The following is a 113,883-nucleotide window of genomic DNA, read 5'->3' on the forward strand; positions in this document are numbered from 1 at the left end:
GCGCGCTCAGTACTGTTCCGGCGATGGTGGCGCCGCTGCCCAGCACGCTGACCGCGGCCCGCACCCGGTTCACGTCGGGGTCGTGGTACGCCTTGTAGGCGGTGATACCCATATTGCTGAGCGCCTCGACCCCGGCCAGATAGGGCGCCGCCTGTTGCAGCCGCTTCGCCGTCTCGCCCTGGGCGTAGAGCCCGGCGACCTGGGTGGCGAAGGGGAGGGCCTTCGTCGCGAACGAAACGATCGGTTCCGCGTGCGCCACGGCCCAGTTCTTCGTGGCCGTGGTGTACTGCCAGATCTTTCCGGACACGCCCTGCGCCAGGAAGGACGGGGGCCTGCCGACGCCCTCCTGGTAGTAGATGCCCTGCTCATGTCGGGGGTGCGGGCGCTCGGGGAGCTCAGGCATGTCGTGCGGGGCGCTGACCGGGACGGGAACAGGGACGTGATCGCTGCCCGCGCTGACGACGGGGACGCCGACGAAGGGCATCTCGTGGACGCTGCCGACCGATGTGGTCGAACCTTCATCGTCGGAACCCGAGACGTTCCCCGTCTCCAGGTCGGATCGTCGTTGTTGGGGTGGCATCCGAGATTTCCTTCCGTGTGCCGGGAGTCGCTCTACGCGCAGCACAACGGACGCACGGTCCCCTCGGTTCAGGAGACGCGCGGGAAGCGGGCCTGGAGCGTCCAGATCGCCGGGTTCTCGGCGAGGTCCTCGTGCAGGTCCGTGAGGTCCGCGAGCAGGTCGTGCAGGAAGTCTCGGGCCTCGCGGCGCAGCTCGGTGTGGGAGAAGGTCAACGGCTCCTCGTCGCCCGGCATCCAGTCGGCCTCGATGTCCACCCAGCCGAAGCGGCGCTCGAAGAGCATGCGGTCGGTGGACTCGGTGAAGTCCAGTTCCGCCCGCTGCGGGCGGGAGGCCCTGCTGCCGAGCGGGTCGCGGTCGAGCTGCTCCACGATGTCGCACAGCGCCCACGCGAAGTCGAGCACCGGCACCCAGCCCCAGCCTGTGGACACCTCACGGTCCTTCTTGGTGTCGGCGAGATAGACATCGCCGCAGAACAGGTCGTGCCGCAGCGCGTGGACGTCCGCTCGGCGATAGTCGGTCTGCGGCGGGTCGGGGAAGCGGTTGGAGAGGGCGTAGCCGATGTCGAGCACGTAGGTGATGGTGTCACGCCGGGGGTGCGGCTTCCCGCCCGGCGGTTTCCGGCCGATCCGGGGGCCTTCGGCCGATGGGTGCCGACTCGCCCCGCGGGTGGGGGAGGCGCGGCCTAGGATCGCGGATGTGCCCCGATCTTCCCGCACCGTCCCCTTTGCTCTGGCCGTCGCGCTCGTCGTCGGCCTCACCGCCTGCGGCGGGGACGACGTGCACGGCAAGCCCGGCGCCGCCGGGGTCGGCGACCCGTACTTCCCGAAGATGGGCAACGGCGGGTACGACGTCACGCACTACGGCCTGACCCTCGCCTACGACCCCCGGGACAAGCGGCTGACAGGGACGGCAGTGATCACCGCGCGGGCCCTGGAGGACCTCAGCGCCTTCCGTCTCGACCTGCTGGGGCTGCACGTCTCGGACGTCACCGTCGAGGGCCGGAGCGCCGGCTGGAGCCGGGCGGGCCAGGAGCTGACCGTGCGCCCGCACGACGACCTCGACAAGGGGAGGACGTTCCGTACGACGGTCCGCTACTCCGGCACCCCCGAGACGATCACCGACCCGGACCGTTCCAAGGAGGGCTGGCTGCGCACGGCCGACGGCGCCCTCGCCCTCGGGGAACCCACGGGGTCGATGGCCTGGTTCCCCGGGAACCACCACCCCTCCGACAAAGCGTCCTACGACGTCGGGATCACCGTCCCCGAGGGGCTCCAGGCCGTCTCCAACGGCGAGCTGAGGAGCGAGGCGACCGCGAAGGGCCGTACGACGTACTCCTGGCACACGGCCGAACCGATGGCGAGCTATCTGGCGACGCTCGCGATCGGCAGATACGACATCACCCGCTCCAGGACGAAGAACGGGCTGCCCGTCTACGTGGCGGTGGACCCGACCCAGGCGAAGGCGAGCAGGAAGGTCCTCGGCGGGATTCCCGGAATCATGGACTGGGAGGAGGCGGCCTTCGGCCCGTACCCCTTCTCCTCCACCGGGGCGATCGTGGACCGCCCCGACGACGCGGGCTACGCCCTGGAGACCCAGAACCGCCCCGTCTTCCCCGGCGCCCCCGACACCAGGACCCTGGTCCACGAACTGGCCCACCAGTGGTTCGGCGACTCGGTCACCCCGAAGTCCTGGCGGGACATGTGGCTCAACGAGGGGTTCGCCACCTACGCGGAGTGGCTGTGGCAGGAGGACCACGGCGGTGATTCGGCCGACGAGATCTTCAACTCCCTCTACAAGGGCGACTATTACGAACCGGTCGACAGCGCGGAGATCTGGGCCTTCCCGCCCGCCGACCCGCCCGGCGCCGCGCAGATCTCCGACCCGCCCGTCTACTACCGCGGCGCGATGGTCCTGCACAAGATCCGCCGGCTGGTGGGCGACGACACCTTCCACCGCATCGTCCGCGGCTGGGCGGCCACCCGCCGCCACGCGAACGCGGACACGGCCGACTTCACCGCGTACGTCGAAAAGGCCGCGCCGGACAAGGACTTCAGCGGGATCTGGAAGGACTGGCTGTACGGAAAGGGCAAGCCGGCCCACCCGTGAGCCGCCGGGTGCCGCGAACCCGTACGGCCTCATGGGAGGAGCCCCCGGCCGAAGCGTGTCCGGGGGCTCCTTCCACAGCGCGCGCTCAGGGTCAGACGCTGACGCCGAAGTCCTGCGCGATGCCCGCCAGGCCCGAGGCGTAGCCCTGGCCGACCGCGCGGAACTTCCACTCCGCGCCGTTGCGGTAGAGCTCGCCGAAGACCATGGCGGTCTCGGTGGCCGCGTCCTCGGAGAGGTCGTAGCGGGCGATCTCGGCGCCGCCGGCCTGGTTCACGATGCGGATGTAGGCGTTGCGGACCTGCCCGAAGTTCTGCGAGCGGTTCTCCGCGTCGTAGATGGAGACCGGGAAGACGATCTTCTCGACGTCGGCGGGAAGGCCCGCAAGGTTGACGTTGATCGCCTCGTCGTCGCCGGCACCCTCACCCGTCGTGTTGTCGCCGGTGTGGACGATGGTCTGGTCGGGGGTCTGCTTGTTGTTGAAGAAGACGAAGTGGGAGTCCGAATAGACCTTGCCCTGGGGGTTGACCGCGATGGCCGAGGCGTCGAGGTCGAAGTCGGTGCCCGTGGTGGTGCGGACATCCCAGCCGAGGCCCACGGTGACGGCGGTCAGGCCCGGAGCCTCCTTGGTGAGCGAGACGTTGCCACCCTTGGACAGGCTTACAGCCATTGTTGGGAGTCCCTTCCCTCGTGAAGTACGGGCTTCGTACTGGAGACGAAGCTACCGTCACCCCTATGAACGCCAAGGGGGGTACCCGAGGTTCCGTCTGTCTTTACCTTTTTTACCCAGAACTCCCTCTTCACTCCGAGAGACGCCGAAAACCGGGTGACGCGGACCGGCCGGGCACGGGACCATGAACACATGTCCGGTCCTTATGTCATCCGCGGCTCCGTCTCCCTGCCCGAGGCCGAGCTCATCTGGCGTTTCTCGCGCTCCGGCGGGCCGGGCGGGCAGCACGTCAACACCAGCGACACGCAGGTGGAGCTCCGCTTCGACCTGGCGAACACCGAGGCGCTGCCGCCGGTGTGGAAGGACCGCGCCCTCGTGAAGCTGGAGGGGCGGCTCGTCGACGGGGTCATCAGCGTCCGTTCCTCCGAGCACCGCTCCCAGTGGCGCAACCGCGAGACGGCGGCCGTACGCCTCGCCGCGCTGCTCGCCGAGGCGACCGCCCCGCCGCCCAAGCCGCGCCGCGCCACCCGCATCCCCCGCGGCATCAACGAACGCCGTCTGCGCGAGAAGAAGCAGCGCTCCGACACCAAGCGCGGCCGCACGGGCCGCGACTGGGGCTAGGTCCCAGCCCGGCTCAGCCCTGCCCGCCCCGGTTGTCACATCCTCGCCGCGTGGTCCGTCACCTTCGTGACGGCTCGCGACAAGGAGTGGTGACCAGCGATGAGCGACAGCGCCCACGAGGACTCTGCGAAGGACACGCGGACGGCGGACGGCGGAAAGGCGCGCGCGGAGGACGACCTCGACTTCCTCGCCACCCGGTTCGAAGGCCACCGGGGCCGTCTGCGGGCCGTCGCCTACCGCATGCTCGGTTCTCTCGCCGAGGCCGACGACGCCGTGCAGGAGGCGTGGCTCAGGCTGAGCCGCGCCGACGCGAACGGGGTCGGCAATCTCGGGGGATGGCTGACGACCGTGGTGGGGCGGGTCTGCCTGGACATGTTGCGATCGCGCAGGACCCGGCGGGAGGAGCCGCTGGAGCCGGCGTCGGAGTGGCAGGGGGTGCGGATGCCCGATCCGGTGCTCAGTCCGCTCAGCGGGGTCGACCCGGAACAGCAGGCTCTGCTGGCCGACTCGGTCGGCCTCGCCCTGCTCGTCGTGCTGGAGACGCTGACGCCCGCCGAGCGGCTCTCCTTCGTTCTGCACGACCTGTTCGCCGTGCCGTTCGAGGAGATCGCGACCGTCCTGGGCCGGACGCCCGCCGCGTCCCGTCAGCTCGCCAGCCGGGCCCGCCGCCGGGTGCAGGGCGGGGCGCCGGTCTCGGACGCCGATCCGGCCCGGCAGCGGGAGGTCGTCGAGGCGTTCCTCGCGGCGGCCCGCGAAGGCGACATCGAGGGACTCGTCGCCGTCCTGGACCCGGATGTCGTGGCCCGCTCGGAGCGGGGTGTCTCGGCCGGCGCCGTCGCGGTGGCCTCCAACGCGAGCAGCTTCGCGACCCTCGCCCACATCGCACGGCCCGCCCTCGTGAACGGCGTCGCGGGCCTCGTGGTGGTCACCGGGGGGCGCCCTGCGGGTGTTCTCGCCTTCACGGTCGTACACGGCAGGATCGCGGTGATCGACATCGTCAACGACCCGGAGCGGCTGGCGCGCCTCGACGTCACCGTCCTGGACCGCTGACGCCGTCGGCCCGTCCCCGCCGACCCGTCCCCGTCCCGCCGACCCGCCCCCGTCCTGCCGGCCGGACCGGTCGTCGGGAGGTCGTACGTGCGCCGCCGGGGGGCTTCGGTCCCGTTGCCGTGCGGGGGTCTCAGCCCAGTTGCCGGTAGCGGCCCTTGAAGTACGCCAGGGGGCCGCCGTCGGCGCTCGGCACATGGGCGGTCAGGACGCGGCCGATGACGAGCGTGTGGTCGCCCGCGGGAATCCGCTGCTCGGTTTGGCACTCCAGGGTGGCGAGGGCGCCGCCCATCAGGAGCGCCCCGGTCGTCTCGCCGCGGACGTACGGGAGGTCCTCGAAGAGGAGCCGGTCGCTGATGCGGCCCTTCATGGCGAAGCGGCCCGCGATGTGGCGCTGGCTCTCGGAGAGCACGGAGACGCCCCACAGGGGCTGTTCGTCGAGCAGGTCGTCCATCCGGGAGCCCTCGCGCAGGCTGACCAGGACGAGCGGCGGGTCCAGGGAGACGGACATGAACGCGGTCGCGGTCATGCCGACGTCGTCACCGCCCGGTCCGTCCGCGGCCAGTGCGGGCTCGTGCGCGGTCACCAGGACCACACCCGCGGCCAGCCGGGTCATGGCGTCGCGGAACTCGTCGTTGCTCACCCCCTCAGCATGCACGGAGGGGATGAGGGGGGTGGCAGGGGAGGTCGTGAGCACGCTGAAACGCTAGTCTCCGCTCCGCGGGTGGCGCATCGGACCTGGGCCCGAACCGGGACCTAGGTCGGAGGGCGGAGGAGGGCCGGGAACGCGCGGGTTGCGGAGCCGGCGGAGGGTGGGGCGGGGCGGACGGAAGTGGCGGTGGGGACGGCCGTACTCTCATCCGTACTCATTCGACGGGCTCAAGCGTGCACAGGTTCTGCACAGTCGCCCCATAATGCGTTTGGTAAACGCACAGTGAAATGCAGAAACTCCACTCAATTGCTCATCTTCCGCTGTGACTTGAGTCACAGGAGCCATATTTTGTTGACCCTGTGTACCGAGTGGGGAGCGCGCTGTGATTCAGTGGCGGGGGCGTTACGCAGGAAGCTACCAAGCAGTACGGCGTGAAGCGCTTCCAGGGGAAGCGCCGAGAGGTCAGCACGGAACCGAAGAGCACCCAGTACGCCGAGTGAACCCTGGAGTTGCTGCGAGGTCTCGAGGGGAGGGCGAATGGAGACCGAGTCGGAGCCCTACGTCCGTCTTGCGACCCTGCGGCAACTGCATCAGGTGATGGCGGACATGAACACCGCCCGCAGCCTGGCCGACACGCTGCAGACCGTCGCCGACGGCGTGGTCACCGGGCTCGGCTACGAGCTGGCGTGCGTGAACCTCGTACGCCCCGACGGCGATCTCGTCGTCGCCGCTCTCGCCGGGAACTCCGCCGCCGAAGCCCTCATCACCGGCCGCGTGGGCTCCCGTACCTCCTGGGACCGCCGGCTGACCATGGGCGAGGCCTGGGGCGACCTCCGGTTCATACCGCACACCGAGGGCTGGGTCCTCGACGAGGACGACGTGCCCCAGTGGTACACGGACGGTCCCGCGCCCCGCTTCGAGGACGAGTGGCACCCCTCCGACCGCCTCTTCGCGCCGATGTACACCGCGAGCCCCTCCACGGGCGGCAGCAGCCACGGCGAGCTGATCGGCGTGCTGTCCGTGGACCGGCCGCGCAACGGCCGCAGGCCGGGCGCCTGGGGCCGCGAAGCGCTCCAGATGTACGCCTTCCAGGCCGCCATCGCCATCAGCAACGCACGTCTACGCGCGAATATGCAGCGCGCGCTGGTCCGCCTCGAACGCGAGCAGCAGGCTCTGCGCGCCAGCGAGGAGTCCTTCCGGCAGGCCTTCGAGTACGCCCCGTCCGGCATGGCGATCGCGGAGATGGGCGGCGACCAGCACGGCCGCATCCTGCGCACCAACGACGCCCTGTGCCGGCTGCTCGGCCGGCCCGCCTCGGCGATGCGCCGCTACTCCTTCTCCGACCTCGTGCACCCCGAGGACATCGGCACCCTGCTGCGGACCTCCGCCGAGGGCGGCCGGGCCGAGCTGCGGCTCGGGCGGCGCGACGGCACGTACGTCTGGGTCCATCTGCGCAACTCCGTCGTCGCGGACGCCGCCGACGGCCCCCGCTTCCTGCTCACCCACGTCGAGGACATAGAGGACCGCAAGCGCCGGGAGCTCCAGCTCGCGCACCGCGCCTCGCACGACGCGCTCACCGGCCTGCCCAACTCCGCCGAGCTGCGCTCCCGACTCGGCGCCCGCCTCTGCCGGCGGCCGCAGTCCCTGCCGCCCGGCGCGGTTGCCTCGCTGGACGCGGCGTACGGGCACGGGGAGTTCGCGGAGCCTGCGTCCGGCGCGTACGACGAGAACGGCCACCCCGCCTACGACGGGAACGGGCACGGCTTCGACTTCCGCGCGGGTGCCGAGGCGTTCGAAGCCTTCGACCACCATGTGCACACCATCGCGCCGGAGGGTGAGACCGACGACGGGGCCAAGGGGCTCGCGGTGCTCTTCTGCGACCTCGACGGCTTCAAGTCGATCAACGACCGGTTCGGGCACAACGCGGGTGACGAGGTTCTCATCGAGGTCGCCCGGCGCCTCACCCACGGGGTCCGGGACGGCGACACGGTGGCCCGGCTCGGCGGTGACGAGTTCGTGGTCCTGGCCGACGGTCTCGGCCGGGCGGACGCCCAGGACCTGGCCGTGCGCCTGCGTAACGCGATCATCCCGCCCATCAGGGTGGACGGGCGGGCCGTCCGCGTGGGCGCGAGTTTCGGCATCGGCTGGGCACACTGCGGGATGACGGCGGACGAGGTGTTGAAATCCGCTGACGAACGGATGTACGTCGAGAAACGTTCTCGTCCCAAACAACACAGGCGTGCGGGATAAGACGCAGGTCAGTGGGGCGATGCGGTGAAGGCCCCCCGTTTGGCCCAGCGAGACCGGGTAGGCTCGCCATTCATTCGTGTACCGCATCAGTACCGCACCCGCTGAGGAGACCAAGGGATGACGCCCGGCAACAACGGCGCGAGCACGCCCGAGGACGACGACCCGTTCGGCTATCTGTACGCCGACGGGCAGGCCAACGGAGCCACGCCGCCCTCTGGAGGCGGCGGCTACGGCTACCCGGGCTCGGTCAACCGGGTGCGGGCGGTCGGCGAGCGCAAGTACGGCCAGCAGACCGCTCAGGGCACCTACGGCCAGCAGACCGCCCCCACCGCCCCCTACGGCCAGGTGCCGCAGCAGGGCGGCTACGGCCAGCCGAACGCCCACTACGGGGCCCCCGAGACCGCTCCCGGCGGCGCGCAGACGGCGCGGACGCCGATGCCCGGCCACGGTGACGGCGGTGGCCGCGGCCGCGGCCCCAACACCAAGGGCCTCCTCATCGGCGCGGTCGCCGTGGTCGCCGCCGTCGTGATCGGCATCGCCGTCGCCATGACGGGCGGCGGGGACGACAACAAGGGTGGCGACCAGGCGGGCACGACCCCGTCGGCCGCCCAGAGCGCGTCCCCGAGCGTGACGACGACGAAGGCGCCCGGCGCCGCCGTGGCGCTCCCCAAGACCGACGCGAAGACGCTGAACCTCAGCCCCGGCGTGACGACGGCGACCGACGTCAAGGGCGCCAAGGCGGACGGCGGGGTCTACGTCACCGGGTTCAACAACGTCGGCGCGTCCATCACCTGGAACGTGAGCGGTATCGACAAGGCCGGCAAGTACACGCTGGACGTCAACTACGGCGTGCCCGGCAAGGACGGCAACGCCACGCTCACCGTGAACGGCAAGGTCCAGGACCGCCCGCTCAACCTGAAGAACTTCGCCAACGCCCCGGAGGGCGACTACGCGAAGGGGTGGACGAACACCTGGGCGGACATCACTCTCAACAAGGGCACCAACACCATTCAGATCTCCTGCGCGCAGGGCAACCAGTGCGACGCGAACTTCGACCAGCTCTGGCTTGAAGCGGGCTGGAAGTAGGCGGACCGGTAGCAGTCGGACCGGCAGTAGTCGGCCGAGGGGCGCCAGGACAGCGAGGCTGTCGTGGCGCCCCTCGGCCGTTCGACGGGACGGGCGATCCGGTCCGGGAACGTGTCCCGGGGCCGGGTCACGCCGCCGTCGCGTCCCCTGTCACCGCGATCTCGGCCAGCAGGTTCTCGTAGGTCGCGTGGTCGAACTCGCCCGCCGCGGGCGAAAGCACCGTCGCCGTGGACAGGGCGGCGGCGCGGGCCAGTCGGTCCGGCCACGGCAGGTGTTCCACCAGGCCGGACAGCAGGCCCGCCACGGCGGAGTCGCCCGCGCCGGTGGGATTGCCGGACACACGGCGGGGTGGCGCGGCACGCCAGCAGCCCTCCGCGTTGACCATGAGGAGGCCCTGGGCGCCCAGGGAGGCCACGACCGTATGGGCGCCGCGCCGCCGGGCGTTCCGGGTGGCCTGGAGTGGTTCGTGGGAGCCGGTGAGTTCGGCGAGTTCGTCGGCGTTCGGCTTGACGATGTCGGGGCGGGCGGCGACTCCCCGGCGCAGCGGCTCGCCGCTGGTGTCCAGCAGTACCGGGACGGCCAAGGTGCGCGCGGTGCGGACGAGTTGGGCGTAGGCGCCGACCGGGACGCCCGGGGGCAGGCTGCCGCACAGGGCCACCGCCGAGGCGGAGCGCAGCAGATGCTCGTACCTCTCCTGGAAGGCCGACCACTCGGCGGGGGTTATCGCCGGTCCCGGTTCGTTGAGCTGGGTCGTGTCACCGGTCGCGGTGTCGACCACGGCTATGGTGCGGCGCGTCGATCCCTCCACCGGGACGAGCGCGTCCACCACCCCGGCCGTCGCGGCCAGTTGGTCGCGCACCGTGCGGCCGGTCGCGCCGCCCGTGAATCCGGTGACCGTCACCTCGTGGCCGAGCGCGGCGAGCACCCGCCCCACGTTCAGGCCCTTGCCGCCCGGCCGTTCGGTCACCTCGGTCACCCGGTGCGAGCTGTGCGGCCGCAGTGCCCGCACGCGATAGGTGATGTCGAGAGCGGTGTTCAGTGTGACCGTGAGGATCACCTGGGCCGACCTCCCCCGAAGAGATGCGTGACGTGGACGCCTGTCGGGCGCCCGCCGGTGGTTCCGGAGGCTCGATCATGCCAAACACAACGGCGGTCGGCCCAGTCCCCCCGGGCCAACCGCCGTAAGCAACAAAGGTATGAATCACCCCAGTTGGGGTTCTACCACCCATTCCCCGCCGCGCATCACGCCCTTGAGCGCGAAGTCGGCGTCGAGAACGACGAGGTCCGCGTCCTTGCCCGGCTCCAGGGAGCCCACCCGGTCGTATCTGCCCAGCAGGCGGGCCGGGTTGGCGGAGAGGGCCGCCACCACGTCCTCGACCGGCAGTCTGTCGACCGTGACGGCGCGCTGGAAGGCGCGGTCGAGGGTGAGGGTGGAGCCCGCGATCGAGCCGCCCTCCACCAGGCGGGCGACGCCGTCCGAGACCTCGACCTCCAGCGGGCCGAGCATGTAGCGGCCGTCGCCGAAGCCCGCCGCGTCCATCGCGTCGGTGATGAACGCGACCCGGCCGGGGCCCGCGTGGTGGAACGCCAGCTCCAGCGAGGCGGGGTGCAGATGGGTGCCGTCGTTGATCAGCTCGACGGTGATCCGCTCGTCCTCCAGGAGGGCGGCGATGGGGCCCGGCGCGCGGTGCCCGAGCGCCGGCATCGCGTTGAACAGGTGCGTCGCCACGGTCGCGCCCGCGTCGATGGCCGCCTTCGTCTGCTCGTACGTCGCGTCGGTGTGCCCGATCGCCGCGATCACCCCGTGTTCGGCGAGCAGCCGTACGGAGTCGAGTCCGCCCGGCAGTTCGGGGGCGAGCGTGACCATGCTGGCCCGGCCGCGCGCCGCGTCGATCAGCTTGCGGACATCGGCCGGGTCCGGGTCGCGCAGCAGTTCCTCGGAGTGCGCGCCCTTGCGGCACGGCGAGATGAACGGGCCCTCGAAGTGGATGCCCGCGAGGTCGCCCTGTTCGGCCAGTTCGGAGAGCATCCCGGCGCGCTCGGCGAGGCCGTGCATGTCGCCGGTGACGGTCGAGGCGACGAGGGTCGTGGTGCCGTGCAGCCGGTGGGTGTGGATGCCCCGCAGGACGTCCTCGACCGTTCCCGAGGTGAAGGAGGCGCCGCCGCCGCCGTGGTTGTGGATGTCGACGAAGCCGGGCACCACCCAGTGGCCGGACAGGTCGGTCACGGACGCGTCCGCGGGGGCTCCCCCGGCGACTCCGTCAGGTTTCGTCGAGGGGGCACCCCCGTCGGCGATCCGCGCGCCGTCGATGATCACGCGGCCGTCGTGCACGATCCCGGTGGGCAGTACCACCCGGGCGCCGGCGAGAACCTTGCTAGGGGCCATCGGGTGGTTACCTCCGGGGAGTCGTGGGAGTGGTGTTCAGGAGGTCCCGGGCGAGGAGCCCGGCACCGAGGCATCCGGCGGTGTCCCCGAGGGCGGCGGGGACGATCGACGGCAGTTTCTGGAAGGTGACGCGTCGTTCGACCGCGGCCCGCAGCGGTGTGAACAAGGTTTCCCCCGCCTCGGCGAGCCCGCCACCGATGATCAGGGTGCGCGGGTCCAGCAGGGTGAGCGCGGTGACCAGGCCGTCGGCGAGCGCGTCGACGGCCTCCTGCCAGACGGCCACCGCCCTCGGGTCGCCGGACTCGACGGCCTTGGCGCAGTCCGCCGCGTCCGCCTCCGGATCGCCGGACGCCTCGGCCCAGGCCTGGCTGACGGCCGCCGCGGAGGCGAACCGTTCGAGACAGCCGCGCTGCCCGCACGGACACGGGGCCCCACCCGGCCGTACGACGATGTGGCCGATCTCGCCCGCGAAGCCGTGGGCGCCCTCCTCGACGCCGCCGTCGATGCCGATGGCACCCGCGATGCCGGTGCCGAGCGGGACGAAGAGGAAGCGGTCGGCTCCCTGCCCGGCGCCGATCCGGCCCTCCGCGAGCCCGCCGGTGCGTACGTCGTGCCCGAGCGCGACGGGCAGGCCGCCGAGCCGTTCGCCGAGCAGCCGGCGCAGCGGGACATCGCGCCAGCCGAGGTTGGCGGCGTAGACCGCGATGCCGTTCCTGGCGTCGACGATGCCGGGGACGGCGACACCGGCGGCCAGGGCGCTCTCGCCGAAGTGCTCCTCGCCGTAGGCGCGCAGTTCGGCGGCGAAGTCGAGGATGTCTTCGACGACGGCGTCGGGGCCGCGCTCACGGCCGGTCGCCCGGCGGGCCTGGTACAGCAGCGCGGGGTGTCCGGGGGTCCGCGGCGGCGGCACGTCGGGGCGGCCCGCGGAAGGCTCGCTGTCCACCCCGACGAGGGCGGCCTTCATCCCGGTGCCGCCCACATCGAGGGCGATGACATGTCTCACGGGGGACAGTGTCGCCCTTTACCCCCAGAGAGGTCTAGTCCACTCGCGTGGTGTTGGTCTTATATCCGCATTCCGAGACGGTTGCGGCGGACGCGGGCCCGGTCGGCCCGGCCGCTGTTCCGGTGCCCGTCCCCGTCGCCTGTCGGTGCCGGGGACTACCGTGCTGTCCATGGAAGAGCTGCCCGCGCGCGAACGGAGCATCCTCGCGCTGGAGCGCCGCGGTTTCCCCGGCCCCGGTGCCAAGGAGCGCGCCATCCGCGAACAGCTTGGCCTCGCCCCGGTCCGCTACTACCAGTTGCTCAACGCGCTGCTGAACGACCCGAGGGCCCTGGCGCACGACCCCGTCACGGTGAACAGGCTGCGCCGGGTGCGGGAGGCCCGCCGGGAGGAGCGGTGAGACCGCGCGGCTCAAGCAGGATCCAGCCCCTCCGGCGTTCGAGGAACGGGGTCCGGGGTGGAGCCCCCGATACGGGCCGGGCAGGGGTGGAGCCCCGGGTACGGGTCGGGCAGGGGCGGTGGGGGCGAGAGAAGGTCTTGGTGGGGTGGGATCCAGGCATTCCGGGGGGAGGGGCGCTTGGTCAGGTGTGAGTCGGGGGTGCGTCCGGCGTCACCCGGATAGGGTCGCCCCATGGGCAGCCATCCCGAATCCAAGGACTTCTCGCCGGCCCCGGTGACCCCCGCCGGGCGCGACGCTCTGGAAGCGATCCTCACCCGCCCCACCCGGACGGTCGTCGCGCTCGACTTCGACGGCACCCTCGCCCCCATCGTCCCCGACCCCGACCGGGCCCGCGCGCACCCCGACGCGGTCCCCGCGCTCTCCGCGCTGGCCCCCAAGGTCGCCTCCGTGGCCGTGGTCACCGGCCGTCCGGCCGGTGTGGCCGTGCGCCACGGCGGCTTCGCGGGCGTCCCCGGACTGGAGCACCTCGTCGTCCTCGGCCACTACGGCGCCGAGCGCTGGGACGCGGTGAGCGGCACGGTCACCGCCCCCGCCCCGCACCCCGGGGTGGCCGCCGTCCGTGCCGAACTGCCGGGTTTCCTCGACCGGATCGGCGCCTGGCAGGGCACCTGGATCGAGGAGAAGGGCCGCGCGGTCGCCGTGCACACGCGCCGCGCGGAGGACCCCCAGGCCGCCTTCGAGGCGCTCCGGGAGCCGCTGGCCGAACTGGCCGGCCGGCACGGCCTGATCGTCGAGCCGGGCCGCATGGTCCTGGAGCTGCGCCCGCCGGGCATGGACAAGGGCGTCGCCCTCATGGAGTACGTCCGGGAGGTCGGCGCCGAAGCCGTCCTCTACGCCGGTGACGACCTGGGCGACCTGCCCGCCTTCGCCGCCGTCGAGAAGCTCCGCTCCGACGGGGTCCCCGGACTCCTGGTGTGCAGCGGCAGCTCCGAGGTCGGCGAGCTCGCCGACCGGGCCGACCTGGTGGTGGACGGGCCCGCCGGGGTCGTCCGCCTGCTCGCGGCGCTGGCGGCCCACCTCGGCTGACCCGCCCGCTCGCCGCCCGAGCGGGCGGGTGGGCCGCAAGCCGGTTTCGCCCCTCCGCCCCTACCCGTCCCGCCCCTGGGGGCTCCGCCCCCGGACCCCCGCTCCCCAAACGCCGGAGGGGCTGAAACTTCCCAGGCCGGGGCTGAAAAACGCAGCCGCAGCCGGGATCCGGCCGGAAGGGCTGGACCGTGCTCAGGTCTCCAGTGCCTGGAGCTGGTCCAGGAACCACTGGGCCGGGGGGAGTGCGGTGGCCGCGGCGGCCAGCCGCTTGGTGCGTTCGGCGCGTTCGCCCGGCTGCATGGTCAGGGCCTCGTGCAGCGCCCGCGCGGTACCGATCACGTCGTACGGGTTCACGGAGATCGCGTCCTCGCCCAGTTCCTCGTACGCCCCGGCCTCCCGCGAGAGCACCAGCACGCAGCCCTCGTCGGAGACGACCGGGACCTCCTTGGCGACGAGGTTCATGCCGTCCCTGATGGGGTTGACGAGGGCGACGTCGGCCAGCCGGTACGCGGCCAGCGAGCGCGCGAAGTCGTCCTTGACGTGCAGTACCACCGGGGTCCAACCGGGCGTCCCGTACCGGGAGTTGATCTCGTCGGCGACGCGCTGCACCTCGGCCGTGTAGTCCCGGTACACCGCGAGGTCCTGCCGCGAGGGGTAGGCGAACGCCACGTGGACGACCCGCTCGCGCCACTCCGGGTGCTCTTCGAGGAGCTGCCGGTACGCCAGCATTCCGCGCACGATGTTCTTGGACAGCTCGGTGCGGTCGACGCGTACGACGGTCCTGCGGCCCTCGCCGATCTCCTCGCGCAGCGCGGCCATCCGTTCCTCGACGTCCGCCCGGTGCGAGCGCTCGCGCAGGAACTCGGCGTCCGCGCCGAGGCCGTGCACGCCCACGAGGGTCCGGCGGGGCGGGCCGCCGTCCAGGTGCTCGACCGCCCGCGGCGCGTCCGAGGGCGGGGTCACGCGGTAGCGCTCGGGGTCGATCTCGCCCGCGCAGCGCATGAAGGCCGCCGCCCACCGCCAGGTCAGGAACGCCACCCGGTCGGCGCCGAGCATGCCGTCCAGCAGCTCCGCGCGGATGTCGTCGGGCAGCATCCGGAAGTAGTCCTCGGGCGCCCACGGGGTGTGGGAGAAGTGCCCGATGCGCAGGTCGGGGCGCAGCTCGCGGAGCATCCCGGGCACCAGGCACAGGTGGTAGTCCTGGACCAGCACCGAGGCGCCCTCGGCGGCCTCCTCGGCCAGCGCTTCGGCGAAGGCGCGGTTGTAGGTCCGGTAGGACGCCCACTGGCGCCGGAACTCCGCGTCGAAGACCGGCTCCAGCGGGGTCTGGTACAGCATGTGGTGGACGAACCACAGCACGGAGTTGGCGATGCCGTTGTACGCGTCGGCGTGCACCCCGGCGTCGATCGCCAGCATCCGTACGCCGTCCTCGCCGACTCCGCGCGCGACGGCCTCCCGGTCGCCGTCGCCGAGGGCCGAGCAGACCCATAGGGCGCCCGCGTCGGGCCCGATCGCCGAGAGTCCCGAGACGAGGCCGCCGCCGCCGCGCCGGGCGTGCAGCGAGCCGTCCTCCCGTACCTCGTAGGTGATCGGGCCGCGGTTGGACGCGACCAGAATCCGGTGGGCACCGTGCGTTGAAGCCATGCCTCGAAACCTAGCCCCGTGTCGAAACGCTCAAACGTTCACTTCGGCCGTATGCGGCCGCGGTCGGTCGGCCCTGCCTACGCGGCCCTGCGCCGCTGGTACTCGGAGATTTCGGTCATCGGCGGCCTTTCCTCCGTGTCCACCGAGTACGTACGCGGCTGGAAACCGTCCCGGCCGCGCTCGAACTGGGTGAGGGCCGGGCGGATCAGGTGGCCGCGGGCCAGCCGGAGCTGGGCGGTGCGGTAGATCGCGGCGGCCATCCGGCCCAGTGCCTGGCCGTCCTGGTGGCGGTGTTTGCGCACCCCGACGTCGACCTGCGCGAGGGCGTCCAGGCCCACCAGGTGCAGGGCGTCGACGAGCATGCCCAGTTCGACGCCGTAGCCGACCGGGAACGGGAGCTGTTCGAGCAGCGAGCGGCGGGCCGCGTACTCGCCGCCGAGCGGCTGGACGAAGCCCGCGAGCTGCGGCCAGTGCATGTTCAGCAGGGGGCGGGCCATCAGCTCGGTGACCCGGCCGCCCTGTCCGCCGGTGCCGGCCATCGGGCGGTCGTACATGGCCTTGACGAGGTCGACGCCGGGATCGGTGAGCAGCGGGCCCACGATCCCGGAGACGAAGTCGGACGAGAACTCCTTGAGGTCCGCGTCGATGAAGCAGACGATGTCCCCGCTCGTCACGAGCAGCGACCGCCACAGCACCTCGCCCTTGCCGGGCACGGCGGGGATCCGCGGGAGGATGTCGTCGCGGTGGACGACTCTCGCGCCCGCGGCGGCGGCGACCGCGGAGGTACGGTCCGTGGAGCCCGAGTCGACGACGACGATCTCGTCGACGAGGGGCACCTGCTGCATCAGGTCGTGGCGGATGATCGCGACGATCTCGCCGACCGTCTCCTCCTCGTTGAGCGCGGGCAGCACGACACTGACCGTCGACCCGGTGACGCGTTTGGCGGCCATGAGCCTGTGGAGCGGGCGGTCGGTCACGGACCAGGAGCGTGTGCTCAGCCAGCTTTCGACTTCCTTCAGCACCGTCTGCGGCTCCTCACTGTCTGATCACACGCTCTCATCGGCGTGCCCGCTGCGGCCAGCGGCAGATCGATTGCCGTCGTCTCGCGGTTCGGACGACTATCTCAACTGTCCTGGCCTTCGGTTACAGTCTTGAACAACGCGGATGACCATCGCATGTCCTGGATCATCGGCATGTATCGCGTTCAACAGTTCAACAATCAAATACCGCTCATCCAGAGGGGCAGAGGGATACGGCCCGATGAAGCCCCGGCAACCCTCCAGCCGGTCTCGTACCGATCGATGTCGATCGCGTCGCGAGGCTCCCGGCTCGGGAAGGTGCCAAATCCGTCTCACGGCGAAGTGCGTCGTGAGGAAGATGAGGAAAGGGCCTCGCCTCCATGGCTGCGCAGACAGTTGCAAGTACCACGAACTCCGCCGAAGCGGTGGACCTCGGCCCGGCCGCGGCGCTTTCCTGCCGCGAGTGCGGACACCGCGTCCCGCTCGGCCCGGTCTTCGCCTGCGAGGAGTGTTTCGGCCCGCTGGAGATCGCCTACGACTTCTCGGCCTACGAGACCGAGGAGCTCCGCAAGCGCATCGAAGCGGGACCCGCGAACATCTGGCGCTACGCGCCCCTCCTGCCCGTCCCCGCGGACGTGGCCGACAAGCCGAACATCAACCCCGGCTGGACCAAGCTCGTCCAGGCCGACAACCTGGCCCGCGAGCTCGGTGTGGACGCCGGAAAGCTCTTCGTCAAGGACGACTCCGGCAACCCGACGCACTCCTTCAAGGACCGCGTCGTCGCCCAGGCCATCGAAGCCGCCCGCGCCTTCGGCTTCACCACCCTCTCCTGCTCCTCCACCGGCAACCTCGCCGGCGCCGTGGGCGCCGCGGCGGCCCGCGCCGGCTTCCGGTCCTGCGTGTTCATCCCGCACGACCTGGAGCAGGGCAAGGTCGTCATGGCCGCGGTCTACGGCGGCGAGCTCGTCGGCATCCAGGGCAACTACGACGACGTGAACCGCTTCTGCTCCGAGCTGATCGGCGACCCGGCCGGCGAGGGCTGGGGCTTCGTCAACGTCAACCTGCGGCCGTACTACGCCGAGGGCTCCAAGACGCTGGCGTACGAGATCTGCGAGCAGCTCGGCTGGAAGCTGCCCGACCAGCTCGTCGTGCCGATCGCCTCCGGCTCCCAGCTCACGAAGATCGACAAGGGGCTCCAGGAGCTGATCAAGCTCGGACTCGTCGAGGACAAGGCGTACAAGATCTTCGGTGCCCAGGCCGAGGGCTGCTCCCCGGTCTCCGTCGCCTACAAGGCCGGTCACGACGTCGTACGGCCGCAGAAGCCGGACACCATCGCCAAGTCGCTCGCCATCGGCAACCCCGCGGACGGGCCGTACGTGCTCGACATCGCGCGGCGCACCGGCGGCGCCGTGGAGGACGTGAACGACGAGCAGATCGTCGACGCGATCAAGCTGCTCGCGCGCACCGAGGGCATCTTCGCGGAGACGGCGGGCGGTGTGACCGTCGGCGTCACCCGCAAGCTGATCGAGAACGGCCTCCTCGACCCGACCCTCACCACGGTCGTGCTGAACACCGGCGACGGCCTCAAGACCCTGGACGCGGTGGCCTCGGACACCGGACTGACCGCGACCATCCGCCCGAACCTCGACTCCTTCCGAGAGGCTGGCCTCGCATCATGAGCGTCAACGTCCGCATCCCCACCATCCTGCGCACCTACACCGGTGGTGCCGCCGAGGTGACGGCCGAGGGCACGACCCTCGCCGAGGTCATCAGCGACCTGGAGAAGAACCACACGGGCATCGCCGCGCGCGTTCTGGACGACCAGGGCAAGCTGCGCCGCTTCGTCAACGTGTACGTCAACGACGACGACGTCCGGTTCGAGCAGGGCCTCCAGACGGCGACCCCGGACGGTGTCGGTGTCTCGATCATTCCGGCCGTCGCCGGAGGCTGATCGTTACCCTCGGTAATGCCGAACACGCAGAGTTCATCGAATTGCCCCCTCCGTGAGAGAAACGGAGGGGGCAATTCTGCATGGTTGAGCGCGCTACAGTTGGGGAAGCGACTTCGCTTTCGATGTTGGTTTCATGCCGGACGCATATGAGTACCCGTTCGGCGGCCGACAAGAAGTAGCCAAACTGCCTCGCCCTTTTGGGCTTTTTATGGCATTTACGGGGCCCGACTTGCCCTGAATCCTCGCGCATTCTCCGCATATCGTTGATCGGCCATGCCCAGAATTCTCGTCCGATTGACCTGTTGCAGACGGCAGTTGGACAGATACATTCAGCCGCGGTCGACGCGTTCCGGCGCACACCCCCAACCGTTTGGGGGGTGAGGTCTGACCCGGATCCGCGAAGTGTGGATCTGTGCAAGGGCCAGTAATAGGGGAGTTAGGCATGGCTCAGGGCACCGTCAAGTGGTTCAACGCGGAGAAGGGGTACGGCTTCATCGCGGTCGACGGTGGTGCGGACGTCTTCGTGCACTACAGCGCGATTCAGATGGACGGCTACCGCACCCTTGAAGAGGGTCAGCGAGTGGAGTTCGAAATCTCGCAGGGCCAGAAGGGTCCGCAGGCGGACATGGTCAAACTCGCCGTCTAGTCCGGGCGCGAACGGCCACCGACGCAACTCACGCCGAGGGGCCCGCATCCCACCAGGGATGCGGGCCCCTCGTGCGTCCTCGGCGGCCTTCGGCCGCCCTCCGCCTGCTCCCGCGCGCGCCCGCGCGCACGGGAGCGCCCCCTCTGTGGAGGCTGGGCCCGACGCCCGTTTTCAGGAGAGGCGCTTGCACTCGCAGGGGTCGAGTGCTAATCATTGGCGTTAGCACTCTCCCAGTGAGAGTGACAGAACTTGGATCGGGCCAGTGAGGCCCGCGGGCCTGTGGGGCAAGGAACCACAAGGCTTGCAGGCCGTCCGTCGCGGGCGCGGGCACGATCCGGAGAAATCCACCCCGTCCGGGAGGACCACTTCACATGGCCAAGATCATCGCGTTCAACGAGGAGGCACGGCGCGGTCTCGAGCGCGGGATGAACCAGCTCGCTGACGCCGTCAAGGTCACCCTCGGCCCCAAGGGCCGTAACGTCGTCCTCGAGAAGAAGTGGGGCGCCCCCACGATCACCAACGATGGTGTTTCCATCGCCAAGGAGATCGAGCTCGAGGACCCGTACGAGAAGATCGGCGCCGAGCTGGTCAAGGAAGTCGCCAAGAAGACGGACGACGTCGCCGGCGACGGTACGACCACGGCGACCGTGCTGGCCCAGGCGCTCGTGCGCGAGGGTCTGCGCAACGTCGCCGCCGGCGCCAACCCGATGGCCCTCAAGCGCGGTATCGAGAAGGCCGTCGAGGCCGTCTCCGGTGCCCTCCTTGAGCAGGCCAAGGATGTCGAGACCAAGGAGCAGATCGCTTCCACGGCCTCCATCTCCGCCGCCGACACCCAGATCGGCGAGCTCATCGCCGAGGCGATGGACAAGGTCGGCAAGGAAGGCGTCATCACCGTCGAGGAGTCCCAGACCTTCGGTCTGGAGCTGGAGCTCACCGAGGGTATGCGCTTCGACAAGGGCTACATCTCGGCGTACTTCGCCACCGACATGGAGCGTATGGAGGCCGTCCTCGACGACCCGTACATCCTGATCGCGAACTCCAAGATCGCGAACGTCAAGGACCTGCTCCCGCTCCTGGAGAAGGTCATGCAGGGCGGCAAGCCGCTGCTGATCATCGCCGAGGACGTCGAGGGCGAGGCCCTGTCGACCCTGGTCGTCAACAAGATCCGTGGCACCTTCAAGTCCGTCGCCGTCAAGGCCCCGGGCTTCGGTGACCGCCGCAAGGCCATGCTCGGCGACATCGCCATCCTCACGGGCGGCGAGGTCATCTCCGAGGAGGTCGGCCTCAAGCTGGAGAACGCGGGTCTGGACCTGCTGGGCCGTGCCCGCAAGGTCGTCATCACCAAGGACGAGACCACGATCGTCGACGGCTCCGGCTCTGCCGACCAGGTCGCCGGCCGGGTCAACCAGATCCGTGCCGAGATCGAGAACTCCGACTCGGACTACGACCGCGAGAAGCTCCAGGAGCGTCTGGCGAAGCTGGCCGGCGGCGTGGCCGTCATCAAGGCCGGTGCCGCCACCGAGGTCGAGCTCAAGGAGCGCAAGCACCGCATCGAGGACGCCGTTCGCAACGCGAAGGCGGCCGTCGAGGAGGGCATCGTCGCCGGTGGTGGCGTGGCTCTGCTCCAGGCTTCCTCGGTCTTCGAGAAGCTTGAGCTCACGGGTGACGAGGCGACCGGTGCCAACGCCGTCCGTCTCGCCCTGGAGGCCCCGCTCAAGCAGATCGCCGTCAACGGTGGTCTCGAGGGTGGCGTCATCGTCGAGAAGGTGCGCAACCTGCCCGTCGGCCACGGCCTGAACGCCGCGACCGGTGAGTACGTCGACATGATCGCCGAAGGCATCATCGACCCGGCGAAGGTGACCCGCTCTGCTCTGCAGAACGCCGCCTCCATCGCCGCGCTGTTCCTGACCACCGAGGCCGTCATCGCCGACAAGCCGGAGAAGGCCTCCGCGGCCGCTCCGGGCGGCATGCCGGGCGGTGACATGGACTTCTGATCGACCTCTGGTTGATCTGCGTCCTTACCGAGGGCGGCACTCCTTGCTACGGCGGGGGGTGCCGCCCTCGGGCGTTTCCGCGCCCCTCGCGGCCCGCACCCCTCCCCAGGAGCGTGGCCCGGATCACAGCGGCATTTCCCGACGCGGCGGAATGCCCTGCCCGGTGCGGCGGTTGACGCTGAAGAGCAGTCGATGCATGTGCACATACCGCATGGAATCTCCTGCCTCGCCGACCACTCGACGTCATACCGACCACCTCGCCGAGGAGCCCCCACGTGACCGCTGACGCCGCGTCCCGCGCAGCCGAGATCCTTTCCCGTCCCGTCTCGATCAACGGCCTGACCGTCCCGAACCGGATCGCCATGGCGCCGATGACCCGGATGTTCTCGCCGGGCGGTGTGCCGGGGGAGGACGTGGTCGGCTACTACTCCCGCCGCGCCGCCGCGGGCGTGGGCCTCATCGTGACCGAGGGCACCTACGTCGGCCACGACTCGGCCGGACAGAGCGACGCGGTGCCGCGCTTCCACGGGGAGGACCAGCTCGCCGGGTGGACGAACGTCGCCGACGCCGTGCACGCGGCGGGCGGCACGATCGTCCCGCAGCTCTGGCACATCGGCATGGTCCGCAAGGCGGGCGAGCCGCCCTTCGCGGACGCCCCGCCCGTCGGCCCCTCCGGCCTCTACAAGGAGGGCGCCGAGGTCAGCGGCAAGAGCATGACCCAGCAGGACCTCGACGACGTCATCGAGGCGTTCGCCAAGGCCGCCGCGGACGCCGAGCGCATCGGCTTCGACGGTGTCGAACTGCACGGCGCCCACGGCTACCTGCTCGACCAGTTCCACTGGGCGGGCACCAACCGGCGCGAGGACGCCTACGGCGGCGACCCGGTGGCCCGTACGAAGTTCTCGGCGGAGATCGTCGCCGCGGTGCGCGCCGCGGTCTCGCCCGAGTTCCCGGTCCTCTTCCGCTACTCGCAGTGGAAGCAGCAGGCCTACGACGCCCGGCTCGCGGAGACCCCGGAGGAGCTGGAGGCGATCCTCGCCCCGCTCGCCGCGGCCGGTGTGGACTCCTTCCACGCCTCCACGCGCCGCTACTGGGTGCCCGAGTTCGACGGTTCCGACCTCAACCTCGCCGGCTGGACGAAGAAGCTGACGGGCAAGCCCACCATCACCGTCGGCTCGGTCGGCCTGGACGGCGACTTCATCAAGGCCTTCGCGGGCGAGGGCTCCCCGGTCAAGGGCATCGACGACCTCCTCGACCGCATGGAGCGCGACGAGTTCGACCTCGTGGCCGTCGGCCGCGCGCTGCTCCAGGACCCCCAGTGGGCCGCGAAGGTCCTCGCCGGCCGCTTCGACGAGCTGGCGCCGTACGACGCGGCGGCGCTGGGTTCGCTCAGCTGACCCGAGCTGACTCGCTGACCTGCTGTCCCGGAGGGGCGGCGCCCGCTGCGACGCGGGCGCCGTCCCTTTTTGGTCAGCCGTTCAGCCGGTGGCGCCGAGATGCCCGACGAAGGTGCCCCAGGCGGCGGCCCCGAAGGTGATCACCGGCCCGAGCGGATTCTTGGAGTCCCGCACGGGGACGAGGGCCGGGTGACCGTCGGCGACTTCGAGGCAGTCGCCGCCGTCACCGGCGCTGTACGTCGACTTGCGCCAGCGAGCGACCTCCAGGCAGTTGCCGCCGTCCCCACCGCTGTAGCTGGACTTGAACCAAGCTGCGGCGCTCAGATCGTGCTCATGGGCGTTGTTCTCCATGCTCGTAATCCTCCGCCACGCACTCGATCAGAGCCAGGGAATCATGCGGGGAAAGTGCCGACGCCTGAAGGAGGTTGAACGTGAGGATGTGGCGGGTGACCGTGGCGGGGTCGTCCAGCAGCTTTCCCATGTTCGGCGCATCCACGAAGGACAACGCGGGCGCGTCATCGAACTCCATGAGCTTCAGAGACCCGTGCATCGACGCGTGAGCTCCCGCGTCGAACGGCAGTACCTGCATGATGATTCGGTGCGCCCTGGTCAGGCCCGCCACGTGTCGGAGAGCCTCCGCCATCACGGCGCGGCCTCCGACCGCTCGCCGTAGAACGGCCTCATCGGCAACCACCCACAACAGCGGGGTTGTTGGATCGTCGATGAGACGCGCACGCTCCAAGCGGGCGGCCACCAGCGCGGCGATCTCGGCGTCGGGTGCTGTCGGCGCGTACGCGCGGAACACCGCTTCCGCGTACCCCTCGGTCTGCAACAGCCCCGGGATCAGCAGCGTCGAGTACTCCCTGATCGCCGTAGCTATCGCCTCCGCCTCCGCCGCCTCGGCGAAGTGGTCCGGGTATCTCGACTTGGCGAGGGCGGCGCAGTTGCGGGTGAAGAACCCGTTCGTCCCCAGGATCTCGTCTATCTGGACGGCGTACTCAAGCTGCAACCGTCTTGTCCCCGACTCCAGTTGGCCGATGAACGAACCGCTGACGAAGAGCGGTTCGCCCAGTTCGGCCTGGCTGAGGCCGGCGTTCTCGCGGGCGTGCCGCAGCTCGGCGCCGATCATGGCGCGGGGCGAGGAGGACGGATCGAGGTCCTTGGGTCCGGGCAGGGCAACTCCCTGTCACACAAGAGGGATTGTTGGAGCGCCGACTCTTCCCAGGCTAGAGGGGGTATGGCCACGCTGGGTGGTGAATGGGAACACTCAGCGTGGAAGGTGCGGTGCGATGGAGATGACGTCGAGTAGGCGCGTGCGGCCGACGGAGGAGATCGTCGAGGAGCTGCGGGCGGCGCTGACCGGGGTCGGCGTGGTGCTGCCGTCGCTGCGGGTCGATCCCGTGACCGGCGCGAGCGACGAGCCCTTCGCCCTCGTCGCGCTCGGCCGCTGCAACGTGGGCACCGCCCAGAAGCTGACCGCCGTGCTGCGCGCGTGCGGCACCGGCGAGGGCGGCGGTGCTGAGGCGTGAGTGAGGAGTACGCCGTCGACGTTCGGGACGGGCGGCTCGGGCAGGTGATGGGGCGCGAGGGCGGCCTCGTACAGCTGAGGCCGCTCGGCGGCGGGCGCGAGTGGGACTGCCCCGAGGACGCCCTCGGGGAGGCGCCGCCGGGGGAGGTGCTGCGGGCGCGGGTGCGACGGCTCAACGCGGAGGCGCGCCTGCCGTGACCCCGCGCCCGGGAAGGGGGCGGAACCGCTCGCCTACAGATTCCCCATCGGCTCGATGTCCACCTTCACCGGCGTGCCCCAGATGCGGAGCACCTCGTAGTCGGTGAACTCGTGGACGAGGCGGTAGGCCATGCCGGGGCGGGGGGTCCGGCGCTCGGCGGCGAGGTAGCGCTCGGCTTCCTGGCGGTCGCGCCGGGGGGTGCCGCAGAGGTGCCACTCCTGGCCGGTCCAGACTTCCGGGAGCCAGCGCTGCTGGGGCTGGGGGCGGTCGCCGCGGACTCCGTAGCGCGTCATCGTGCGGTCGGGCAGCTCGTCCGGGGAGGGCGCCCGGCCGTGCGCGTACGCGTCGTTGACCTCGGTGCGGCGGGCGGTGCGGCGGCGGGTCTCGCAGAGCAGGCAGCGGTCCGGGGCGCTCTCGTCCACCGGGCCGTTCGGATGCTCGTTGCAGCGGGTGGTCGGCGCCGCCGTCGTCACCGTCTCGTCGAGCAGGTCCAGTGCCCGCTTCAGGTCCGCCTTGACCTCGTGCAGCTTGGCGTCGGGGGTGTCGCTGTTCAGGGCGTCACCGTGCTCCCCGAGCAGCCGCAGGGCGCGGCCGAGGGCGGTCAGCTGTGCGTGGTTCATGGACCCAGCCTCGCACGCGCCACCGACAGTGCGGCCGGGACAGGTCCTGGACGTGTCCTAGACGGCCGCCTGTTCCGCCGCTTGTTCGGTCCGGCGGGCCGGTGTCAGGCCGCCGAGGCCGAGGAAATAGGTGGCCGCGAACCCGACGACGTACCCGGTGAGCAGACCGCCCGCGTAGATCGCCGCGGTCAGGGCGAGGCCCCGGTTGCCGGACAGCAGCGGGAACAGGGCCAGGCCCGAGGGGCCGATGGCCGTCGAGCCGACCCGGTCGCCCAGCATCGAGAAGAAGCCGATGAAGGCGCCGCCCGCCGCTCCGCCCGCGCAGGCGGTGACGAAGGGGCGGCCGAGGGGGAGGGAGACGCCGTAGATCAGGGGTTCGCCGACGCCCAGGAGGCCGGCCGGGAGCGCCGATCTGATCGTCGTACGCAGCGAGGTGTCGTGGCGCAGCCGGACGTACACCGCGAGGGCGGCGCCGACCTGGCCCGCGCCCGCCATGGCCAGGACGGGCAGCAGGACGGTGTAGCCCTGCTGCTCGATGAGCGTGGTGTGGATGGGGATGAGGGCCTGGTGCAGCCCCAGCATCACCAGGGGGAGGAACAGGGCGCCGAGGACCAGCCCGGCGAAGGCGCCCGTGGTGGAGAGCAGCCAGGCGGCGGCCGTGCCGATGGCGGAGGAGAGCGCCCCGGCCGTGTACATCAGCGCGTACAGCGTCACCAGGCCGGTCAGGAGCACGGTCAGGGTGGGCGTGACCAGGACGTCCAGGGTGGGCGGGACCCAGCGGCGGCACCACTTCTCCACGTACGTCCCGAGGAGCGCCGCGGCGAGGGCGCCGAGGACACCGCCCTGGCCCGGGGCGAGCGTCACGCCGAGGACCGTCACCTTGGCGACCCCCGCGTACACGATCACCGAGGCCACCGCGCCGCCCAGGATGGGGGTGCCGCCGAACTCCTTGGCCGTGTTGTAGCCGACGAAGACGGCGATGAGCGCCATGAATCCGGCGGCGATCGCGGTCAGGGCGGGGGTGAGGCCCGGCAGCACGCCGAGGTTGACCAGCAGGCCGTTGAGGCCGGCGATCACCCCGCAGCCGATCAGCGCGGGGATCAGCGGCACGAAGATGTCCGCGATCCGCCGCAGCAGCAGTTTGAGGGGGGTGGCGTTGCGGCGGGTCCGGGCGGCCCTCAGTTCGGCGCCGCGCAGGGCGAGCAGGTCCGCCGTGCTCGTTCCGGCGTCGTGCGGGGCGAGCCGGCCGGCGGTGGCCGTCACTTCGGTGCCGTGCAGGGCGCCCGGGTTCGCCGCGGCCGTCAGCAGCGCCTCGAACTCCGGCGTCACCCGGGCGACCGTGCCGGGGCCCAGGACGATCTGGCAGGTGCCGCCGTCCGCGACCAGGCCGAGGACGGCGGGCAGGGCCCGCAGGCCCTCCTCGTCCACCAGGTTCCGGTCCCGCAGGCCGAGCCGGAGCCGGGTCATGCAGTGGGCGACGGTGAGGACGTTCGCGGGGCCGCCCACGAGGGGGAGGATCGCCGCTGCTGTGGTGGAGTCCGGTGTGCGCACTCCCCGAGCGTGCTGGTCAGCCGGACGACTTCGCCAGCGCGGCGCGCAGATGGCCCTCGGACTCCTCCAGAAGGCGGGCGGCGGTGGGCCCGTCGACACCCCCGACGATGGTCAGGATGGCGTTCTTCACCTCGCCGTCCGTGGCGGCGAGCGCGTGCTCGATCTCCTCGTCGGAGGCGCCGGTCGCGAGCGCGACGATCCGGCGGGAGCGGGCCCGCAGCTTCTCGTTCGAGGCGCGTACGTCGACCATCAGGTTCCCGTACGTCTTGCCGAGCCGGATCATCGTGATCGTCGAGAGCATGTTCAGGACGAGCTTCTGCGCGGTGCCGGACTTCAGGCGGGTGGAGCCGGTGAGCAGCTCGGGGCCGACGACGATCTCGATGCCGTGGTCGGCGGCGGACGCGAGCGCGCTGTGCTCGTTGCAGGACAGGCCGACCGTGAGCGCGCCCTGCTTCCTGGCGTGTTCGACCGCGCCCACGGCGTACGGGGTGCGGCCCGAGGCGGAGACACCCACCACCGTGTCGTCGGCCGTCACGGCGAGGGCGTCCAGGTCGGCCGCCGCCAGTTCCCGGGAGTCCTCGGCGCCCTCGATGGAGGTGACCATGGCGGTCGGGCCGCCCGCGATGACGCCCACGACCCGGGAGGGATCGGTGTTGAACGTGGGCGGGCACTCGGAGGCGTCCAGGACTCCGAGGCGGCCCGCGGTGCCGGCGCCCGCGTAGATGAGGCGCCCGCCGCGGGCCATGCGCTCCGCGATGGCGTCGATCGCGGCGGCGATGAGCGGGAGCCGCGCGGCGACGGCCGTCGGCACCGTCGCGTCCTCCCCGTTCATGAGCCGCGCGATCTCCAGCGTGGGCAACCGGTCGATCTCGGACAGTTCCGGGCGGAACGCCTCGGTGGTCAGCGTCTCCAGCTCTGCTCGGAGATCGCCGTGGTCGGACATGGAGGTCATGGGAGGAGCGGCTCTTTCCGGTGAGGTGTCGTACCGCGCCCCGGGGGCGGGGCGCGGGCCGGGACGACGTGCGGCATCGCCACGCGGGCGCGATCGGCCGCCCGCGGGCCGCAGTCCTCCCGCTGGTTCAGGTCCCCGGTCCGTGCGCGAGGCCGGTCTGCCCGCGCGCGGCGCGGGTCTGCTCGCGCGGTGCGGCTACCGTCCGCCGCGCGGGGAGTGGCGGTGCGCCAGGGCCTCGTACGAGGCGGACAGCGCGGGCGCCGCCGTCTCGTAGGTGCGCTGGGCGACCCCCACGAACAGACAGTCCACCACCAGGAGCTGGCTCGTGCGCGACGACATGGCGGCCGGGCGCAGCTCGCTCTCGCGGGCGGTGGACGTGGTGAGGATGTGGTCGGCGTACTGCGCGACCGGGCCGTTCGGACGGCCGGTGATCGCGACCGTCGTCGCCCCGTGCTCGAAGGCGACCCGGAGCGGCTCGATGACGTCGCCGGTCGAGCCGGAGTGCGTGATGGCTATCGCCACGTCCTTGGCGCGCAGTTGCACCGCGTTGGTCACCGCGAGGTGCGGGTCGCTGTGCGCGTGGACCATGAGCCCGATCCGCATGAGCTTCTGCAGCAGATCCTGGGCGACGAGCCCGGACGCGCCGACTCCGTAGATGTCGACGCGGCGGGCGGTGGCTATGGCGGCGACGGCTTGGCCGAGCTGGACCGTGTCGAGCGCGGCGGCGGTGTCGGCGAGGGTCTGCTGCTCGTCGTACGCGAGTTTCGCCACGACGTCCGCTATCGGGTCGTCGACGGCGATGTCGGCGGTGACGGCGGGGGCCCGGCCCGACTGCTGCTGGGCGGCGAGCCCGGCGAGCGCGAGGCGCAGGTCCCGGTATCCGGGATAGCCGAGGAGGCGGGCCGTGCGCACGACCGTGGCCTCGCTGGTGCCGGTGAGCTCGGCGAGTCCGGTGACCGTGAGGGCCGCGCAGCCGGCCGGATCACCGGCGACGGCCTCGGCGACCCGCTGCATGGAGCGCGTCATCGAGGGCGCGAGGGTGCGCACCTTGGCCGCGAGGGCGGCGGGGGCGGGCGGTGCCTCACCCGCGAAAATTTCCTTCACGTCATGGGTCACACCATGAAAGATATTTTCCTTTGGGGCATACGGTCAAGGGTGCGCACAATAGGGGCATGGACCCCTCCGGCAACCCCCTCAGCCCCCTGGAGCAGGCGTTGCACGCGGCGCGCGCCCGTGTACTCGCCGACCTGATCGCGGGCCGGGTCGCCGAGGCGGACGTCGTCTCCCTGGTCGAGGACTCGGTCGTGCAGCGCCGCTGGTGGGTCGAGCAGTGGCCGGAGGGCGCCGGATTCGTCGCCGGGCTCGTCGCCCAGGACGTCCAGGACGCGCTGCTGGAGCGGTACGGGCGGTGGCCGCTGTGCCCGGTGTGCGCCAACGGCGACCCGCACGCCCTCGAAGTCGAGCCCGAGTTGGGGCCCGACCCGCACTGGGTGTGCCACCAGGCGGGCGTGAAGGTGTCCCCGGTGGGCTCCCTCGCCTCGGCGACCGGCGGAAACCCGCCCTCGTGACCGTCTACATCGATCCGCCCACCTGGCCGGGCCACGGCCGCGTGTGGTCCCACCTGATCAGCGATGTCTCGTACGACGAACTCCACGTCTTCGCCGAGGAGTTGGGCGCACCGCCACGCGCCTTCGAGCGCGACCACTACGACATCCCCTCGCACCGCTACGCCGACGCGGTCGCGGCGGGGGCGGTGGAGGTCAGCAGTCGCGAGGTCGTACGACTGCTGCACGGGGCGGGACTGCGCCGCCGCAAGCGGGCGGCCTGACGGGCGGGACGCCCTCGTGCGGGGCCCGGCCCTCGCGGAGCCCTCACCGGACCGCCGCGCCCGCCCGCGCCCCCGTGCCCGTACCCGGCGGACCGGCGCGCCCGTACCCGCACCCGGCCGTCGGGCGACCCGTACCCGACCGGCCCGCCCGCACCCGTACCCGGCCGTACCCGTACCCGGCCGACCGGTCCGCCCGCACCCGACCGGCCGCCCGGCCGTACCCGACCGGCCGCCCGGCCGTACCCGCCCGGCCGACCGGCCGACCCCCGCCGGCTCAGCTCTCGCGGGAGTACAGCCGCAACGACCCTTCCAGGTCGTGCAGTTCGCGGGTCGCCTTCTCCAAGTCCTCGCTCACGCGGGTGTACCCGGCGCGGGCGATCACCCGCTGGGAGGGGGCGTTCTCCCGGTCGATGGCGGCGAACAGGAGCTTCACGTCGTCGCGGGCGAGGGCGTGCTCGGACAGCGCGCGCAGGGCCTCGGTCGCGTAGCCCTGTCCGCGGGCGTTCTCCGCGAGGTCGTAGCCGACCTCGGCGCGCCCCTCCTCGTCGGGCACACCGTGGAAGCCGATCCCGCCGACCGCCAGCCCGTCCGCACGCCGTACGACCACGAACATGCCCCACTCCGGCCGGTGCTCTCCCTTGCCGTACGCGCTGACGATCATCCCCGCGGCGTCCCGGGTGCCATCGAACGGGCCGCCGTCGATCCACTCGAAGCCGCCGGTGCCGCCCGCGCGCAGATCGGCGGCCGCGGCCGGGGTGACCCCCTGGAGGGTGAGCCGCTCGGCCCCGATCACCAGGTTGTTGCTCCAGCGCCAGTCGGAGACCGGCTCCCGGCCCGGCAGTTCACCGCGCCCGGTGGCCCACAGGAGGGTGCTCCACGGCGCGTCGGGCTCGGGCCGCACCTGCGGGAAGATCCGGGTGAGGACCCAGGTGCACAGTTCGTCCGGCGGGCTGTACGGCAGGCCGAGTCCCTCGGCGATGTCGTGCGTGTGCAGCAGCACCTCGGCGACCCCCATCGCGGCGAAGCCCTCGCGGTTCGCGCTGCGGAACGGGTACGGATGGAAGGCCCGCACCTCACGCGGTGTCGTCCGGACCGCGGCGGCGAGCAGTCCGCCGGTCGCCTCGATCACGTCGACGACCCCGGCATTGCCGGTGCCCTCGTCCAGCGCGATGTCGAACGGCACGTACGCCTCGGTGGCCCGGCCGGCCAACTGCCCCGCGTACGCGATGAGATCACTCGCGATGTGCTCGGCGGTCCGCCGGCAGTTCCACTCCAGCCGTCCCGCCCGTACGCCGTCCCAGTCGCGTCCGGCCGCCGGCCTGAGCAGCGCGGCACAGCTCGCGACGGCTTCTTCCACCCGGTCCCCACCCATGTCTGCCATGCGGCCGAGAATAGGACGGATCACGCTTCGGAACGTACGGGATTGTTCGCCGAGCCCGCCGAGCCCGCCGAGCCCGCCGTGTCCGCCCTGCCCGCGACCCGTGAGCCCGGCGTACGGCGGTTCGGCCGCAGGGACACGAGGGCCAGGCAGACGGCGGCCGTGTTCAGGGCCGCGCCCGCCCAGGCGGTGGCCGGGTACCCGAGCCCCGCGTCGATGACGGCGCCGCCGATCCAGGGACCGGCGGCGTTGCCCAGGTTGAAGGCGGCGGTGGTGGTGGCGGCGGCCAACGTCGGGGCCGCCGCCGCGACATGGAACATCCGGGCGTTCAGGGCCGGGGCGGTGCTGAAGCAGGCGATCCCGAGGAGGAAGGAGAGCAGGACGGCCGCGACGGCGTACCGCCCGAGGAGGGCGAACGCGACGAGCACGACGGTGTCCGCCACCATGCCGCTGATCAGCACCCCGAACAGGTGCGCGTCGGAGAACCGGCCGCCGACCGCCGCCCCGATGAGCGCGCCCGCGCCGAACAGCGCCAGCACGGTCGGGACCCACCCCTTGTCGAGGTGGGCGACATCGGTGAGCAGCGGCGCGAGATAGCTGAAGGCGCAGAAGACACCGGCCGCGGTGAGGGCGATCGTGCCGACGGACAGCCAGACCCGCCGGTCGCGGTAGACGAGCAGTTCCCGGCCGAGCCGTGGGCGCTCGGCGGGGGGCGGAATGGGCGGGACGAGGGTCACGATGCCGACGAGCGCGACGGCGGAGGCGGCCCCGACGGCCCAGAAGGCGGAGCGCCAGCCGAGCCCCTCGCCGAGGAAGGCGCCCGCCGGCACGCCCAGGATGTTCGCGATCGAGAGCCCGCCGATCATCACGGCCAGCGCCCGCGCCCGCGAGGTCACCGGCACCATCGCGACGGCCACGGAGGCACCGACCGCCCAGAAGCCCGCGCAGGCCAGGGCGCTGACGACACGGGACACGAAGAGCACGGCGTACCCGGGGGCGAGGGCGCCGGCCACCTGGCCGAGCCCGAAGACCGCGATCAGGGCGACGAGGGTGGTCCGCCTGGGCAGCCGGAGCGTGGCCACCGCGAGCAGCGGCGCACCGACGACCATGCCGATCGCGAACGCCGAGATCAGCAGGCCCGCCCGCGGGATGCTCACGCCCATGTCGTCCGCGATGGGCGGCAGCAGCCCGGACAGCATGAACTCGCTGGTGCCGAGGGCGAAGACGGAGAGGGCGAGGATGTAGACGGACAGGGGCATACGGGGGCGGGCACCGGCGGGTGCGGGTATGTCCGGCTTCAGGGGGCCGCGGCTCGGGGGCATGCGTCCTTGGTACGCGGTCCGGCGCCCGCCGTCGAACCTGTTTCCCGGATCGCGGACCGGCGGCCGCGAGTCGCGGGGGTCCGGCGTGGTGCCGGCCGGGCGGATCTCACGTCCGGGTCAGCGCCGCCAGTTCGTCCCGCATGTTCCGGCGCGCCGGTTCCGCCCACACGCGCTCCCCGTACGGCGTCCTGAACAGGCGTGGCAGGTCCAGGAGTTGACGCATTACGGCCGCCCGGCCCACGCGGAACGCGTCGTCGGGGACGAAGGCGTACTCCTCGCGGACGGCGGCGGTGTAGGCGGCGTACCCGGCCGGGGGCGAGGCCAGGATGGCCAGGTCGGCGTCGCACAGGACGGCGCCGTCGGTGTCGCCGTCGGCCGGGTCGTGGGAGACGGTGAGCCGGACGAGCCGGGCGACCTCGGCCGTGCGGTCGGCGCCGACGCCCAGCTCGGCCAGCGCGCGTTCGGCGAGCCTGGCCGAGCGCTCCTCGTTCTCCGAGCGGTCCGGGAGATACACGGCGTCGTGGAACCAGGCCGCCAGCCGCACGGCGGCCGGGTCCTCGGCGTGCTCCCCGTGGGCCTCCAGCACGTCGATGCGGTCGAGGACCGCGAGGAGGTGATCGGTGGTGTGGTACCTGCGCCGGGGTTCCGCCCAGCGGTCCAGGAGGTTCGCCGCGTAGGGGTCCGGCGAGGGTCCGGACCCGCCGCTCCGGGCGGCCAGGACGGTGTCCGCCCAGCGCTTGGCCAGCTCCGCGTGGGCCGGGTGACGGGTGCTCTCTGCTGCCATGGGGCCATTGTCCCCGTAGCCCGTAGCCCGTAGCCCGTAGCCCATGGAGCGGTAGCTGCCGCAGTCGGCTCAGGGACGCCGGGGGTGTGGCTGTGCGCTGTCGTCCGGGCCGGGGCGGGTCCGTGAGCGGAAGGTGCGGCGGTACGCGTCCGGAGGCACGCCGACCGTGCGGTTGAAGTGTCGGCGCAGTGTCGTGGCGGTACCCATGCCGGTGGCCGCCGCGATCGTGTCGACCCCGGCGTCGGTGGTCTCCAGCAACTCCTGTGCGTGGCGTATCCGTTGGGTCAGCAGCCACTGAAGCGGGGTAGTGCCGGTCACCGACCTGAAGTGGCGGCCCAGGTTGCGCGAGCTCATCCGCGCCCGGCGGGCCAGGTCCTCGACGGTCAGCGGACGGTCCAGCCGCTCGATCACCCAGGGGAACAGCTCGGCGAGCGGGTGGTGGTCCGGAGCGGGCACCGGGGTGGTGACGAACTGGGCCTGGCCGCCGTCCCGATGGGGTGGCACGACCAGGTGGCGGGCGACGGTGTTGGCGACCGCCGAACCGTGGTCGAGACGGACGAGGTGCAGACACAGGTCCATGGCGGCGGCCTTGCCCGCGGAGGTGAGCACGCCGCCGTTGTCCACGTAGAGGACGTCCGGGTCCACCGTCACCCGGGGATGCCGGGCGGCCAGCTCCCGGGTGTGCGCCCAGTGCGTGGTCGCGCGCCTCCCGTCCAGCAGCCCGGCGGCGGCCAGGACGAACGCGCCGGTGCAGAGGGAGGCCACGCGTGCGCCCGCCTCGTGCGCGGCGCGCACCGCGTCGACCAGGTCGGCGGGCGGCTCCTGGTCGATGTCGGTCCAGCCCGGGACGATCACCGTGTCGGCGCGCGGGAGTTCGTCCAGGCCGTGGTCGGGCTCCAGCAGGAAACGGCCGGCCCGCACGGCCTTCGGCCCGCACAGCGCCAGGTCGTACCAGGGGCCCGTCACGGCGGCCGGGGCGGACCCGAAGACCTCGCAGGCCAGGGCCAGTTCGAAGGGCAGCATCCCGTCCGTGACGGCCAGCGCGACAGAGTTCATGTCCGTAATTGTACGGGGCATGGCGTTCCGGACACTCGTGCGGGAAACCTGCCCTCGACAGGATGTCCGGGACGGATCAAGGCAGTTCACGGTGAGCACGGGGGAGAACCCATGGAGTCGGGTCAGACGGTGACGGTGTTCGGCGCGTACGGACACACCGGGCGGTTCGTGGTGGCGGAGCTGCTGGAGCGCGGGTTCGTCCCGGTCCTCTCCGGCCGCGACGCCGAGAAGCTGAAGGAGTCGGCGGCCTCGCACCCCGGACTCGACATCCGCCCGGCGTCGGTCGGCGATCCGGCCTCGCTCGATCACGCGCTGGCCGGCGCGGCGGCCGTGATCAACTGCGCCGGGCCCTTCGCCGTGACGGCGGCCCCGGTGATCGAGGCGGCCCTGCGCGCCGGAATCCCGTACGTGGACGTGGCGGCCGAGATCGAGGCCAACCTCGACACGTTCGCGCACTTCACGGAGCGCGCCCGCGCCGCGGGAACGGTGGTCGTCCCCGCCATGGCCTTCTACGGCGGCTTCGGCGACCTGCTGGCCACGGCCGCGATGGGCGAGTGGACGTCGGCCGACGAAGTGCACATCGCGTACGGGCTGAGCGGCTGGCACCCCACCGCCGGGACGCGAGCCGCGGGCACGGTCTCCCGGGAGCGGCGCGGCGGCCGGCGCGTCCGTTACACCGGAGGGCGGTTGGAGTACCGCGAGGACGCGCCGCCGACCCTGGAGTGGCCGTTCCCCGAACCGATGGGTCCGCGGGCCGTCATCGGGGAGTTCTCGATGGCCGACGTGGTCACCGTGCCCAGCCATCTCGCCGTTCCCGAGGTGCGCACGTACATGACCGTCGAGGCGGCCACGGAGCTGTCGGCCCCGGACACCCCGGCTCCGCGCGCGGTCGACGAGCTCGGGCGATCCGCGCAGACCTTCGTCGTCGATGTCGTCGTACGTTCCGCGGGCGTCGAACGCCGGGCCGTGGCCAGGGGCCGGGACATCTACGCCGTCACCGCGCCGCTGGTGGTGGAAGCGGTCGGCCGCATCCTCACGGGACGCACCGGGACGGTCGGCGTCGCCTCCGCCGGGGAGATCTTCGACGCCCCCGACTTCCTCCGCGCGCTGTCCGGGCACATCTCCTTCGAACTGCGCCGTTGACGGGCTCATCCCTCGCGCCGGGCGGCCCGGTCTCCGTCACGCGGCCCGATCCGAACGGCGGCCCCTTAGCGTGGAGTCATGATTCCTGGAGACGCACACGATGTACGGGACCCGGAACTGCCCGGTCTGCTCCTGCGCACCGAACGCGACGCGCTGATCCCGCTGCTGCGGGCCAGGCCCGCGGGCGACTTCGCGCGTCCGACGGCCGGGTGTCCGGCGTGGACGGTGCGGGACGTGCTGGCGCACTGCTCGGCCGTGCTGACGCGGGTCGTGGAGAGCCGGTTCGAACCCGGGGTGTTCTCGCCGGAGGCCAACGACCGCGACATCGCCGAGCGCGGTGACTGGCCGACGGAACGGGTCGTCGACGAGCTGGAGCGCGGGATGACCGAGGCGGGGCCGGCGATCGCGAAAGCCGGCGGTGTCCTCGACGCGGTCGCGCTCGGCGAGTGGGTCCACGCCGGTGACGTGCGCGAGGCGTTCGGGGAACCCGGGGCCTACGGTGGCCCGGGCCTCCCGCACGCGCTCACGCTCCTGGTCCGTGTCAGCCGCGAGCGGGACCATGTGCCGCTGCACGCGGACCTCGACGACCTCGACGACCCCCTGCGCCTGGGCGGCGTCCCCGGCGACCGGCCCCCGGCCCGCTACATCGGCGGCGCCGAGACCCTCGTACGGCTCTGCTCGGGGCGGCCCGTCGCCAAGACGTCGGCGTACGAACTGGTCGGGGCGCGGGAGGAGGAGCTGAATCTGTTCGGATGACCGGGAGGCCGCGTCCGTGCCGGTGAGCCGGGAGAGCCGCATCCGTCCAGGTGGCCGGAAGGGCCGGATCCACCGGAGCGACGAGCCGGATCCGCTGGACCGAACGGGCCGATTCCGCCGGACCGAACGGGCCGAATCCGCCCGAGCGGACGGGGCGACGGGAGGGGCCGCGGGGGAAATCCCTCGACGGCCCCTCCACTCGTCGTGATCTTCTCGCGCCCCCGCTCCCGCGCGCGTACTCTTGGATTGGACTAGACCTATAGCGGCCCAAGGGAAGAGGTCCGATGAGCGAGCGGAAGAGCGCAGTCCTGGAGGTGATCGCCCTCGACGTGGAGGACGCGGTCGCCGCCCAGGCCGGCGGTGCGGACCGGCTGGAGCTGGTCACCGACATGGCGGCCGACGGGCTGACCCCGTCGGTGGAGACCTTCGCCGGGATCCGTGCCTCCGTCGACATCGCACTGCGCGTGATGCTGCGCCTGTCGGACGGGTTCGCGGCGGGCGGCACGCGGGGCGTCGACGAGCTCGTGCGGGTCGCCGGTGACATGCGGGACGCGGGCGCGGACGAGTTCGTGCTCGGCTTCCTCGACGAGCAGGGCGGCCCCGACCTGGCCGCCGTCGAGCGGATCGTCGACGGACTGGGCGGCTGCCGCTGGACGTTCCACCGCGCGATCGACCGCGCCGACGACCGTGACGCCCTGCGCAAGCAGCTCGCGGACCTGCCCGGCCTCGACGCCTATCTGACCGCGGGGTCCCCGGCGGGCGTCGACGACGGGCTCTCCGTCCTCGCCGCCGAGTCCGCCCGCCGCGGCGAACCGGGATACGAGCCGCGGATCATGGTCGGCGGCGGCCTGCGCCTCGACCATGTGCCGGGGCTGCGCGCCGCGGGCCTCGACGCCTTCCACATCGGCGGTGCCGCGCGTCCGGGCGGCTGGTCGGGACCGGTCTCGGCGGAGGCGGTACGGGAGTGGCGGACCGCCCTCGACGCGTAGGGCGCCGTCCCGCCGTCGGGCTCTTCGCGACCGGTCCGGCAGGTCACGGATCCATCTCCGCCAGGTAGTTGTTGTGCTGTGAGAGCCGCTGGGCGATCGCCGCCCGGTCTCGTGCGTGCATATTGAGTCCTGCCCCGATCGGCCGGGGCATGACAATCACACGGATGTGCGGGCCGGCGCGAGAGGCACCGCAGCACAGCAGCATCAGGGGGACAAGGCTCCATGCCATCCATACGCAGCCGCACGCTCGCGGCAGCCGCGGCCGTGATCGCGGCCGTCATGATCACCACGACGGCCTGTGACAGCAAGAAGGACGACGACGGGGCCACCGCCCGGCCTTCGTCGTCCACCCGGGCCGGCAAGGGCGTCGACACCGGCCAGGACGACGGCTCCACCTCCGTCGGCGGCTACAAGCTGCCCGCCGGCCTTCCCACCGACCTCAGCGGCGCCGCCCTGGACAAGTGGAAGAACGGCGGGTGGAAGGACTACAGCGACTGGGCGTCCAAGGCGCAGGACTACGCCAACCCGTACATCAAGGACTTCTGGACGCCGGAGAAGATGGCCGAGGCCAAGGCGGACATCCCGGTCGCCCGGGCGGGCAGCACCAGTTCGGGCTCGGGCAGCGGTGCCACCTCCTACCTGCCCGACGGCAGGGTGAAGAAGCAGACCGCCGCCAAGGTCAAGGGCACCTACCACCACTACGCTCCGCCGGTCGGTAAGCTGTTCTTCTCCTCGCCCGAGGGCAACATGGTCTGCTCGGCCGCCGTCGTCACCGACCCGGCGCACCCCGGCAGGTCCAACCTGGTGTGGACCGCGGGCCACTGCGTGCACGCCGGCAAGGGCGGCGGCTGGTACCGCAACATCGCCTTCGTCCCCTCGTTCAACAACAGCGCGAACCTGAGCAACCGCCAGATCACCGACCCGCGCGCCAAGGCCGTCTCCCCGTACGGAATCTGGTGGGCCGACTGGGCCACCACCTCGTCCCAGTGGATGAAGGGCGGCTCGCACCAGGGCAACGCGGCCTCCGGATACGACTACGCGGTGCTGCACGTGAAGCCCGAGCGCGGCGGCAAGTCCCTTCAGGAACAGCTCGGTTCGGCCCTTCCGGTGTGGTTCGGAGCCCCGGCGGCCAACAAGGTGACGAGCATGAAGGTCCGCGGCTACCCGGCCGAGGCGCCCTATGACGGCTCGAAGATGTACGACTGCCACGGCGCCACCAAGCGCTTCGTGCTCGCGAAGAACGTCCCCGCCCAGTTCATGATCGGCTGCACCATGAACGGCGGTGCCTCCGGCGGCCCCTGGTTCATGAGCCACAACGGCCGGACGTACCTGGTCTCCAACAACTCCCTGAGCGACCGCAAGACGTTCATCACCGGGCCGCGCCTCGGCGAGAACGCCAAGCAGGTCTACCTGGCGACGAGCGGGAAGTTCAAGTAGGGCCTCGCGGCACACGGTGGAAGGCCCCCGGCGTACGTGCCGGGGGCCTTCGGCGTCCGTGGCGAGGGCGCGGGCCGGGGCGGGGCCCCCGCTCGGCAGGTCAGCCCAGTTCGGCCGGGAGCGGCGCCGCGTGCGTCACGATCAGCCCCGAGACCGCCCGGGTGAGGGCCACGTACAGGCGGCGCAGGCCGGTGCGTTCGTCCGGTTCGCCGTCGACGACGGCCCGCGGCTCGTCCAGGACCACGTAGTCGTACTCCAGGCCCTTGGCGAGCGAGGCCGGGACCAGGGTCAGCCGGGTCTCGGCCGTCGTCTCCTCGCCCGGACCGAGATACGTCCGTCCGGCCGCCGTCAGCGCCTCGGCGAGCACCGGGATACGGGCGTCCGCGGCGATCAGCCCGACCGATCCCTCGTGGCCGAGCAACTCCTCCACCGCGCCCACGACTTCGGCGTCCGCCGTGCTCGCGCGCACCTCGAAGAAGCCCGGGTTCTCGCGCACCGACGCGACCGGTGCCAGACCGGGCGCGATGTGCGGCAGCAGCCGGGACGCGTAGCTGATGACGTCCGTGGGGACACGGAAACCGGCCGTCAGCTCCTCGACGACGGCGTCCCCCTTGCCCAGATGACCGAGGGCCTCCTCCCAGCTCCGGGTCGCCCACGGGGTCGTCCCCTGCGCCAGGTCCCCGAGCACGGTCGCCGATCCCGTCGTGCAGCGCCGCCCCACCGCGCGGTACTGCATCGGCGACAGGTCCTGCGCCTCGTCGAGCACCACGTGTCCGAGCGAGTGCGTGCGCTGGACCAGGTCGGTGGCCTCGTCGATCAGCACGGCATCGGCGGCCGACCACTTCGCGCTCTTCACGCTGCGCACCGGCTTCGCCCAGAGGATCTCCTTCTGCTCGGCCTCGTCCAGCAGCCCCTGTGCGTGCGCGGCGAGGAACTCCGCGTCGCTCAGCAGCCGCAGCACGAGCTTGGCGGGGTCGACCGGCGGCCAGATCGCCTTCACGGCGGCCTTCACCGCGGCGTTGCGGGCGACGGCGTCCTGCACCCGGTCGTCCGGCGCCTCCCCGGAGCGCTCCATCTGGACCAGCACGGCATGCGCGATCCGCTGCGGAAGGGCCTGGTGGGCCGCGCCGTACCGGATGTCCCGGTCGAGCAGCTCCTTGACGATCTCCTCCAGTTCGTACGCCGGGACGCGCCAGCGCCGTGATCCCCTGACCACCACCACGGGCTCGGTCGGGATGCCCACGTGCGAGCGGACGGCCCGGCGCAGCACCTGGGCCATCCGGGCGTCGCCCTTGATCACGGCGGCCGGGGCGTCGTCGCTGCCGCGCACCTCGACATGCGCGACCAGATCGTCGACGGTCGCCTGCTTGACCTCCAGCTCACCCAGTGCGGGCAGGACCTGCTCGATGTAGTGCAGGAAGGACTTGTTCGGCCCGATCACCAGGGTGCCGGTGCGGGCGAGCCGCTCCCGGTGCGCGTACAGCAGGTACGCGACCCGGTGCAGGCCGACGGCGGTCTTCCCGGTGCCGGGACCGCCCTGCACACAGACCGAGCCGGACAGCCCGGACCGTACGATCTCGTCCTGCTCCGGCTGGATGGTCGCCACGATGTCGCGCATCGGGCCGACACGCGGGCGCTCGATCTCCTGCTGGAGCAGCTTGCTGGTGGTCGCGGTCTCGGCCGGGTCGGAGAGGTGCTCGTCCTCGTAGGCCGTGAGGTCGCCGCCGGTGTAGCCGAAGCGGCGGCGCAGCCCGACGTCCATCGGGTCCTTCTTCGAGGCCCGGTAGAACGGCTGGGACACCGGAGCGCGCCAGTCGATGACCATCGGGTCGCCGCCGGCGTCGTGCACATGGCGGCGCCCGATGTAGAACCGTTCGCCCTCGGCGCCCTCGGCCAGGTCGGAGCCCGGGGCGTGCAGATAGTCGAGGCGTCCGAAGAACAGCGGGGTGTGGCTGAGGTCGGCGAGGGCCTTGATGCGCTCGGCGATCTGCCGGTGCAGTACTTCGGCGTTCACCCAGTTCGCGGTGACATCGCGGATGTCGAGGTTCTCCGCGTCCTCGCGCATCGCGCGGAGCGCCGAACGGGACTCGGAGAGGTGGGCGCGCTCGCGGGCGAGGGGATCGTCGGACTCGGACGGGGTGCCGAACGGTTCGTCGGACAGGGCGGACACGGGGAATTGCCTCCGGGGAAATCTGCTGCGGGAGTGCTTCGAGATGCTTCGGGAGGGACGCAGATCGTGAATCGCTGCGGATTTCGTAGGGAATCCGTCAAGAATCCGTGCGGAATCCGTTGTGATTCCAGGTGCCGTCCGGTTTCCGGCCGGGCGGCGGCACTCCGTGAAGGGAGGCGGGCAAGACCGAGGATTCTAGGCGAGGGATGGATGCCGGGGCCAATGGTTTTCCCGGTACCTGACCGGCCTGTCAGGGTCGGGGCCCGGGAACCCTAGGGGCCGGTGTCCGTCGTGAGGCGTACGACGGGTGGCCCGGAGCCGTACCAGGGGCGTGCCGAGGTTCGGTCCGAAGACCGACGCCATTCGGCGTATCGGTGCGCACCATGGAGATATGAGTGCAGCCACTTTCACCCAAGGACCTGCCCATCCCGGGCCTGTCGCGCGGGGCGCGACGGCCGTCACCAGCGTTCACCAGCGTCACCGCCTCGGCAACGCCGTGCGCGCGGTCAAGGTGTTCGCACGAGCGGCCCTCGGGGTCGTCCTGCTCGGCGAATACGGCGAAGAGGCGGGCGTCCACCGCCGCTGACACGTACGCCCGCACGCGGCTCCGGGTCCGGCGCTCCGGGAACACGCGGCCCCGGGGACACGCGGCCCCGGGCCCGGCGCCCCGGGACACGTGCCCCAGGCGCCCGCACCGCGCGCCGACGTTCTCCGGGCCCCTCGGGCGGCCCGGCCCGCCGCTGGGCCGTACCCGCCGTACCGGTGGCCCTTCCCGCGGGTTTCGGGTCGCGTGCTGGTCGGCCGCGGGCCCGGGGCCCCGCGTCGGCGCCCCGCCCGTCCGGCGCCGACGCGGGGCGGGGCGGAGGACGTGTGGGACGGAGCCCCCAGCCGAGGGGGCGGGTTCCCGCGAACGCGGGCGGCCGTGTCGCCGCCTTCCGGCGGTGGACCGTCCGGGCGCGGCGGGCGTATGCCGAGAGCGCGCAGACGGGGTCCGCGCCGCGGGCTCACCGTCGCGGCGTGCCGCGGCGGGGTCTGTGGGCCGGCCACCCGCCCGGGGGCTACTCCTTGTCGGTCAGGAGGTCGTCGGCGTCCATGATCCGGTAGGCGTAGCCCTGTTCCGCGAGGAAGCGCTGGCGGTGGGCGGCGAAGTCCTGGTCGATGGTGTCGCGGGCGACCACGGAGTAGAAGTGAGCCTGGTGGCCGTCGGCCTTCGGGCGCAGGACGCGGCCCAGGCGCTGGGCCTCCTCCTGGCGGGAGCCGAACGTGCCCGAGACCTGGATGGCCACCGTGGCCTCCGGCAGGTCGATGGAGAAGTTCGCGACCTTCGACACGACGAGGACGCTGATCTCACCCTGCCGGAAGGCGTCGAACAGCTTCTCCCGCTGCGCGTTGCTGGTCTCCCCCTTGATGACGGGCGCGTTCAGATGCTCGCCCAGCTCGTCGAGCTGGTCGATGTACTGGCCGATCACCAGGATCTGCTGCCCCGCGAACTTCCGGACCAGCGCCTCGGTCACCTTCCGCTTGGTCGCCGTCGTCGCGCAGAAGCGGTACTTCTCCTCGGCCTCGGCGGTGGCGTACGCGAGCCGCTCGGAGTCGGTGAGGTTCACCCGCACCTCGACACAGTCGGCCGGGGCGATGTAGCCCTGCGCCTCGATCTCCTTCCAGGGCGCGTCGAACCGCTTGGGCCCGATGAGGGAGAAGACGTCCGACTCGCGGCCGTCCTCCCGTACGAGCGTCGCGGTCAGCCCCAGCCGGCGCCGGGCCTGGAGGTCGGCGGTGAACTTGAAGACGGGGGCGGGCAGCAGGTGGACCTCGTCGTAGAGGATGAGGCCCCAGTCGCGGGAGTCGAAGAGTTCGAGGTGCGGGTAGACGCCCTTCCGCCGGGTCGTCAGCACCTGGTAGGTGGCGATGGTGACCGGGCGGATCTCCTTGCGCGTTCCGCTGTACTCGCCGATCTCCTCCTCGGTCAGCGAGGTCCGCTTCACCAGCTCGTGCTTCCACTGCCGGGCCGAGACGGTGTTGGTGACGAGGATGAGCGTGGTCGCCTTGGCCTGCGCCATGGCACCGGCCCCGACGAGCGTCTTGCCCGCGCCGCAGGGCAGCACGACCACACCGGAACCGCCGTGCCAGAAGTTCTCCACGGCCTGCCGCTGGTAGGGCCGCAGCGCCCAGCCGTCCTCGTCCAGCTCGATGGCGTGCGCCTCGCCGTCGACGTACCCGGCGAGGTCCTCGGCCGGCCAGCCCAGCTTCAGCAGGGTCTGCTTGATCTGGCCGCGCTCCGAGGGGTGCACGGCGACCGTGTCGGGGTCGATCCGGTTGCCGACGAGCGGGGCGACGCGCTTGGAGCGCAGCACCTCTTCGAGGACGGGCCGGTCGGTGGTGGTGAGCACGAGTCCGTGGGCCGGATGCTTGCTCAGCGTGAGCCGGCCGTAGCGGTCCATCGTCTCGGCGATGTCCACGAGCAGCGCGTGCGGGACGGGATAGCGGCTGAACTCCACCAGCGCGTCCACGACCTGCTCGGCGTCGTGCCCGGCGGCCCGCGCGTTCCACAGGCCGAGCGGCGTCACCCGGTAGGTGTGGATGTGCTCGGGCGCCCGCTCCAGCTCGGCGAAGGGGGCGATGACCCGGCGGCAGGCGTCGGCCCGCTCATGATCGACTTCGAGCAGAAGCGTTTTGTCGGACTGGACGATGAGCGGTCCGTTCACACGCGTCCCTTTCTGCGTGGCGGCACCCGGCGCGGATGCTCGGCCAAACGTCCAGTGTGCCCTACCGGCGGCTGATCACGGCTGGTCGTCGGCCAGCTCCGCGACCCCGGTGACCCGGTGCAGGGGGTAGGTGCGGACCTCGTCCGCCGTGTGGTCGTACGCCGTGACGAAGCCGCCCTCGACCCGGATGGGCGCGATCACGCGCTGACTGGCGGCACCCTCGGCGTTCACATATCCGATCCACACCGCCTCGCCCGTCATGACGGCGGCCTGCATGGTCGCGAGGGTCTCGGCGGAACTGGTGCGGGGCAGCCCGCCGTCGCCGGGGCGGCCGGCGGCCGGGTCGTCCTTGCGCGGGGCGGTGGAGGCGAGGTCCCCGGCCCGGATCGCGCGGACCGCGGCGCCGAGGAGGGTGGCGTCGGGGACCGGCGGACCGTCCGGGACGGGCTCCGGGGCGGTGCGCGGCGGGGTGCGGTGGGCGTGTGCCCGGCTGATCAGGACGTCCCCCTGCGCCGACTCGGCGGCGGGCGCGAAGCCCATCGACCGCAGGCCGGCGAGCAGCGTCGCCGGGTCGGTTCCCGAGACCAGCACCGTGGGCGCGATCCGCCGTACCCCGAACTCCTGCGAACGCTTGTCGGCGAGGATCTCGTTGAGCACCGCCTCGTCGTCGCAGCGGACGTACGCCGACGCCGCCCCGATCCGCAGATGACCGTGCCGCCGCGCCATGTCGTCGATCAGGTAGGCCAGCGGCTGCGGGACCGGCGTACGGGAGTGGGCGGCGAGGAAGGCGTGCAGGTCGGACGCCGAACGGCCCGCGTCGAGCGCCCGGCGCACCGAGCCCGGGGTGAAGCGGTAGACCGTGGCCCCGCCCTTGGACTCGACGTCCGCGAGCACCCCGAGGGTGTCGGCCAGCGGGCGTTCCAGGGGACCGGGCGCGACCGCCGTCAGGTCCGCCTGGAGCAGGACGTGGTCGAGCGGCTCGGGCAGCAGCGGGGAGAGGAGCTCGGCGGCGCGGGCCGCCGCCGCGGTCCGCTCGGCGGGGGAGTGCGGCACGGGGACGGTCACGGGGTGGTGCCGCCGGTGGGCGGGGAGCTTGTCGCCGGGGCCGGACGGCTCGGCCGCCGGGCCGCCCGCCGTCGCCGGCAGCCCCAGCAGCGCCCGCCCCTGCGCGGACAGCGCGCCCCGGCCGGTCACCCCGAGCAGTTCGGCCTCGGACAGCGTCCAGCGGGCCAGCCGGGCGCGCAGGTCGTCCGGCGCCGGGCGGGTGCCGCGCGAGGGGCGTTCCCAGTACAGCCGGGCGAGGAGGGAGTCCGTGTCGGGCACGGCGCCCTCGGGCAGCTCGGCGAGGAGGGCGAGCACGCGGTGGCGGACCTCGGGCGCCGGGGAACGGTCGAGGCCGGGGCCGAGCGCCGAGAGCGTACGGTCCTTCGCGTCCCGGCCGCCCACCAGACCCGCCGTGCGGGTCGCCGCGAGCCACGCCGAGGCGAGCCGCGCCCAGCGCTGCGCGGCGGGCAGCTCCAGCCACGCGTCGTAGGCGGGCGTGGCCGCGTACCGTTCCTCCGTCTCGCCGTCCGACGCCACCAGGCCCGCCGCGTGGGCGAGTTCCACCCAGAACGCGGCGACCGGCTCGGAGACGTCGAGCGCCACCGCCGTCCGCTTCAGGTCCCGCACGCTCAGTCCGCCCGCGCGCAGCACCGCGGGACCGCCCTCGTGCCAGTCCTTCAGCAGCTCCTCGACGGTCGCCAGCGTCGTGTACGCCTGGCCGGCCGCGGCGCCGTCCACAGCCTGTGGACGGCGGGTCGCCGAGACCTCGACCGGGGGCGCCGCCGGTTCCGTCACCCGGTGCGCGCGGCCCGCCCGCAGATGCAGGGCGACCTCCCGGGGCAGTACGACCGTTCCGGGCGCCGTCGGCAGCAGCAGCCCCCGCCCGATCAGCCAGCGCAGATGCGCCGCCGGTTCGGCCGTCACCTGACCGTACGGCGGCCCCCACACCAGCCGGGACAGCACTTCCACCGCTTCGGCGGGCGCCTCGTCGAGCAGCGCCGACATCCGGTTCCGGTCGCCGAACAGGGCGCTCAGCGCCGTCACCGCCGACACGGCGTCGTGGGTCGACGACAGCCCCGCCGTGGCCACGATCTCCTGGATGCGCCCCGGTGACATGCCCGCCGTGGCCTCGCCGACCGTCGGCCCGAGCCCCGTCGGGGACGGGTGCTGCGGCCCCGGCGCGAGCAGCTCGCGCGCCGTCCGTACGAGCCGCAGGCGGTCGTCGCCGCCCCAGAGCAGGGCCTGATCGCGGAGCGTCCCGAGGGCGTGCGGGAAGGCCGCGGTGACCGCGGGGTCGGCGTCGTCGCCCGCCAGCAGCCCGAGCAGTTCGTCGTACGTCGCCGGTTCCCGGGCCACGGCCAGCGCCTCCGCCGTCTGGAGCGTGAAGCGGTCCAGACGCTCCAGGGCGCGCACGACCGACGCTCGCGTGCCCGCCCGGGTGGCCAGCTGGGTGAGATCCGTGGGGACGGGGGTGATCAGGTCCGGCCGGGACCGCAGAAGGGCGGACAGCGAGGCGTCGTCCCGCGCGCGGAGGGCTTCCGCCAGGGACCGCGGGGCGGTCGTCTCGGGGCTCATCCTGTCCACGGTAGCGGGTGGCGCGCTCCCCGGGCCCGGCCCCCGGCCCCCGGGAGCGTTCAGCGGTCGGGCGGCAGGGGCCGCCGACGGGGGTCGTACGGCTGCCCGAGCCCCGGGCGGGGCGCTCCCGCGCACCGGAAAACCGGTACCTTCGTCACCGCGGGGTATCCAACGCACCGGCCCCGGAGGGGACTTCGTGGGGATCGAGAGCGACCAGCTTGTCTTCGACTATCTGAGCCGGGTCGGCGACCTGGCCCAGCAGCGGCAGTTGCCGTCGGCGACCCGGATGCGCCTGGTGTCGGAGCTGCGGGGCGAGATCGACCGCCGCCGCGCCAGGACCACCGTCGACAGCCCCGCCGCCGTCCGCCGCATCCTCGACCGGCTCGGCACCCCCGACGCGATCGTCACGGCGGCAGGACAGGCCGAGAACGGCAGCGGCGGCACCGGAACCGGCGCGCGGACCTGGGCCGCCGTGCCCGCCCAGCGCGCCGCCGCCGAGCCCGAGGAGCGCCCCAAGGGGCTGCGGCGGGTCGTCCCCCGTCCGCGCCCGGCCCAGGAGTCGTCCGCCGGGGCCGACGCGCCGTCCCCGCCCCACCTCGCGAGCGCGGACGAACTGGGCGACAGCGCGACCCGGCCGGACTGGTGGCGCAGGAACGACAGCCCCTTCGGGCTCGGCGACAGCGTGCCGGGGTTCGTCGGCGGCGTGGAGATCCCCGAACTGCTCAAGCCGCCCCCGGGGGACAAGGACCGCGAGGCCCCGGACCCGGCCGACCCGGCCGGCGGGACGGCCGCACCGGGCACCGGGGGCGAGCCGGCCGCCGAGGCCGCCGCCCCGCGCCGCCGACGCCTCCCGCGGCTCAGCGGCTACACCAACCCCCTGCTCCTGCTCGCCGCCGCCCTCCTCGTCGCCGGCGCCGTCCTCGGCAACTGGGTCGCGCTCGGCCTCGGCTGGCTGATCGCCTACGGTTCGCGCCGACTGACCGCCGCCGAGTCGAAGTGGGCCGTCCTCGTCCTGCCGGGCCTGTCCGCCACGGCCGGCATCGTCTGGCTCTGGGGCCGGGCGAACGGCCGCTGGGGCGCCCCCGTCGCCGAAGGCCACATGAGCGACGCGATGACCCAGACCTGGCCGTTCGTCGTCCGCGGCGCGGCGCTCGCCTCGGCCCTGTACCTGGTCTGGCGCTCCCAGCGCGGCCGCTGACGCCCGCCGCGACCGGTGGCGCCCGTCGCTCGCGACGGCCTGGACCGGCCTCGGGGAAAATGCCTGGACGGTACATCCGGTGACCTGGGCACAATGGCGGATATGACTTCCCCCGCGCTGACCGTCGGCTTCGACCTGGACATGACCCTGATCGACTCCCGCCCCGGGATCCACGCCTGCTACGAGGCGATCTCCGCGAGGACGGGGACGTACATCGACTCGGACCTCGTGGTCACCCGGCTCGGTCCGCCGCTGGAGGACGAACTCGCCAACTGGTTCCCGGCCGAGGAGATCCAGGCGATGGCCGACCTCTACCGCGGCATGTATCCCACGTACGCGATCACCGGAACGCTCGCGATGCCCGGCGCGCGCGAGGCCGTCGCGGCGGTGCGTGCGGCGGGCGGGCGCTCGGTCGTCGTCACCGCGAAGTGGGAGCCGAACGCCCGGCTGCACCTGGACCACCTGGACATCGACGCGGACGAACTCGTCGGCAACCTCTGGGCCGAGCAGAAGGCGGTGGCGCTGCGCGAGCACGGCGCGAGCGTCTACGTCGGCGACCACACCGGCGACGTACGCGGCGCGCACACGGCGAGCGCGTACGCCGTGGCCGTGGCGACCGGGCCGTGCGACGCCGAGGAACTGCGCGCGGCGGGCGCGGATGTCGTCCTCGGCGATCTCACGGAGTTCCCGGCGTGGCTGGAGAACTACCGCTGAGGGCACGGCAGCGGAGGGCACGGCGGAGCCGCACCGCACCGGACCGCTGAGGACCGCTGCCGGTGTCGCCGCTGAGGACCTCCGCCGGAGGACCGCCGCCGGAGGAGAAGGCTCCGCGGCCCCCGTCAGGAACGCGCGGCGCGGGCCCGGCGGCGGCCCTGTGCGGCGGACTGGAGCACGCCGGCCGCGGCCAGCAGGAATCCGACGCCCATGAGCATGCTCAGGCCGAACATGTAGAACGGAAAAGGTTTCGTACCGAGGAACAGCGGTGCCACGGTGACCAGTGTGGCCAACGCTCCGACGAAGAAGACGATGGCACCGGCACGGATCAGCCGGTCACCGGCTTCGAGGGAATTCGCTTGGGTTTTGTCACGCACCCGACCAGGGTAGTTCCCTGCGCGAAGGAACAATCCAGCGACGTCTTGTCACCAGCCAACAGACCATTAGCCTTGGTAGCGGCGGGTCGGCTGACCCGCTGTAGTGCTATCCAGAGGCGTTCTACGGGCAGTTGCCCCTGCAACCGGCCGAGCGGTTCCCCGAGAAGTTCCCGACGAGTACGAGGACGAGGACAGACGTGCCCACCGGCAAAGTCAAGTGGTTCAATTCCGAGAAGGGCTTCGGCTTTCTCTCCCGTGACGACGGCGGCGACGTCTTCGTCCATTCCTCGGTCCTGCCCGCCGGAGTCGACGCCCTCAAGCCCGGCCAGCGCGTCGAGTTCGGTGTCGTCGCCGGTCAGCGCGGCGATCAGGCGCTCTCGGTGACCCTTCTGGAGCCGGCCCCCTCGGTCGCGGCGGCCCAGCGCCGCAAGCCGGACGAACTGGCCTCCATCGTCCAGGACCTGACGACCCTCCTGGAGAACATCACGCCTTCCCTGGAGAAGGGCCGCTACCCCGACAAGGCCTCCGGCAAGAAGATCGCGGGCCTGCTGCGCGCGGTCGCCGACCAGCTCGACGTATGACCGCCCGTCAGCTCTCCCGGGCCGGTGGCCCGGGAGAACGCTGAGCCCGCCGGAGAACTCAGGGGAAGTCCAGCGCGTCCGGGCCGAGGGGCGGCACCAGGCCCTCGGCCGCCGCGCGCGTGAGCAGCCCGCGGACCGCCGCGTACCCGTCCTCGCCCAGGTCGGCCGTGAACTCGTTGACGTACAGGCCGATGTGCTGGTCCGCGACGCCCGGGTCCATCTCCTGGGAGTGCTCCAGGACGTAGCCGCGGGAGGCCTCCGGGTCGTCCCAGGCGGCACGGACCGAGGCGCGGGCGGCGTCGGCGAGCGCCCGGAGCCGCTCCGCGCCCAGCGACCGCCGCGCGATGATCGCGCCCAGCGGGATCGGCAGCCCCGTGGTCCGCTCCCAGTGCTCGCCCAGGTCGGCGAGCTTGTGCAGCCCGTAGTTCTGGTACGTGAAACGCGCCTCGTGGATGACGAGCCCCGCGTCGACCTTCCCGTCCCGCACGGCCGGCATGATCTCGTGGAACGGCATCACCACGATCTCGCCGACCCCGCCCGGAACGGTTTCCGCCGCCCACAGCCGGAACAGCAGATACGCCGTCGACCTCTCGCTCGGCACGGCGACGGTACGGCCCGTCAGTCCCCCGGGCCCTCGGCCCGGCTCCAGCGGGGCGGTGCCCCCGGCGCCCGCCTCCCTCGTCAGCACGAGCGGACCGCAGCCCCGCCCCAGCGCGCCGCCGCACGGCAGCAGCGCGTAGCTGTCGAGGACGTACGGCAGCACGGCGTACGACACCTTCAGCACGTCGAACTCGCCGCGCTCGGCCATGCCGTTGGTGATGTCGATGTCCGCGAAGGTCACGTCCAGTGCCGGCGCGCCGGGAACCCGGCCGTGCGCCCAGGCGTCGAAGACGAAGGTGTCGTTGGGGCAGGGCGAATAGGCGATCCGCAGGGCTTCGGCGGACTCAGTGGGTGCGCTCATAAGGGTTCCAACTCTCCAGGACGGGCCCCAGCTTCCCGAAGGCCTCGGTGAGGGCCGCGAGGGCTTCGCCGATGCGCCACGCGGCGCGGTCACGCGGGCCGACGGGATTGGACACGGCGCGGATCTCCAGCACCGGCACCCCGTGCGCGCCGGCCGCCTCGGCCGCCCCGAACCCCTCCATCGCCTCGGCGAGGGCCCGCGGGTGCCGGGCGCGCAGTTCGGCGGCGCGCGTGGCGCTGCCGGTCACGGTCGACACCGTCAGCACCGTTCCGACGCGTCCACCGGTGGCGGCCGCGGCCGCTCGTACGAGTGATTCCGGTGGCCGGTGGCTGACGGTCCCGAAGCCGAGCTCGGTGACCGGGAGGAATCCTTCCGGCGCCTCCGCGCCCAGATCCGCCACGACGATGTCGTCGGCGATCACGATCGATCCCACCGGCGCGCCGGGCTGGAATCCGCCGGCGATGCCCGCGCAGACGACGAGGGCGTAGGGCGTGCCGTCGAGGGCGGCGGCGGTCAGCGCGGCGGAGACGGAGGCGGCGGCGCGGGCGGGGCCGACACCGGCGGCGAGCAGATCGCGCCCACCGGTCCGGTGGAGCGTCGCCCCCGGGAGCCGTATCTCGTGCGCCAGGCCGGACGACGCCGCGGCCACCGCTTCCCTCTCCGCGGAGACGGCGGTGGCCACGAGCACCTTCGGCCCGGCGGCGGCGATCAGTTGTCCGAGTCCTTCTTGAACTTGAACGACCACAGGCCCTTGACCGTCTTGTCACCCTCCTTGACGGAGATGACGTTCGACGTGGCGTTGGCGCCGTACTGCTGGTTGAAGAACACGCTGCCCGGGATGGTCAGGTACGTCTTCTTGGTGCTCTCGGGCAGGAGCTGCTGCCCGTTCAGCAGGATCGTCCAGCCGTTGTCGGCGATCTTCGGGTCCACGCCGAACCGCACGGTCGCGTCGGGGTCGACGTCGATGGACTTGATGTCCTTGGACCGCAGGCAGCTCGTCAGGTCCGCGGTCTTCAGGACGTTGCCGTCGTTGTAGCAGTCGGCCTCGGAGCTCACCGACTTCGTGCCCACCGTGACGGTGGCCATCGGTGTCGGCTTGTCACAGGCGGACAGGGCGAGGAGTCCGGCGGAAACGGCGCCGACCGTGGCGACGGCGCGGCGACGGCGCGCAGCGCGTTGTCCATTAGCGGCTCTGCCGCGGGGCAGGGAGGTCATGGCCGAAGGTTATCGGGCGCGCCCACCCGTGCCCCCACGTGGGGTGCGGCGTGCCGTGTGTGGCCCCCGCGCGGCTCAGGACACCCGCTGCCGGTCCGATCCGCCGCGCCGTGCCACGGAGAGCAGTCCCCGCACGGTCGTCAGCCAGCCGACGGCGACGATCCCGGCGGCCACGGAGAGGCCGAGCGAGCCGTTGAGCGGCATCGCGATGCCGATGGCTCCGCCGAGGACCCAGGCCATCTGGAGCAGTGTCTCGGAGCGGGCGAAGGCCGAACTCCTGACGAGTTCGGGGACGTCGCGCTGGATCAGCGCGTCCAGGGACAGTTTGGCGAGGGCCTGCCCGAACCCGGCGACCGCGGCGAGGCACGCAACGAACACGGTGCCGAAGAAGAGCGCCGCCGCGATCGCGACGCCCAGCACGAACGCCACCACCGTCACGATGATGATCTCCGGGGCGCGCTGCTTCAGCCAGGCTCCGACGGCCGTGCCGAGCGCGTTGCCCACGCCCGCGGAGACGACCACCAGGCCGAGCGAGACCGCCGCGCTCTTGCCGCTGAGCGGGTGCTCGCGCAGCAGGAAGGCGAGGAAGAAGATCAGGAAGCCGGACAGGCAGCGCAGCGAGGCGTTGGCGCCGAGCGCGTGGGTGACGGCCGTCCCCACGGTCCGCAGCCCGGGGCGCGGGGGTTTCTTCAGGTGCGGGCCGTGCAGATGCTCCTCGTCGGCGGCGAGCAGCGCCTTGTCCTCGCCCTTGGCCGAGTCGACCTTGGGCGGCAGCGAGAACGACAGGAACGTACCCGCGATGAAGATCGTGAAGGCGCCGTAGAGCGGATAGCGGGCCCCCAGCGACTGGAGCACGGCGGCGATCGGCCCGGCCACACCGGTGGCCAGAAGTCCGCCGAGAGTGACCCGGGAGTTCGCCTTGACCAGGGAGAACGTGGGCGGCAGGAGCCGGGGCACCACGGCACTGCGCACCACGCCGTAGGCCTTGGAGGCGACGAGCACGCCGAGCGCGGCGGGATACAGCTCGAAGGTTCCGCTGACCACGGCCCCCGCCAGCATCAGCGCGAGCATCGCCCGTACGAGCATGGAGCCCGCCATCGCGGCCCGCCGGCCGTGCGGCAGACGGTCGAGCAGCGGGCCGATCACCGGGGCCAGGAGGGCGAAGGGCGCCATCGTGATGCCCAGGTAGAGCGCGACCCGGCCGCGGGCCTCGTCGGTCGGCACGGAGAAGAACACGGTCGACGCCAGCGCCACCGTGATCATGACATCGCCCGCGCCGTTCACCGCGTGCAGTTCGATCAGTTTCCCGAGGCCCGACTCGCCCGCTCCGTGCGCGTGGGTCGCCTTGCGGATACCGCGCGCTGTCCGGGTCACCGGGAAGTGCAGGGCACGTCCCACCGCACGGACGGCCCCGGTCACCCGGCCCGATCCGCCACTCCGGCTGCTCCCCTTGGCGCCACCGAGACCGGTTGCTCCCTGGGGCGACCTTGCGGATGCCACTCCGTCATAGTGCCCCGACTTCGGCGTGCGTAGTGCGGTTACCGCGCGTACGGGGGCCGAGTGGGGGCGCGCGGATCACTTTTTCGGCGGGCGGGGCGGGTGGTGTGTGTGGGAAAGTTCTGGCGTGGAGCGCCCGGCGATATCGCCGCGGAGCGGCAAAGATCCCGGCGCGGAGCACCGAAGACGCCCGCCGGTGTGGGCCCAGGGGTCAGGAGAAGGTAGCGTGCGTAACGCGCCTGCGGCGATTGTTCTCGGCCGCGCGCCTCTCGGCCATCCCGCAGAATGGATGGCGTAGGTGCGCCCGAGTGCGATCGGGCGCGGACGTCGACGCGGCCCAATGGTCCGCTCCGTCCGCACCCCCGCCGGAGGAATGGCGCACCCGTGAGACGGCGTAGGAGAGAAGCGATACCTGTGAGCGCAGCGACAACGCGAAGCCGCACCCCGGACCGTCTGTGCGCCGAGGCGGTCGACCTCGCCCGCGCGGCCGCCGAGGAAGCCGCCCATCCGGGCGTCGTCGGTGAGCATCTCGGACTGGTCTCCGAGGGGGACCGCGTTGTCACGCACTACTTCGAGTGCAAGGAACCGGGCTACCGCGGCTGGCGCTGGGCGTCGACCGTGGCCCGCGCCTCCCGCGCGAAGAACGTCACGCTCGACGAGACGGTGCTGCTGCCCGGCACGGACGCGCTGCTGGCCCCGGAGTGGGTGCCGTGGAGCGAGCGGCTCCGCCCCGGTGACATGGGCCCCGGGGACCTGCTGCCCACCGACGCCGAGGATCTCCGGCTGGAGCCGGGCTACTCCGGCGAGGACGAGCCCGCGCCGAACTCCGCGGTCTCGGAGGACATGGCCGAGCTGGTGGAGTCGGAGGACGCGGAGGTGACCGCGGGGACACCCGCGAACCTGCCGATGGTCCCGCGCCGGGGCTCGATCGCTGCCGTGGCCGAGGAATTGGGGCTGCGCCGGGCCCGGGTGCTCTCCCGGTACGGGCTGCATGTCGCGGCCGACCGCTGGGAGGAGTCGTACGGACCCAAGACGGTGATGGCGCAGGCCGCGCCCGCGTCGTGCGTCAGCTGCGGCTTCCTGAACCGCATCGGAGGCTCGCTCGGACAAGCGTTCGGTGTCTGCGCGAACGAGTTCTCGCCGGCGGACGGGCGTGTGGTGTCGCTCGCGTACGGGTGCGGTGGGCACTCCGAGGCGGCGGTCATGCCGAAGCCGCCGCGGCCGCCGCTTCCGGTGATCGACGAGACCCAGGTGGACCCGTTCCCGCTGCGTCCGTCTCCCGACTCGGGCTCGGTACCCGTGACCGCCGACGAGTCCACGGCCGAACTCGGCCACTCGTAGCCCCCGAGGCGGAGGCCGTCCCCGCCCGACGGCCTCCCCACCCTGGGGCCCATTCCTCCCCGGGGCCACCCGCGTAACCCCACCTCACCACGCCTCGGCACAGCCAGAGCCGCAGCCGCAGCCAGAGCCAGAGCCACAGCCACAGCTTCTTTCGCCCCCTCCGCCCCTACCCGACCCGAACCCGGGGCTCCGCCCCGGACCCCGCTCCTCAAACGCCGGAGGGGCTGGATTTTCCCGCCCGTGAGGCCGGCGGGGCTGGATTTTCTCGCCTGTGAGGGCGCGTGCACCCAAGTTGCTGGGCACCCGCAGCCGGGAGTGCGCGGGACTGGAGGACTGGATCCTGTACCCGCGGTCGGGAGCGCGCGGGAGGGGCCGTGTCGGTACATCAGATGCCCGCAGGCCGGACGGATCAGAACGTACGCGCACCTCGAATCGCCGGTGGGATCCGTTCGGATGCGGGCGGATGTACCGGCGCGGCCCCGACCCACCCACCCAGGACCCCGCCCGGAGCCGGGCCGAGCGCGCGGTACCTTCATGCCGCGACCCGGCGCAGCATTCGCGGTCGCGCCAGGCGAGAGGGAGAGTGAACCCGTGAGTAAGTTCGTGCGGCCGGCTGCCGAGGGTGCGGACCCGTTCGGTACGGCGCGCCTGCGTCGCGGCGTACTGGACGCCTGGGCGACCAGCCCGGCCAGGTTCCGCGAGGACGCCAACGCCGAAGAGGACCTGGTCCTCGGCGGCTACCGAGACCGGCTCGTCGTGGAACTCGCCCAGAACGCCGCCGACGCGTCGGCCCGCGCCGGCACCCCGGGCCGGCTCCGCCTCACCCTGCGCGACGGCGTCCTGGTGGCCGCCAACACCGGCGCCCCCCTCGACGCGGCCGGGGTCGAGTCGCTCTCCACCCTCCGCGCCTCCGCGAAGCGGGACGCGCACGACACCGCCGTGGGCCGTTTCGGCGTCGGCTTCGCCGCCGTCCTCGCCGTCACGGACGAGCCCGCCGTCGTCGGGCGGCATGGCGGAGTCCGCTGGGCGCTCGCCGAGGCCCGCGGCCTCGCCGCCGGCACCGCCGGGGACAGTCCCGGCCTCGGTGACGAGATCCGCCGCCGGGACGGCCATGTACCGCTGCTGCGGCTGCCGTTCGCGGCCGAGGGCACCGCCCCGGACCCGTACGACACCGCCGTGATCCTGCCGCTGCGCGACACCGCCGCCGAGGACCTCGCCGAACGCCTGCTGCGGAACATCGACGACGCCCTGCTCCTCGCCCTGCCCGGCCTGGAGGAAGTGGTCGTCGAGATCGGCGACGGGGAGATCCGCACCCTGCGCCGCGCCACCGCCGAGCAGGGGGCCGTCATCGACGACTCCCGCGACGGCACGACCCGCTACCGCACCGTAGAACGGCACGGCCCCCTCGACCCGGCCCTGCTCGCCGACCGCCCCGTCGAGGAGCGGCTGCGCCCGCACTGGTCGGTGACCTGGGCCGTCCCGGTCGACTCCGAGGGAGCCCCGGCCCGCCCACGGACCAGCCCCGTCGTGCACGCGCCGACGCCGAGCGACGAAGCCCTCGGCGTGCCCGCGCTGCTCATCGCCTCCCTCCCGCTGGACACCACCCGGCGGCACGCGGCCCCCGGCCCGCTGACCGACTTCCTGGTGGAGCGCGCGGCGGACGCCTACGCCGAACTCCTCGCCGACTGGCACCCGGTGGACACCGGGATCATCGACCTGGTGCCCGGCCCGCTCGGCAAGGGCGAGCTGGACGGCGCGCTGCGCCAGGCGATCCTGGACCGGCTGCCGCGCACCGCGTTCCTGCCGCCCGCGGCCCCGCCCGCCCGGATGCCGGCCGCCGACACCCCTGACGACTGGCCCGGGAGCAGCGCGGCGGAGAACCCCACCGTCCTGCGGCCGCGCGACGCCGAGGTGGTGGAGGGCGCGGGCGCCGAGACCGTCCGGGTGCTCGCCGAGGTGCTGCCCAGCCTGCTGCCCGCCGGTCTGGAACGGCGGGTGGAACTGCGCACGCTGGGCGTCGCCCGGGTTCCGCTCACCGAAGCCGTGGACCGGCTGGCCGGCCTGGAGAAGGACCCGGAGTGGTGGTACCGGCTGTACGACAGCCTCGCGGGGGTCGACCCGGACCGGTTGTCCGGGCTGCCGGTGCCGCTGGCGGACGGCCGGACGACGATCGGGCCGCGCCAGATCCTGCTGCCCACCGCCGAGGGGTCCCTGGTGGCCCCCGACACGCTCGCCCGGCTCGGCCTCAAGGTCGCGCACCCGGACGCCGCCCACCCGCTCCTGGAGAAGCTGGGCGCTCTCCCGGCCTCGCCCCGCGCGGTGCTCACCACCCCGCAGGTGCGGGCCGCCGTGGCCGCCTCGCTCGACGACGACGGCGGGGCGTGGGACGAGGACACCCCGGACGCGGAGGAACTGGCCGACACGGTTCTCGCGCTGGTCCGCGACGCCGCCCTCGAACCCGGCGACGAGCCCTGGCTCGGCGCCCTCGCCCTGCCGGACGACGAGGGGGAGCTGGTGCCCGCCGGTGAACTCGTGCTGCCCGGCAGCCCGTTCGCCCAGGTCATGCGCGAGGACGAACTCGCCTTCGTCGAATCCGAGTTGGCCGACCGCTGGGGTGAGCAGCCGCTCGCCGCCTGTGGCGTCCTCGCGGGCTTCGCCCTGGTGCGCGCCACCGACGTCGTCCTCGATCCGGACGAACTGGAGCCGCGTGACGGGGACTTCGCCGAGCCCGACGACGCGGGTCTGCTGGACGCGGTGGACGTGTGGTGCGAGGACGTGCTCGACCGGCTGCCCGACTCGCCGGTGCCGCCCGTCGCCACCGAGATCGTCGCCGTACGGGATCTGGACCTGGTGGACGACGACCGGTGGCCGCAGGCCCTCGCCCTGCTCGCCCAGCCGCCGCTGCGGGACGCGATCACCCAGCAGGTGCGCGTCCTGCTGCCGGACGGCACGCACGAGATCGTCCGGCCGTACACGGCCTGGTGGCTGCGCGGACATCCGGTGCTCGACGGGCGCCGGCCCGCCGGTCTGCGGGCCGCCGGCGGCGATCCGCTGCTCCGCGGCCTGTACGACGAGGTCGACGCGACCGGCTTCGACGACGAACAGGTGCTGCGGGCGCTCGGGGTCCGTACGTCCGTTGCCGCCCTGCTCGACGAGCCCGGTGGCGCGGCCGAACTGCTCGACCGCATGGCCGACCCGGACCGCGAGGTGTCCGGCGCCCAACTGCACGCCCTCTACAGCGCGTTGGCCGACCTGGACCCTGAACGGGTGACGCTTCCGGACGAGCTGCGGGCCGTCGTGGACGGCGAGGTGCGGGTCGTGGACGCCGCCGACGCGGTGGTCGTGGACTCACCGGACCTGCTCGCCTTCACCGACGGGGTGCCGCTGCTCCCGGTGCGGCCCGCGCGGGCCGCCGAGCTGGCCGAGCTGTTCCAGGTACGGCGGCTCAGCGAGTCCGTCACCGGAGAGGTCACCTCGGAGGGCGCCGAGCACGACGTACCGGAGTCCGTACGGGTCCTGCTGGGCCCCGGGACCCCCTCCTCGTACGTCGAGCACGAGGAGCTGGTGGTCGACGGCACCGAACTCGACTGGCGCCGCACCCGGGACGGGGTGCTGCACGCCTCCACCGTGGAGGGCGTCGCCGCCGGACTCGCCTGGTCGGCGGGCCAGTGGCCCCGCCGCTTCGAGGTCGCGGCACTCCTGGAGGACCCGTCCCGCACGGAGGAACTGGCGCGCGACCGCTGGTTCGACTGAGGCCGGGGCCGGGTCCCGGGGTCGTACACCCAGAGGGAGTGCGACCCCGCGGGCCGAGATGCGTTGTGACCTTGGTCATATGCGCGTAGAAGATTCCTCTCTCGTACAACCATTCGCTCCCGTCACGGATCTGAGCTCGCGAGTCAACAGACTCCACGATCATTTGGCCCCGTACGTGACCCGCGAGCCGTGAGACGAGGAACGCCCGGGGCCCTCTCTCCGTCTGGGGAATACATGCGCATGCGTGCCACCCTCGGTGCTGTCGTCGGCGCCCTGGCCCTCTCCGCTCTCGTCGCGCCCGCCGCGCAGGCCGACGAGGTCCACGGGGACACCACGATCTCGAACGTCGTGGTGAACGGCGGCAGCGCGGTCGTCGTCGGTACGACCGCGAAGAAGACCATCACGGTCAGCTTCACCGCCAAGGACAACTCGGGCGTCAAATGGGCGCAGGCGATCCTGTACCACGGTGCGAACATCGACTCCGCCGACAGCGGTGCCGTCGCCAACAGCAGCGACGGCCGCGCCACCTGCACCGTGGTCAACGCCACGACGTCGACCTGCAAGTCGACCTTCGACATGGACCCGAACGCCAACCTGATCGACGCGGTGGCCGGCGGCTGGAAGGTCTGGGCGCTCGCCCAGGGCAAGGACGCCGACTACGTGCAGAAGGACAACGCCAAGACCTTCTCGGTCGAGCGCCTGTCGAAGCTGACGGTCAACGCCTCGCCGGAGCCGGTCAAGAAGGGCAAGACCGTCACGGTCACCGGCAAGCTCTCCCGTGCCAACTGGGACGACAACGCGTACCACGGCTACACCGCCCAGTCGGTGAAGCTGCAGTTCCGCAAGAAGACCAGCAGCACCTACACCACGATCAAGACGATCAAGTCGGACAGCTCCGGCAACCTGAAGACGACCACGACGGCCACCGTCGACGGTTACTTCCGTTACAGCTTCGCGGGCACCTCGACCACCCCGGCCGTCAACGCCTCGGGTGACTACGTCGACGTCCAGTAGTCCACGGTTCGGTCTCGATCGATCCCCGGCCCTCCTCAGGGCCGGGGATTTTTCGTCCGCTCCCGCCGGGCCGGGGCCACGAGCACCCGGGGCCGTTCACACCCGTCGGCCTCGGCGTTGTTAAGAGTGGAACAAGATTTCATCTCCCGTACAACCATTCGTGCATCCGGGTGATCTTCTCTTCCGAGTCAACAGACTCCATCATCACGCGGGCCCCGCGCGAAGACGAGCCGTAAGGAACGACCACCCCCGGGGCCCCTTTCTCCATTTGGGGATCGCATGCGCATACGTGCCACTGTGGCCGCCGTCTCCGGCGCCCTGGCTCTCTCCGCCTTCGTCGTGCCGGGCGCCCACGCCGCCGGCTCCGCGGGCTCCTCCTCGTACCGCGCCGACGTCGCCAAGGTGCAGGAAGCCGCCCGCGCCGCCTCCGGCAAGACCGCGTTCACCGGCTCCACCGGCGCCGTCACCGGCGATCCGTACGCCCTGAACGTCACCTTCTCCAACATCAAGGTCAACGGCGGCAAGGCCATCCCCGTCGGCATCAGCAACCACGTGGCCGTCCCGGTCACCTACACGCTGACGCACGCGGCCGACGTCGACATCACCGCCGGCGACTTCCTGAACGGCCCCTACCTCTACAAGGGCTCGTACGACGCGCCGGTCAACGAGCTCTTCGGTGACGCCCCGGGGACCTGCACCGCCACCTCGGCGACCGTCGCCTCCTGCGAGGGCGACATCGACATCTACCCGGCCGAGGGCGAGCTGATCAACTCGGACGCGGGTGCCTGGAAGGCCGCGGGCCTGGCCATCGCGTGGAACGGCCAGGACCCGGACGACCCGAACCTGGACCTGAGCAAGGTCGGCGTCGCGGACCAGGGCGGCTTCACCTCCCCCAACGTCGAGCGCTACTCCAAGCTGACGGTCAACGCCGCGCCGGAGCCGGTCAAGAAGGGCAAGACCGTCACGGTCACCGGCAAGCTCTCCCGCGCCAACTGGGAGGACAACGCCTACCACGGCTACACCGTCCAGCCCGTGAGCCTGCAGTTCCGCAAGAAGACCAGCAGCACCTACACCACGATCAAGACGATCAAGTCGGACAGCACCGGCAACCTGAAGACGACCACGACGGCCACCGTCGACGGTTACTTCCGCTACAGCTTCGCGGGCACCTCGACCACCCCGGCCGTCAACGCCACGGGTGACTACGTCGACGTGCAGTAACCCGAACATGCAGTAGCCCCCGCGTAGGAGGGCTGTTCCGCGTCCCCGGGAGGGGACCTGGAACAGTCCCTACGCGGGAACGCGGCGGTCCACCCACCTCCACAGGAACTCCAGGACGGCCGCCGCCACCACCGAGATCAGCACCGCGACCCACGGCATCGTCGCGCCGACCAGTTTCAGCGCGAAGAAGTGCTGCAGCTTCGGCACCACGAGCACCAGCACGAACGCCCCGCCCATCGAGGCGACGAGGCAGATCCGCCACCAGGTGTACGGCCGGGCGATGATCGCGAGCACCCACATCGAGACCAGGAAAAGCGTCAGCGTCGCGGCGCTGGTCTCCGCCTCCAGCGAGCCGTCCCCCGTGTAGTAGTGGCGTGCGATCAGGTACATCACGAAGGTGGCCACACCCGCGACGACCCCGCCCGGGATCGAGTACCGCATCACCCGCCGCACGAAGTGGGGCTGGGCGCGCTCCTTGTTGGGGGCGAGGGCGAGGAAGAACGCCGGAATGCCGATCGTCAGGGTGGACAGCAGGGTCAAGTGCCGTGGCAGGAAGGGGTATTCGACCTGCCAGCACACGACCAGGACGGCCAGCAGCACCGAGTAGACCGTCTTCACCAGGAAGAGCGTCGCGACCCGGGTGATGTTCCCGATGACCCGGCGGCCCTCCCCGACCACCGAGGGCAGCGTCGAGAAGCTGTTGTTGAGCAGCACGATCTGGGCCACCGCGCGGGTCGCCTCGGACCCCGAGCCCATGCTCACCCCGATGTCGGCGTCCTTCAGGGCCAGCACGTCGTTCACGCCGTCGCCCGTCATCGCCACCGTGTGCCCGCGCGACTGCAGGGCGGCGACCATGTCCCGCTTCTGCTGCGGGGTGACCCGCCCGAAGACCGTGCCCTTCTCCAGGGACTCCGCCATCTCCTGCGGCCCGTCCGGCAGCCGGCGCGCGTCCATGACCTCGCCGGTGAGCCCGAGCTTGCCGGCCACCGCGCCCACCGACACCGCGTTGTCGCCGGAGATGACCTTCGCCTTGACGTCCTGGTCGGCGAAGTAGCGCAGGGTGTCGGCCGCGTCGGGGCGCAGCCGCTGCTCCAGTACGACCAGCGCGGCGGGCCGCGCCGCCTCGGCGACGCCGGGGTCGTCGAGGTCCTTGGTGGTCCGCGCGAGGAGCAGTACGCGCAGGCCCTCCTCGTTCAGCCGCTCGGTCTCGGCGAGTGCCGCGTCCCCGGCGGGCAGCAGCACGTCGGGAGCGCCGAGCAGCCAGGTGCTCGACTCGCCGTTGCCCTCGCTGAAGCCGGCGCCGCTGTACTTGCGGGCGGAGGAGAAGGGCAGCGACTGGGTGCAGCGCCACTCCTCGCTGTCCGGGTAGGCGGCGATGATCGCCTGGAGGGAGGCGTTCGGCCGTGGATCGGACTCGCCGAGCGCGCCGAGGACCCTGCGCAGATACGGCTCGTCGGCGCCCTCCAGCGGCCGCAGTTCGGTGACGTCCATGCCGCCCTCGGTGAGGGTGCCGGTCTTGTCGAGGCAGACGGTGTCGATGCGGGCGAGGCCCTCGATGGCGGGGAGTTCCTGCACGAGGCACTGTTTTCGGCCAAGTCGGATGACCCCGATCGCGAAGGCGACGGAAGTGAGCAGGACCAGGCCCTCGGGGACCATCGGGACGATCCCGCCGACGGTCCGCGCGACGGAGTCCTTGAAGCCGTGCTGCTTCACGACGAGCTGGCTGATGACCAGGCCGATGGCGGTGGGGATCATCATCCACGTCACGTACTTGAGGATCGTGGAGATACCGCTGCGCAGCTCGGAGTGGACCAGCGTGAACCGGGAGGCCTCCTCCGCGAGCTGGGCCGCGTACGCCTCCCGGCCCACCTTGGTCGCCGTGAAGGCGCCGCTGCCCGCGACCACGAAGCTGCCGGACATCACGGGGTCGCCGGCGTGCTTGACCACCGGGTCGGCCTCACCGGTGAGCAGCGACTCGTCGATCTCCAGCCCGTCGGCCTCCGCGCAGGTGCCGTCGACGGCGACCTTGTCGCCCGGCCCGATCTCGATGAGGTCCCCGAGCACGATCTGCGACGTACTGATCTCGGCGGCGACCCCGTCCCTGCGGACGGTCGGTTTCACCTCGCCGACGACCGCGAGCGAGTCCAGCGTCTTCTTCGCCCGCCACTCCTGGATGATGCCGATGCCGGTGTTGGCGATGATCACGTAGCCGAACAGGCTGTCCTGGAACGGCGCCACGAACAGCATGATCAGCCAGAGCACGCCGATGATCGCGTTGAACCGGGTGAAGACGTTCGCCCGGACGATCTCGCCCACGGAGCGGCTGCTGCGCACCGGGACGTCGTTCACCTCTCCGCGCGCGACCCGCTCGGCCACTTCGGCGGCCGACAACCCCTCGGCCCGCCGGGAGGCGGGTATGGGCACGGGGTGCACGGGATCGAGTTCGGCTCCCGCGTCGATGTGGGTCATGCATTCGACGGTACGTGCGGATATGCGGCTTCACCCGCCGAGTACGCGAAAGTTCCGACCTGCGGAGGACCGGGGACGACGGCAGTCCTGCCGTGGGTGGAGAGGAACCTCGTTACTCCGTCAGGGGACCGCCGCGGTCCACTCCGTCACGGGGACGGCGGCGGAGGCCGCTCCGGCAAGGGACGGCGGCGGCTACTCCGTCGCGGGAGTGGCCGGGGACCCGGCGGCCGCGGCCCGCTTGATCGCGGCGTCGCGCTTGCGGACGTACCAGATGCCGATCAGTCCGAGGCCCGCGCCGGCCAGGCACGTCCACAGCCACCACAGGTGTCCGTGGTCGTCGAACCAGCCGTAGAACGGCACCTGCACCAGGAAGAGGACGAACCAGAGGATCGTGCCGCCCGTGATGGTGGCGACGACGGGGCCCTCCAGGGGCTCCGGCGCCTCGTGCTTGGGGGTCCACTTCGCCATGTGCACAGCTTACGAGGGTCGGCGACCGGTTGTGTTCGCACCCGGTCTCCCCTTGTACGGCAAGGGTCTACGCGCGGAGATAGCGATTTCCGACTCAGATGTTCATACTGAAACCGTCCGAGTCTGGCCAGTTGTATTCGTAGAAAACACCAACAGTGACCTGGGGGAACCTGTTTGGTGGGCGACCACTGACCGGGCTCGATCACGTCCCCGTCCCCCTGCACGTTTGAGGACCCGCATGTCCACCTCGGCCGCCACCAAGGCCCCCGCCCCGCAGGAGCCGGAGTCCCGGCCCACGCAGAGCACCCTCGACCGCTACTTCAAGATCTCCGAGCGGGGCTCCAGCCTCCCGCGCGAGATCCGCGGCGGTTTCGCCACCTTCTTCGCGATGGCGTACATCATCGTGCTGAACCCGATCATCCTGGGCAGCGCGAAGGACATGTACGGGCACCACCTCGACAACGGGCAGCTCGTCACCGCGACCGCGCTGACCGCGGCCTTCACCACCCTCCTCATGGGCGTCATCGGCAACGTGCCGATCGCGCTGGCGGCGGGCCTCGGCGTGAACACGGTCGTCGCCCTCCAGCTCGCGCCCCGGATGTCCTGGCCCGACGCCATGGGAATGGTGGTCCTCGCGGGCTTCATCGTGATGCTCCTGGTCGCCACCGGTCTGCGCGAACGCGTCATGAACGCGGTGCCGCTCGGCCTGCGCAAGGGCATCGCGATCGGCATCGGCCTGTTCATCATGCTGATCGGCCTGGTCGACTCCGGCTTCGTCACCCGCATCCCGGACATCGCCCAGACGACGGTCCCGCTCCAGCTCGGCACCGACGGTCACCTGCACGGCTGGCCGGTCCTGATCTTCATCCTCGGCACCCTGCTGACCCTCGCGCTGATCGTGCGCAAGGTGCCCGGCGCGATCCTCATCTCGATCGTCACCATGACGGTCGCCGCGGTGATCATCAACTCCGTCACCACCATCCCGTCCTGGGGTCTGACCACCCCGAAGTGGCCCGGCAACCCGGTCGCCAGCCCGGACTTCGGCCTGATCGGCCAGTTCAGCCTGTTCGGCGGGTTCAGCAAGGTCGGCGTGCTGACCGGCATCCTGTTCGTCTTCACCGTGCTGCTGTCGTGCTTCTTCGACGCGATGGGCACGATCATGGGCATCAGCGACGAGGCCAAGCTGACGGACGCGCAGGGCAACATGCCCGGCATCAACAAGGTCCTCTTCGTCGACGGCATCGCCGTCGCCGCGGGCGGCGCCTCCTCCTCCTCGGCCACCACCTGCTTCGTGGAGTCCACGGCCGGTGTCGGCGAGGGTGCCCGCACGGGCTTCGCGAACGTGGTCACCGGCGCGCTCTTCGCCGTCGCCCTGTTCCTGACCCCCGTCGCCACGATGGTCCCGTCCCAGGCCGCCACCCCCGCGCTGATCGCGGTCGGCTTCCTGATCATGTCCCACTCGGTCAAGGAGATCGACTGGGCGGACTACACGATCGCCATCCCGGCCTTCGTGACCATGATGATGATGCCGTTCACCTACTCGATCACCAACGGCATCGGGATGGGCTTCATCACCTTCGTCGTGCTGCGCCTGGCGGCGGGCCGCGGCCGTGACATCCCGGTCGCCATGTACGTGGTGTCGGCGGTGTTCACCTTCTACTACCTCATGCCGGCCCTCGGCCTGACCTGAGCGGCATCTGCCGTACGGGGGCTCAGGTGACCCCGTAGAACTTCTCCGTCTCCTCGACGGCGGTCTGGAACCGCTCGTCGAAGTCGTCGCGAATGAGCGTCCGGACCACATAGTCCTGGACGCTCATTCCGCGTTTCGCGGCATGTTGTCGGAGCCGGTCGAGCAGCTCCCCGTCCATACGCAGGCTGAGCACACTGGTCCCCATGAAGTCGAGGGTCGCCGCTTCCCGACCGGATTCGGGTCATTTTCCGGAGCGATCTCACTCGTATGAGTGATCTCCCGGCCGAATGGCGCCGTCCGCAGGGGCCCCATTGTTCTTTAGCGAGGGTAATGAGTTACGCTAAAGAACATGCCTGACCTCACCCATGGCGACGACGAGGCCGCCGTGAACGCCTTGCGCTCCGCAGTGATGCGGTTGTCGCGTCGACTCAAGCACCAGCGGGTCGACGAGTCGCTGAGCCCCACCGAGATGTCGGTGCTCGGCACCCTCGCCCGCTGCGGCAGTGCCACGCCCGGCGAACTCGCCCGCAAGGAACACGTGCAGCCCCCGTCGATGACCCGTATCGTCGCGCTGCTCGAAGCCAAGGAGCTCGTCAGGCTGGAGCCGCACCCCGAGGACCGGCGCCAGAAGGTCGTGACGCAGACCGACAAGGCGGAGGCGATGCTCGAAGAGAGCCGCCGCAAGCGGAACGCGTTCCTGGCCGGACTGGTCGAGGGCCTCGACGAGGACGAATGGGCGAAGCTCCGCGAAGCCGCCCCCGTCCTGGAGAAGCTCGCGCACATCTGACCGCCGGCGGCCCTCTTTCGCTCCCCGGTCCCGGACGGGATCACCGATCTCGGTCCGGATCACTGATCTCGGCCCGGATCGACGATCTCGGACGGGATCACCGGTCACGGTCCGGATCACTGATCTCGGACCGGAGCACCGGTCACGGTCCGGATCACCGGACACGGAGCACGGAGGGTCCGCCCTTCCCCGCAAGCGCCGACGCCCCCCATGACGCCGACGCCCCCGATCGCACTGGAGGCGAGCCCTTTTGAGTACGGGACCCGGAGCACACTCCGCCCCCGCACCAGCCACCCACGACCCCACAGCCGCCCGCGACTCCCCCCGCTCCACCTCGATGTTCAGCTCGCTGAAGATCCGGAACTACCGTCTGTTCTTCCTGGGCCAGGTCGTCTCCAACACCGGCACCTGGATGCAGCGCATCGCCCAGGACTGGCTGGTGCTGAGCCTCACCGGCTCCTCCGCCGCCGTCGGTATCACCACCGCGCTCCAGTTCCTGCCGATGCTGCTCTTCGGGCTGTACGGCGGTGTCCTCGTCGACCGTCTCCCCAAGCGCCCCACGCTGCTGGTGACCCAGACGGCGATGGCCCTCACCGGCCTCGCGCTCGCCTTCCTCACCCTCTCCGGCCACGTCCAGGTCTGGCACGTCTATGTCGCCGCGTTCGCCGTCGGTATGGCCACCGTCGTCGACAACCCGGCACGCCAGTCCTTCGTCTCCGAGATGGTCGGCCCCGGCCAGCTTCAGAACGCGGTCAGCCTGAACTCGGCCAACTTCCAGTCCGCGCGGCTGGTCGGCCCCGCCGTCGCGGGCCTGCTCATCACCGGGGTCGGCACCGGCTGGGCCTTCCTTCTGAACGGCCTGTCGTTCGTGGCCCCCATGGCGGGCCTGCTGCTGATGCGCGCCCGTGAACTGCATGTCGTCGAGCGGGCGCCGCGCGGCAAGGGCCAGCTCCGCGAAGGCCTCCGCTACGTCGCCGGCCGCCCCGAACTGATCTGGCCGATCGTTCTCGTCGGCTTCATCGGCACCTTCGGCTTCAACTTCCCCGTCTGGCTGTCGGCGTACGCGGACGACATCTTCCACTCGGGCGCGGGCGCCTACAGCCTCTTCAACACGCTGATGGCGCTCGGCTCGCTGGCCGGCGCGCTGCTCGCCGCCCGGCGCGGCACGGCCCGGCTCCGCCTGCTGATCGCGGCGGCGGTCGCCTTCGGCGCGCTGGAGGTGGTGGCGGCGACGGCTCCCACACTCTGGCTGTTCGCGCTCCTGATGGTGCCGATCGGCATCTTCGGACTGACGGTGAACGTCACCGCGAACACCTCGGTCCAGATGGCCACCGACCCGGCCATGCGCGGCCGCGTCATGGCGCTGTTCATGATGGTCTTCGTGGGCGGCACACCGCTGGGCGCGCCGCTGATCGGCTGGGTCACCGACGTCTACGGACCCCGGCTGGGCTTCGCGCTCGGCGGACTGGTCTCGATGGCCGCGGCGACGGCCATCGGTCTGGTGCTGGCCCGCCTGGGCGGCCTGCGGGTCTCCCTGGGCTGGCACCACGGCAGGCCCAGGATCCGCTTCGTCCCGCGCGCGCAGAGCGAGGAGCAGCTCGCCACCGCCGCGTGACAGACATCGCCCCGGAGGCGGTCGGCCCGTTCGAAGGGCCGGCCGCCTCACGCGTGCGGTGGCCGGCGTTCGCGCACGGCAGCCGAGCTCCGCGTGCGGCAGCCGAGCCCCGCGTGCGGTGGCCGAGCTCCGCGTGCGGTGGCCGAGCTCCGCGCACGGCAGCCGAGCTCCGCGTGCGGTGGCCGAGCCCCGCTCACGCGGGAAGGCCGGGGGTTCCCGGTGGTACCGGCCCGCTCCGCCCGCCTGCGCCTCACGCGTATCTGCGGAGGCCGGGGTCCGGGGGAGCGGGCCGCTGCGTCCGGTCCCGTGTGCCGGTCGCCGTTCCCTGGAAGGGTGGACCCATGAGACTCTTCGCGGCGGTACTGCCCCCGGCCGATGCGGTGCGTGAACTCGCCCCGGAAGTGGACGCGTTGCGGCGGATGCCGGGCGCGGACACGCTGCGCTGGACGGGCCGGCCCGGCTGGCACTTCACCCTCGCGTTCTACGGCGAGGTGGCGGACGACGTCGTCCCGGACCTCGCGGAACGGCTGCTCCGGGCCGCCCGTCGCACCGACCCCTTCCCGCTGTCCCTGCACGGCGGCGGGCACTTCGGCGGGCGGGCCCTGTGGGTGGGGGCCGCCGGTGGCCTGGAGACCATGCGGCTGCTGGCCGACCGGGCGGAGGCGGCGGGCCGCAAGGCGGGCGTCGAGATGGAGGAGCACCGCCGCTACCGGCCGCATCTGACGGTGGCCCGCAGCCGTGACTCCGCGGACTTCAAGCCGTACGTCGCCGCCCTGGACACCTTCGCCGGGAAGCCCTGGACCGTGGGTGAGCTGTGTCTCGTCCGCAGCAACCTGCCGGTGTCGGGAGTGCCCGGTGAGCAGCCCCGATACGAGACGGTGACGAGCCGGCCGCTGGGGGCGGGCGACGGGACCGACCGCGCGGCCGGTTAACCTCGATGGCGTGAACCCGAAGACCCGTAACCGGATCATGGCCGGTGTGCTCGTGCTGATGTTCTTCGTCGTGGCCATGGCGGCGGCGGTCAGATAGCGACCGCCGCCGCCGGACGCCGGCGGCCGGCGGACGGCGACCGCCGGTGCCGGACGCGTCGCCCTGTTACCAGGCGAACGCCTCCGGGGACGGCCCCGGGCCCGGGAAGATCTCGTCGAGACCCTCCAGGACCTCCTCCGACAGTTCCAGTTCCGCCGCGCGCAGCGCCGACTCCAACTGCTCCGCGGTGCGCGGGCCGACGATCGGGCCGGTGACACCCGGACGGGTCAGCAGCCAGGCCAGCGCGGCCTCTCCGGGCTCCAGGCCGTGCTTCTCCAGCAGATCCTCGTACGCCTGGATCTGGGCGCGTACGGCCGTGTTGGCGAGGGCGTCGGCGGACCGGCCGCTCGCCCGTCGGCCGCCCGCGACCTCCTTCTTGATCACGCCGCCCAGCAGTCCGCCGTGCAGCGGCGACCAGGGGATGACACCGAGCCCGTACTCCTGCGCGGCCGGGATGACCTCCATCTCGGCGCGGCGCTCGGCGAGGTTGTAGAGGCACTGCTCACTGACCAGGCCGATGGTGCCGCCGCGGCGGGCGGCGATCTCGTTGGCCTGGGCGATCTTGTAGCCGGGGAAGTTGCTGGACCCCACGTAGAGGATCTTCCCCTGCCGCACGAGGACGTCGATCGCCTGCCAGATCTCCTCGAAGGGAGTGGACCGGTCGACGTGGTGGAACTGGTACACGTCGATGTAGTCGGTCTGGAGCCGCTTGAGGCTCGCCTCGACCGCCCGCCGGATGTTCAGGGCGGAGAGCTTGTCCTGGTTGGGCCACGGAGCACCCTCGGTGCCCATGTTCCCGTACACCTTGGTGGCGAGGACCGTGCGGTCCCGGCGGTCGCCGCCCTTGGCGAACCAGTTCCCGATGATCGATTCCGTACGGCCCTTGTTCTCGCCCCAGCCGTACACGTTCGCCGTGTCGAAATAGTTGATTCCGGCGTCCAGCGCCGCGTCCATGATGGCGTGGCTGTCGGCCTCGTCGGTCTGCGGTCCGAAGTTCATCGTGCCGAGGACGAGCCGGCTGACCTTGAGCCCCGTGCGTCCGAGCTGTGTGTACTTCATGGTTCACCAGCCAACGGCGTGGAGTGCGCTCTAGGCAAGAGCGGGCCGGGTGACGGCGCGGAGGCCGGACGGACTTCCGCGGAGGTGCCCGGGTGAGGGCGCACCCGCCCGGGTGACCGGGCAACACCCTTCCTCTGTCAGGCGGGTTGGGCCGTGTACGGCTCGCCCAGGTCCCAGGCCTGGTGCATCGCCTCCGCGAAACCCTCCGCGATCTTGTGCTCGCCGTTCGCGTTCGGATGGGTGCCGTCGTACGTGTCGAAGGTGACGTCGTACGAGGCGGGCGGGGACGCCAGCAGCAGCGGGGAGCGCGGCTCGTCGAGGTCGGCGACCGTCTTGGCGAGCAGCTCGTTGAACGCGGTGACCTGGGTGGCGAAGGGCGCGTCGGTCTCGGCGCGGACGTTCGGTATCACCGGGAGCAGGACCATGCGGACGCGCGGGTTGGCGGCGCGGGCCTCCGCGACGAAGGCGCGGGCGTTCTCGGCGGTCTGGACGGCGTTCGTGTAGAAGCCGAGGTCGATGAGCCCGAGGGACACCAGCAGGACGTCGGCACGCTGCGCGCGGACCGCCTCGCGGATCAGCGGGGCCATGTGCAGCCAGCCCTCGCCCCAGCCGGCCAGGTGCGCGCGGGGGAACTCCGGGTCCGCGTAGTCGTACGAGTCGGGGGACTCCGTCGCCTTGTCGTAGAGCGTCTCGCGCGGACCGACGATCTTGAACGGGCCCCCGTACGTCGCGCGCAGATGCTGCCACATTCGGTAACGCCATGTGTGTTCGCCCGCGCTACCGATCGTCATGGAGTCGCCGACGGGCATGAACCTGAGCATCCGCTCATCATGAACGATCGGTCGGGGTGCCATCAGCCGTGACGGTGTGAGGCTGGACACTCCGTCGCGGGGCCCGGCCGGACGGCGGGTCCGGGGTATGCGCCGGTCTGAACGGGCCGGTGGGATGGCAGGCTTGGGGGCATGCGCCGATCGCCCTCGTTCGTGTCCGGAGCCACCGCCGGAGCCGTTGCCGGAGCCGCCCTCGTCGTCGCCCTGGCGGCGCCCGCCCTCGCCGACGGCGGGGACGGCGGGTTCACCATCAAGGACCCCCGGATCAAGGAGTCCAGCGGCCTGGCCGCCTCACGCCTCCACCCCGGCATCTACTGGACCCACAACGACAGCGACGACGGGCCCTATCTGTACGCCGTCGACAGCAGGACCGGCCGGACCGTCGCCACGGTCACCATGAGCGGGGTCGGCGCGCCCCGGGACGTCGAGGCGATCTCCATCGGCCCCGACGGCGACCTCTACGCCGGTGACATCGGCGACAACCTCGGCGGCAAGTGGGACCACGTGTGGATCTACAAGCTCCCCGAGCCCAAGGTGCTCAAGGACCAGACGATCCGCGCCACCCAGTACGTCGTGAAGTACTCCGACGGCCCCCGCAACGCGGAGGCGCTGATGGTGCATCCCAAGACGGGGCGCGTCTACATCGCCGACAAGAACGAGGACGGCGGCCACCTGTACGAGGGTCCCGCCCGTCTCTCCGCGACCGGCACCAACATCTTCAGGCCCGTCGCCACCATCGACCTCTGGGTCACCGACGGCGCCTTCTCGCCCGACGGCCGGCAGCTCGCCGTACGCGGCTACTTCGGCGGCATCGCGTACACCTGGAACGACGGCCGGATCAAACGGCAGAGCCGGCTGAACGTACCCCTCCAGGGCCAGGGCGAGTCCATCACGTACACCACCGACGGATCGAAGCTCATGTACGGCAGCGAGGGCGCGGACAGCCCCGTACAGCCGGAGGACGCGCCCGGTACCGGCGGCTCCGGCTCCAAGTCGCCCTCCAAGGACGGCGGTTCGGCCGCGGCGGGCGGGAACGGCGGCCTGGGCGGCGGGATCAAGTTCGGCGCCATCGCGGTCGCCGCCCTCTTCGCGGTGTTCCTCGGCTTCAGGAGGCTGCTGCGCCGCGGCTGACCGCGCCGCTCCCGCCACCCGTACGACGACGAGGGGCGCCCGGCACGCTCACGCGCCGGACGCCCCTCGTCGCAGGAACGGCTAGAGCTTCTCGATCACGTAGTCGATGCAGCGCGTCAGCGCCTCGACGTCCGCCGGGTCGATCGCCGGGAACATCGCGACGCGCAACTGGTTGCGGCCGAGCTTGCGGTAGGGCTCGGTGTCGACGATGCCGTTGGCGCGCAGGACCTTGGCGACGGCGGCCGCGTCGATCTCGTCGGCGAAGTCGATCGTGCCGATGACCTGCGAGCGCTTGGCCGCGTCCGTCACGAACGGGGTGGCGTACTTGCTGTCCTCGGCCCAGCGGTACAGGCGGGTCGAGGAGTCCTTCGTCCGGGCCGACGACCAGGCGAGGCCGCCCTGGCCGTTGATCCACTCAAGCTGCTCGTTGAGCAGGAAGAGCGTGGTGAGGGCCGGGGTGTTGTACGTCTGGTTCTTACGGGAGTTGTCGATCGCCGTGGGCAGCGAGAAGAACTCCGGGATGTGCCGGCCGGAGGCGTGGATCCGCTCGGCGCGCTCGACCGCGGCCGGGGAGAACACGCCGATCCACAGGCCGCCGTCGGAGGCGAAGGACTTCTGCGGGGCGAAGTAGTAGACGTCCGTCTCGGCGATGTCGACGGGCAGGCCGCCCGCGCCGGAGGTGGCGTCCACCAGGACGAGGGAGCCCTCGTCGGCGCCCGCGACGCGCTTGATCGGGGCGGCGACACCGGTCGAGGTCTCGTTGTGGGTGAAGGCGTAGACGTCGACGCCCGCCTCGGCGACCGGCTCGGGGTGCGTGCCCGGGTCGGAGGAGACCACGGTCGGCGCGGCGAGCCACGGGGCGAGCTTGGCCGCCTTCGCGAACTTGGAGGAGAACTCGCCGAACGTGAGGTGCTGCGACTTGTTCTCGATCAGGCCGTGCGTCGCGACGTCCCAGAACGCGGTGGAGCCGCCGTTGCCGAGGACGACCTCGTACCCGTCGGGCAGGGAGAACAGCTCGCTCACGCCCTCGCGCACCTTGCCGACCAGGTTCTTGACCGGGGCCTGGCGGTGGGATGTGCCGAGCAGAGAGCTGCCGGTCGCGGCCAGCGCGTCCAGAGCCTCCGTCCGCACCTTGGAGGGGCCAGCGCCGAATCGTCCGTCGGCGGGCTTGATGTCAGCGGGGATCTGGATATCAGCCACGCCGGGAGCCTAGCCGTTCCGGGAAACCTGGGTGAAACGTCGTCCGTCGGCTGAGACGGTCGGGTTGACGCGGGCCGGCGTGGCCACCGTCGTCGGAGGGGCCGTGGCGGGCCCCTCCGACGAGCGGTTTCACCTCATTCGGCGATCAGCCGTACCGGCAGCTCGAACAGGTCGTTCTGCGTCACCACCGGCTTGTTGCGGAGTTCCGACACCGGGACCGCGAGGTCCAGGGACGGGAAGCGCTCGTACAGGGCCGGCAGGGCGACGGCCGCCTCCAGACGGGACAGGGCCGCGCCGGGGCAGACGTGGGGCCCGTGGCCGAAGGAGATGTGCCGGTTCTTGCCGGTGCGGCTGATGTCGAACTCGCCCGCGGTGGGACCGTGGGCGTTCTCGTCGCGGCCGATCGCGCCGTACGACACGATGAGCGCGTCGCCCGCCGGGATCACCTTGTCGCCCACGGGGACGTCCTCCGTCGCGAAGCGGATGAGGACGTGCGAGGTCGGGGTGTCGTAGCGCAGGGTCTCCTCGACCACCGCGGACCAGTCGGCCTCGCCGGACAGCACGAGGGCGCGCTGGTCGGGGTGGGCGGAGAGGTTGACGACCGCGTTGACGATCAGGGAGATCGTCGTCTCGTGCCCCGCCGCGACCATGAGCTGGAGGGTGGAGACGATCTCCGCGTCGGTGAGGTGGTCGCCGTCCTCGGAGGCCAGGATCAGCGCGCTGGTCAGGTCGTCGCCCGGCTCGGCGCGCTTCGCCGCCACCGTCTCCGCCATGATCCCGGCCAGCTCGGTGAGCGTCGCGATGACCTCGGCCGGCGGGGTCTGCGTCGAGAAGAACTTCTCGAACAGCTCCTTCAGGCGCGGCAGCCGGGACTCCTCGATGCCCATGAGGTCGGCGATGACGTACATGGGCAGGGGGTAGGCGAAGTCGGCCTTCAGGTCGACGACATCGCCCGTGAGGTTGTCGAGCAGACTCTCCGTCAGCTTCGCGATCCGCTCACGCATCTGCTCCACCCGGCGCGGTGTCAGCGCCTGCGCGACCAGGGTGCGCATCCGCCGGTGGTCCGCGCCGTCCACGGTGAGCATCGAGCGGCCGGGGTTGGCGAGTCCGATCAGCGGCCAGTCGGGGGCGATCTCGCCGCGCTGCCAGGCACCCCAGACGTTGATGTCCTTCACCAGACGGGGGTCCGTGAGCAGGGCGCGCGCCTCGGCGTGGTGGGTGACCGCCCACACCGGCACACCGCCGGGCAGTTCGACGGCGGCGAGCGGCCCGGCTGCGCGCAGCGCGGCACTCTCGCCGTCCAGATCGGTGACGAAGGGGTCCAGGACTATGCGGGTCTCTTCGGTACCGGTGGTCATGCGGGGATGCCTCCAAGGGCTGGGGTGGGGGTTACTGCGGCTCCCGGGGGCAGGGGGCAGCCCCGGGCCCCGGCCGACGGCGCGTCGGCCGGGCGCGACGGTGTCTCAGAGGACGGGTACGGGCGTGAACCGTACGGGCAGTTCGCTCAGGCCCCGCAGCCACGGGGAGGGGCGCCGGGCCAGCGACTCGGCGGGCACCGTGAGGTCGATGTCCGGCAGCCGGTCCAGCACGACCTCGATCCCGGTGCGGGCGATGACCTCCGCGACCTCCTGGGCCGGGAACGGGCAGCGGTGCTCCCCGTGGCCGAAGGAGAAGTGGGCGTTGTTGCCCCCGGTGAGCGCGGAGCTGTCGGTGCGGACCTGGGGGTCGGAGTTGGCGCCCTGGAGGCCGAGCAGCAGCAGATCGCCGGCGCGGACCCGGCGGCCGCCGAGCTGGGTGTCGCGGGAAGCCCAGCGCCCGGCCACGTTCTGGGTGGGGGTGTCCTCCCACAGGACCTCGTTCATGGCCTCGGCGACGCTGTGCCGGCCGCCGAACAGCGAGGCCGCGAACCGCTCGTCGGTGAGCATCAGCCGCAGCGAGTTGCCGATCCAGTCGGCGGTCGGCTGGTGTCCGGCGGCCATCATGACCATCAGGTCCTGGACGATCTCCTCGTCGCTGAAACCGGCGGTGTTCGCGAGCATCCGGGAGACGACGTCGTTGGCCGGCGTCTCCTTGCGGTCGGCGATCAACCGCGCCATGGAGGCGGCGAGATGCTGCTGTCCGGCCAGCGCTCCCTCACGCCCGTTGATCATGTCGTTGAGGGCGGTCACCAGGCCGGGACCCTGCTCGTCCGCGAAGCCGTAGAGCGTCGCCAGGACCCGTACGGGCAGCAGGGCCGCGTAGTCGCCGATGAGGTCCGTCTCGCCCTTGGGGCAGACCGCGTCGATCAGTTCGTCGGCGAACTTCTCCGCCTGGGAACGCAGTTCGAAGGGGTCGACGGCTTCGAGGGCGTCGCTGATCATCGCGGCGCGCTCGCGGTGCCGTTCACCGACGGTGTACAGGATGGAGGGCTGCTTGCGGCCGATCATCGGCAGCAGCGGCCAGTCGTCGGGGATGCGGTCCCACTGGCTCCACAGGTCCGAGTCCCGGCTGAACAACTGCGGGTCGCCGGTCACCTGGTGCAGTTCGCGGTAGCCCAGCACCAGCCACGCCGGGATGTCCCCGTCGAGGACGACCGGTACGACGGAACCGTGGTCGCGCCTCATCTCCCGGTAGAGCTCGGCGGGTTCGGTCTGGAACCGCGGCCCGCCGAGGGGGACGGGCGCGGATGCGGTGGTGGGGGTCACAGCGCCAACTCCGGTGATTGAAGGGCGCCTTCCGCGGCTGCGGCGCCGTGACGGGCGTGGAGGGACTGGAGGTGCTCGATCAGCGTGATCAGCACCCGCTTGCTGGACTCCCGGGAGCGGGCGTCGCAGTCGAGCAGCGGCACGTGCGGGTCGAGGTCGAGGGCCTCGCGGATCTGCGCGGGGGTGTGCGGGGGCCCGCCGAAGTCGTTGCAGGCCACGATGAACGGCGTGCCGTGGTGCTCCAGCCGGTCGATGGCGTACCAGGAGTCGTCGATACGGCGGGTGTCGACCAGGACGATCGCCCCGAGCGTTCCGGAGAACAGCCGGTCCCACAGGAACCAGAACCGCTCCTGACCGGGGGCGCCGAACAGGTACAGGATGTTGTGCGTGTCCAGCGTGATGCGCCCGAAGTCGAAGGCGACGGTGGTCGCGGACTTGGCGCGCACCTCGCTGATGTCGTCGACGGCCTCGCCGGCCTGCGTCATCGTCTCCTCGGTGTTGAGGGGACGTATCTCGCTGACCGAGCGGACGAGCGTCGTCTTGCCGACACCGAAGCCGCCCACGATCACGATCTTGAGGCCGTTGTCGGCGGACGCGGACAGCGGCGCACGAGCGTCAGAGGTTACGGAGTCCAACGAGCACCTGCTCCAGGATGTCGGGATCGGGAAGACCGGAGGGAACAGTGGTGTGCGGGTGGCGCGCGCTGACGCGGCCCATGGAGAGCAGGTCGGAGAGCAGGACGCGGGTGATCGACACCGGCAGCCTCAGCTCCGCCGCGATCTCCACGACCGCCGTCGGCCGTTCGCACATCCGCAGGATCGCGGCGTGCTCGGACTGCATGCCCGCCACCGGATCGCACTCGGCGACCACCAGCGTCACCAGGTCGAAGGGGGTGTCCGGCCCGGACCGGGTGCGCCCTTGGGTGAGGGTGTACAGCCGGTCGGGCGCGTCGTCCCTGCCAGGACGGCTCATGACGACCGGGGCGGTGTGCTCAGGTATTCGCCGAGTTGTTCCACGAGTTCGCTCATGTTGTGCCCGACCAGTCCGGCGTCGGCGTCCTCGGCGGTGACGACGGCGAGGTGCGCGCCGTCGCCGGCCTCCACGATGAACAGCACCCCTCCGTAGAACTCGGCCATCGCCGAGCGCACGCCCCCGCTGCCGTCGCCGAACTCCACGGACGCCCCGTGGGACAGCGACTGGATGCCGGCGGCGATGGCGGCGAGCTGGTCGGCCTGGTCGACCGACAGCTCCGGAGTGCGGCACAGCTTCAGGCCGTCGCGGGAGAGCACGAGCGCGTGCCGGGCGCCCGGGGTGCGCTCAAGGAGGCCCTCGATGAGCCAGGTGAGCTTCTCGTCGGCGGTGATGGTGCCGGTCATGGGGTGGTGTCGCCTTCCGGGAGCGCGTGCGTGGTGGTGGACGTGAGGGAAGCGGTGGGGCCGGCGCCCTGGGCGCCGGCATCGTCGCCGGCGTCGTCCGCGTCCGGCCCGGACCGCCCGTCCGGGCCACGGCCCTCGACCTGCGGACGGCCCTCGGCCTGCGGACGTCCGTCGGCCCGGACACGGCCCTCGGCCCGGACACGGGTTTCGCCGTGCGGACGGTCCTCGGCTGCGACGCCGTCCGCAGCCCGCGGATGGTCCTTGGCCTGCGGACGGTCCTCGGTGCGGGCGCGGTCGTCGCCCTGTGCGCCGTCCCCGGGCCGGGCGCGGTCCGCGGGGCCCGCGGTCGCCTCGGGCTGCGCGGGATCGGACGCTGCGGCCTCGGGGGTGCCCGTCGCCGTGCCGCGAACCGCCTGCCGGAAGCTGCCGAAGCGGGCCGCCGACCGGCTCTTGGGGTCGTCGCCGGTACGGGGTTCCGAGGCGGCCGGGGGCGTGGCGTGCGAGCGGCTGCGCTCGGCGTGGGCGAGGGTGCGTCCGCGGCGGCGCTTGGGCAGGCCGCCGGTGGACGCGGGCCCCTGCTCGTGCCGGGGCGAGTCGTGGGTCGGCACGGGGTCCGGGTCGAGGTCGTCGGCCGCGCGGGCGGCGGCGTACGACACCGGGGACGCGGGGGATTCCTGGGGCGGCCGGGACTCCTGCGAGCCCTGCGAGGCGTGTGACCCCCGGGACTCCGGCGATTCCCGGCCGGCCGGGGACCGCGGCGCGGAGGTGCGGCCGTCGACGGCCGCCGGGGCCGACACGACGGGCTCGGGTCCGGCCGACAGCGGGGTCGTGCCGTGCGGGGCGTTCGCCGGTGTGAGGAGGTCCTGCGGGATCAGGACGAGAACGCCGGTGCCGCCACGGGCGGAGGGCCGGAAGGAGACCTTCAGGCCGTACTTGCCGGCCAGCCGGCCGACCACCGCGAGGCCGAGGCGGGTGCCGGTGAGTCCGCCGAGGTCGGACGCGTTGACGATGCCCCCGGTGACGGCGCGTTCGGCGCGCCGCAGCTGGACGTCGCCCATCACCAGACCGCTGTCCTCGACGGAGACGATGACACCCGCCGGGACCTCCTCGACGTACACATGCACTTCGGCGGTGGGGGGCGAGAAGTTGGCGGCGTTGTCGAGGAGTTCGGCGAGCGCGTGCATGACGCCCTCGGCGGCGTGTCCGGCGACGGCGGCCCCGCTGGTGGAGTGGACGCGCACGCGCTGGTAGCCGCCGATGCGGCCCATGGCGCCGCGCAGGATCGACTCCATGACGATCGGGCGGGCCCAGCGGCGTCCCGAGCGCGCACTCGTCAGGACGGCGACGGAGTCGGCGAGCCGGCCCGCCTGCGCGGTGCGGTGGTCGAGGTGGAGGAGGTCGGCGAGGACGTCCTCGTCGGAGTGTCTCTCCTCCATGGCCCGCAGGTCGGCGAGCATGCCGGTGGACAGCGCCTGCATGCGCGCCGCCGCGTTGGCGGTCGCCGCGACCGCGGCGGTCCGGTTGCTGTCGGCGTGCCGGGCACGCTCGGAGAGTTCGGTGTTGTGCTCGGTGAGCCGGTCGCGTTCGCCGATGAGCAGCGCCCGCTCCTCGGCGAACTCCGCGGTGAGCCGGTCACGTTCGCGCGCGGCGGCCTCGGCCAGACGGATCCGTTCCTGGGCGGCGGCCTCGGCCGCGCGGGCTCGGTCGCGGGCGGCGTCGTCCGCGAGCCGTGCCCGTTCCTGGCCGAACTCCTCGGCCAGTCTGGCCCGTTCCTGCAGGAGCCGGCCGGCGTCCTGGGTCACGTTGTCGAGGCGACGGCGCGTCAGTCGCGTGGTCTGTACGGCGCGGGCGGCCACCGTGACGGCCGCGCACAGCAGCGCCGCGGCGATGCCGGTACCCCAGGCGAGGGGGACGCGGGCCGGTTCGGGCGCCAGCAGGACGGCTGCCACCACCGCGACCGCGGCCGGGACGGCGGCGGTCAGCGCGGCTCTTGCCGTGGCGCGCGGGGTGGGTCGTTCGCCGGAGGGCAGGGGCGGGGTCATCAATCGGTCCTCGGTCGTGTTCTTGGGGGGAGAACGTGTCCTCGGTCGTGTCCTCGGTCGGTCCTGGGCGAGAAGCGACACCTGGTGCTCAACTCGCCGTCACTATATGAGAGTTCGTGATCCGATTGGGAAGCTTCGGGAAGCGGTTTCATGATCGCCCCGGCATATCGGGGTCTTTCGGGTGCGCGGCCGGGCGGCCGGCACCGGTGTCCGGCGGCATCCTGGAGACATGACGGATCTGGGTGGACGGCCGGAGGAACAGCCGGAAAGCGCGGAACTGCGGTCCGAGCTGACGAAGACCGTGCGCGGCGAGGTCTCCTTCGACGTGACCGCACGGGCGCTGACCACCATGGACGCGTCCAACTACCGGCGCGTACCGCTCGGTGTGGTGGCCCCGCGCGACGCCGACGACGTGGCCGCGGTCCTCGCCGTGTGCCGCTCCCGCGGGGTCCCGGTCGTGGCGCGCGGCGGCGGCACCTCGATCGCCGGACAGGCCACCGGCACCGGCGTCGTCCTGGACTTCACCCGCCACATGAACCGGATCGCCGAGCTCGACCCGGACGCCCGTACCGCCGTCGTCCAGCCCGGAGCCGTCCTCGACCACCTCCAGGAGGCCGCCGCCCCGCACGGCCTGCGCTTCGGCCCCGACCCCTCCACCCACGGCCGCTGCACCCTCGGCGGAATGATCGGCAACAACTCCTGCGGCTCCCACTCGGTCGCCTGGGGCACCACGGCGGACAACGTCCGGGAGCTGTCGGTCGTCGGCGCGGGCGGGGACAGGCTCCGCCTCGGCCGCGACTGGCGGGGCGCCCCGGACGGCCTGCGGGCCCTGGTCGAGGGCGAGTTGGCGCTGCTGCGGACCGGCTTCCCGGACCTCCCGCGACGGATCTCCGGGTACGCCCTGGACGCGCTGCTGCCCGAGCGGGGCGCGGACGTGGCCCGCGCCTACTGCGGCTCCGAGGGCACCTGGGGCATCCTCACCGAGGCGGTCGTACGACTGGTCGAGGCACCCCGCGCGCGGGCGCTGGCCGTCCTCGCCTACCCCGACGAGAGCGCCGCCGCGGACGCGGCCGCCGGTCTGCTGCCGCTGGGGCCGCTGACCGTGGAGGGGATGGCCGCCGACCTCGTGCCCGCGAACGCGGGGCTGCCGCGAGGCGGGGCCTGGCTGTTCGTGGAGACGGGCGGCGGATCACCGGCGGAGGCCCGTGCGCACGCCGACACGATCGTGAGGGCCGCGGACGTGCAGGACGCCCTGGTGGTCACCGACCCGGCGGGGCAGCGGGCGCTGTGGCGGCTGCGGGAGGACGCGAGCGGCACGGCGACCCGCATCCCGGACACCGTGGGCGGCCCGCAGCCCGGCCGGGGCCCCGGGCCCGGCGGCGAGGCCTGGCCCGGCTGGGAGGACTGCGCCGTGCCGCCCGCCCGGCTGGGCGCGTATCTGCGGGACTTCCGGGCCCTGCTCGCGGCCCACGGCCTGCGCGGCACGCCGTACGGGCACTTCGGCGACGGCTGCATCCACGTCCGCATCGACTTCGACCTGATCTCCACGGCGGGCGTCGCCCGCTTCCGCCGCTTCTCGGAGGAGGTCGCCCACCTCGTCGTCTCGCACGGGGGTTCGCTGTCCGGCGAGCACGGCGACGGGCAGGCGCGCGCGGAACTGCTGCCCGCGATGTACGGCACCGAGATGGTCCGCCTCTTCGAGAGGGCCAAGGACCTCTGGGACCCGGACGGCCTGCTCAACCCCGGCATGCTCGTCCGCCCGCACCGGCTGGACGAGAACCTGCGGTTCGCGGTCCTGCCGGACCGACCGGTGGACGTGGAGTTCGGCTATCCGGCGGACGGTGGCGACTTCTCGGCGGCGGTGCGCCGCTGCGTGGGCGTCGCCAAGTGCCGTACGGCCTCGGTGCCGGGCGGCGACGACGTCATGTGCCCCTCCTTCCGCGCGACCGGCGAGGAGGAGCACTCGACGCGCGGGCGCGCCCGGCTGCTGCACGAGATGCTCGCCGGTGAGATCGTCACCGGCGGATGGCGTTCGACGGAGGTCCGCGACGCGCTGGACCTGTGCCTGTCCTGCAAGGGATGCCGGTCCGACTGCCCGGTCGGCGTCGACATGGCCACGTACAAGGCGGAGTTCCTCCACCACCACTACGCGGGCCGCCGCCGCCCCGCCGCGCACTACGCCCTGGGGCGGCTGCCCTTCTGGCTCGCGGCGGTGACCCGTACCCGCTCGGCGCGCCTCGTCAACTCCCTCGCATCCGTACGTCCGCTGGCCGCCCTCGCCAAGCGCCTGGCGGGTGTCTCACCGGAACGGGAGATCCCGCGGCTGGCCCCGGAGACGTTCAGCCAGTGGTGGTCGGCCCGGTTCCGGGACCGGGTGCGGGCATACATGCGCGAGCGGCGCCGGGGCGGTCCGGGCGAGGGAACGGACGAGGGAGGGAGCGGGGGCAGGCGGTTCGCGAGCGGACTGTTCCCGGGCTTCGGCGGGAGGACGGTCCTCCTGTGGCCGGACACCTTCACCGAACACCTGGAACCCTCCGTCGGACGCGCGGCCGTACGGGTCCTGGAGACCGCGGGACTTGCCGTGCTGCTGCCCCCGAGGACGGTGATGCGGCACGGGCCCATCGGTGACGGCGTCACCCGCGGCCCCCTCCTTCTCGGCACGCTGCTGCCGCGCCGCCGCCACCGGGTGTGCTGCGGACTGACGTACGTCTCGACCGGCCAGCTCGACCGCGCCCGCACGGTGCTCCGCCGCACCCTCGACCTCATGGAGTCCTACCTCGTCATGGACGACCTCGCGGTCGTCGTCCTGGAGCCGAGCTGCGCCGCCGCGCTGCGCACGGACCTGCCCGAGCTGCTGCACGACGATCCGCGCGCGGCACGGCTGGCGGCGGCGGTGACGACCTTCGCGGAGGCCCTGGAGCGGTACGCGCCGGACTGGACGCCGCCCCGCCTGGACCGGCCGGCCGTCGGCCAGACGCACTGCCATCAGCACGCGGTCCTCGGCGACGGGGCCGAACGCCGGCTGCGCGAGGCGGCGGGTCTGACCGGCACCCTCGCGGGCGGCTGCTGCGGTCTCGCGGGCAACTTCGGCTTCGAGAAAGGCCACGAGGAGGTGTCGCGGGCCTGCGCGGAGGAACAGCTCCTCCCGGCGGTACGGGCGGCCGACGACACCGCGGTGGTCCTCGCCGACGGCTTCTCCTGCCGCACCCAGCTGGCCCAGCTGAGCGACCGGCGGGGCCGCCACCTGGCGGAGGTACTGGCCGAAGCGCTGGAGAACGGCCCGCGGGGAGCCGGGCCCGCGTGACCCGCGTCAGTACGCTGGCGATTCCACCGGCTTGAGGACTTCGAGGAGCACCGAGCATGACCCTCCGCCTGCAGGCGATCACCCGTGACGAGCACCTGGCGTTCGTCCGCTCGCGGCCCTCGGCCAGCCATATGCAGGTGCCCTCATGGGGTGACGTCAAGCCGGACTGGCGGGCGGAGAGCCTCGGCTGGTTCGACGAGGGCGGGCGGCTCCAGGGGGCCGGTCTCGTGCTGCTGCGCCCGCTGCCGAAGGTCAAGCGGTACCTCGCCTATCTGCCCGAGGGCCCCGTCATCGACTGGCACGACCCGGACCTCGCCGACCGCTGGCTCCGGCCGATGCTGGCGCATCTCAAGTCACGCGGCGCGTTCACGGTGAAGATGGGCCCGCCCGTGGTCGCGCGCCGCTGGAGCGCGGACACGGTCAAGGCGGCCATCGCCGATCCGGCGGCGCGGCGGCTGGGCGAGGTGACGGCGACCTCGTACGAGCCGGGTGCCGCCGAGATCGCCGACCGGCTGCGGGGGATGGGCTGGCAGCGGACCGAGCCCGGTGACGAGGACGGCTTCGCCGCGGGGCAGCCGCGCTACGTCTTCCAGGTCCCCTTCGCCGGACGGTCCCTGGAGGAGATCCACAAGGGCCTCAACCAGCAGTGGCGGCGCAACATCAAGAAGGCCGACAAGGCCGGCGTCCAGGTGGTCCGGGGCGGCTACGACGACCTGCCCGCCTTCTACGAGCTGTACGCGGAGACGGCGCAGCGCGACCGTTTCATCCCGCGCCCGCTGTCCTACTTCCAGCGGATGTGGACCGCGCTGACCGCCGAGGACCCCGACCGCATGCGGCTCTATCTCGCCCGCCACGACGGCGACGTCCTCGCCGCGGCCACCATGATCACCGTCGGCAGCCACGTCTGGTACTCCTACGGCGCGTCCACCAGCCGCAGGCGCGAGGTCCAGCCCAACAACGCCGTCCAGTGGCGCATGATGACCGACGCCCACGCGCTCGGCGCCGCCGTCTACGACTTCCGCGGGATCACCGACACCCTCGACGAGACCGACCACCTCGTCGGTCTGCTCCGCTTCAAGGCGGGCGCGGGCGGCGAGGCCGCGGAGTACCTCGGCGAGTGGGACTTCCCCATCAACCGGGTGCTGCACAAGGCGCTCGGCCTGTACATGGCCCGCCGCTGACCCGTCCGGGAGCGGGCGAAACCGTGTCCTAGGCGTCCAGGTCCGCTTCGAGCCGCTTGGCCTTCCCGCGGCCCACCTGCGTACGCACCGCGCCCATGCTCGCCGCGATGACCAGGGCGATGGCGAGGGACTCGGTGAGGGAGAGGGCCTGGTCCAGGACGAGGAAGCCGGCGACGGCGGCCACGGCCGGTTCCAGGCTCATCATGATGGCGAAGGTGGCGGCGGGCAGGCGGCGCAGGGCGAGGAGTTCCAGGGTGTACGGGAGGACCGAGGAGAGCATGGCCACCGCGGCGCCCAGGGCGACCGTCGTCGGGACGAGCAGCCTCGAACCCGACTCGACGATCCCGAGGGGCAGGAACGCCACCGCCGCGACGACCATGGCCAGGGCGAGGCCGTCGGCCTGGGGGAAGCGCCGGCCCGTCCGCGCGCTGAAGACGATGTACGCCGCCCACATGGCGCCCGCGCCCAGGGCGAAGGCGACGCCCAGGGGGTCGAGGCTGCTGAAGCCCCCGCCTCCGCCGAGCAGGAAGACACCGCCGAGGGCGAGGCCCGCCCAGAGCAGGTTCACGGCGCGGCGGGAGCTGAGGACGGAGAGCGCGAGCGGACCGAGCACTTCGAGCGTGACGGCCGTGCCGAGCGGGATGCGGGCGACCGACTGGTAGAAGAGGCCGTTCATCGCGGCCATGGTGAAGCCGAAGACGACCACCGTGCTCCAGTCGGCGCGCGAGTGCCCGCGCACCTTCGGGCGGCACACCAGCAGCAGCACGATCGCGGCGACCAGCAGCCGCAGGGTCACCACGCCGAGGGCGCCCACCCGGGGCATCAGGCTCACCGCGAGAGCGCCGCCGAACTGCACCGAGATCCCTCCGGCGAGAACCAGGCCCACGGGCCCGAGGGCGCCGCGCCGGCCGGGGCCGTCCGCCGTGGGCGCGCCGGCCGTGGGCACGGGTGCCAGGGCGGGGGCGGCCGAGGCCGGGGAGGACGGGGCGGCGCTGGGCGTGTTCACGGGGCCTTCCAGGGGATCGACTCGGGTTCGTTCATCGTGCTGCACCTTCTGGTCCAGAGTAATGGACTCCGTCAGGCGTGTGAACTGGTTATGCAACTGTCCCAGAGAAACGGACGGGATGCCCGCGCGCCCCGTGCCGAACGCCGGGCCAGGGGTCCGTTCCGAATTAATGCAAGCATGCTTGCTTGTTTCTTCGGGCGCTGGCATGCTCCGTGCCACACACCGTCGTGTCCCGAGGGGAGCGCATCGTGTCCGACGCGTCGTCCGTGGTCTCCGTGATCGGCGATCTGCACCGGGAGAGTGAGGATCTCGACCGGTTGGTGGGGGAGTTGAGCGAGAAGCAGTGGGCGCTCGACACGCCCGCCGCGGGCTGGACCGTCGCCCACCAGATCGCGCATCTCGCCTGGACCGACCGGTCCGCCCTGCTCGCCGTCACGGACGCCGGGGCCTTCGCGAAGGAGGTCGAGAAGGCGCTCGCCTCTCCCGACGGCTTCGTGGACGAGGGCGCGGAGGCGGGCGCCGCCCAGCCGCCCGCCCTGCTGCTCGCCGGCTGGCGCGAAGGGCGGACGGCCCTGGAGACGGCCCTGCGCGCGGCACCCGCCGGAACCAGGTTCCCCTGGTACGGCCCGCCCATGTCGGCCGCCTCCGTGGCGACCGGCCGGCTGATGGAGACCTGGGCGCACGGACAGGACGTCGCCGACGCGCTGGGTGTGGTGCGCGAACCCACCGACCGGCTGAAGCATGTGGTCCGCATTGGGGTGCGCGCCCGTGACTTCGCCTTCGCCGTGCACGGTCTCGCCGCACCCGCCGAAGAGTTCCGCGTGGAGCTGGACAGCCCCTCCGGCGAGATGTGGGCGTACGGCCCGGCCGACGCCGCGCAGCGCGTCACCGGACCCGCCCTCGACTTCTGCCTGCTGGTGACCCAGCGGGCCCACCGCGCCGACCTGGCCGTACGGGCGGCCGGTCCCGACGCCGACCGCTGGCTCGACATCGCCCAGTCCTTCGCCGGGCCGCCCGGCGCCGGGCGCGAGCCCAAGGAGACCGGCCGGTGACCCCGGGAGCCGAGAAGCGCCCGCTGCGCATCGGTAACGCCTCCGGCTTCTACGGCGACCGCTTCGACGCGATGCGCGAGATGCTCACCGGCGGCCCGCTCGACGTCCTCACCGGCGACTACCTCGCCGAACTGACCATGCTCATCCTCGGCCGCGACCGGCTGAAGGACCCCGGACGCGGCTACGCCAAGACCTTTCTGCGCCAGTTGGAGGAGTGCCTCGGCCTCGCCCACGAGCGCGGCGTCCGCCTGGTCACCAACGCGGGCGGCCTGAACCCGGCCGGACTCGCCGACGCCGTGCGCGAGCTGGCCGGGCGTCTCGGCATCCCGGTCCGCGTGGCCCACGTCGAGGGCGACGACCTCACGCACCGGTACCCCGGCAGCCTCGCCGCCCACGCCTACCTGGGCGGAGCCGGCATCGCCGCCTGTCTGCGCGAGGGCGCGGACATCGTCGTCACCGGGCGTGTCACCGACGCGGCGCTGGTCACCGGCCCCGCCGTGGCCCACTTCGGCTGGGGGCCCGGTGACCACGACCGGCTCGCGGGCGCCGTCGTCGCCGGACACGTCCTGGAGTGCGGCACCCAGGCCACCGGCGGCAACTACGCCTTCTTCGCCGACCACGATCCGGCCCGGCTGCGCCACCCCGGCTTCCCGCTCGCCGAACTCCACGAGGACGGTTCGAGCGTCATCACCAAGCACGACGGCACCGGCGGCCTCGTCGACGTCGGCACGGTCACCGCGCAGCTCCTCTACGAGACCCAGGGCGCCCGGTACGCGGGCCCCGACGTCACCGCCCGCCTCGACACGGCCGTGCTCACGCAGGAGGGCCCGGACCGGGTCCGGATCGAGGGGGTGCGCGGTGAGGCCCCGCCGCCCACGCTCAAGGTCGGCCTCAACAAGCTGGGCGGATTCCGCAACGAGGTCGTCTTCGTGCTGACCGGCCTCGACATCGAACGCAAGGCGGAGCTCGTGAAGGCCCAGTTGGAGACCGCCTTCGACACCGCCAAGTCCCGCCCGGCGGAGGTCCGCTGGGACCTCGCCCGCACGGATCACCCCGACGCGCCCACCGAGGAGACCGCGAGCGCCCTGCTCCGCCTCGTCGTCCGCGACCGGGACCAGAGCGCGGTCGGCCGGGCGCTGAGCGGAGCCGCGGTGGAACTGGCGCTGGCGAGCTACCCCGGATTCCATGTGATGGCGCCACCTGGAGCGGGCTCGCCCTATGGGGTCTTCGAGGATGTGTACGTCCCCCATGGTGCCGTGGACCATAGGGCGGTCCTCTATGATGGGCGCGGGATCGCCGTGCCCCCGGCCCAGGACACGCTCGTACTGGAGACTCCCGAAGAACCGCCGCTGCCCGAGCCGTTGCCCGTGGGGCCGACCCGGCGGGCGCCGCTCGGGCTGGTCGCGGGGGCGCGCAGCGGGGACAAGGGCGGGAACGCGAATGTCGGCGTCTGGGCGCGCACGGACGACGCCTGGCGGTGGCTGGCCCATCACCTGACGACGGACACGTTCCGGGGTCTGCTGCCGGAGACCCGTGAACTGAGGGTCGTCCGGCACGTCCTGCCCAACCTGCGCGCCCTCAACTTCGTGGTGGAGGGCATCCTCGGCGAGGGCGTCGCGTCCCAGGCCCGTTTCGACCCCCAGGCCAAGGCCCTCGGCGAATGGCTCCGCTCCCGTCACCTGGATATCCCGGAGGCCCTGTTGTGACCGTGTTTTCCTCCGCGCTCGACATCAAGTCCCCCGAGTACGCGGCCCATCGCGAGACGATGCTCGGCAAGCTCGCGGACCTGGAGACCGAGCACGCCAAGGCACTGGCGGGCGGCGGCGAGAAGTACGTCGCCCGGCACCGCAAGCGCGGCAAACTCCTGGCGCGTGAGCGGATCGAGCTGCTGCTCGACCCGGACACGCCCTTCCTGGAGCTGTCGCCGCTCGCCGCCTGGGGCAGCGACTACGCGGTGGGCGCCTCGCTCGTCACCGGTATCGGCGTGGTCGAGGGGGTCGAGTGCCTGATCACGGCGAACGACCCGACCGTGCGCGGCGGCGCGAGCAACCCCTGGAGCCTGAAGAAGGCGCTGCGGGCGAACGACATCGCGCTCGCGAACCGGCTGCCCTGCATCAGCCTGGTCGAGTCGGGCGGCGCGGACCTGCCGTCCCAGAAGGAGATCTTCATCCCCGGGGGCGCGATCTTCCGCGACCTCACCCGGTTGTCGGCGGCCGGAATCCCCACGGTGGCCGTGGTCTTCGGGAACTCGACGGCTGGCGGCGCCTACGTCCCCGGCATGTCCGACCACGTGATCATGGTCAAGGAGAAGGCGAAGGTCTTCCTCGGCGGGCCGCCGCTGGTGAAGATGGCCACGGGTGAGGAGAGCGACGACGAGTCGCTGGGCGGCGCGGAGATGCACGCGCGCGTGTCGGGCCTCGCGGACTACTTCGCCGTCGACGAGCGGGACGCGCTGCGCCAGGCCCGCCGGGTCGTCGCCCGGCTCAACCACCGCAAGGCGTACGGCGATCCGGCTCCGGCCGAGCCCCCCAAGTACGACGAGGACGAACTGCTGGGAATCGTCCCCGGCGATCTGAAGCACCCCTTCGACCCGCGCGAGGTGATCGCCCGGATCGTCGACGGCTCGGACTTCGACGAGTTCAAGCCGCTGTACGGGACGAGCCTGACCACCGGCTGGGCGAGTCTGCACGGCTATCCGGTCGGCATCCTCGCCAACGCGCAGGGCGTGCTGTTCAGCGCCGAGTCCCAGAAGGCCGCCCAGTTCATCCAGCTCGCCAACCAGCGCGACATCCCGCTGCTCTTCCTGCACAACACCACCGGCTACATGGTCGGCAAGGAGTACGAGCAGGGCGGCATCATCAAGCACGGCGCGATGATGATCAACGCGGTGAGCAACTCGCGGGTCCCGCATCTGTCGGTGCTGATGGGCGCCTCCTACGGAGCCGGCCACTACGGGATGTGCGGGCGCGCCTACGACCCGCGCTTCCTGTTCGCCTGGCCCAGCGCCAAGTCGGCCGTGATGGGCCCGCAGCAGCTCGCGGGCGTCCTGTCGATCGTCGCCCGGCAGTCGGCCGCCGCGAAGGGCCACCCGTACGACGACGAGGCCGACGCGGCGCTGCGCGCCATGGTGGAGCAGCAGATCGAGTCCGAGTCGCTGCCCATGTTCCTGTCCGGGCGGCTGTACGACGACGGGGTCATCGACCCGCGCGACACCCGCACCGTCCTCGGCCTGTGCCTGTCCGCGATCCACACGGCGCCCTTCGAGGGCGCGCGCGGTGGCTTCGGCGTCTTCCGGATGTGAGGGATCTCGTGATTTCGAGTCTGCTGGTCGCCAACCGGGGCGAGATCGCCTGCCGGGTCTTCCGCACCTGCCGCGAGGCCGGGGTGCGCACCGTCGCCGTCCATTCGGACGCCGACGAGAACGCCCTGCACACGCGAGTGGCGGACGCGGCGGTGCGGTTGCCGGGCGCGACGCCTTCGGAGACGTATCTGCGGGGGGATCTGATCGTGCGGGCCGCGCTCGACGCGGGCGCGGACGCGGTGCACCCGGGGTACGGGTTCCTGTCGGAGAACGCCGATTTCGCGCGGGCGGTGATCGACGCCGGGCTGGTGTGGGTCGGTCCGTCGCCCGAGGCGATCGAGGCGATGGCCTCCAAGACCCGGGCGAAGAAGCTGATGGGGCTCGCGCCCCTGGAGCGGGTCACCGCCCAGGACCTGCCGGTGCTGGTCAAGGCCGCCGCGGGCGGCGGCGGGCGCGGGATGCGGATCGTCCGCGAACTGGACGATCTGGACGCCGAGTTGGAGGCGGCCCGCGCGGAGGCGCTGAGTGCCTTCGGGGACGGTGAGGTGTTCGTCGAGCCGTACGTGGAGGGCGGCCGGCACGTCGAGGTGCAGATCCTGGCCGACGCGCACGGCACGGTCTGGCCGCTGGGCACCCGTGACTGCTCCCTCCAGCGCCGCCACCAGAAGGTGATCGAGGAGGCGCCCGCTCCCGGGCTCGGGGACGAACTCACGAACACGCTCTACGAGTTGTCGGTGCGCGCCGCGCGCGCCGTGGACTACGTGGGCGCCGGAACGGTCGAGTTCCTGGTCGCCGACGGCACCGCGCACTTCCTGGAGATGAACACCCGTCTCCAGGTCGAACACCCCGTGACGGAAGCGGTGTTCGGGATCGATCTGGTAGCGCTGCAACTGCGGGTCGCGGAGGGCGGGCGGCTGGAGAACGAGCCCCCGCCCGCACGCGGTCACGCGGTGGAGGCCCGGCTGTACGCGGAGGACCCGGCGGGCGCGTGGGCCCCGCAGACGGGCACCCTGCACCGGCTCGCCGTCCCGGACGGCGTCCGGCTGGACACCGGGTTCACCGACGGGGACTCCGTCTCCGTCCACTACGACCCGATGCTCGCGAAGGTCGTCGCGCACGGCGCCACCCGTGCGGAGGCCGTGCGGAGACTGGCGGGCGCCCTGGAGCGGGCCACGATCCACGGTCCGGTCACCAACCGGGACCTCCTCGTCCGGTCGCTGCGGCACGAGGAGTTCGCCGGGGCCCGGATGGACACCGGGTTCTACGACCGCCACCTCGGCGCGCTGACCGCGCCCGCCCCGGACCCGTACGCCCCGCTCGCCGCCGCCCTGGCGGACGCGCACGGCCGGTCGCGGTTCGGCGGCTGGCGGAACCTCGCGTCGCAGCCCCAGACCAGGCGCTACCGGATGCACGGCGAGGAGCACGAGGCCGCCTACCGGCACACGCGTGCGGGGCTCACCGCCGACGGGGTGCGCGTGGTGCACGCCGACGCGGGCCGGGTCGTCCTCGAAGTGGCCGGTGTGCGGCGGACGTTCGAGGTCGCGCGGTACGCCGACGGCCAGGTCTTCGTGAACGCCACCGCGCTCACCGAGCTCCCCCGCTTCCCCGATCCGGCCGCGGACCGGGCTCCGGGGTCGCTGCTCGCGCCGATGCCCGGCACCGTGGTCCGGGTCGCCGAGGGCCTGGCCGAGGGGGCCGTCGTACGGGCCGGAGACCCCCTGCTGTGGCTGGAGGCGATGAAGATGGAGCACAGGATCGCCGCGCCGACGGCGGGGACGCTCACCGCCCTGCACGCCGTCGTCGGGCAGCAGGTGGAGGTGGGCGCGCTGCTGGCCGTCGTGCGCGAGGAGGCGGCACGGGACGGGGACGCGCACGAACCGCCGGAGCGGGAACAGGCAGAGCAGGAACAGGCAGCCGGGGGCGGCACCCGGTGAGCGCGCGCCCCGTCACCGGGGCGCCGACCGCACCACCGCGCGGCTGTCCGCCGGGCGGGCCCGAACAGCTACGCACAGACCGCAGTTTCCGTATCGAACCTCCGTACCGAGGAGCCGTCATGAGCCCTGTCACAGAGACCGACGAACACAAGGCGCTCCGCTCCGCGGTCGCCGCGCTCGGCAAGCGCTACGGCCGCGAGTACATGACCAAGACCGTCGCCGAGGGCGGCCACCCCGACGAGCTCTGGTCCGAGGCGGGCAAGCTCGGCTACCTCGGGGTGAACCTGCCGGAGGAGTACGGCGGGGGAGGCGGCGGCATCGCGGAACTGTCCATCGTGCTGGAGGAGTTGGGCGCGGCGGGCTGTCCGCTGCTGATGCTCGTCGTCTCGCCCGCCATCTGCGGCACGGTCATCGCCCGCTTCGGCACCGAGGAGCAGAAGCGGCAGTGGCTGCCGGGCCTGTCGGACGGCACCCGCACCATGGCGTTCGGCATCACCGAGCCCGACGCCGGCTCCAACTCGCACCGGATCACCACCACGGCCCGCCGTGACGGCACCGACTGGGTCCTGACCGGCCGCAAGGTGTTCATCTCCGGTGTCGACATCGCCGACGCGACGCTCATCGTGGGCCGCACCGAGGACGCGCGCACCGGCAGCCTCAAGCCCTGCCTGTTCATCGTCCCGCGCGACGCCGAGGGCTTCGGGCGGCGCCAGATCGACATGGAACTGGCCAGCGCCGAGAAGCAGTTCGAGCTCACCCTGGACGAGGTGCGGCTGCCGGCCGACGCGCTGGTCGGCGACGAGGACGCGGGACTGCTGCAACTGTTCGCCGGGCTCAACCCGGAGCGGGTCATGACGGCCGCGTTCGCCATCGGCATGGGCCGCTTCGCACTCGCCAGGGCCGTCGAGTACGCACGCGACCGCACCGTCTGGAAGGCGCCGATCGGCGCCCACCAGGCCATCGCCCACCCTCTGGCGCAGGCCCACATCGAACTCGAACTGGCCCGTCTGATGATGCAGAAGGCGGCGTTCCTGTACGACTCGGGGGACGACATCGGGGCGGGAGAGGCCGCCAACATGGCCAAGTACGCTGCCGGGGAGGCCTGCGTGCGGGCCGTCGACCAGGCGGTGCACACCCTCGGAGGCAACGGCCTCACAAGGGAGTTCGGCCTGGCCTCGCTGATCACCGCGGCGCGCGTGTCTCGTATCGCACCGGTCAGCAGGGAGATGATTCTCAACTACGTCTCCCACCAGACCCTGGGCCTGCCCAAGTCGTACTGAGCGCTCTAGGAGGAACCGTGTTCCGCAGCGAGTACGCAGATGTACCGGCCGTCGAGGAACCCATCCACAGCGCCGTCCTGGGCCGCGCCGCGGAGCGCGGCGACAGGCCCGCGCTCATCGACGGCGTCGACGGCACCACGCTCACCTACGGCCAACTCGACCTGTTCCACCGGCGGCTGGCCGCCGCGCTCGCCGAGGCGGGACTGCGCAAGGGTGATGTGCTGGCGCTGCACAGCCCCAACACCATCGCCTTCCCGACGGTGTTCTACGCGGCCACGCGCGCGGGGGCGTCCGTCACGACGGTCCATCCGCTCGCCACGCCCGAGGAGTTCGCCAAACAGCTCAAGGACAGTTCGGCCCGCTGGATCGTCACCGTCTCGCCCCTGCTGGAGGCCGCCACCAGGGCCGCCGAACTCGCGGGCGGGGTGCGGGAGATCTTCGTGTGCGATCCGGCGCCGGGACACCGGTCGCTGGCCGACCTGCTGGGCACCGGCGCACCCGAACCGGAGGTCGACATCGACCCGGTGGAGGACGTGGCGGTACTCCCGTACTCCTCGGGCACCACGGGCGTCCCCAAGGGGGTGATGCTCACCCACCGCTCCATAGCCACCAACCTCGACCAGCTCTCACCGGCCGTCCCGATGGGCCCGGACGACCGCATCCTCGCCGTGCTGCCGTTCTTCCACATCTACGGACTGACGGCGCTGATGAACGCGCCCCTGCGACAGGGCGCCACCGTCGTCGTGCTGCCCCGCTTCGAACTCGACACGTTCCTGGGCGCCGTCCAGGAGCACCGCATCACCGCCCTGTACGTGGCGCCGCCGATCGTCCTCGCACTCGCCAAGCACCCGGCGGTCGCGGAGTACGACCTGTCCTCGCTGAGGTACATCATCTGCTCGGCCGCGCCCCTGGACGCCGCGCTGGCGGCCGCCTGTTCGGCCCGGCTCGGGCTGCCGCCGGTGGGTCAGGCGTACGGCATGACGGAGCTGTCGCCCGGCACGCACATCGTCCCGCTGAGCGCCGAGAACCCGCCCCCCGGGACGGTCGGCAAGCTCGTCGCCGGCACCGAGATGCGCATCGTCTCCCTCGACGACCCGGACAAGGACCTCGGTGTCGGGGAGGCCGGCGAGATCGTCGTCCGGGGACCCCAGGTCATGAAGGGCTATCTGGGCCGCCCCGACGCGACCGCCGCGATGATCGACCCGGACGGCTGGCTGCACACCGGCGACGTCGGTCATGTGGACGCGGACGGCTGGCTGTTCGTCGTGGACCGCGTCAAGGAACTCATCAAGTACAAGGGCTTCCAGGTCGCCCCCGCCGAACTGGAGGCGCTGCTGCTCACCCACCCCGGCATCGCCGACGCCGCCGTCATCGGGTCCTACAACGAGGACAACAACGAGGTCCCGCACGCCTTCGTGGTGCGCCAGCCCTCCGCCGCGGATCTCTCCGAGGGAGAGGTGATGATGTACGTCGCCGAGCGCGTCGCCCCGTACAAGCGGGTCCGGCTCGTCACCTTCATCGACACGGTCCCGAGGGCCGTCTCCGGGAAGATCCTGCGCCGCGAACTGCGAGGCCTGTCATGACCGTCGTCCGCACCGCCCACGAGCGTGCCGTCACCACCCTCACCCTGGACTCGCCGGACACCCGCAACGCCCTGTCGGCCGCTCTCGTGGGCGAGCTGGCCGACGCCCTCACCCGGTGCGGCAAGGACGGCGACGTCCGCGCGGTCGTCCTGACCCACACCGGGAACACCTTCTGCGCGGGCGCCGACCTGCGCGACCCCCCGCCCCCGGAGGCCTTCGTCGGCCTGCTGCGGCGGATCGTCGAGCTGCGCAAGCCCGTCGTGGCCCGGGTGGAGGGACACGTCCGGGCGGGCGGCCTCGGCCTGCTCGGGGCCTGCGACATCGCGGTGGCGGGCCCGGCGGCGAGCTTCGCCTTCACCGAGGTACGGATCGGGGTCGCCCCCGCGGTGATCTCGCTCCCGCTGCTGCCCCGCGCCGACCCGCGCGCACTCGCCCGCTACTACCTCACCGGCGAGCGCTTCGACGTCGCGGAGGCGGTCCGCACCGGGCTCCTGACGGCGGCGGGCGACGACGTGGACGCCGTACTCGCGCCCGTTCTGGACGGGCTTCGCCGGTCCTCCCCGGACGGCCTCGCCGAGACGAAATCGCTGCTCACGGCTAAGGTGCTGGAGACCTTCGACCGGGACGCGGCGGACCTGACCGCGCTCTCGGCCCGGCTGTTCTCCTCCGCGCAGGCCCGTGAGGGGATGACGGCCTTCCTCGAACGACGGGATCCCGCATGGGTGGTGTGAGCGCGACGGAACACGCGGCACGTCCTCCGCACGTCCCCAAACAGGACCGCAGCCGGGCCACCCGGCAGCGGCTCCTGGCCGCCGCCGTGGCCTGCCTCGCCGAGCACGGCTGGGCGGGTTCGACGGTCTCCGTCGTCGCCGAGCGCGCCGGGGTGTCCCGGGGGGCCGCCCAGCACCACTTCCCCACCCGCGAGGACCTGTTCACGGCGGCCGTCGAGTACGTCGCCGAGGAACGCTCCACCGCGCTGCGCGCCCTGTTCCCCGACGGGCCGGCCGACCGGCGGGTCGTCGTCGCAGCCCTCGTCGGCCTCTACACCGGGCCGTTGTTCCGTGCCGCCCTCCACCTGTGGGTCGCGGCCTCCAACGAGGACCAGCTCCGCTCCCGGGTGACCGAGCTCGAAGCCCGCGTCGGCCGCGAGAGCCACCGCATCGCGGTGGACCTGCTGGGCGCGGACGAATCCCGGCCCGGGGTGCGCGAGACGGTGCAGGGCCTGCTCGACATGGCGCGCGGGCTCGGCCTGGCGAACCTGCTCACCGACGACGCCGCGCGCCGCGAGCGGGTCGTGGCGCAGTGGGGGGCGATCGTGGAGGAGACGCTGGGCTGAGCGGGCCCGGGCACCGCGCATCAGGCCGGTATCTCCGCCTCCGCCTCCGCCTCCGCCTCCGCTTCCGCTTCCGCTTCCGCCTCCGCCGGTCAGGGGCTGAGCCGCTCGATCCGCCAGCTTCCGTCGGGCTCGGCCACGTAGCGGAGCCGGTCGTGGAGGCGGTTCTCGCGGCCCTGCCAGAACTCGACCGTCTGCGGGGCGATCCGGAAACCGCCCCAGTGCGGCGGCACCGGCACCTGCTCGCCCTCCGGATGGCGCGCGCTCAACTCCGCGTACGAGACGTCCAGTTCGGTGCGCGAGGAGATGACGGCGGACTGGGTGCTCGCCCAGGCGCCGAGCTGGGAGCCGTGCGGGCGGGTGCGGAAGTACGCGGCGGTCTCGTCCCGCCCCGTGCGACGCGCCGTCCCGGTGACGATGACCTGCCGGGCCATCGGGTGCCAGGGGAAGAGCAGCGAGATGTACGGGTTCTGGGCCAGCTCGCGGGCCTTGCGCGAGTCGTAGTTGGTGTAGAAGACGAAGCCCTGCTCGTCGTACTGCTTGAGGAGCACCGTGCGGGAGCTGGGCCGGCCCTCGGCGTCCGCCGTGGAGACGACCATCGCGTTCGGCTCGTGCACGAAACCGTGCACCGCGGCCTGCGCCGCCTGCTTGAACCAGCGGGAGAACTGCTCCATGGGGTGCGCGGCGAGATCGCCCGCGTCGAGGCCCTCGGCGCGGTAGTGCGCCCGCATGGCGGCAGGGTCGTCGGCGAGTTCCTCGTCCGCGGCCTCTGCGGCCTCGGCCGCGCGCCGGATGATGGGCTCGGTCGTGGATTCGTCCGGGAAACGATCGTTCACGCGGTCATCCTGCCGTATCCGGGCCCGCTCCCGGGCGGGTGTGCTTCATCACGCAGTGGCACTCAGTGCCGCGTACTCTCCCCAAAGGTGGCACTCGGGGATATCGTGCTGGTGCCGTTCCGGTTGGAGGACCAGCCGGACGGGGCATCACCGGGGTGACCGCTTTCGGACCGCGAGTCGGCGGAGACTGATCGAGAGGCCTTCGAGAGCCTTCGTGGAACGACCGCGCGGACGGCCGGCGAGCCGCCTGGCCGTCGACCGCCACCCCACCAGGGGAACCAGGTCGTCCCCATCCCGACAACACCATCCGTCGCACACATCACGAGGAGCCGCCTGATGTCCGACTTCGTACCCGGACTCGAAGGAGTCGTCGCGTTCGAGACGGAGATCGCCGAACCGGATAAGGAGGGCGGCGCTCTCCGGTACCGGGGCGTCGACATCGAGGACCTCGTCGGCCATGTCTCCTTCGGCAACGTCTGGGGACTCCTCGTCGACGGCGCCTTCAACCCCGGCCTGCCGCCCGCCGAGCCGTTCCCGATCCCCGTCCACTCCGGCGACATCCGCGTCGACGTGCAGTCCGCGCTCGCCATGCTCGCCCCCGTGTGGGGCCTCAAACCCCTCCTGGACATCGACGAGCGGCAGGCCCGCGAGGACCTCGCCCGCGCCGCCGTGATGGCTCTGTCGTACGTCGCCCAGTCCGCCCGCGGCCAGGGCATGCCGATGGTCCCGCAGAACGAGATCGACAAGGCCCACTCCGTCGTCGAACGGTTCATGATCCGCTGGCGCGGCGAGCCCGACCCCAAGCACGTCGCCGCCGTCGACGCCTACTGGACCTCGGCCGCCGAGCACGGCATGAACGCCTCCACGTTCACCGCCCGGGTGATCGCCTCGACCGGCGCGGACGTCGCCGCCGCGCTCTCCGGCGCCGTGGGAGCCATGTCGGGTCCGCTGCACGGCGGCGCCCCCTCCCGCGTCCTCGGCATGATCGAGGAGATCGAACGCACCGGGGACGCCGACGCCTACGTCCGGCACGCCCTCGACAAGGGCGAACGCCTGATGGGCTTCGGCCACCGCGTGTACCGCGCCGAGGACCCCCGCGCGCGGGTGCTGCGCCGCACCGCGCGCGAGCTCGGCGCCCCCCGCTTCGAGATCGCCGAGGCGCTGGAGAAGGCCGCCCTCGCCGAGCTCCACGCCCGTCGCCCGGACCGTGTCCTCGCGACGAACGTCGAGTTCTGGGCGGCCATCGTCCTCGACTTCGCCGAGGTGCCGGCGCACATGTTCACCTCCATGTTCACGTGCGCCCGTACCGCCGGCTGGTCGGCGCACATCCTGGAGCAGAAGCGCACGGGCCGTCTGGTGCGCCCCTCCGCGCACTATGTGGGCCCCGGCTCCCGGGGCCCCCAGGAGATCGAGGGATACGGCGACATCGCGGGCTGACCGCGCACCGATCCCGCGCACCGGCCCCACGCGCCGGTCCGCGTCCGCCGCCGGTCATCACGCCGGAGCCAGCAGCTCCGCGTGGTGGCGGGCGGCGACGAGCGGGTGCGCCCGCAGCTTGCCCTTCAGCTCGTTGAACCCGTACTCGGCGAAGAGCGGGTTCGACGGGTCGTCGGTGACTCCGGGCGCGGTGGAGGCGTGCGGGAAGGGCAGCGGCTCGACGCGGGCGTCGAGGCGCGGGTTGTAGAAGAAGGGCACCGAGTAGCGCTCGGTCGCCCCGGCCGGGCTCACCACCCGGTGGTTGGTCGCCACGAGATACCCGTTGGTCGCGACCTCCAGGAGCTCGCCCAGGTTGACCACGAAGGCCCCCGGCAGCGGCGGCACGTCGTGGAAGCGGCCGTCCTCGCGTTGCACCTGGAGTCCGCCGACCTGATCCTGGAGCAGCAGCGTCAGGAACCCGTAGTCCTTGTGCGCGCCCACGCCCTGGTCGGCGCCGTCGCCCGCGTTCCCCGGATACCTCACCAGCTTCAGATGCGGGTGCGCCCGCTCGCCGAAGACCGGGTCGTAGAAACCGGCGGGGGCCCCGATGGCGGTCAGCAGCTCACGCAGCAGCCGTGCGGCGACCGAGCTCAGGCGTTCGATCCAGGCCAGCGCGGCCGTGCGCAGCTCCGGCAGCGAGGCGGGCCACTGGTTCGGCCCCTCCAGCCACCAGTACGCGGGCTCGCCCGGACCGGGTGTCCGCGCGGGGCGCTCGGCGCCAATGTCGAGCTGGTCCCGCCAGTCCCGGCTTCCGCCGGTCAGCTCGTCACCCGTACGTGTGTACCCGCGGAAGTGCGGCGAGCCGATGTTGTCGATGGCCAGCCGGTCCGCCTCGGGGAGCGCGAAGAACCGGTGCATCGCCCGCAGCAGAGCGCCCGTCTCGGCCTCGGTAACCCCGTGCCCGATGAGCTGGAAGAACCCCACGTCGTGGGCGGCGCTGTGCAACTGCGCGTGCAGCAGCGCCCGTGCCTGCGGGCCGCGGTCGGCCGCGGAGAGGTCGATGATCGGGAGCTGCTGGTACGAGGGGAGGTGCCGCCCGTTCGGGGCAGGCGTGAAAGACGTGTTCGTCGTCATGAGATGCGTCCGCGGGGTGTACGGGTGCCCGGGCGGCCGCCAGGGGTGGGGCGGGGGCCACGGGTGCCGGGTGAAGGAGGAGCGGTGCGAAGGGGGCCGGTCAGGCGGAGCGCCGACAGCCCATGCTCGTGACGCGCACGAAATCCACGTGGCGGCGTCGGACCAGCATCGGAGGCATGGCCACAGCGTACTGCTGTCCGCGCGATCCACCAGTGAGCCCGCTCACACCCGCCGGACGCCGGCTTCCGGTGAAACGCGAACGACCCGCGAGCTCGGGTCCCTCCGCCTGACGGCGGTGGGGCCGGCCGGACGCACCGGCGAGCTCGCGGGTCGGGTGACTGCGTTGGATTGGGCCGGCTGCACGCACTTCACACATGCTGGTCCGGCGCCGAACCGAGTCCGACAACGGGCCGCTAGCCCGCAGTCACCTCGTATGTCCGGGTTTCCGTCATGAGCCGAACCACCTCCTCTCCTACGTGTGGAGAACTCTAGGAACACATCCCGGAAGCCTCAACCGATTTACTCGGGACCCCTGGGGCACGCGGTGCGGAAATCCGGCGTGCAACGTTTTCGTCCAATCTTCCGGGAACGAGGTGTGGGCTGGGTCACGTTCGAGTTGAATGGTGACCAGTGAGCGAACTGTCGCGCCGTACACACGGACGCAGCCTGCAGGGGGTCCAGGTGAGTGCTTCCCGGCGTAGTGGGACCACCGACGAGCTGGGGCCCGACGAGCCCGAGCGGGACGGGTCGGATCTGCTTGCCGCCCTGCTGGACGGCATGGACGCGGCCCTGTGCGCCTTCGACGCCGACGGGGTCCTCACCCACTGGAACCGCGAGGCCGAGCGCATCCTGGGGTGGACGGCGGCCGAGGCCGTCGGGCGGCGCGGCTTCGCCGACTGGGCCGTGCGGACCGCGGACGCCGAGGAGGTCGAGGCGCGGCTGATGTCCGCCATGGAGGCCCCCGGCCGCCAGGTGCACGAGTTCGCGCTCCTCACCAAGGACGGCGGGCGTGTCCTCGTCCGCACCCAGTCCGCCGCCGTCCGCGGCCCGGACGGCAAGCCGGCCGGGGTGTACTGCGCCTTCAGCGAGGTGCACACCCAGATCGACCTCGAACGGTCCATCGCCCTCAGTGAGGCGCTCTTCCAGGACGCCGGCTGGGGCGTGGTGCTCGTCGACGCCGACCTGCGGCCCGCCGTGGTCAACGCGTACGCCGCGCAGGCACTCGGGACCGGCCGCACCTCCGTCCTCGGCCGCCCCCTGGGGGAGCTGCTCTCCCAGGGCGTCGAGGAACTGGAGAGCGCCCTCACCCACGTCCTGTCCGAGGGCGCGCCGCCGGTACCCGCGGAGATGTGGGTGAGCGTGCGCGCGCCGGAGGGGGAGCGGCGGCGGTGCTGGCTGAGCGGCTTCGTGCGGCTCGCCTCGCCGCTCGCGGAGGAACCCGTCCCGCTGGGCGTCGGCTGGCTCTTCCAGGACGTGACCGAGGCCAAGCAGACCGAGCAGGAGGCGGCGCTGCTGCGCTTCCGCGCCAACCAGCTCCACCGTGCCGCGCGGGCCGCGGCCGAGTGCGAGGACCCGGGCGAGGCCGCCACCGTGCACCTCGACTTCGCCCTCGCGGGCTTCGCCGACCACGCCCTGGTCGACCGGGTGGCCGGGGGCCGGCTCGCGGACGGGGCGGGTCCCGTACGGCTCGTACGGACCGTCGCGACCCCGGCCGGGTCGCCCGGACCGAGCCTCGTCACCGGGAAGGCCGGGCTGCCGCTGCGCTACGGGGAGGGGCATCCCGCGCTCCAGTGCGTGGAACGCGCCGGGTCGGTGCGGGCCGACGCGGGCGCCGCCGACCCGGAGCAGGCGCGCGAGTGGGCGCTCGCCCGCCAGTGGCCGAGGGACTCCGTGCACGCCCTGTGCGCGGTGCTGCGCAGTCGCGGGCGGACGCTGGGAGTCGTGACGTTCCTGCGGACCGCGGGCCGCAGCCGGTTCGAGCGCGCGGACGCGATGTACGCCGAGGACGTGGCCGTACGGATCGCGATGGCCCTGGACCTGGAGGAGCTGACGGGGAAGCCCTGAGGACTCCTCCGGAGCCCACGCGTGCTGTCCCCGGGGCGCGGGCGGGAATCCGGTCCTCGGCCGCGCAGGTCCCTCCTGGGCGCCGGTCCGGATCGGGCCCCTCAGCGTCGGTAGAAGATCCGGTCCCCGTACTCCGTCATGACCCGGCTGTTCCATTCGTGGCCGCCGTCGACGTTGCCCGAGCGGAGCAGGGGCGGTTCGATGCCGCGGTCCGCGAGGGAGCCGGCCGCGGTCGCCATCACGGCCTGGAGCAGGGCCGAGGTGACGACGGTCGAGGCGGGGGCGAAGGGCGCCTCGATGGAGTCCACCGATAGTTCCGCGTCGCCGACCGGGATCCGCGAGTCGAGGACGAGGTCGCAGTGGTCCTTCAGGTAGGTGCCCGACACATGCCGGGACGTCGTCCCGGTGGCGTAGGCGACGGAGGTGACGCCGATGACCTTGATGCCCAGGGCGCGGGCCTTCATGGCCATCTCCACGGGGAGCGCGTTGCGGCCGGAGAGCGAGATGATCACCAGCAGGTCGCCGGAACGCAGCGGGCCGCAGTCGAGGACCGCGCTCGCCAGCCCGTCGACCCGCTCCAGCGCGGAGCCCAGCGTCGCGGGCATGACGTCGACGCCTACGACTCCCGGCACGGTGAGCAGGTTCATCAGGGCGAGGCCGCCCGCGCGGTAGACGATGTCCTGGGCGGCGAGCGAGGAGTGCCCGGCGCCGAAGGCGAAGAGCCGGCCGCCGTCGACGACGGTGTCGGCGATCAGGGTGCCGGCCGCCTCGATCTCCGCGGCGCCCTCGTCCCGTACCTGCCGAAGCAGGCCGATCGCGGCGTCGAAGAACTGCCCGGCCAGCTTGCTGTCGCTCATCGGCGAAGCCCCTTAGAAGTCACGTCGGAGTGGACGTGTCGTCGGCGTCGGATCGGTGCGGGGCGGGTGGACGGCTGAACCGGACGCCCCGGTGCGGCCGTACTCCCGTCGTGTCGCGGATCACGTTGCGGTCTGGACCAGTGCCCTGTCAATACGGCCTTCGGGGCGTCGCCGAGGACCGCGGCGGGGGCGGGTGGGCGACGGCCGGGCCCGGTGCGCGCGCGGATTCCCGGGCAATCGGCACCAAGCGGTTTCAACGGCGAGGCACGGTTGTCAGTGCTATGCGTCAGAATTGAGTTCAGGGCCAGCGCACACGCCGGTGGGCCATCGAGTCTCCGGCAGAGCTAATCGAGGGGCACGAATGTCCGGACTGATCGACACCACGGAGATGTATCTCCGCACCATCCTCGAGCTGGAGGAGGAAGGCGTTGTCCCCATGCGCGCCCGGATCGCGGAGCGGCTCGACCAGAGTGGCCCGACGGTGAGCCAGACCGTGGCGAGGATGGAGCGCGACGGGCTGGTGGCGGTGGCGAGCGACCGGCATCTGGAGCTCACCGAAGAGGGGCGGCGGCTGGCCACGCGCGTCATGCGCAAGCACCGCCTCGCGGAGTGCCTCCTCGTCGACGTGATCGGTCTGGAGTGGGAGCAGGTGCACGCGGAGGCGTGCCGCTGGGAGCACGTGATGAGCGAGGCGGTCGAGCGGCGCGTGCTGGAGCTGCTGCGCCACCCGACCGAGTCGCCGTACGGGAACCCGATCCCGGGCCTGGAGGAGCTGGGCGAGAAGGACGGCGCGGACCCGTTCCTGGACGAGGGGATGGTGTCGCTCGCCGAGCTGGACCCGGGTCTGGACGGCAAGACCGTGGTCGTCAGGCGGATCGGCGAACCGATCCAGACGGACGCGCAGTTGATGTACACACTGCGCCGCGCGGGTGTGCAGCCGGGCTCGGTGGTCAGCGTGACCGAGTCGGCGGGCGGGGTCCTCGTGGGCAGTGGCGGCGAGGCCGCGGAGCTGGAGGCGGACGTCGCCTCCCATGTGTTCGTCGCCAAGCGCTGACGCCGACGGCGGCCGCCCCGAAGCCACACGACCGGCGGCGCCGCTTCCGGTAGGCATGTCCCCGGTGGTTGTGCTTCCGTTGTGGTAGTTCAGCCACCCGCGTTTCCGGTACCCGCGAGGGGCAGCTCTCGGGCGCCGGCCGAGGGGTCGGCAGCCGCTGACCTCGACGTCGGCGTCCGGGAGCACGCCGGACACCGTGCGGCGCACCCGGTCCGCCCTACCCCAACCGTGTCAACTGCTGTGACAGCAGGGGCAGTTGTGATGATTTCGCGACCTGGTCGAAACCAAGATTCAGTGTGCCGAATCGCAGCGCCGGGACCGTTTGCGTGCGAGGCTGTCGCGTGAGGCATATGACCTGAGGGCTCTTGACCGTGTCCGAGAGCGATGGTGTGCGGTCGGGGAGGGGGCGTAAGGATGTGCCGCGGATGTGGAGAGGGCCCCGGCGCCATTCGGCGCCGGGGCCTGTCCTCCCCTGTGCTGACCCGGAGCCCCGAGCTCCCAGGGTCATTCCCCTCGGACCGTTTTCCCCGAGCGGTCCGCCTCCCGCAGAAGATCTCCCCGCGGCGACGGCGGTCAATCCTCGTGGGTGGTCACTCGAACGAGGGGTGTTGTGGCCGGAAAGGCCACTTTCGAAACCCCATTCGATAACGTGACGGTGGCGGGAGTACACAGAGGGACACCGGGCAACGAAGCAGGAACAGCGGCAGGAAGCGGTACCAGTGGACCGGCCGGTACGTGCGGGAGCGAGCCGGTCCGAGCGAGCCAGGGGGGTGCCATTACCGATGGTGCGGCGCATCGACGTGACGGGAGCGGGCGGTGTACGCCTCGCTGCCTGGGAGTTCGCCGATCCTCCCAAGAACGACCAGCCCAGGGACTCCGAGGCGCCCGGCGTGCTGTTACTGCACGGCCTCATGGGCCGCGCCTCGCACTGGGCGTCCACCGCCCGCTGGCTCTCCGAGCGGCACCGGGCCATCGCCCTCGACCAGCGCGGACACGGCCAGAGCGACAAGGCCCCGGAGGCCGAGTACACCCGTGAGGCCTACGTCGAGGACGCCGAAGCCGCCCTCGACCAGCTCGGTCTCGGACCGGCCGTCCTCATCGGCCACGCGATGGGCGCGCTGACCGGCTGGCAGCTCGCCGCCAAACGCCCCGACCTCGTCCGCGCCCTGATCATCTGCGACATGCGGGCCTCGGCACTGGGTGCCGCCTCGCAGCGCGAGTGGGAGGACTGGTTCAAGGCCTGGCCCGTCCCCTTCGCCACCCTCGCCGACGTACGCAAGTGGTTCGGCGAGGACGACCCCTGGGTGGAGCGCCGCAACCCCTCCCGCGGCGAGTTCTACGCCGAGGTGATGCACGAGTCCCCCGACGGCTGGCGCCCGGTCTTCGAACCGGAGCAGATGCTCAAGTCCCGCCAGACCTGGGTGTACGACGCCCACTGGGAGGAGCTCGCCCAGGTCCAGTGCCCCGCTCTGGTCGTACGGGGCCTCGACGGCGAGCTCGGCCGGGCCGAGTCCCAGGAGATGGTCCGGGTCCTGCCGCGCGGCCGGTACGCGGAGGTCGCCGACGCCGGCCACCTCGTGCACTACGACAGGCCCGAGGCGTGGCGTACCGCGATCGAGCCGTTCCTGGACGGCGTGCTCACCGGCCAGGACCAGTCCTAGGGCGGTCCTGGTGCCCGTCCGGCGACACCCGCCCGCCCGGCGACGCCCGCGTGCCGTCACCCCTTGCTGACCGCCGCCAGGATCTCCGGCAGGCGCTGGGCCGTCCGGGGCGCCGCGAGCCGGAGCCCCAGCAGCGTGATCAGCGCCCCGTAGCCGGCTCCCGCGGGCAGCAGCAGCCAGGTCCACCGGTCTCCGTCCGCGCTCACGTTCAGCCAGATCGTGAGGGCGATGACGGGGGCGGCGAGCAGGGCCGCCGAGACCATGCCGCCGAAGATCGCGATCCAGGCGAGGCCGGCCTGACCGGGCGCCACGTTCTTGTAGCCCTCCTGGGGGATGGAGTACGGGAAGCGCGCCGAGGACCAGGCGCCGGTCGCCAGCATCGCGCCGAGCAGCGCGAAGGACAGGCCGAGCACCTCGGGCAACTGCCGCCACGCGTCGAGCAGTCCGGTCGTCAGGACGGTCACGAGGGTCGCGTACGGCAGGGTGATCACCAGCAGGGCCAGTGCCCGCCCGCGCAGCTCGACGTACGCGTCGCGGGTCGAGGAGATCGTCAGCGCGACCATCCAGAACGCGGACGTGTCCTGCCCGAACTGGTTGTACATCTGGATCCCGAGCATCCCCGCCGCGAAGCACGCGAAGTAGACCGAGCCGGTGCCCTGGAGCGCGTTGAACACCGGCACGATCAGCCCGATCGCCAGCGAGGTCACCCACGCGGCCTTGGTCTTCGGATCGCGCCACACGTACCGCAGGCTCCGCTCCATGACCGTGCCGGTGCGCCCGGCCGGCAGCAGCCGCCCGAGCCCCGACGAGCCGCGCTCCCTGGCGGTGGGCTCCGCGGCCTGGAGCGTGGACCCGTCGGGTGCGGTCATCAGCCGTGTCAGATGCCGGGACCAGAGCGCCAGCAGCCCCGCCAGGGCGGCCGCGCACAGCGCGAGCTGGGCGATGCCGGCCCCGTACGATCCGTCGCTCACCGAGTCCACGGCGCCGATCGCCGAGGCGGGCGGGATCCAGCGCAGGACGTCCGCCACCGGATCCAGCTTCGCCAGGCCCCCCGCCGAACCGAGCCGTTGCGCGCCGAAGTTGACCAGTTGCACGCCCACCGCGACGACCAGTCCGCTGAGCACCGCCAGATCGCGGCCCTTGCGGCTGGACAGCAGCCGGATGTTGGCGGCCGCGACGGCCCGGGCGAGGGCCACACAGACCAGCAGGGCGAGGACGAGGGCGACCACCGCCGTCACGTACGCCGCCGTCCCGTGCGCGACCGAGATCACCGAGCCGAGCAGCAGGCAGAGCGTGAACAGCGGCCCGATGCCGACCAGCGAGGCGGCCAGCAGCGCCCTGACGAGCGGCCGCGGCCGCAGCGGCAGCATCACCAGCCGCGTCGGATCGAGCGTCTCGTCGCCGCTGGGGAAGAACAGCGGCATCACGGCCCAGCCGAGCGCCAGCAGCACCACGAGCAGGACGGCGACGGCGCCGGCGTGCGCGTTGCCGCGCAACGCGATCAGACCGATGAGCTGGAGTGCGGCGAAGAGCAGCGCGAGCACCGTGGACACGATGAACGCGGCCCGCCGCCCGGCGGACTGCCGCAGCCCGTTGCGCAGCAGCGACAGCTTCAGCCGTACGACGACGGGGGTGATCGACGCGGCGGAGACGCCGGTGCCGGCGCTCACCGGGGAGCCCCGCCGCCCAGCCAGTCCAGGTCGGCCGAGGTGCCGCGGCCGTGCGCGCCGACCAGTTCCAGGAAGGCATGCTGGAGCGAGGGCGCGCCGCCCCGCACGTCGGCGAGCGGGCCGTGCGCGCGGATACGGCCGGCGGCCATGACGGCCACCCAGTCGCACAGCGACTCGACCAGCTCCATCACATGGGAGGAGAACACGACGGTGGCGCCGGAGGCCGTGTACCGCTCCAGGACACCCCGGATGATCTGCGCGGAGACGGGGTCGACGCCCTCGAACGGCTCGTCGAGGAAGAGCACTTCGGGGTTGTGCAGGAGGGCGCAGGCCAGGCCGATCTTCTTGCGCATACCGGTCGAGTAGTCGACGACGAGCTTGTGCCGCGCGCCCGCCAGGTCGAGTACGTCGAGGAGCTGGGCCGCGCGCTTGTCGACCTCGGCGCCGGGAAGGCCCCGCAACCGGCCGGTGTACGCGAGCAGTTCGCCCCCGGAGAGCCGCTCGAAGAGCCGCAGCCCCTCGGGCAGCACACCGATCCGCGCCTTCACCTCCACCGGGTCGCGCCACACGTCGTGACCGACGACCTCGACGGTGCCCTGATCCGGCCTGAGCAGCCCGGTCACCATTGACAGGGTGGTGGTCTTGCCGGCGCCGTTCGGTCCGACGAGCCCGATGAACTGCCCCGCGGGAAGCTCCAGATCGATCCCGGCCACGGCGACCTGCTCCCCGAACCGCTTCCAGAGCCCCCGCACACGTACGGCGGGCACGCCGCCGTCCTTCGCTCCCTCGCTCATGCAGGCAGCCTAGAGGCCCGAGGTCCGCGGCCACCCGTCCCTGCCGGGTCTCCGTCGATCTACGGGGCTCCAGGGGCCCGCGCCGAGCTCTACCGATCCCGTCCGCAGGCGTAGGCCAGCGGCGAGATCAGTTCCTCCGCGTCCGGCAGCCAGCGGTTCGCGGGTGTCGGACGGCAGGCCCACTGCACGGCACCCCAAGAGCCGAACCGGGTCGGCGGCGCGGCCACATAGGCTCCCTCGCCGAGCGCGACCAGGTCGAGCGAGGCCGACGGCCAGCCCAGCGTCCGTACCAGGTCGGGGACCTTCGCCGCGGCGCCGGGAAGCACGAAGAAACGCATGCGCCGGTCCGGTGTGCGGGTCACCGGACCGAGAGTGAGCTCCATCCGCTCCATGCGGGCGAGTGCCAGGAACCCGGCCGACTCGGGCACGTCGATCGCGTCGAACGTACGCCCCGTGGGGAGCAGGATCGACGCCGTCGGCCGCATCGCCCAGAGCCGGCGCGCGACCGTGGCGCTGCCCGTCGCCTGCGTCGCCCAGTCCTCCCGCGCCGGATGTGCCCCGGGCGCGGCGCAGGCGGGTTCGCCGCAGGAGCAGAGCTGCGTCCCGCCGACCGTTTCCAGCCAGGTGCCGGGGAACACGTCCCAGTGGCGTTCCTCGGCGTAGCGCACGGCGGCTTCCTGCAGCGATTCGCCACGCTGCTGGGGGATCTGCGCGGACTCGGTGCCTGCGATGGTCTCTTCCACGTCGAACTCAACTCCCGCGTCCACCTCGGGTTACGGGAGACACGCGCGCGGGGGAGGAGCATCGGTTCCCCGGCTGGGGCGCATGGATGCACGGGTGGGGGCGCGCAGGGGGAACGGCAGCCGGTAGTGGGTAATCAGGGGTGGGGTCGGGCAACCGCCCTTACCCCGGCAATCCTCACATGCCTCGCATCTTCGGTATGTCTGCGGGGCATTGATCTTCCTGGCCGGCTTCTTTCGGTGGTCGGCCGGTGAGGACACGTCAACTCGGTGCGTGGGCAGGCACCGCAGCCACAGGGGGTACGCCATGGCCGCAAGGCCTCTCATCGCCAGGCAGCCGAACGAACGGCTGCAGGCGCTCATCCAGGAAGCGGGCTGTTCGAACGCGGGGCTGGCCCGCCGGGTCAACATGTGCGGAGCGGAGCACGGACTCGATCTGCGCTACGACAAGACCTCCGTCGCGCGCTGGCTGCGTGGTCAGCAGCCGCGGGGACGGGCGCCGGCGATCATCGCCGAGGCGCTCGGCCGCAAGCTCGGCCGGACGGTCACGATCGACGAGATCGGCATGGCCAACGGCAAGAACCTGGCGTCCGGCGTCGGCCTCCAGTTCTCGCCGACCATACTGGGCGCGATCGAGCAGGTCTGCGAGCTGTGGCGCAGCGACGTGGGACGCCGGGACTTCCTGTCCGGGTCGTCCGTGGCCTCCTCCGCGCTCGTCGAGCCGAGCCGCGACTGGCTGATCTCGTCGCCGGACTCGCAGGTCGCCCGCTCGGCGGGCCCGCGCGTCGGGCTCTCGGACGTGGCGGCGGTCCGTGCGATGACCCAGGCCCTCGTCGACCTCGACCACCAGTACGGCAGCGGGCATGTGCGCCCGGTCGTCGTGCACTACCTGAACAGCGTGGTCTCCGGGCTGCTCGCCGGTTCCTACCGGGAGGCGGTCGGACGCGAACTGTTCGCCGCCGTCTCCCGGTTGACGGAACTCGCGGGCTACATGGCCATCGACACCGGTCAGCCCGGGCTCGCCCAGCGCTACTACATCCAGGCGCTGCGGCTCGCCCAGGCGGCCGGCGACCGCGGCTACGGCGGTTACGTCCTCGCCGCGTCCATGAGCCACCTGGCCGCCCAGCTCGGCAACCCGCGCGAGATCGCGCAGTTGGCGCGTGCGGCCCAGGAGGGCGCGCGCGGGCGGGTGACACCGCGGGCCGAGTCGATGTTCCACGCGGCCGAGGCGCGCGGGCACGCGCTGATGGGCGACGCGCGCGCCGCGCAGGTGTCGTCCGGGCGGGCCGTCACCGCCCTGGAGAACGCCGACGCGGCCTCCGGGGACGACCCGACGTGGATCGCGCACTTCGACGAGGCCTATCTGGCCGACGAGTTGGCCCACTGCCACCGGGACCTCGGCCAGGCCGAGGCCGCCGCGCGGTGCGCCGAGGAGTCCCTGGCCGGTCATCCCGAGTCGCGCGCCCGCCGACGGGCCATCGGCTATGTCCTGCTGGCCTCGGCACAGGTCCAGCAGCGCGAGGTGGAGCAGGCCTGCCACACGGGTCTGCGCGCCGTCGAACTCCTCGGCACCCTCCGCTCCAACCGCGGCGCCGAGTACCTGGAGGACCTGCAGCAGCGTCTGGAGCCGTTCCAGGACGAGGCCGTGGTACGGGAGTTCGGGGCACGCATGGAGTTGCAGGCGGCGGCGTGAACGCACGCGTGGGGCACGTGGGTTGAGCGTGCTCCGCCCGGCGCGGACGCGACCGGGCGTGTTCCGCCGGGGGCGCACGCCGCGTGCGCCCCTCGCCCACCGCCCTTCGCCCACCGCGCCTCGCGCGGACAACGGCGCGTGCGCTCCGGCGTGATGGTCGGGCGGGCGCGGGTTCCCCGTGCGGCGCGGCGTGGTGGCGCGAGCAGTTGCGGTGGCCTGAGCGGTTGCGGTGGCGTGAGCGAGGGAGGCCGTTCCCTCGGGTGTGATCATTTCTCTTCCGCCGCTTCCGGCGCCCCGCGCGTGAACATATGGCCTGTACCGGCGTGAACGCCGGGAAAACGAGCGCGCCGTGAGGGATGGGAGTGAGATACAGCGCATTCGGGGGCGGATTCGTTACCCGTGTCACAGGGTGCGTGGGTCGTCGCAGGTGCTGCGTAGCACCGGGTTGTGGGAACCCGGTAGCGTGAGCCGATGATTCCGAAGGTCCCCCATTCGTAGGAGTCCCGGTGACGCAGAGTGGACAGGGCGAGGAGCCCTCGGCGCGACCCGCGCGCGAAGGCATCGTGCTGCCCTCCGACGGCAGCGAGCCGCTGCTGCCGGGTACGGCGGGTGACCGGGCGGCCCCGGCCGGCGCTCAGTCCTGGGGCGGACAGTGGGGCCCCGACCAGTCGGCCGCCCAGGCTCCGCAGCCCGGCGACGGCTGGGGAGCTCCGGTGAACGCCACCCAGTCGTGGGACACCTCCGCGTCCTCCGAGTCCGCGGGCTGGCCGGCGGCGGACCCGCACGGAGCACAGCAGGGGCAGGGCTACGCCCAGCAGCAGGGGTCCGGCTCGGCACCGCTGCCGCCCGAGGGCGCGCAGTCCTCGTCGTACGGCGCCCAGAACGGCTATGCGCCGGGGGCGCACGGCTCGCACGCGGCCGCCGGATACGACACCTACGGCAGCTACGGCGCCCAGGAGCAGCAGAGCGGGCACGCCGGACCGGGCGCGCCGCTGCCGTCCGGGGGCGACGACGGGGCGACCCAGTACATCCCGTACATCCCCGCCGCCCCGGGAGGCGCCGAGGGCGCCACACAGTTCATACCGCCGGTGGGGCCGGGCGCGCTGCCGCCCGAGGTCCCCTCGGAGGCGACGCGGTTCCTCGGACAGACACCGCAGGGCGGGCCCGGCACCGGATCGCCGCAGTCCGTCCCGGACGCCGACGCCACGCAGTACATCCCGCCCGTGCCCGCGCAGCCGGCCGCGTCCTACGGGATACCCTCCGGCGCGCCGGGGGAGCGACAGCCCCCGGCGGAGTTCGACAATCTCTTCCGCAGTGAGCCGGAGGCGGCCGGGTCGACGCAGATGCTGCCGCGTATCGACGCGGCGTCTCCGGCGCCGCACGGCACCCACGACATGTACGGCGCGCAGCCCGCGCCGGGCGCGCCCGGCGGCCGGGCCGCCGGGCGCCGCGGTGGCCCTTCCGACGGCGACGGAGCGGGCGGCGCCGGCCGCGGTCGCTCCCGCGTTCCGGTGATCGCGGCCGTCGGCATCGGCATCATCGTGCTCGGTGTCGGCGCCGGCGCCCTGCTCAGCGGCGGTGGTAGCGGTGGCGGCACGGACGACACCGGCAAGACGGTGGCCGCGACCGCGCCCGCCTCGACGGGCTCGTCGGCGGCCGCCGGTGACCCGGTGAAGGCGCAGGCCGTCGAGCTGGACAAGCTCCTCGCGGACAGCACCAGCAGCCGCGGCTCGGTGATCAACGCCGTGGCCGACGTGAAGGCGTGCGACAACCTCGGCCAGGCGGCCAGTGATCTGCGGGACGCGGCCAAGCAGCGCGCCGAGCTGGTCACCCGGCTCTCCTCCCTCGCGGTCGACAAGCTGCCGAACCACGACCAGCTGGCCGCGGCCCTCACGAACGGCTGGAAGGCCTCCGCGGCGGCCGACAACCACTACGCGGCCTGGGCCGACCAGGTCGGCAACGACAAGAAGGGCTGCCGCAAGGGCCATGCCCGAACCACCGGGCAGACCCAGGCGGGCAACGCGGCCAGCGGCACGGCCTCCACCCAGAAGGAGAACGCCGCGAGGCTGTGGAACTCCATCGCGTCCAAGTACGGCCTGACACAGCGGACCCGCACCCAGCTGTGACCCGCTCCCAGCTGTGACCCGCTCCCAGCTGTGACCCGCTCCCGGCTGTGACCGGCTCCCGGCTGTGACCGGCTCCCGGCTGTGACCGGCTCTCGGCCGTGAGCCGCTCCCGGCCGTGACCCGCGACCCGCTGTGGCCCGCGTCCCACCGCGAACCGCGTCCCGCCGCGACCCGTACGAAAGCCCGGCCCCCTCGCTGAACGGCGAGGGGGCCGGGCTCGGTCGCGGGTGCCGTCGTGGGCGGTGTCCCGCCCGGCGAAGCGTGTCCTGCTAGCCGGCGTTCATCAGTGTCTTCGTCATGTTGATGAACCCGCCTCGCTGTGTCGTCAGTTGACCGTCGCGAATGACCTGGAAGGTGACATCGGCGTTGACGAGGCGCGGGAAGTCGCCGGTCCCGATCAGGTCGGCGAAGCGCCACCTGAGGGTCGGCGTGAGCCCGCCCGTGGTCACCTTGAGGCCGTTGTCGAGCGCGCGCCGGACGGTGTGCGACGAGATCTCGCCCGCGCCGAGGGACTCGACGACCTTCCTCAGAACGGTGTAGGCGATCCAGGTGGTCTGCACTCCGGCGTCGGCGGGATCGATCCGGTTGTCGCCGAAGGCCTCTTCCTTGATCACCTTGCGCATCTCGTTCCAGCGCCTGTCGTTCGCGGTCGGATACCAGCCGGTGACGTACGCGCCCTCGTAGGGGCCCGACCTGCCGCCGGTGGCGTCGATCTGCGACTGGTCGATGCTGCCGATGACGGTGCCGGTGTGCACCTTCGGGAAGTTCGCGCTGTCGCGCCGGAAGGAGTCCATGAAGGTGTTCGTGCGGTCGCCGAGCGCCGGGACGACACAGCCCGCGGTGGCCGGCTCGGAGGTCGCGTGCTGGAGCGCCAGCCGCGTCGTCCGGGAGTACTCGGTGGCGTCCTCGGCCGCCCGCTGGTCGGCGGCCGTTTCGTGGCCCTGCGCCTTCAGGCCGGAGTCGAGCAGCACCGGGAGTTCGTCACCGGCGATGGTGTCGGGGCGGATGAGCGAGACCGGACCGCAGTTCTTGCCGAGCTGCTCGCCGAGGCCCGCCAGCAGGGACGGCTGGCCGCCGTTCACGGGATAGGAGATGGGGCTGGTGAACTCGTCGTCGGTGACGCCGAAGCCCCCGATGTAGGGGATGTCGGCGCTCTCCAGCGGCGGGAGGAACGAGCGGCTGTGCTGGCTGTAGGAACCCACGACCGCGACGACCTTCTCGTCGGCCGCGTGCTCCGCGCAGTGCGCGGCGGCGACCGAGTCGTTGTGGTCGTTGCAGGTGAGGATCTCCAGCTTGCGGCCGTTGATCCCGCCGTGGGCGTTGACCCAGCGTGCGTAGGCCTTCGCCAGCGCCGGCATTCCGGGCTTGTTGGTCGCGTTGGTCTTCTCCGGAGCCCAGGTCATCACTTTGACGGGGCCATCCCCGGAGCCCCCCGTGGCACCAGGGATGGCCCCGCACCCGACGGCGACCGACGCGCACGCCATCAGGGCGCCCGCGTACAGCAGCGTGGCCTTTAAGGGCCGGGGCGGAACGGGGGAGGTGGTACGAGTACGTCGCCTACCGGTCATGGGCATGCACGATTCCCCCACACCGAGAACCCTTGTGTGACCCGCGGTCGACACAAGGTGACGCAGAGGTGAATTGCGGGGGCCGATGAACTGTTTTTCACAGGGAACGTACGATCGGTGACCGTGCAAGACTCGGAGAACTCTTCCCGTCGCGGTCGTCGCTCATCCACCATGGGCGGCATGCCACTGAACGACATGCCGTGGTGGCGCTGGCGCAGCAATGTGCGCTCCGCGCTGCACATGCTTTCCGACCCCGCGTTCCAGCGAGACGTCTGGCTCGCCGGTGTGGACGGGTACGGCGACGTCACCGACGCCGTGTACCGCCTGGTCGAGGACACCTGGCTGGACAACTGGTCGGCCGAGAAGTACGTCGGCACGATCTTCCGGGACTCCCAGGAGGCCGCCCTCGTGGACAGTGCCGTCCTGCGGGTCCTGCGGATCATGCACCAGGTCGGTCCCGACGCCCCCGTCTCCGCCTATCTCGACCACCAGGCGTGGCCGGAGGCCCTGCAGGCCGCGCGCGCCGCGCACGTACGGCTCGCGTCGAGCGACGGCGAGGACCCGGACACGCCTCCGCGCACACTGGAGGTCCTGCGCATCCTGACGCGGTCGGCGTAGCCGTCCGGCCCGCCGCGCCGCGAACGCGGTCGGCCCGGCCCGCGACGGTCGCGGTGGAGGCGCCCGGTCGGCGAGATGCTCACGAAGGTGCCCGCAGGGTGGCCTCGGGGCCGCGGTGGGGTGCCCCCGGGGCGTCCGCGTGGCGGGACGACACTCCGCCGCGGGCGCCTGGTATGGGACCCTGTCCCGCATGAATGAGCCGTCCGTCCGCGGGGCCGAGCCCGCCGCCGAGCAGTACGTCCTGATCCTCTCCTGCCCCGACAAGCAGGGCATCGTGCACGCCGTGTCGAGCTACTTGTTCATGACCGGCTGCAACATCGAGGACAGTCAGCAGTTCGGCGACCGCGACACGGGTCTGTTCTTCATGCGCGTCCACTTCTCGGCGGAGTCGCCGGTGTCGGTGGAGAAGCTGCGCGCGAGCTTCACGGCGATCGGTGACGCCTTCCGCATGGAATGGCAGATCCACCGGGCCGAGGACCGGATGCGCGTCGTCCTCATGGTGAGCAGGTTCGGCCACTGCCTGAACGACCTGCTCTTCCGCGCGCGGATCGGTGCGCTGCCCGTCGACATCGCCGCGGTGGTCTCCAACCACACGGACTTCGCCGAGCTCGTGGGGTCGTACGACGTGCCCTTCCACCACATCGCGGTGACGAGGGACACCAAGGCCGAGGCCGAGGCGCAACTGCTGGAGCTGGTGCGCGAGAAGGGCGTCGAGCTGGTCGTCCTGGCCCGCTACATGCAGGTTCTCTCGGACGACCTGTGCAAGCAGCTCAGCGGTCGCATCATCAACATCCATCACTCCTTCCTGCCGAGCTTCAAGGGCGCCAAGCCGTACCACCAGGCACACGCCCGGGGTGTGAAGCTCATCGGCGCCACCGCGCACTACGTCACCGCCGACCTCGACGAGGGCCCGATCATCGAGCAGGAGGTCGAGCGGGTCGGCCACGACGTCACCCCCGACCAGTTGGTCGCCATCGGCCGTGACGTCGAGTGCCAGGCGCTGGCCCGCGCGGTGAAATGGCACGCGGAACGCCGCATCCTGCTGAACGGACGCCGGACGGTTGTTTTCGCGTGACCGCGTAACGGCGCACGGGCGCCGGGGGGTTGAGGCTTCGGCTCGGCTCGGCTCGGCTCAGCGCACCGCAGCTCGGCCCCCGGTCGGGCTACATGCGGCTCAACGACGCGGCCGCGAACAGCACGTCCCTGATCGCCTCGCGGTCGCCGTCCTGTCCGGCGGCCGCCTCCTCCGGGGACACATGGCCCGCCGCCAGGCGGCAGAACTCCACCCCGTCCAGGGCGACATGGGCCACCTCGCGCTCGGCGGAGCCGACGGCGCCGGGCGAGTCGAGCGGGATGAGCCACTCGCCGCCCCCCGAGCCCTCGATCTCAAGGCGCAGGCTCCGCCCCGGGGCTCCCGCCGTGACGAGATGCCGGGCCGACGACGGGGCCGAGAGTCCCGCCCGGCGCCGCTCGGCCAGCGACACGGGCAGCATCCGCGCGGCCAGGTCGATCATCCGGTGGAGGTGCCGGGGAGCCGGCGGCTCGTACGGGTAGTCCACCGCGTCGGCGATGTCCCCCGCGTGCACCCAGCACTCGAAGGCCCGGTCCAGCATCGAGTCGCTGAGCGGCAGGTCGAAACCGCCGTACGCCACGGTGAGCCGCCCGGAGCCCTGCCCGCCCGCGGCCTCGCCCGCGGGGGAGGCGCCCTCCTCCACGAACGACACCGTCCGGACGATGCTGTGGCTCTGCTCCCGCCAGGGCCCGCGCACGGACCGGGTGGGCGGGACGCGCGCGGCACGCCAGTACGCCTCGGTGCGCTCCTGCGGCGTCGGCCGTTCCGCGCCGGGTCCGCCCAGC

The 113,883-nt window shown here is 72.2% G+C and carries 99 protein-coding genes and 1 riboswitch (2 of these 100 running past the window's edge); of the genes, 51 read left to right on the forward strand and 48 right to left on the reverse strand.

Annotation, left to right across the window (positions count from 1 at the left end):
* Together OHT01_RS21945 and OHT01_RS21950 are read right to left on the reverse strand one after the other, a co-directional pair.
* Nucleotides 1-580: the 5' portion of a hypothetical protein gene (locus tag OHT01_RS21945; protein WP_328554821.1), read on the reverse strand. It extends 368 nt beyond the left edge of the window; 580 of the gene's 948 nt are visible here — the first part of the coding sequence; the start codon lies at nucleotides 578-580; the stop codon falls past the left edge of the window.
* Between the two features lie 68 nt (nucleotides 581-648).
* Complete coding sequence (locus tag OHT01_RS21950) at nucleotides 649-1,149, reverse strand: hypothetical protein (protein ID WP_328554822.1); 501 nt, start codon at nucleotides 1,147-1,149, stop codon at nucleotides 649-651.
* 127 nt (nucleotides 1,150-1,276) lie between these two features.
* On the opposite strand from OHT01_RS21950, the gene OHT01_RS21955 reads away from it, so the two are divergent.
* Nucleotides 1,277-2,686 carry a M1 family metallopeptidase gene (locus OHT01_RS21955; RefSeq protein ID WP_328554823.1) on the forward strand — a complete coding sequence of 470 codons (1,410 nt, stop codon included), beginning with the start codon at nucleotides 1,277-1,279 and terminating at the stop codon, nucleotides 2,684-2,686.
* A gap of 91 nt (nucleotides 2,687-2,777) precedes the next feature.
* Here the strand turns inward: OHT01_RS21955 and OHT01_RS21960 are convergent, their stop codons facing one another.
* On the reverse strand, nucleotides 2,778-3,353 hold the full coding sequence (locus OHT01_RS21960; RefSeq protein WP_328554824.1) for a TerD family protein: 576 nt from the start codon (nucleotides 3,351-3,353) through the stop codon (nucleotides 2,778-2,780).
* A 192-nt stretch (nucleotides 3,354-3,545) separates the two neighbouring features.
* On the opposite strand from OHT01_RS21960, the gene arfB reads away from it, so the two are divergent.
* Both arfB and OHT01_RS21970 read left to right on the forward strand, forming a co-directional pair.
* Nucleotides 3,546-3,974: an alternative ribosome rescue aminoacyl-tRNA hydrolase ArfB gene (gene arfB / locus OHT01_RS21965; RefSeq protein ID WP_328554825.1), complete on the forward strand. Its 429-nt coding sequence runs from the start codon at nucleotides 3,546-3,548 to the stop codon at nucleotides 3,972-3,974.
* Between the two features lie 99 nt (nucleotides 3,975-4,073).
* Entirely contained in the window at nucleotides 4,074-5,024 is a 951-nt protein-coding gene (locus tag OHT01_RS21970) for a sigma-70 family RNA polymerase sigma factor (RefSeq protein WP_328554826.1), read from the forward strand.
* A gap of 130 nt (nucleotides 5,025-5,154) precedes the next feature.
* Here OHT01_RS21970 and OHT01_RS21975 read toward each other — a convergent pair whose 3' ends face one another.
* Nucleotides 5,155-5,664 (reverse strand): flavin reductase family protein, encoded by a 510-nt coding sequence (locus OHT01_RS21975; RefSeq protein WP_328554827.1) that lies wholly within the window; start codon nucleotides 5,662-5,664, stop codon nucleotides 5,155-5,157.
* Between the two features lie 546 nt (nucleotides 5,665-6,210).
* Here OHT01_RS21975 and cdgB point away from each other — a divergent pair.
* Both cdgB and OHT01_RS21985 read left to right on the forward strand, forming a co-directional pair.
* Entirely contained in the window at nucleotides 6,211-7,923 is a 1,713-nt protein-coding gene (cdgB, locus tag OHT01_RS21980; protein ID WP_328554828.1) for a diguanylate cyclase CdgB, read from the forward strand.
* 117 nt (nucleotides 7,924-8,040) lie between these two features.
* A complete protein-coding gene (locus OHT01_RS21985) occupies nucleotides 8,041-9,009 on the forward strand; it encodes a CBM35 domain-containing protein (protein WP_328554829.1) in 969 nt (322 codons plus the stop codon).
* A gap of 127 nt (nucleotides 9,010-9,136) precedes the next feature.
* On the opposite strand, the gene OHT01_RS21990 is transcribed toward OHT01_RS21985, so the two are convergent.
* The 3 genes from OHT01_RS21990 to OHT01_RS22000 all read right to left on the reverse strand — a co-directional run bounded on the left by OHT01_RS21990 (nucleotide 9,137) and on the right by OHT01_RS22000 (nucleotide 12,398).
* Nucleotides 9,137-10,066: a 1-phosphofructokinase family hexose kinase gene (locus tag OHT01_RS21990; protein WP_328554830.1), complete on the reverse strand. Its 930-nt coding sequence runs from the start codon at nucleotides 10,064-10,066 to the stop codon at nucleotides 9,137-9,139.
* Between the two features lie 144 nt (nucleotides 10,067-10,210).
* The gene (nagA, locus tag OHT01_RS21995) at nucleotides 10,211-11,395 is read right to left on the reverse strand and encodes an N-acetylglucosamine-6-phosphate deacetylase (protein ID WP_328554831.1); all 1,185 of its coding nucleotides are present in this window, start codon (nucleotides 11,393-11,395) and stop codon (nucleotides 10,211-10,213) included.
* Nucleotides 11,396-11,402: 7 nt separating this feature from the next.
* Nucleotides 11,403-12,398, reverse strand: coding sequence for an ROK family protein (locus tag OHT01_RS22000; protein ID WP_328554832.1), 996 nt, complete (start codon nucleotides 12,396-12,398; stop codon nucleotides 11,403-11,405).
* A gap of 169 nt (nucleotides 12,399-12,567) precedes the next feature.
* On the opposite strand from OHT01_RS22000, the gene OHT01_RS22005 reads away from it, so the two are divergent.
* Both OHT01_RS22005 and otsB read left to right on the forward strand, forming a co-directional pair.
* On the forward strand, nucleotides 12,568-12,795 hold the full coding sequence (locus OHT01_RS22005) for a DUF3263 domain-containing protein (RefSeq protein ID WP_328554833.1): 228 nt from the start codon (nucleotides 12,568-12,570) through the stop codon (nucleotides 12,793-12,795).
* Between the two features lie 231 nt (nucleotides 12,796-13,026).
* Nucleotides 13,027-13,881 (forward strand): trehalose-phosphatase, encoded by an 855-nt coding sequence (gene otsB / locus OHT01_RS22010; RefSeq protein ID WP_328554834.1) that lies wholly within the window; start codon nucleotides 13,027-13,029, stop codon nucleotides 13,879-13,881.
* A 192-nt stretch (nucleotides 13,882-14,073) separates the two neighbouring features.
* Here the strand turns inward: otsB and OHT01_RS22015 are convergent, their stop codons facing one another.
* Complete coding sequence (locus OHT01_RS22015) at nucleotides 14,074-15,525, reverse strand: alpha,alpha-trehalose-phosphate synthase (UDP-forming) (protein ID WP_328554835.1); 1,452 nt, start codon at nucleotides 15,523-15,525, stop codon at nucleotides 14,074-14,076.
* 77 nt (nucleotides 15,526-15,602) lie between these two features.
* Nucleotides 15,603-16,547: a glucosyl-3-phosphoglycerate synthase gene (locus OHT01_RS22020; protein ID WP_328554836.1), complete on the reverse strand. Its 945-nt coding sequence runs from the start codon at nucleotides 16,545-16,547 to the stop codon at nucleotides 15,603-15,605.
* Between the two features lie 205 nt (nucleotides 16,548-16,752).
* Nucleotides 16,753-16,909: riboswitch (SAM riboswitch) on the forward strand.
* Between the two features lie 15 nt (nucleotides 16,910-16,924).
* Between OHT01_RS22020 and thrC the strand changes: the two genes are divergently transcribed.
* The 5 genes from thrC (at nucleotide 16,925) to OHT01_RS22045 (ending at nucleotide 22,532) form a co-directional block, all read left to right on the forward strand.
* Nucleotides 16,925-18,223 (forward strand): threonine synthase, encoded by a 1,299-nt coding sequence (thrC, locus tag OHT01_RS22025; RefSeq protein ID WP_328554837.1) that lies wholly within the window; start codon nucleotides 16,925-16,927, stop codon nucleotides 18,221-18,223.
* Complete coding sequence (locus tag OHT01_RS22030) at nucleotides 18,220-18,495, forward strand: MoaD/ThiS family protein (RefSeq protein ID WP_328554838.1); 276 nt, start codon at nucleotides 18,220-18,222, stop codon at nucleotides 18,493-18,495. The genes thrC and OHT01_RS22030 overlap by 4 nt, the downstream gene beginning before the upstream one ends.
* Before the next feature lie 442 nt (nucleotides 18,496-18,937).
* Nucleotides 18,938-19,141 carry a cold-shock protein gene (locus OHT01_RS22035; RefSeq protein ID WP_005315736.1) on the forward strand — a complete coding sequence of 68 codons (204 nt, stop codon included), beginning with the start codon at nucleotides 18,938-18,940 and terminating at the stop codon, nucleotides 19,139-19,141.
* A 371-nt stretch (nucleotides 19,142-19,512) separates the two neighbouring features.
* Nucleotides 19,513-21,135, forward strand: coding sequence for a chaperonin GroEL (gene groL / locus OHT01_RS22040; protein ID WP_328554839.1), 1,623 nt, complete (start codon nucleotides 19,513-19,515; stop codon nucleotides 21,133-21,135).
* Nucleotides 21,136-21,410: 275 nt separating this feature from the next.
* Entirely contained in the window at nucleotides 21,411-22,532 is a 1,122-nt protein-coding gene (locus tag OHT01_RS22045; RefSeq protein ID WP_328554840.1) for an NADH:flavin oxidoreductase, read from the forward strand.
* Between the two features lie 81 nt (nucleotides 22,533-22,613).
* Here OHT01_RS22045 and OHT01_RS22050 read toward each other — a convergent pair whose 3' ends face one another.
* Nucleotides 22,614-22,883 carry a DUF397 domain-containing protein gene (locus OHT01_RS22050; protein ID WP_328554841.1) on the reverse strand — a complete coding sequence of 90 codons (270 nt, stop codon included), beginning with the start codon at nucleotides 22,881-22,883 and terminating at the stop codon, nucleotides 22,614-22,616.
* Nucleotides 22,864-23,706, reverse strand: a complete 843-nt coding sequence (locus OHT01_RS22055) for a helix-turn-helix domain-containing protein (RefSeq protein ID WP_328558213.1) — start codon at nucleotides 23,704-23,706, stop codon at nucleotides 22,864-22,866. The genes OHT01_RS22050 and OHT01_RS22055 overlap by 20 nt, the downstream gene beginning before the upstream one ends.
* A gap of 115 nt (nucleotides 23,707-23,821) precedes the next feature.
* Here OHT01_RS22055 and OHT01_RS22060 point away from each other — a divergent pair, with 115 nt between their 5' ends.
* Entirely contained in the window at nucleotides 23,822-24,061 is a 240-nt protein-coding gene (locus tag OHT01_RS22060; RefSeq protein WP_328554842.1) for a hypothetical protein, read from the forward strand.
* Complete coding sequence (locus tag OHT01_RS22065; RefSeq protein WP_328558435.1) at nucleotides 24,058-24,258, forward strand: hypothetical protein; 201 nt, start codon at nucleotides 24,058-24,060, stop codon at nucleotides 24,256-24,258. The genes OHT01_RS22060 and OHT01_RS22065 overlap by 4 nt, the downstream gene beginning before the upstream one ends.
* A gap of 33 nt (nucleotides 24,259-24,291) precedes the next feature.
* Here OHT01_RS22065 and OHT01_RS22070 read toward each other — a convergent pair whose 3' ends face one another.
* The 4 genes from OHT01_RS22070 to OHT01_RS22085 form a co-directional block, all read right to left on the reverse strand.
* Nucleotides 24,292-24,879, reverse strand: a complete 588-nt coding sequence (locus tag OHT01_RS22070; protein WP_328554843.1) for a hypothetical protein — start codon at nucleotides 24,877-24,879, stop codon at nucleotides 24,292-24,294.
* Between the two features lie 57 nt (nucleotides 24,880-24,936).
* Entirely contained in the window at nucleotides 24,937-26,430 is a 1,494-nt protein-coding gene (locus tag OHT01_RS22075; RefSeq protein ID WP_328554844.1) for a PTS transporter subunit EIIC, read from the reverse strand.
* A 16-nt stretch (nucleotides 26,431-26,446) separates the two neighbouring features.
* Nucleotides 26,447-27,382 (reverse strand): N-acetylmuramic acid 6-phosphate etherase, encoded by a 936-nt coding sequence (murQ, locus tag OHT01_RS22080; RefSeq protein WP_328554845.1) that lies wholly within the window; start codon nucleotides 27,380-27,382, stop codon nucleotides 26,447-26,449.
* 195 nt (nucleotides 27,383-27,577) lie between these two features.
* The gene (locus OHT01_RS22085; RefSeq protein WP_328554846.1) at nucleotides 27,578-28,498 is read right to left on the reverse strand and encodes a MurR/RpiR family transcriptional regulator; all 921 of its coding nucleotides are present in this window, start codon (nucleotides 28,496-28,498) and stop codon (nucleotides 27,578-27,580) included.
* A gap of 56 nt (nucleotides 28,499-28,554) precedes the next feature.
* Between OHT01_RS22085 and OHT01_RS22090 the strand changes: the two genes are divergently transcribed.
* Nucleotides 28,555-28,950, forward strand: coding sequence for a hypothetical protein (locus OHT01_RS22090; protein WP_328554847.1), 396 nt, complete (start codon nucleotides 28,555-28,557; stop codon nucleotides 28,948-28,950).
* Nucleotides 28,947-29,210, forward strand: a complete 264-nt coding sequence (locus OHT01_RS22095) for a DUF4031 domain-containing protein (protein WP_328554848.1) — start codon at nucleotides 28,947-28,949, stop codon at nucleotides 29,208-29,210. Before OHT01_RS22090 ends, OHT01_RS22095 begins: the two co-directional genes overlap by 4 nt.
* A 274-nt stretch (nucleotides 29,211-29,484) precedes the next feature.
* On the opposite strand, the gene OHT01_RS22100 is transcribed toward OHT01_RS22095, so the two are convergent.
* The 4 genes from OHT01_RS22100 to OHT01_RS22115 all read right to left on the reverse strand — a co-directional run bounded on the left by OHT01_RS22100 (nucleotide 29,485) and on the right by OHT01_RS22115 (nucleotide 33,750).
* The gene (locus OHT01_RS22100) at nucleotides 29,485-30,591 is read right to left on the reverse strand and encodes a GNAT family N-acetyltransferase (RefSeq protein ID WP_328554849.1); all 1,107 of its coding nucleotides are present in this window, start codon (nucleotides 30,589-30,591) and stop codon (nucleotides 29,485-29,487) included.
* Nucleotides 30,592-30,611: 20 nt separating this feature from the next.
* Entirely contained in the window at nucleotides 30,612-31,847 is a 1,236-nt protein-coding gene (locus OHT01_RS22105; protein WP_328558214.1) for a Cmx/CmrA family chloramphenicol efflux MFS transporter, read from the reverse strand.
* A 169-nt stretch (nucleotides 31,848-32,016) separates the two neighbouring features.
* Nucleotides 32,017-32,694: an HD domain-containing protein gene (locus OHT01_RS22110; protein WP_328554850.1), complete on the reverse strand. Its 678-nt coding sequence runs from the start codon at nucleotides 32,692-32,694 to the stop codon at nucleotides 32,017-32,019.
* Between the two features lie 69 nt (nucleotides 32,695-32,763).
* Entirely contained in the window at nucleotides 32,764-33,750 is a 987-nt protein-coding gene (locus OHT01_RS22115; RefSeq protein ID WP_328554851.1) for a helix-turn-helix domain-containing protein, read from the reverse strand.
* 111 nt (nucleotides 33,751-33,861) lie between these two features.
* Here OHT01_RS22115 and OHT01_RS22120 point away from each other — a divergent pair, with 111 nt between their 5' ends.
* The 4 genes from OHT01_RS22120 to OHT01_RS22135 all read left to right on the forward strand — a co-directional run bounded on the left by OHT01_RS22120 (nucleotide 33,862) and on the right by OHT01_RS22135 (nucleotide 38,075).
* Entirely contained in the window at nucleotides 33,862-34,893 is a 1,032-nt protein-coding gene (locus OHT01_RS22120) for a saccharopine dehydrogenase family protein (RefSeq protein ID WP_328554852.1), read from the forward strand.
* Between the two features lie 78 nt (nucleotides 34,894-34,971).
* Entirely contained in the window at nucleotides 34,972-35,649 is a 678-nt protein-coding gene (locus OHT01_RS22125) for a maleylpyruvate isomerase family mycothiol-dependent enzyme (protein ID WP_328554853.1), read from the forward strand.
* A 284-nt stretch (nucleotides 35,650-35,933) separates the two neighbouring features.
* Nucleotides 35,934-36,638, forward strand: coding sequence for a copper homeostasis protein CutC (locus tag OHT01_RS22130; protein WP_328554854.1), 705 nt, complete (start codon nucleotides 35,934-35,936; stop codon nucleotides 36,636-36,638).
* 222 nt (nucleotides 36,639-36,860) lie between these two features.
* Nucleotides 36,861-38,075 (forward strand): trypsin-like serine peptidase, encoded by a 1,215-nt coding sequence (locus tag OHT01_RS22135; RefSeq protein ID WP_328554855.1) that lies wholly within the window; start codon nucleotides 36,861-36,863, stop codon nucleotides 38,073-38,075.
* A gap of 100 nt (nucleotides 38,076-38,175) precedes the next feature.
* Here the strand turns inward: OHT01_RS22135 and OHT01_RS22140 are convergent, their stop codons facing one another.
* Complete coding sequence (locus tag OHT01_RS22140) at nucleotides 38,176-40,140, reverse strand: HelD family protein (RefSeq protein ID WP_328558215.1); 1,965 nt, start codon at nucleotides 40,138-40,140, stop codon at nucleotides 38,176-38,178.
* 496 nt (nucleotides 40,141-40,636) lie between these two features.
* Here OHT01_RS22140 and OHT01_RS22145 point away from each other — a divergent pair, with 496 nt between their 5' ends.
* Complete coding sequence (locus OHT01_RS22145) at nucleotides 40,637-40,831, forward strand: hypothetical protein (RefSeq protein ID WP_328554856.1); 195 nt, start codon at nucleotides 40,637-40,639, stop codon at nucleotides 40,829-40,831.
* 472 nt (nucleotides 40,832-41,303) lie between these two features.
* On the opposite strand, the gene OHT01_RS22150 is transcribed toward OHT01_RS22145, so the two are convergent.
* Together OHT01_RS22150 and OHT01_RS22155 are read right to left on the reverse strand one after the other, a co-directional pair.
* Nucleotides 41,304-42,950 (reverse strand): DNA repair helicase XPB, encoded by a 1,647-nt coding sequence (locus OHT01_RS22150; protein ID WP_328554857.1) that lies wholly within the window; start codon nucleotides 42,948-42,950, stop codon nucleotides 41,304-41,306.
* Nucleotides 42,951-43,025: 75 nt separating this feature from the next.
* Entirely contained in the window at nucleotides 43,026-45,569 is a 2,544-nt protein-coding gene (locus OHT01_RS22155) for a helicase C-terminal domain-containing protein (protein WP_328554858.1), read from the reverse strand.
* A 196-nt stretch (nucleotides 45,570-45,765) separates the two neighbouring features.
* Between OHT01_RS22155 and OHT01_RS22160 the strand changes: the two genes are divergently transcribed.
* Together OHT01_RS22160 and OHT01_RS22165 are read left to right on the forward strand one after the other, a co-directional pair.
* On the forward strand, nucleotides 45,766-46,767 hold the full coding sequence (locus OHT01_RS22160) for a hypothetical protein (RefSeq protein ID WP_328554859.1): 1,002 nt from the start codon (nucleotides 45,766-45,768) through the stop codon (nucleotides 46,765-46,767).
* A gap of 93 nt (nucleotides 46,768-46,860) precedes the next feature.
* Nucleotides 46,861-47,481, forward strand: a complete 621-nt coding sequence (locus OHT01_RS22165) for an HAD family hydrolase (protein ID WP_328554860.1) — start codon at nucleotides 46,861-46,863, stop codon at nucleotides 47,479-47,481.
* Between the two features lie 125 nt (nucleotides 47,482-47,606).
* Here OHT01_RS22165 and OHT01_RS22170 read toward each other — a convergent pair whose 3' ends face one another.
* A complete protein-coding gene (locus OHT01_RS22170; protein WP_328554861.1) occupies nucleotides 47,607-47,858 on the reverse strand; it encodes a hypothetical protein in 252 nt (83 codons plus the stop codon).
* A 197-nt stretch (nucleotides 47,859-48,055) separates the two neighbouring features.
* Between OHT01_RS22170 and OHT01_RS22175 the strand changes: the two genes are divergently transcribed.
* A complete protein-coding gene (locus tag OHT01_RS22175; RefSeq protein WP_328554862.1) occupies nucleotides 48,056-48,439 on the forward strand; it encodes a cold-shock protein in 384 nt (127 codons plus the stop codon).
* Between the two features lie 58 nt (nucleotides 48,440-48,497).
* On the opposite strand, the gene OHT01_RS22180 is transcribed toward OHT01_RS22175, so the two are convergent.
* The 4 genes from OHT01_RS22180 to OHT01_RS22195 all read right to left on the reverse strand — a co-directional run bounded on the left by OHT01_RS22180 (nucleotide 48,498) and on the right by OHT01_RS22195 (nucleotide 52,115).
* On the reverse strand, nucleotides 48,498-49,400 hold the full coding sequence (locus OHT01_RS22180) for a 1,4-dihydroxy-6-naphthoate synthase (protein WP_328554863.1): 903 nt from the start codon (nucleotides 49,398-49,400) through the stop codon (nucleotides 48,498-48,500).
* Nucleotides 49,384-50,082, reverse strand: coding sequence for a futalosine hydrolase (locus tag OHT01_RS22185; protein WP_443043539.1), 699 nt, complete (start codon nucleotides 50,080-50,082; stop codon nucleotides 49,384-49,386). Before OHT01_RS22185 ends, OHT01_RS22180 begins: the two co-directional genes overlap by 17 nt.
* 26 nt (nucleotides 50,083-50,108) lie before the next feature.
* Nucleotides 50,109-50,615, reverse strand: a complete 507-nt coding sequence (locus tag OHT01_RS22190) for a DUF2771 domain-containing protein (RefSeq protein WP_328554865.1) — start codon at nucleotides 50,613-50,615, stop codon at nucleotides 50,109-50,111.
* Nucleotides 50,616-50,690: 75 nt separating this feature from the next.
* A complete protein-coding gene (locus tag OHT01_RS22195) occupies nucleotides 50,691-52,115 on the reverse strand; it encodes an MFS transporter (protein ID WP_328554866.1) in 1,425 nt (474 codons plus the stop codon).
* A gap of 411 nt (nucleotides 52,116-52,526) precedes the next feature.
* Between OHT01_RS22195 and OHT01_RS22200 the strand changes: the two genes are divergently transcribed.
* The 4 genes from OHT01_RS22200 (at nucleotide 52,527) to OHT01_RS22215 (ending at nucleotide 59,441) form a co-directional block, all read left to right on the forward strand.
* Nucleotides 52,527-53,453 carry a DUF3027 domain-containing protein gene (locus OHT01_RS22200; RefSeq protein ID WP_328554867.1) on the forward strand — a complete coding sequence of 309 codons (927 nt, stop codon included), beginning with the start codon at nucleotides 52,527-52,529 and terminating at the stop codon, nucleotides 53,451-53,453.
* Nucleotides 53,454-54,044: 591 nt separating this feature from the next.
* Entirely contained in the window at nucleotides 54,045-57,206 is a 3,162-nt protein-coding gene (locus tag OHT01_RS22205; RefSeq protein ID WP_328554868.1) for a sacsin N-terminal ATP-binding-like domain-containing protein, read from the forward strand.
* 234 nt (nucleotides 57,207-57,440) lie between these two features.
* Entirely contained in the window at nucleotides 57,441-58,220 is a 780-nt protein-coding gene (locus OHT01_RS22210; RefSeq protein ID WP_328554869.1) for a calcium-binding protein, read from the forward strand.
* 279 nt (nucleotides 58,221-58,499) lie between these two features.
* The gene (locus tag OHT01_RS22215) at nucleotides 58,500-59,441 is read left to right on the forward strand and encodes a hypothetical protein (RefSeq protein ID WP_328554870.1); all 942 of its coding nucleotides are present in this window, start codon (nucleotides 58,500-58,502) and stop codon (nucleotides 59,439-59,441) included.
* 69 nt (nucleotides 59,442-59,510) lie between these two features.
* Here the strand turns inward: OHT01_RS22215 and OHT01_RS22220 are convergent, their stop codons facing one another.
* Both OHT01_RS22220 and OHT01_RS22225 read right to left on the reverse strand, forming a co-directional pair.
* Nucleotides 59,511-61,910, reverse strand: coding sequence for a cation-translocating P-type ATPase (locus OHT01_RS22220; RefSeq protein ID WP_328554871.1), 2,400 nt, complete (start codon nucleotides 61,908-61,910; stop codon nucleotides 59,511-59,513).
* Nucleotides 61,911-62,102: 192 nt separating this feature from the next.
* Nucleotides 62,103-62,378, reverse strand: a complete 276-nt coding sequence (locus OHT01_RS22225) for a DUF2530 domain-containing protein (RefSeq protein ID WP_328554872.1) — start codon at nucleotides 62,376-62,378, stop codon at nucleotides 62,103-62,105.
* A gap of 238 nt (nucleotides 62,379-62,616) precedes the next feature.
* On the opposite strand from OHT01_RS22225, the gene OHT01_RS22230 reads away from it, so the two are divergent.
* Nucleotides 62,617-64,068, forward strand: coding sequence for an NCS2 family permease (locus tag OHT01_RS22230; RefSeq protein ID WP_328554873.1), 1,452 nt, complete (start codon nucleotides 62,617-62,619; stop codon nucleotides 64,066-64,068).
* Nucleotides 64,069-64,090: 22 nt separating this feature from the next.
* Here OHT01_RS22230 and OHT01_RS22235 read toward each other — a convergent pair whose 3' ends face one another.
* A complete protein-coding gene (locus OHT01_RS22235) occupies nucleotides 64,091-64,273 on the reverse strand; it encodes a BrnA antitoxin family protein (RefSeq protein ID WP_261701844.1) in 183 nt (60 codons plus the stop codon).
* Nucleotides 64,274-64,417: 144 nt separating this feature from the next.
* Between OHT01_RS22235 and OHT01_RS22240 the strand changes: the two genes are divergently transcribed.
* From OHT01_RS22240 to thpR, 3 genes are all read left to right on the forward strand, one after another.
* A complete protein-coding gene (locus OHT01_RS22240; RefSeq protein ID WP_328554874.1) occupies nucleotides 64,418-64,855 on the forward strand; it encodes a MarR family winged helix-turn-helix transcriptional regulator in 438 nt (145 codons plus the stop codon).
* 250 nt (nucleotides 64,856-65,105) lie between these two features.
* Nucleotides 65,106-66,470: an MFS transporter gene (locus tag OHT01_RS22245; RefSeq protein WP_405916783.1), complete on the forward strand. Its 1,365-nt coding sequence runs from the start codon at nucleotides 65,106-65,108 to the stop codon at nucleotides 66,468-66,470.
* Nucleotides 66,471-66,811: 341 nt separating this feature from the next.
* Complete coding sequence (thpR, locus tag OHT01_RS22250; protein ID WP_328554875.1) at nucleotides 66,812-67,402, forward strand: RNA 2',3'-cyclic phosphodiesterase; 591 nt, start codon at nucleotides 66,812-66,814, stop codon at nucleotides 67,400-67,402.
* A 163-nt stretch (nucleotides 67,403-67,565) separates the two neighbouring features.
* Here thpR and OHT01_RS22255 read toward each other — a convergent pair whose 3' ends face one another.
* Nucleotides 67,566-68,558 carry an aldo/keto reductase gene (locus OHT01_RS22255; protein ID WP_328554876.1) on the reverse strand — a complete coding sequence of 331 codons (993 nt, stop codon included), beginning with the start codon at nucleotides 68,556-68,558 and terminating at the stop codon, nucleotides 67,566-67,568.
* Nucleotides 68,559-68,695: 137 nt separating this feature from the next.
* On the reverse strand, nucleotides 68,696-69,379 hold the full coding sequence (locus OHT01_RS22260; RefSeq protein ID WP_328554877.1) for an SGNH/GDSL hydrolase family protein: 684 nt from the start codon (nucleotides 69,377-69,379) through the stop codon (nucleotides 68,696-68,698).
* A 141-nt stretch (nucleotides 69,380-69,520) separates the two neighbouring features.
* Between OHT01_RS22260 and OHT01_RS22265 the strand changes: the two genes are divergently transcribed.
* Nucleotides 69,521-70,519 carry a WD40 repeat domain-containing protein gene (locus tag OHT01_RS22265; protein ID WP_328554878.1) on the forward strand — a complete coding sequence of 333 codons (999 nt, stop codon included), beginning with the start codon at nucleotides 69,521-69,523 and terminating at the stop codon, nucleotides 70,517-70,519.
* A gap of 81 nt (nucleotides 70,520-70,600) precedes the next feature.
* Here the strand turns inward: OHT01_RS22265 and serC are convergent, their stop codons facing one another.
* The 7 genes from serC to OHT01_RS22300 form a co-directional block, all read right to left on the reverse strand.
* The gene (gene serC, locus OHT01_RS22270; protein WP_328554879.1) at nucleotides 70,601-71,719 is read right to left on the reverse strand and encodes a phosphoserine transaminase; all 1,119 of its coding nucleotides are present in this window, start codon (nucleotides 71,717-71,719) and stop codon (nucleotides 70,601-70,603) included.
* Nucleotides 71,720-71,853: 134 nt separating this feature from the next.
* On the reverse strand, nucleotides 71,854-73,077 hold the full coding sequence (locus tag OHT01_RS22275; RefSeq protein ID WP_328554880.1) for a cytochrome P450 family protein: 1,224 nt from the start codon (nucleotides 73,075-73,077) through the stop codon (nucleotides 71,854-71,856).
* A gap of 105 nt (nucleotides 73,078-73,182) precedes the next feature.
* On the reverse strand, nucleotides 73,183-74,403 hold the full coding sequence (locus OHT01_RS22280) for a cytochrome P450 (protein WP_328554881.1): 1,221 nt from the start codon (nucleotides 74,401-74,403) through the stop codon (nucleotides 73,183-73,185).
* Nucleotides 74,400-75,038, reverse strand: a complete 639-nt coding sequence (locus OHT01_RS22285; RefSeq protein ID WP_328554882.1) for a GTP-binding protein — start codon at nucleotides 75,036-75,038, stop codon at nucleotides 74,400-74,402. The genes OHT01_RS22280 and OHT01_RS22285 overlap by 4 nt, the downstream gene beginning before the upstream one ends.
* Nucleotides 75,019-75,375: a DUF742 domain-containing protein gene (locus OHT01_RS22290; RefSeq protein WP_328554883.1), complete on the reverse strand. Its 357-nt coding sequence runs from the start codon at nucleotides 75,373-75,375 to the stop codon at nucleotides 75,019-75,021. The genes OHT01_RS22285 and OHT01_RS22290 overlap by 20 nt, the downstream gene beginning before the upstream one ends.
* Nucleotides 75,372-75,779 carry a roadblock/LC7 domain-containing protein gene (locus tag OHT01_RS22295; protein ID WP_328554884.1) on the reverse strand — a complete coding sequence of 136 codons (408 nt, stop codon included), beginning with the start codon at nucleotides 75,777-75,779 and terminating at the stop codon, nucleotides 75,372-75,374. The genes OHT01_RS22290 and OHT01_RS22295 overlap by 4 nt, the downstream gene beginning before the upstream one ends.
* Complete coding sequence (locus OHT01_RS22300) at nucleotides 75,776-77,821, reverse strand: ATP-binding protein (RefSeq protein WP_328554885.1); 2,046 nt, start codon at nucleotides 77,819-77,821, stop codon at nucleotides 75,776-75,778. Before OHT01_RS22300 ends, OHT01_RS22295 begins: the two co-directional genes overlap by 4 nt.
* A gap of 229 nt (nucleotides 77,822-78,050) precedes the next feature.
* Between OHT01_RS22300 and OHT01_RS22305 the strand changes: the two genes are divergently transcribed.
* Together OHT01_RS22305 and OHT01_RS22310 are read left to right on the forward strand one after the other, a co-directional pair.
* Entirely contained in the window at nucleotides 78,051-81,125 is a 3,075-nt protein-coding gene (locus tag OHT01_RS22305) for an FAD-binding and (Fe-S)-binding domain-containing protein (protein ID WP_328554886.1), read from the forward strand.
* A 56-nt stretch (nucleotides 81,126-81,181) separates the two neighbouring features.
* Nucleotides 81,182-82,306 (forward strand): lipid II:glycine glycyltransferase FemX, encoded by a 1,125-nt coding sequence (locus OHT01_RS22310; protein ID WP_328554887.1) that lies wholly within the window; start codon nucleotides 81,182-81,184, stop codon nucleotides 82,304-82,306.
* A gap of 28 nt (nucleotides 82,307-82,334) precedes the next feature.
* Here OHT01_RS22310 and OHT01_RS22315 read toward each other — a convergent pair whose 3' ends face one another.
* Nucleotides 82,335-83,312 (reverse strand): EamA family transporter, encoded by a 978-nt coding sequence (locus OHT01_RS22315; protein WP_328554888.1) that lies wholly within the window; start codon nucleotides 83,310-83,312, stop codon nucleotides 82,335-82,337.
* 248 nt (nucleotides 83,313-83,560) lie between these two features.
* Here OHT01_RS22315 and OHT01_RS22320 point away from each other — a divergent pair, with 248 nt between their 5' ends.
* The 8 genes from OHT01_RS22320 (at nucleotide 83,561) to OHT01_RS22355 (ending at nucleotide 93,798) form a co-directional block, all read left to right on the forward strand.
* Nucleotides 83,561-84,364, forward strand: a complete 804-nt coding sequence (locus tag OHT01_RS22320) for a TIGR03084 family metal-binding protein (protein WP_328554889.1) — start codon at nucleotides 83,561-83,563, stop codon at nucleotides 84,362-84,364.
* On the forward strand, nucleotides 84,361-86,070 hold the full coding sequence (locus OHT01_RS22325) for an acyclic terpene utilization AtuA family protein (protein ID WP_328554890.1): 1,710 nt from the start codon (nucleotides 84,361-84,363) through the stop codon (nucleotides 86,068-86,070). Before OHT01_RS22320 ends, OHT01_RS22325 begins: the two co-directional genes overlap by 4 nt.
* Nucleotides 86,067-87,665 carry an acyl-CoA carboxylase subunit beta gene (locus tag OHT01_RS22330; RefSeq protein ID WP_328554891.1) on the forward strand — a complete coding sequence of 533 codons (1,599 nt, stop codon included), beginning with the start codon at nucleotides 86,067-86,069 and terminating at the stop codon, nucleotides 87,663-87,665. The genes OHT01_RS22325 and OHT01_RS22330 overlap by 4 nt, the downstream gene beginning before the upstream one ends.
* Before the next feature lie 8 nt (nucleotides 87,666-87,673).
* The gene (locus OHT01_RS22335) at nucleotides 87,674-89,599 is read left to right on the forward strand and encodes an ATP-binding protein (RefSeq protein WP_328554892.1); all 1,926 of its coding nucleotides are present in this window, start codon (nucleotides 87,674-87,676) and stop codon (nucleotides 89,597-89,599) included.
* A 119-nt stretch (nucleotides 89,600-89,718) separates the two neighbouring features.
* Entirely contained in the window at nucleotides 89,719-90,879 is a 1,161-nt protein-coding gene (locus OHT01_RS22340) for an acyl-CoA dehydrogenase family protein (protein ID WP_328554893.1), read from the forward strand.
* 17 nt (nucleotides 90,880-90,896) lie between these two features.
* Complete coding sequence (locus tag OHT01_RS22345) at nucleotides 90,897-92,462, forward strand: AMP-binding protein (protein ID WP_328554894.1); 1,566 nt, start codon at nucleotides 90,897-90,899, stop codon at nucleotides 92,460-92,462.
* A complete protein-coding gene (locus OHT01_RS22350; RefSeq protein ID WP_328554895.1) occupies nucleotides 92,459-93,193 on the forward strand; it encodes an enoyl-CoA hydratase family protein in 735 nt (244 codons plus the stop codon). The genes OHT01_RS22345 and OHT01_RS22350 overlap by 4 nt, the downstream gene beginning before the upstream one ends.
* The gene (locus OHT01_RS22355; RefSeq protein WP_328554896.1) at nucleotides 93,181-93,798 is read left to right on the forward strand and encodes a TetR/AcrR family transcriptional regulator; all 618 of its coding nucleotides are present in this window, start codon (nucleotides 93,181-93,183) and stop codon (nucleotides 93,796-93,798) included. Before OHT01_RS22350 ends, OHT01_RS22355 begins: the two co-directional genes overlap by 13 nt.
* An 89-nt stretch (nucleotides 93,799-93,887) precedes the next feature.
* Here OHT01_RS22355 and pdxH read toward each other — a convergent pair whose 3' ends face one another.
* Entirely contained in the window at nucleotides 93,888-94,526 is a 639-nt protein-coding gene (gene pdxH / locus OHT01_RS22360) for a pyridoxamine 5'-phosphate oxidase (protein WP_328558217.1), read from the reverse strand.
* A 441-nt stretch (nucleotides 94,527-94,967) separates the two neighbouring features.
* Between pdxH and OHT01_RS22365 the strand changes: the two genes are divergently transcribed.
* Entirely contained in the window at nucleotides 94,968-96,068 is a 1,101-nt protein-coding gene (locus OHT01_RS22365) for a citrate synthase 2 (RefSeq protein ID WP_328554897.1), read from the forward strand.
* Between the two features lie 57 nt (nucleotides 96,069-96,125).
* Here the strand turns inward: OHT01_RS22365 and OHT01_RS22370 are convergent, their stop codons facing one another.
* Complete coding sequence (locus OHT01_RS22370; RefSeq protein ID WP_328554898.1) at nucleotides 96,126-97,181, reverse strand: isopenicillin N synthase family dioxygenase; 1,056 nt, start codon at nucleotides 97,179-97,181, stop codon at nucleotides 96,126-96,128.
* Between the two features lie 681 nt (nucleotides 97,182-97,862).
* Here OHT01_RS22370 and OHT01_RS22375 point away from each other — a divergent pair.
* Nucleotides 97,863-99,245 (forward strand): PAS domain-containing protein, encoded by a 1,383-nt coding sequence (locus OHT01_RS22375; protein WP_328554899.1) that lies wholly within the window; start codon nucleotides 97,863-97,865, stop codon nucleotides 99,243-99,245.
* A 101-nt stretch (nucleotides 99,246-99,346) separates the two neighbouring features.
* Here OHT01_RS22375 and OHT01_RS22380 read toward each other — a convergent pair whose 3' ends face one another.
* The gene (locus tag OHT01_RS22380; protein WP_328554900.1) at nucleotides 99,347-100,102 is read right to left on the reverse strand and encodes an SIS domain-containing protein; all 756 of its coding nucleotides are present in this window, start codon (nucleotides 100,100-100,102) and stop codon (nucleotides 99,347-99,349) included.
* A 361-nt stretch (nucleotides 100,103-100,463) separates the two neighbouring features.
* On the opposite strand from OHT01_RS22380, the gene OHT01_RS22385 reads away from it, so the two are divergent.
* Together OHT01_RS22385 and OHT01_RS22390 are read left to right on the forward strand one after the other, a co-directional pair.
* Nucleotides 100,464-101,156, forward strand: coding sequence for a metal-dependent transcriptional regulator (locus OHT01_RS22385; RefSeq protein WP_327429616.1), 693 nt, complete (start codon nucleotides 100,464-100,466; stop codon nucleotides 101,154-101,156).
* A 782-nt stretch (nucleotides 101,157-101,938) separates the two neighbouring features.
* Nucleotides 101,939-102,817 (forward strand): alpha/beta fold hydrolase, encoded by an 879-nt coding sequence (locus OHT01_RS22390; protein ID WP_328554901.1) that lies wholly within the window; start codon nucleotides 101,939-101,941, stop codon nucleotides 102,815-102,817.
* Between the two features lie 56 nt (nucleotides 102,818-102,873).
* Here the strand turns inward: OHT01_RS22390 and OHT01_RS22395 are convergent, their stop codons facing one another.
* The 3 genes from OHT01_RS22395 to OHT01_RS22405 form a co-directional block, all read right to left on the reverse strand.
* Nucleotides 102,874-104,487 carry a transporter gene (locus OHT01_RS22395; RefSeq protein ID WP_328554902.1) on the reverse strand — a complete coding sequence of 538 codons (1,614 nt, stop codon included), beginning with the start codon at nucleotides 104,485-104,487 and terminating at the stop codon, nucleotides 102,874-102,876.
* The gene (locus OHT01_RS22400; RefSeq protein WP_328554903.1) at nucleotides 104,484-105,281 is read right to left on the reverse strand and encodes an ABC transporter ATP-binding protein; all 798 of its coding nucleotides are present in this window, start codon (nucleotides 105,279-105,281) and stop codon (nucleotides 104,484-104,486) included. The genes OHT01_RS22395 and OHT01_RS22400 overlap by 4 nt, the downstream gene beginning before the upstream one ends.
* An 89-nt stretch (nucleotides 105,282-105,370) precedes the next feature.
* The gene (locus OHT01_RS22405) at nucleotides 105,371-106,024 is read right to left on the reverse strand and encodes a bifunctional DNA primase/polymerase (RefSeq protein ID WP_328554904.1); all 654 of its coding nucleotides are present in this window, start codon (nucleotides 106,022-106,024) and stop codon (nucleotides 105,371-105,373) included.
* 304 nt (nucleotides 106,025-106,328) lie between these two features.
* Here OHT01_RS22405 and OHT01_RS22410 point away from each other — a divergent pair, with 304 nt between their 5' ends.
* The gene (locus tag OHT01_RS22410; protein ID WP_328554905.1) at nucleotides 106,329-107,714 is read left to right on the forward strand and encodes a transcriptional regulator; all 1,386 of its coding nucleotides are present in this window, start codon (nucleotides 106,329-106,331) and stop codon (nucleotides 107,712-107,714) included.
* Nucleotides 107,715-108,220: 506 nt separating this feature from the next.
* The gene (locus tag OHT01_RS22415; RefSeq protein ID WP_328554906.1) at nucleotides 108,221-109,840 is read left to right on the forward strand and encodes a hypothetical protein; all 1,620 of its coding nucleotides are present in this window, start codon (nucleotides 108,221-108,223) and stop codon (nucleotides 109,838-109,840) included.
* 269 nt (nucleotides 109,841-110,109) lie between these two features.
* Here OHT01_RS22415 and OHT01_RS22420 read toward each other — a convergent pair whose 3' ends face one another.
* Nucleotides 110,110-111,408: an ABC transporter substrate-binding protein gene (locus OHT01_RS22420; RefSeq protein ID WP_328558218.1), complete on the reverse strand. Its 1,299-nt coding sequence runs from the start codon at nucleotides 111,406-111,408 to the stop codon at nucleotides 110,110-110,112.
* A gap of 117 nt (nucleotides 111,409-111,525) precedes the next feature.
* On the opposite strand from OHT01_RS22420, the gene OHT01_RS22425 reads away from it, so the two are divergent.
* Nucleotides 111,526-112,026, forward strand: a complete 501-nt coding sequence (locus OHT01_RS22425) for an SCO4402 family protein (RefSeq protein ID WP_328554907.1) — start codon at nucleotides 111,526-111,528, stop codon at nucleotides 112,024-112,026.
* A 190-nt stretch (nucleotides 112,027-112,216) separates the two neighbouring features.
* Nucleotides 112,217-113,101 carry a formyltetrahydrofolate deformylase gene (gene purU / locus OHT01_RS22430; protein WP_328554908.1) on the forward strand — a complete coding sequence of 295 codons (885 nt, stop codon included), beginning with the start codon at nucleotides 112,217-112,219 and terminating at the stop codon, nucleotides 113,099-113,101.
* A gap of 88 nt (nucleotides 113,102-113,189) precedes the next feature.
* On the opposite strand, the gene OHT01_RS22435 is transcribed toward purU, so the two are convergent.
* A protein-coding gene (locus tag OHT01_RS22435; protein ID WP_328558219.1) for a maleylpyruvate isomerase N-terminal domain-containing protein crosses the window boundary here: on the reverse strand, nucleotides 113,190-113,883 show its 3' portion. It continues 596 nt past the right edge of the window; only the last 694 of its 1,290 coding nucleotides appear in the window; the start codon falls outside the window, past its right edge; it ends in the stop codon at nucleotides 113,190-113,192.

Source organism: Streptomyces sp. NBC_00358 (assembly GCF_036099295.1).
In the GTDB taxonomy this organism is placed as follows: Bacteria; Actinomycetota; Actinomycetes; order Streptomycetales; family Streptomycetaceae; genus Streptomyces.

Excerpts from the sequence above, each read along its gene's own strand:
- OHT01_RS22220 (WP_328554871.1), bottom strand. The coding sequence starts at position 61,910 with ATGACCCACATCGACGCGGGAGCCGAACTCGATCCCGTGCACCCCGTG.
- OHT01_RS22060 (WP_328554842.1), top strand. The coding sequence starts at position 23,822 with ATGGAGATGACGTCGAGTAGGCGCGTGCGGCCGACGGAGGAGATCGTC.
- OHT01_RS22295 (WP_328554884.1), bottom strand. The coding sequence starts at position 75,779 with ATGACCGGCACCATCACCGCCGACGAGAAGCTCACCTGGCTCATCGAG.
- OHT01_RS22135 (WP_328554855.1), top strand. The coding sequence starts at position 36,861 with ATGCCATCCATACGCAGCCGCACGCTCGCGGCAGCCGCGGCCGTGATC.
- OHT01_RS22120 (WP_328554852.1), top strand. The coding sequence starts at position 33,862 with ATGGAGTCGGGTCAGACGGTGACGGTGTTCGGCGCGTACGGACACACC.
- OHT01_RS21960 (WP_328554824.1), bottom strand. The coding sequence starts at position 3,353 with ATGGCTGTAAGCCTGTCCAAGGGTGGCAACGTCTCGCTCACCAAGGAG.
- groL (WP_328554839.1), top strand. The coding sequence starts at position 19,513 with ATGGCCAAGATCATCGCGTTCAACGAGGAGGCACGGCGCGGTCTCGAG.
- pdxH (WP_328558217.1), bottom strand. The coding sequence starts at position 94,526 with ATGCGGGCGCACTACCGCGCCGAGGGCCTCGACGCGGGCGATCTCGCC.
- OHT01_RS22420 (WP_328558218.1), bottom strand. The coding sequence starts at position 111,408 with ATGACCGGTAGGCGACGTACTCGTACCACCTCCCCCGTTCCGCCCCGG.
- OHT01_RS22100 (WP_328554849.1), bottom strand. The coding sequence starts at position 30,591 with ATGGCAGACATGGGTGGGGACCGGGTGGAAGAAGCCGTCGCGAGCTGT.
- OHT01_RS22410 (WP_328554905.1), top strand. The coding sequence starts at position 106,329 with ATGGCCGCAAGGCCTCTCATCGCCAGGCAGCCGAACGAACGGCTGCAG.
- OHT01_RS22140 (WP_328558215.1), bottom strand. The coding sequence starts at position 40,140 with ATGCGCGAGGACGCGGAGAACCTCGACATCCGCGATGTCACCGCGAAC.
- OHT01_RS22130 (WP_328554854.1), top strand. The coding sequence starts at position 35,934 with ATGAGCGAGCGGAAGAGCGCAGTCCTGGAGGTGATCGCCCTCGACGTG.
- OHT01_RS22255 (WP_328554876.1), bottom strand. The coding sequence starts at position 68,558 with ATGAAGTACACACAGCTCGGACGCACGGGGCTCAAGGTCAGCCGGCTC.
- OHT01_RS22380 (WP_328554900.1), bottom strand. The coding sequence starts at position 100,102 with ATGAGCGACAGCAAGCTGGCCGGGCAGTTCTTCGACGCCGCGATCGGC.
- OHT01_RS22015 (WP_328554835.1), bottom strand. The coding sequence starts at position 15,525 with ATGGCTTCAACGCACGGTGCCCACCGGATTCTGGTCGCGTCCAACCGC.
- OHT01_RS22210 (WP_328554869.1), top strand. The coding sequence starts at position 57,441 with ATGCGCATGCGTGCCACCCTCGGTGCTGTCGTCGGCGCCCTGGCCCTC.
- OHT01_RS22225 (WP_328554872.1), bottom strand. The coding sequence starts at position 62,378 with ATGGCGAAGTGGACCCCCAAGCACGAGGCGCCGGAGCCCCTGGAGGGC.
- OHT01_RS22105 (WP_328558214.1), bottom strand. The coding sequence starts at position 31,847 with ATGCCCCTGTCCGTCTACATCCTCGCCCTCTCCGTCTTCGCCCTCGGC.
- OHT01_RS22365 (WP_328554897.1), top strand. The coding sequence starts at position 94,968 with ATGTCCGACTTCGTACCCGGACTCGAAGGAGTCGTCGCGTTCGAGACG.
- OHT01_RS22340 (WP_328554893.1), top strand. The coding sequence starts at position 89,719 with ATGAGCCCTGTCACAGAGACCGACGAACACAAGGCGCTCCGCTCCGCG.
- OHT01_RS22235 (WP_261701844.1), bottom strand. The coding sequence starts at position 64,273 with ATGGGGACCAGTGTGCTCAGCCTGCGTATGGACGGGGAGCTGCTCGAC.
- OHT01_RS22145 (WP_328554856.1), top strand. The coding sequence starts at position 40,637 with ATGAGTGCAGCCACTTTCACCCAAGGACCTGCCCATCCCGGGCCTGTC.
- OHT01_RS22005 (WP_328554833.1), top strand. The coding sequence starts at position 12,568 with ATGGAAGAGCTGCCCGCGCGCGAACGGAGCATCCTCGCGCTGGAGCGC.
- OHT01_RS22230 (WP_328554873.1), top strand. The coding sequence starts at position 62,617 with ATGTCCACCTCGGCCGCCACCAAGGCCCCCGCCCCGCAGGAGCCGGAG.
- OHT01_RS22260 (WP_328554877.1), bottom strand. The coding sequence starts at position 69,379 with ATGCTCAGGTTCATGCCCGTCGGCGACTCCATGACGATCGGTAGCGCG.
- OHT01_RS22355 (WP_328554896.1), top strand. The coding sequence starts at position 93,181 with ATGGGTGGTGTGAGCGCGACGGAACACGCGGCACGTCCTCCGCACGTC.
- OHT01_RS22290 (WP_328554883.1), bottom strand. The coding sequence starts at position 75,375 with ATGAGCCGTCCTGGCAGGGACGACGCGCCCGACCGGCTGTACACCCTC.
- OHT01_RS21985 (WP_328554829.1), top strand. The coding sequence starts at position 8,041 with ATGACGCCCGGCAACAACGGCGCGAGCACGCCCGAGGACGACGACCCG.
- cdgB (WP_328554828.1), top strand. The coding sequence starts at position 6,211 with ATGGAGACCGAGTCGGAGCCCTACGTCCGTCTTGCGACCCTGCGGCAA.
- arfB (WP_328554825.1), top strand. The coding sequence starts at position 3,546 with ATGTCCGGTCCTTATGTCATCCGCGGCTCCGTCTCCCTGCCCGAGGCC.
- OHT01_RS22390 (WP_328554901.1), top strand. The coding sequence starts at position 101,939 with ATGGTGCGGCGCATCGACGTGACGGGAGCGGGCGGTGTACGCCTCGCT.
- OHT01_RS22070 (WP_328554843.1), bottom strand. The coding sequence starts at position 24,879 with ATGAACCACGCACAGCTGACCGCCCTCGGCCGCGCCCTGCGGCTGCTC.
- thrC (WP_328554837.1), top strand. The coding sequence starts at position 16,925 with ATGGCTGCGCAGACAGTTGCAAGTACCACGAACTCCGCCGAAGCGGTG.
- OHT01_RS22190 (WP_328554865.1), bottom strand. The coding sequence starts at position 50,615 with ATGACCTCCCTGCCCCGCGGCAGAGCCGCTAATGGACAACGCGCTGCG.
- OHT01_RS22275 (WP_328554880.1), bottom strand. The coding sequence starts at position 73,077 with ATGACCACCGGTACCGAAGAGACCCGCATAGTCCTGGACCCCTTCGTC.
- OHT01_RS22310 (WP_328554887.1), top strand. The coding sequence starts at position 81,182 with ATGACCCTCCGCCTGCAGGCGATCACCCGTGACGAGCACCTGGCGTTC.
- OHT01_RS22125 (WP_328554853.1), top strand. The coding sequence starts at position 34,972 with ATGATTCCTGGAGACGCACACGATGTACGGGACCCGGAACTGCCCGGT.
- thpR (WP_328554875.1), top strand. The coding sequence starts at position 66,812 with ATGAGACTCTTCGCGGCGGTACTGCCCCCGGCCGATGCGGTGCGTGAA.
- OHT01_RS22115 (WP_328554851.1), bottom strand. The coding sequence starts at position 33,750 with ATGAACTCTGTCGCGCTGGCCGTCACGGACGGGATGCTGCCCTTCGAA.
- otsB (WP_328554834.1), top strand. The coding sequence starts at position 13,027 with ATGGGCAGCCATCCCGAATCCAAGGACTTCTCGCCGGCCCCGGTGACC.
- murQ (WP_328554845.1), bottom strand. The coding sequence starts at position 27,382 with ATGACCTCCATGTCCGACCACGGCGATCTCCGAGCAGAGCTGGAGACG.
- OHT01_RS22180 (WP_328554863.1), bottom strand. The coding sequence starts at position 49,400 with ATGAGCGCACCCACTGAGTCCGCCGAAGCCCTGCGGATCGCCTATTCG.
- OHT01_RS22400 (WP_328554903.1), bottom strand. The coding sequence starts at position 105,281 with ATGAGCGAGGGAGCGAAGGACGGCGGCGTGCCCGCCGTACGTGTGCGG.
- OHT01_RS22035 (WP_005315736.1), top strand. The coding sequence starts at position 18,938 with ATGGCTCAGGGCACCGTCAAGTGGTTCAACGCGGAGAAGGGGTACGGC.
- OHT01_RS22265 (WP_328554878.1), top strand. The coding sequence starts at position 69,521 with ATGCGCCGATCGCCCTCGTTCGTGTCCGGAGCCACCGCCGGAGCCGTT.
- OHT01_RS22165 (WP_328554860.1), top strand. The coding sequence starts at position 46,861 with ATGGCGGATATGACTTCCCCCGCGCTGACCGTCGGCTTCGACCTGGAC.
- OHT01_RS22370 (WP_328554898.1), bottom strand. The coding sequence starts at position 97,181 with ATGACGACGAACACGTCTTTCACGCCTGCCCCGAACGGGCGGCACCTC.
- OHT01_RS22240 (WP_328554874.1), top strand. The coding sequence starts at position 64,418 with ATGCCTGACCTCACCCATGGCGACGACGAGGCCGCCGTGAACGCCTTG.
- OHT01_RS21970 (WP_328554826.1), top strand. The coding sequence starts at position 4,074 with ATGAGCGACAGCGCCCACGAGGACTCTGCGAAGGACACGCGGACGGCG.
- OHT01_RS22215 (WP_328554870.1), top strand. The coding sequence starts at position 58,500 with ATGCGCATACGTGCCACTGTGGCCGCCGTCTCCGGCGCCCTGGCTCTC.
- OHT01_RS22305 (WP_328554886.1), top strand. The coding sequence starts at position 78,051 with ATGACGGATCTGGGTGGACGGCCGGAGGAACAGCCGGAAAGCGCGGAA.
- OHT01_RS22300 (WP_328554885.1), bottom strand. The coding sequence starts at position 77,821 with ATGACCCCGCCCCTGCCCTCCGGCGAACGACCCACCCCGCGCGCCACG.
- OHT01_RS22110 (WP_328554850.1), bottom strand. The coding sequence starts at position 32,694 with ATGGCAGCAGAGAGCACCCGTCACCCGGCCCACGCGGAGCTGGCCAAG.
- OHT01_RS22050 (WP_328554841.1), bottom strand. The coding sequence starts at position 22,883 with ATGGAGAACAACGCCCATGAGCACGATCTGAGCGCCGCAGCTTGGTTC.
- OHT01_RS22385 (WP_327429616.1), top strand. The coding sequence starts at position 100,464 with ATGTCCGGACTGATCGACACCACGGAGATGTATCTCCGCACCATCCTC.
- purU (WP_328554908.1), top strand. The coding sequence starts at position 112,217 with ATGAATGAGCCGTCCGTCCGCGGGGCCGAGCCCGCCGCCGAGCAGTAC.
- nagA (WP_328554831.1), bottom strand. The coding sequence starts at position 11,395 with ATGGCCCCTAGCAAGGTTCTCGCCGGCGCCCGGGTGGTACTGCCCACC.
- OHT01_RS22155 (WP_328554858.1), bottom strand. The coding sequence starts at position 45,569 with ATGAGCCCCGAGACGACCGCCCCGCGGTCCCTGGCGGAAGCCCTCCGC.
- OHT01_RS22350 (WP_328554895.1), top strand. The coding sequence starts at position 92,459 with ATGACCGTCGTCCGCACCGCCCACGAGCGTGCCGTCACCACCCTCACC.
- OHT01_RS22090 (WP_328554847.1), top strand. The coding sequence starts at position 28,555 with ATGGACCCCTCCGGCAACCCCCTCAGCCCCCTGGAGCAGGCGTTGCAC.
- OHT01_RS22030 (WP_328554838.1), top strand. The coding sequence starts at position 18,220 with ATGAGCGTCAACGTCCGCATCCCCACCATCCTGCGCACCTACACCGGT.